General features: G+C 42.8%; 93 protein-coding genes and 1 CRISPR repeat array (1 of these 94 running past the window's edge). Of the genes, 25 read left to right on the forward strand and 68 right to left on the reverse strand.

Annotated features, from left to right (window positions below; all coding sequences use genetic code 11):
* Positions 1-197: 197 nt before the first annotated feature.
* A complete protein-coding gene (locus FW774_RS20555; RefSeq protein ID WP_197739890.1) occupies positions 198-572 on the reverse strand; it encodes a PDDEXK nuclease domain-containing protein in 375 nt (124 codons plus the stop codon).
* Positions 520-1,278: a PDDEXK nuclease domain-containing protein gene (locus FW774_RS18550; protein ID WP_197739891.1), complete on the reverse strand. Its 759-nt coding sequence runs from the start codon at positions 1,276-1,278 to the stop codon at positions 520-522. Before FW774_RS18550 ends, FW774_RS20555 begins: the two co-directional genes overlap by 53 nt.
* A gap of 197 nt (positions 1,279-1,475) precedes the next feature.
* Here FW774_RS18550 and FW774_RS18555 point away from each other — a divergent pair, with 197 nt between their 5' ends.
* Positions 1,476-2,099, forward strand: coding sequence for a DUF2652 domain-containing protein (locus FW774_RS18555; RefSeq protein WP_149349753.1), 624 nt, complete (start codon positions 1,476-1,478; stop codon positions 2,097-2,099).
* Here the strand turns inward: FW774_RS18555 and FW774_RS18560 are convergent.
* The 15 genes from FW774_RS18560 to FW774_RS18625 form a co-directional block, all read right to left on the reverse strand.
* Positions 2,091-3,290 carry a Pycsar system effector family protein gene (locus FW774_RS18560; RefSeq protein ID WP_149349754.1) on the reverse strand — a complete coding sequence of 400 codons (1,200 nt, stop codon included), beginning with the start codon at positions 3,288-3,290 and terminating at the stop codon, positions 2,091-2,093. The two genes, FW774_RS18555 and FW774_RS18560, sit on opposite strands and share 9 nt — an antisense overlap.
* 137 nt (positions 3,291-3,427) lie before the next feature.
* On the reverse strand, positions 3,428-4,213 hold the full coding sequence (locus FW774_RS18565) for a 5'-nucleotidase, lipoprotein e(P4) family (protein ID WP_242457881.1): 786 nt from the start codon (positions 4,211-4,213) through the stop codon (positions 3,428-3,430).
* A 1-nt stretch (position 4,214) separates the two neighbouring features.
* A complete protein-coding gene (locus FW774_RS18570; RefSeq protein ID WP_149349756.1) occupies positions 4,215-5,066 on the reverse strand; it encodes a phosphodiester glycosidase family protein in 852 nt (283 codons plus the stop codon).
* Positions 5,067-5,222: 156 nt separating this feature from the next.
* A CRISPR array of direct repeats spans positions 5,223-13,196; the repeat unit is 30 nt; unit sequence ATTTCAATTCAACTATTGTGCGATTAAGAG.
* Positions 13,197-13,403: 207 nt separating this feature from the next.
* The gene (gene cas2 / locus FW774_RS18575; protein WP_149349758.1) at positions 13,404-13,667 is read right to left on the reverse strand and encodes a CRISPR-associated endonuclease Cas2; all 264 of its coding nucleotides are present in this window, start codon (positions 13,665-13,667) and stop codon (positions 13,404-13,406) included.
* A gap of 1 nt (position 13,668) precedes the next feature.
* Entirely contained in the window at positions 13,669-14,673 is a 1,005-nt protein-coding gene (gene cas1b, locus FW774_RS18580; RefSeq protein WP_149349760.1) for a type I-B CRISPR-associated endonuclease Cas1b, read from the reverse strand.
* Positions 14,673-15,200: a CRISPR-associated protein Cas4 gene (gene cas4 / locus FW774_RS18585; RefSeq protein WP_149349762.1), complete on the reverse strand. Its 528-nt coding sequence runs from the start codon at positions 15,198-15,200 to the stop codon at positions 14,673-14,675. Before cas4 ends, cas1b begins: the two co-directional genes overlap by 1 nt.
* Entirely contained in the window at positions 15,197-17,986 is a 2,790-nt protein-coding gene (gene cas3, locus FW774_RS18590; protein WP_149349764.1) for a CRISPR-associated helicase Cas3', read from the reverse strand. Before cas3 ends, cas4 begins: the two co-directional genes overlap by 4 nt.
* Entirely contained in the window at positions 17,970-18,740 is a 771-nt protein-coding gene (gene cas5b / locus FW774_RS18595; protein WP_149349765.1) for a type I-B CRISPR-associated protein Cas5b, read from the reverse strand. The genes cas3 and cas5b overlap by 17 nt, the downstream gene beginning before the upstream one ends.
* A 12-nt stretch (positions 18,741-18,752) precedes the next feature.
* Positions 18,753-19,664, reverse strand: coding sequence for a type I CRISPR-associated protein Cas7 (locus tag FW774_RS18600; protein WP_149349767.1), 912 nt, complete (start codon positions 19,662-19,664; stop codon positions 18,753-18,755).
* Between the two features lie 6 nt (positions 19,665-19,670).
* The gene (locus FW774_RS18605; RefSeq protein WP_149349769.1) at positions 19,671-21,614 is read right to left on the reverse strand and encodes a hypothetical protein; all 1,944 of its coding nucleotides are present in this window, start codon (positions 21,612-21,614) and stop codon (positions 19,671-19,673) included.
* 2 nt (positions 21,615-21,616) lie between these two features.
* Entirely contained in the window at positions 21,617-21,790 is a 174-nt protein-coding gene (locus tag FW774_RS20485) for a hypothetical protein (RefSeq protein ID WP_187774958.1), read from the reverse strand.
* Between the two features lie 177 nt (positions 21,791-21,967).
* A complete protein-coding gene (cas6, locus tag FW774_RS18610) occupies positions 21,968-22,750 on the reverse strand; it encodes a CRISPR-associated endoribonuclease Cas6 (RefSeq protein ID WP_149349771.1) in 783 nt (260 codons plus the stop codon).
* Between the two features lie 242 nt (positions 22,751-22,992).
* Positions 22,993-24,798 (reverse strand): excinuclease ABC subunit UvrC, encoded by a 1,806-nt coding sequence (gene uvrC, locus FW774_RS18615; RefSeq protein ID WP_149349773.1) that lies wholly within the window; start codon positions 24,796-24,798, stop codon positions 22,993-22,995.
* Positions 24,799-24,821: 23 nt separating this feature from the next.
* Positions 24,822-27,056, reverse strand: a complete 2,235-nt coding sequence (locus FW774_RS18620; protein ID WP_149349775.1) for a transglycosylase domain-containing protein — start codon at positions 27,054-27,056, stop codon at positions 24,822-24,824.
* Between the two features lies 1 nt (position 27,057).
* On the reverse strand, positions 27,058-29,961 hold the full coding sequence (locus FW774_RS18625) for a tetratricopeptide repeat protein (protein ID WP_149349777.1): 2,904 nt from the start codon (positions 29,959-29,961) through the stop codon (positions 27,058-27,060).
* 202 nt (positions 29,962-30,163) lie between these two features.
* Here FW774_RS18625 and FW774_RS18630 point away from each other — a divergent pair, with 202 nt between their 5' ends.
* The 9 genes from FW774_RS18630 to FW774_RS18670 all read left to right on the forward strand — a co-directional run bounded on the left by FW774_RS18630 (position 30,164) and on the right by FW774_RS18670 (position 36,799).
* Complete coding sequence (locus FW774_RS18630) at positions 30,164-30,400, forward strand: AtpZ/AtpI family protein (RefSeq protein ID WP_149349779.1); 237 nt, start codon at positions 30,164-30,166, stop codon at positions 30,398-30,400.
* The gene (locus FW774_RS18635) at positions 30,397-30,783 is read left to right on the forward strand and encodes a hypothetical protein (protein WP_149349781.1); all 387 of its coding nucleotides are present in this window, start codon (positions 30,397-30,399) and stop codon (positions 30,781-30,783) included. Before FW774_RS18630 ends, FW774_RS18635 begins: the two co-directional genes overlap by 4 nt.
* Before the next feature lie 14 nt (positions 30,784-30,797).
* Positions 30,798-31,904, forward strand: a complete 1,107-nt coding sequence (gene atpB / locus FW774_RS18640; protein WP_149349783.1) for a F0F1 ATP synthase subunit A — start codon at positions 30,798-30,800, stop codon at positions 31,902-31,904.
* A gap of 40 nt (positions 31,905-31,944) precedes the next feature.
* Complete coding sequence (gene atpE, locus FW774_RS18645; RefSeq protein ID WP_149349784.1) at positions 31,945-32,160, forward strand: ATP synthase F0 subunit C; 216 nt, start codon at positions 31,945-31,947, stop codon at positions 32,158-32,160.
* A gap of 97 nt (positions 32,161-32,257) precedes the next feature.
* A complete protein-coding gene (locus FW774_RS18650) occupies positions 32,258-32,752 on the forward strand; it encodes a F0F1 ATP synthase subunit B (RefSeq protein WP_149349786.1) in 495 nt (164 codons plus the stop codon).
* Between the two features lie 66 nt (positions 32,753-32,818).
* A complete protein-coding gene (gene atpH, locus FW774_RS18655; RefSeq protein WP_149349788.1) occupies positions 32,819-33,367 on the forward strand; it encodes an ATP synthase F1 subunit delta in 549 nt (182 codons plus the stop codon).
* Between the two features lie 35 nt (positions 33,368-33,402).
* Positions 33,403-34,977: a F0F1 ATP synthase subunit alpha gene (gene atpA / locus FW774_RS18660; RefSeq protein WP_149349790.1), complete on the forward strand. Its 1,575-nt coding sequence runs from the start codon at positions 33,403-33,405 to the stop codon at positions 34,975-34,977.
* A 79-nt stretch (positions 34,978-35,056) separates the two neighbouring features.
* Positions 35,057-35,941, forward strand: coding sequence for an ATP synthase F1 subunit gamma (gene atpG, locus FW774_RS18665; RefSeq protein ID WP_149349792.1), 885 nt, complete (start codon positions 35,057-35,059; stop codon positions 35,939-35,941).
* Positions 35,942-36,412: 471 nt separating this feature from the next.
* Positions 36,413-36,799, forward strand: a complete 387-nt coding sequence (locus tag FW774_RS18670; RefSeq protein ID WP_149349794.1) for a hypothetical protein — start codon at positions 36,413-36,415, stop codon at positions 36,797-36,799.
* Between the two features lie 60 nt (positions 36,800-36,859).
* Here the strand turns inward: FW774_RS18670 and FW774_RS18675 are convergent, their stop codons facing one another.
* From FW774_RS18675 to FW774_RS18715, 9 genes are all read right to left on the reverse strand, one after another.
* The gene (locus FW774_RS18675) at positions 36,860-37,660 is read right to left on the reverse strand and encodes an outer membrane beta-barrel protein (RefSeq protein WP_149349796.1); all 801 of its coding nucleotides are present in this window, start codon (positions 37,658-37,660) and stop codon (positions 36,860-36,862) included.
* 92 nt (positions 37,661-37,752) lie between these two features.
* Positions 37,753-38,496 carry a hypothetical protein gene (locus FW774_RS18680; RefSeq protein WP_149349798.1) on the reverse strand — a complete coding sequence of 248 codons (744 nt, stop codon included), beginning with the start codon at positions 38,494-38,496 and terminating at the stop codon, positions 37,753-37,755.
* Positions 38,477-39,046 carry an RNA polymerase sigma factor gene (locus FW774_RS18685; protein WP_149349800.1) on the reverse strand — a complete coding sequence of 190 codons (570 nt, stop codon included), beginning with the start codon at positions 39,044-39,046 and terminating at the stop codon, positions 38,477-38,479. Before FW774_RS18685 ends, FW774_RS18680 begins: the two co-directional genes overlap by 20 nt.
* A gap of 52 nt (positions 39,047-39,098) precedes the next feature.
* Positions 39,099-40,232 (reverse strand): hypothetical protein, encoded by a 1,134-nt coding sequence (locus FW774_RS18690; RefSeq protein WP_149349802.1) that lies wholly within the window; start codon positions 40,230-40,232, stop codon positions 39,099-39,101.
* A gap of 75 nt (positions 40,233-40,307) precedes the next feature.
* Positions 40,308-41,414: a signal peptidase I gene (lepB, locus tag FW774_RS18695; RefSeq protein WP_149349804.1), complete on the reverse strand. Its 1,107-nt coding sequence runs from the start codon at positions 41,412-41,414 to the stop codon at positions 40,308-40,310.
* Between the two features lie 4 nt (positions 41,415-41,418).
* Positions 41,419-42,159 carry a 4-hydroxy-tetrahydrodipicolinate reductase gene (dapB, locus tag FW774_RS18700; RefSeq protein ID WP_149349806.1) on the reverse strand — a complete coding sequence of 247 codons (741 nt, stop codon included), beginning with the start codon at positions 42,157-42,159 and terminating at the stop codon, positions 41,419-41,421.
* Between the two features lie 60 nt (positions 42,160-42,219).
* Positions 42,220-42,894, reverse strand: a complete 675-nt coding sequence (locus FW774_RS18705) for a DUF5683 domain-containing protein (protein ID WP_149349808.1) — start codon at positions 42,892-42,894, stop codon at positions 42,220-42,222.
* Complete coding sequence (locus tag FW774_RS18710; RefSeq protein ID WP_149349810.1) at positions 42,894-43,790, reverse strand: ParB/RepB/Spo0J family partition protein; 897 nt, start codon at positions 43,788-43,790, stop codon at positions 42,894-42,896. The genes FW774_RS18705 and FW774_RS18710 overlap by 1 nt, the downstream gene beginning before the upstream one ends.
* Positions 43,791-43,796: 6 nt before the next feature.
* Positions 43,797-44,603, reverse strand: coding sequence for a ParA family protein (locus FW774_RS18715; protein WP_149349812.1), 807 nt, complete (start codon positions 44,601-44,603; stop codon positions 43,797-43,799).
* Between the two features lie 179 nt (positions 44,604-44,782).
* Between FW774_RS18715 and FW774_RS18720 the strand changes: the two genes are divergently transcribed.
* Entirely contained in the window at positions 44,783-45,304 is a 522-nt protein-coding gene (locus FW774_RS18720) for an NADPH-dependent FMN reductase (RefSeq protein ID WP_149349814.1), read from the forward strand.
* A gap of 422 nt (positions 45,305-45,726) precedes the next feature.
* On the opposite strand, the gene gyrB is transcribed toward FW774_RS18720, so the two are convergent.
* The 16 genes from gyrB to FW774_RS18800 form a co-directional block, all read right to left on the reverse strand.
* Entirely contained in the window at positions 45,727-47,688 is a 1,962-nt protein-coding gene (gyrB, locus tag FW774_RS18725; RefSeq protein WP_149349816.1) for a DNA topoisomerase (ATP-hydrolyzing) subunit B, read from the reverse strand.
* Between the two features lie 154 nt (positions 47,689-47,842).
* A complete protein-coding gene (locus FW774_RS18730) occupies positions 47,843-49,084 on the reverse strand; it encodes an aminotransferase class I/II-fold pyridoxal phosphate-dependent enzyme (RefSeq protein WP_149349817.1) in 1,242 nt (413 codons plus the stop codon).
* 240 nt (positions 49,085-49,324) lie between these two features.
* Positions 49,325-50,968: a cell division protein FtsZ gene (gene ftsZ / locus FW774_RS18735; protein ID WP_149349819.1), complete on the reverse strand. Its 1,644-nt coding sequence runs from the start codon at positions 50,966-50,968 to the stop codon at positions 49,325-49,327.
* A 130-nt stretch (positions 50,969-51,098) separates the two neighbouring features.
* Complete coding sequence (gene ftsA / locus FW774_RS18740) at positions 51,099-52,445, reverse strand: cell division protein FtsA (RefSeq protein WP_149349821.1); 1,347 nt, start codon at positions 52,443-52,445, stop codon at positions 51,099-51,101.
* 3 nt (positions 52,446-52,448) lie between these two features.
* The gene (locus tag FW774_RS18745; protein WP_149349823.1) at positions 52,449-53,327 is read right to left on the reverse strand and encodes a cell division protein FtsQ/DivIB; all 879 of its coding nucleotides are present in this window, start codon (positions 53,325-53,327) and stop codon (positions 52,449-52,451) included.
* Entirely contained in the window at positions 53,311-54,675 is a 1,365-nt protein-coding gene (gene murC / locus FW774_RS18750; RefSeq protein WP_149349825.1) for a UDP-N-acetylmuramate--L-alanine ligase, read from the reverse strand. The genes FW774_RS18745 and murC overlap by 17 nt, the downstream gene beginning before the upstream one ends.
* On the reverse strand, positions 54,666-55,781 hold the full coding sequence (gene murG / locus FW774_RS18755) for an undecaprenyldiphospho-muramoylpentapeptide beta-N-acetylglucosaminyltransferase (protein ID WP_149349827.1): 1,116 nt from the start codon (positions 55,779-55,781) through the stop codon (positions 54,666-54,668). The genes murC and murG overlap by 10 nt, the downstream gene beginning before the upstream one ends.
* A gap of 24 nt (positions 55,782-55,805) precedes the next feature.
* Positions 55,806-56,990 (reverse strand): FtsW/RodA/SpoVE family cell cycle protein, encoded by a 1,185-nt coding sequence (locus FW774_RS18760; RefSeq protein ID WP_187774959.1) that lies wholly within the window; start codon positions 56,988-56,990, stop codon positions 55,806-55,808.
* Positions 56,991-57,111: 121 nt separating this feature from the next.
* Complete coding sequence (gene murD / locus FW774_RS18765) at positions 57,112-58,509, reverse strand: UDP-N-acetylmuramoyl-L-alanine--D-glutamate ligase (protein ID WP_149349829.1); 1,398 nt, start codon at positions 58,507-58,509, stop codon at positions 57,112-57,114.
* A gap of 5 nt (positions 58,510-58,514) precedes the next feature.
* The gene (gene mraY / locus FW774_RS18770; protein WP_149349831.1) at positions 58,515-59,756 is read right to left on the reverse strand and encodes a phospho-N-acetylmuramoyl-pentapeptide-transferase; all 1,242 of its coding nucleotides are present in this window, start codon (positions 59,754-59,756) and stop codon (positions 58,515-58,517) included.
* An 87-nt stretch (positions 59,757-59,843) separates the two neighbouring features.
* The gene (locus FW774_RS18775) at positions 59,844-61,304 is read right to left on the reverse strand and encodes a UDP-N-acetylmuramoyl-L-alanyl-D-glutamate--2,6-diaminopimelate ligase (protein ID WP_149349833.1); all 1,461 of its coding nucleotides are present in this window, start codon (positions 61,302-61,304) and stop codon (positions 59,844-59,846) included.
* On the reverse strand, positions 61,301-63,403 hold the full coding sequence (locus tag FW774_RS18780) for a penicillin-binding protein (RefSeq protein WP_149349835.1): 2,103 nt from the start codon (positions 63,401-63,403) through the stop codon (positions 61,301-61,303). The genes FW774_RS18775 and FW774_RS18780 overlap by 4 nt, the downstream gene beginning before the upstream one ends.
* A 9-nt stretch (positions 63,404-63,412) precedes the next feature.
* Positions 63,413-63,832 (reverse strand): FtsL-like putative cell division protein, encoded by a 420-nt coding sequence (locus tag FW774_RS18785; protein ID WP_242457882.1) that lies wholly within the window; start codon positions 63,830-63,832, stop codon positions 63,413-63,415.
* Positions 63,833-64,006: 174 nt separating this feature from the next.
* Entirely contained in the window at positions 64,007-64,909 is a 903-nt protein-coding gene (gene rsmH, locus FW774_RS18790; RefSeq protein WP_149349838.1) for a 16S rRNA (cytosine(1402)-N(4))-methyltransferase RsmH, read from the reverse strand.
* Positions 64,902-65,366, reverse strand: coding sequence for a division/cell wall cluster transcriptional repressor MraZ (gene mraZ, locus FW774_RS18795; RefSeq protein ID WP_149349840.1), 465 nt, complete (start codon positions 65,364-65,366; stop codon positions 64,902-64,904). The genes rsmH and mraZ overlap by 8 nt, the downstream gene beginning before the upstream one ends.
* A gap of 599 nt (positions 65,367-65,965) precedes the next feature.
* Complete coding sequence (locus FW774_RS18800) at positions 65,966-66,376, reverse strand: RNA-binding S4 domain-containing protein (protein ID WP_149349842.1); 411 nt, start codon at positions 66,374-66,376, stop codon at positions 65,966-65,968.
* 85 nt (positions 66,377-66,461) lie between these two features.
* Here FW774_RS18800 and FW774_RS18805 point away from each other — a divergent pair, with 85 nt between their 5' ends.
* The 5 genes from FW774_RS18805 (at position 66,462) to FW774_RS18825 (ending at position 70,992) form a co-directional block, all read left to right on the forward strand.
* On the forward strand, positions 66,462-67,280 hold the full coding sequence (locus FW774_RS18805; RefSeq protein ID WP_149349844.1) for a 2,3,4,5-tetrahydropyridine-2,6-dicarboxylate N-succinyltransferase: 819 nt from the start codon (positions 66,462-66,464) through the stop codon (positions 67,278-67,280).
* Complete coding sequence (locus tag FW774_RS18810) at positions 67,280-68,278, forward strand: glycosyltransferase family 9 protein (RefSeq protein WP_149349846.1); 999 nt, start codon at positions 67,280-67,282, stop codon at positions 68,276-68,278. The genes FW774_RS18805 and FW774_RS18810 overlap by 1 nt, the downstream gene beginning before the upstream one ends.
* Entirely contained in the window at positions 68,268-68,834 is a 567-nt protein-coding gene (locus FW774_RS18815; RefSeq protein WP_149349848.1) for an L-threonylcarbamoyladenylate synthase, read from the forward strand. Before FW774_RS18810 ends, FW774_RS18815 begins: the two co-directional genes overlap by 11 nt.
* Before the next feature lie 25 nt (positions 68,835-68,859).
* Positions 68,860-70,275 (forward strand): CCA tRNA nucleotidyltransferase, encoded by a 1,416-nt coding sequence (locus FW774_RS18820; protein ID WP_149349850.1) that lies wholly within the window; start codon positions 68,860-68,862, stop codon positions 70,273-70,275.
* A gap of 78 nt (positions 70,276-70,353) precedes the next feature.
* On the forward strand, positions 70,354-70,992 hold the full coding sequence (locus FW774_RS18825) for an IS1096 element passenger TnpR family protein (protein ID WP_149349852.1): 639 nt from the start codon (positions 70,354-70,356) through the stop codon (positions 70,990-70,992).
* A gap of 470 nt (positions 70,993-71,462) precedes the next feature.
* Here the strand turns inward: FW774_RS18825 and FW774_RS18830 are convergent, their stop codons facing one another.
* The 6 genes from FW774_RS18830 to FW774_RS18855 all read right to left on the reverse strand — a co-directional run bounded on the left by FW774_RS18830 (position 71,463) and on the right by FW774_RS18855 (position 83,084).
* The gene (locus FW774_RS18830) at positions 71,463-73,961 is read right to left on the reverse strand and encodes an outer membrane beta-barrel family protein (protein WP_149349854.1); all 2,499 of its coding nucleotides are present in this window, start codon (positions 73,959-73,961) and stop codon (positions 71,463-71,465) included.
* 300 nt (positions 73,962-74,261) lie between these two features.
* Positions 74,262-76,577 (reverse strand): nitric-oxide reductase large subunit, encoded by a 2,316-nt coding sequence (locus FW774_RS18835; RefSeq protein ID WP_149349856.1) that lies wholly within the window; start codon positions 76,575-76,577, stop codon positions 74,262-74,264.
* A gap of 409 nt (positions 76,578-76,986) precedes the next feature.
* Complete coding sequence (locus tag FW774_RS18840; RefSeq protein ID WP_149349857.1) at positions 76,987-77,799, reverse strand: DUF4249 family protein; 813 nt, start codon at positions 77,797-77,799, stop codon at positions 76,987-76,989.
* Entirely contained in the window at positions 77,790-80,558 is a 2,769-nt protein-coding gene (locus FW774_RS18845; RefSeq protein ID WP_149349859.1) for a TonB-dependent receptor, read from the reverse strand. The genes FW774_RS18840 and FW774_RS18845 overlap by 10 nt, the downstream gene beginning before the upstream one ends.
* Before the next feature lie 500 nt (positions 80,559-81,058).
* Positions 81,059-82,381, reverse strand: coding sequence for an erythromycin esterase family protein (locus tag FW774_RS18850; protein WP_149349861.1), 1,323 nt, complete (start codon positions 82,379-82,381; stop codon positions 81,059-81,061).
* A gap of 34 nt (positions 82,382-82,415) precedes the next feature.
* The gene (locus tag FW774_RS18855; RefSeq protein ID WP_149349863.1) at positions 82,416-83,084 is read right to left on the reverse strand and encodes a phosphoribosyltransferase; all 669 of its coding nucleotides are present in this window, start codon (positions 83,082-83,084) and stop codon (positions 82,416-82,418) included.
* A gap of 191 nt (positions 83,085-83,275) precedes the next feature.
* On the opposite strand from FW774_RS18855, the gene FW774_RS18860 reads away from it, so the two are divergent.
* Entirely contained in the window at positions 83,276-83,716 is a 441-nt protein-coding gene (locus FW774_RS18860; protein ID WP_149349865.1) for an Hsp20/alpha crystallin family protein, read from the forward strand.
* A gap of 160 nt (positions 83,717-83,876) precedes the next feature.
* On the opposite strand, the gene FW774_RS18865 is transcribed toward FW774_RS18860, so the two are convergent.
* The 3 genes from FW774_RS18865 to FW774_RS18875 all read right to left on the reverse strand — a co-directional run bounded on the left by FW774_RS18865 (position 83,877) and on the right by FW774_RS18875 (position 87,944).
* Entirely contained in the window at positions 83,877-85,310 is a 1,434-nt protein-coding gene (locus FW774_RS18865) for an arylsulfatase B (RefSeq protein ID WP_197739892.1), read from the reverse strand.
* Positions 85,311-85,336: 26 nt separating this feature from the next.
* Positions 85,337-86,770 (reverse strand): sulfatase, encoded by a 1,434-nt coding sequence (locus FW774_RS18870; RefSeq protein WP_149349867.1) that lies wholly within the window; start codon positions 86,768-86,770, stop codon positions 85,337-85,339.
* A gap of 244 nt (positions 86,771-87,014) precedes the next feature.
* A complete protein-coding gene (locus FW774_RS18875) occupies positions 87,015-87,944 on the reverse strand; it encodes a cobalamin-binding protein (RefSeq protein WP_149349869.1) in 930 nt (309 codons plus the stop codon).
* A gap of 236 nt (positions 87,945-88,180) precedes the next feature.
* On the opposite strand from FW774_RS18875, the gene FW774_RS18880 reads away from it, so the two are divergent.
* Together FW774_RS18880 and FW774_RS20965 are read left to right on the forward strand one after the other, a co-directional pair.
* Positions 88,181-88,390: a DUF2683 family protein gene (locus tag FW774_RS18880; RefSeq protein WP_149349871.1), complete on the forward strand. Its 210-nt coding sequence runs from the start codon at positions 88,181-88,183 to the stop codon at positions 88,388-88,390.
* Positions 88,391-88,392: 2 nt separating this feature from the next.
* Entirely contained in the window at positions 88,393-88,683 is a 291-nt protein-coding gene (locus FW774_RS20965) for a type II toxin-antitoxin system RelE/ParE family toxin (RefSeq protein ID WP_149349873.1), read from the forward strand.
* Between the two features lie 130 nt (positions 88,684-88,813).
* Here FW774_RS20965 and FW774_RS18890 read toward each other — a convergent pair whose 3' ends face one another.
* A complete protein-coding gene (locus FW774_RS18890) occupies positions 88,814-91,606 on the reverse strand; it encodes a DNA gyrase/topoisomerase IV subunit A (RefSeq protein ID WP_149349875.1) in 2,793 nt (930 codons plus the stop codon).
* A gap of 360 nt (positions 91,607-91,966) precedes the next feature.
* On the opposite strand from FW774_RS18890, the gene FW774_RS18895 reads away from it, so the two are divergent.
* Positions 91,967-92,389, forward strand: a complete 423-nt coding sequence (locus tag FW774_RS18895; RefSeq protein ID WP_149349877.1) for a nuclear transport factor 2 family protein — start codon at positions 91,967-91,969, stop codon at positions 92,387-92,389.
* Between the two features lie 76 nt (positions 92,390-92,465).
* On the opposite strand, the gene FW774_RS18900 is transcribed toward FW774_RS18895, so the two are convergent.
* The 3 genes from FW774_RS18900 to FW774_RS18910 form a co-directional block, all read right to left on the reverse strand.
* Positions 92,466-93,122: a carbonic anhydrase gene (locus FW774_RS18900; RefSeq protein WP_149349879.1), complete on the reverse strand. Its 657-nt coding sequence runs from the start codon at positions 93,120-93,122 to the stop codon at positions 92,466-92,468.
* A gap of 11 nt (positions 93,123-93,133) precedes the next feature.
* Positions 93,134-94,735: a SulP family inorganic anion transporter gene (locus tag FW774_RS18905; protein ID WP_149349881.1), complete on the reverse strand. Its 1,602-nt coding sequence runs from the start codon at positions 94,733-94,735 to the stop codon at positions 93,134-93,136.
* An 82-nt stretch (positions 94,736-94,817) separates the two neighbouring features.
* Positions 94,818-95,156, reverse strand: a complete 339-nt coding sequence (locus FW774_RS18910; protein ID WP_149349883.1) for a hypothetical protein — start codon at positions 95,154-95,156, stop codon at positions 94,818-94,820.
* A gap of 206 nt (positions 95,157-95,362) precedes the next feature.
* Here FW774_RS18910 and FW774_RS18915 point away from each other — a divergent pair, with 206 nt between their 5' ends.
* Positions 95,363-95,776, forward strand: coding sequence for a GNAT family N-acetyltransferase (locus FW774_RS18915; protein ID WP_149349885.1), 414 nt, complete (start codon positions 95,363-95,365; stop codon positions 95,774-95,776).
* A 70-nt stretch (positions 95,777-95,846) separates the two neighbouring features.
* Here the strand turns inward: FW774_RS18915 and FW774_RS20970 are convergent, their stop codons facing one another.
* The 11 genes from FW774_RS20970 to FW774_RS18970 all read right to left on the reverse strand — a co-directional run bounded on the left by FW774_RS20970 (position 95,847) and on the right by FW774_RS18970 (position 109,130).
* Positions 95,847-96,065 carry an RNA polymerase sigma factor gene (locus tag FW774_RS20970; protein ID WP_149349887.1) on the reverse strand — a complete coding sequence of 73 codons (219 nt, stop codon included), beginning with the start codon at positions 96,063-96,065 and terminating at the stop codon, positions 95,847-95,849.
* Positions 96,066-96,434: 369 nt separating this feature from the next.
* Complete coding sequence (locus FW774_RS18925) at positions 96,435-97,364, reverse strand: glycerophosphodiester phosphodiesterase family protein (RefSeq protein ID WP_187774960.1); 930 nt, start codon at positions 97,362-97,364, stop codon at positions 96,435-96,437.
* A gap of 23 nt (positions 97,365-97,387) precedes the next feature.
* Entirely contained in the window at positions 97,388-98,236 is an 849-nt protein-coding gene (locus FW774_RS18930; RefSeq protein ID WP_149349890.1) for a glycerophosphodiester phosphodiesterase family protein, read from the reverse strand.
* A complete protein-coding gene (locus FW774_RS18935) occupies positions 98,187-98,483 on the reverse strand; it encodes a hypothetical protein (RefSeq protein WP_149349892.1) in 297 nt (98 codons plus the stop codon). The genes FW774_RS18930 and FW774_RS18935 overlap by 50 nt, the downstream gene beginning before the upstream one ends.
* Positions 98,484-98,687: 204 nt before the next feature.
* Positions 98,688-99,620, reverse strand: coding sequence for an endonuclease/exonuclease/phosphatase family protein (locus tag FW774_RS18940; protein ID WP_149349894.1), 933 nt, complete (start codon positions 99,618-99,620; stop codon positions 98,688-98,690).
* 80 nt (positions 99,621-99,700) lie between these two features.
* Entirely contained in the window at positions 99,701-100,954 is a 1,254-nt protein-coding gene (locus tag FW774_RS18945; protein ID WP_149349895.1) for a DUF5689 domain-containing protein, read from the reverse strand.
* A gap of 42 nt (positions 100,955-100,996) precedes the next feature.
* A complete protein-coding gene (locus tag FW774_RS18950) occupies positions 100,997-102,463 on the reverse strand; it encodes a SusD/RagB family nutrient-binding outer membrane lipoprotein (RefSeq protein WP_149349897.1) in 1,467 nt (488 codons plus the stop codon).
* An 11-nt stretch (positions 102,464-102,474) separates the two neighbouring features.
* The gene (locus FW774_RS18955; protein WP_149349899.1) at positions 102,475-105,879 is read right to left on the reverse strand and encodes a SusC/RagA family TonB-linked outer membrane protein; all 3,405 of its coding nucleotides are present in this window, start codon (positions 105,877-105,879) and stop codon (positions 102,475-102,477) included.
* A gap of 195 nt (positions 105,880-106,074) precedes the next feature.
* Positions 106,075-107,313: a FecR family protein gene (locus FW774_RS18960; protein ID WP_149349901.1), complete on the reverse strand. Its 1,239-nt coding sequence runs from the start codon at positions 107,311-107,313 to the stop codon at positions 106,075-106,077.
* 457 nt (positions 107,314-107,770) lie between these two features.
* The gene (locus FW774_RS18965; protein ID WP_149349903.1) at positions 107,771-108,367 is read right to left on the reverse strand and encodes an RNA polymerase sigma factor; all 597 of its coding nucleotides are present in this window, start codon (positions 108,365-108,367) and stop codon (positions 107,771-107,773) included.
* A gap of 379 nt (positions 108,368-108,746) precedes the next feature.
* Positions 108,747-109,130, reverse strand: coding sequence for a winged helix-turn-helix transcriptional regulator (locus tag FW774_RS18970; protein WP_149349904.1), 384 nt, complete (start codon positions 109,128-109,130; stop codon positions 108,747-108,749).
* Positions 109,131-109,232: 102 nt separating this feature from the next.
* Here FW774_RS18970 and FW774_RS18975 point away from each other — a divergent pair, with 102 nt between their 5' ends.
* A complete protein-coding gene (locus tag FW774_RS18975; protein WP_149349906.1) occupies positions 109,233-109,598 on the forward strand; it encodes a DoxX family protein in 366 nt (121 codons plus the stop codon).
* 517 nt (positions 109,599-110,115) lie between these two features.
* Complete coding sequence (gene xerD / locus FW774_RS18980) at positions 110,116-111,012, forward strand: site-specific tyrosine recombinase XerD (protein ID WP_149349908.1); 897 nt, start codon at positions 110,116-110,118, stop codon at positions 111,010-111,012.
* A 143-nt stretch (positions 111,013-111,155) separates the two neighbouring features.
* Here the strand turns inward: xerD and FW774_RS18985 are convergent, their stop codons facing one another.
* Complete coding sequence (locus tag FW774_RS18985) at positions 111,156-112,235, reverse strand: acyltransferase family protein (protein WP_149349910.1); 1,080 nt, start codon at positions 112,233-112,235, stop codon at positions 111,156-111,158.
* A gap of 132 nt (positions 112,236-112,367) precedes the next feature.
* On the opposite strand from FW774_RS18985, the gene FW774_RS18990 reads away from it, so the two are divergent.
* Positions 112,368-112,739, forward strand: a complete 372-nt coding sequence (locus tag FW774_RS18990) for a hypothetical protein (RefSeq protein ID WP_149349911.1) — start codon at positions 112,368-112,370, stop codon at positions 112,737-112,739.
* Between the two features lie 9 nt (positions 112,740-112,748).
* On the opposite strand, the gene FW774_RS18995 is transcribed toward FW774_RS18990, so the two are convergent.
* Complete coding sequence (locus tag FW774_RS18995) at positions 112,749-115,106, reverse strand: BamA/TamA family outer membrane protein (RefSeq protein ID WP_149349913.1); 2,358 nt, start codon at positions 115,104-115,106, stop codon at positions 112,749-112,751.
* Here FW774_RS18995 and FW774_RS19000 point away from each other — a divergent pair.
* A protein-coding gene (locus tag FW774_RS19000; protein ID WP_149349915.1) for a TrmH family RNA methyltransferase crosses the window boundary here: on the forward strand, positions 115,097-115,343 show its 5' portion. Its footprint extends 503 nt past the window's final position; only the first 247 of its 750 coding nucleotides appear in the window; the start codon lies at positions 115,097-115,099; the stop codon falls past the right edge of the window. The genes FW774_RS18995 and FW774_RS19000 overlap by 10 nt on opposite strands.

A 115,343-nucleotide genomic window follows, 5' to 3' on the forward strand; every position in this document is an offset into this window, starting at 1 on the left:
TAAAGTTCTGAATTTCTTTAATCACAATAGGAATGACCTACATCTTTTTTTACTTACACAAAATTCAAGACACTACCAGACAAGAAGGGTTGTAAGTTTATAGAACCCTGCATTGTGCTTGCGCCGTTACAAACACCGGGTAATGATGGTTCCGTTTTACAAACAAGACTAAATCGATGTAAATGACGAGTTTAGGTTTAATCTTTATTCAACAGGTTTTGCTCCATTTCTTCAATAGTAGGCAATGATGTTTTAAGGTTCTCCGGCAGAATATCGGTCAATTCAAACTCGCTTACACCCATTGGTTTGTTAATATCCCGCAAGGCAAATTCGGCTTCAAGGTTATTCTTATCCCTGCAAAGCAGAATCCCGATAGTTGGCTTATCCTCTTTTTCTTTCAGCAGGGAATCTATTGCCGATAAATAGAAGTTGAGCTTGCCGGCATACTCCGGAATAAATTTTGTGTTTTTAAGCTCGATAACTACATAACATTTCAGCCTGATGTGGTAAAAAAGCAGATCAATATAATAATCGTTCCCTGCAATTTCCAGGTGATATTGCTGGGCCGACAAACGCAAAGCCTTTACCTAATTCTAAAAGGAATTTCCGGATATGATGCACTAATTGGTTTTCAATATCCCTCTCCCTGGCAGATTCAGCGAGAGAAAGGAAATCAAAAATGTACGGGTCTTTGAGCGTTTGCTGTGCCAGATCAGAAAATGGTTCAGGCAAGGTAGCTTTAAAATTGGTAACAGCATTTCCCTGCCGTTTATGCAATCCGGCTTTAATTTGCAATGCCAGGTTATCCCGGCTCCAGTTATTTTCAATAGTTTTCCGGATATAGAAATAAGCGTCCTGCACTGTTTTAACTTTATCAATTATCAACTTTATATGTCCCCACGGGATTTGCTTTGCCAGTTGTTCAACCTTTAAATATATTTCGTCCCCAGTTTGGGGACTAATTAAGCGACTATCCCCAGCTTGGGGACTAATTGAAAAATAAGTATAAAACAACTTACAATATTTCAAATTAGTAACAGAGAATCCACTCATCTCTGGAAACTCATCTTTCAGATCTTTTGAAACACGTTCCAAAACCTTATCTCCCCAGTTACTCTGATTCATTTTTTCGGCAATCATTTTACCCAACTCCCAATAAAAAGTTATTAAAGCGCTGTTTACAGCAAGAGCTGCTTTAATTTGAGCAGAACGGATTTTACTTTTTATTGCAATAATCCAATTCCTATACTCTTTATCTGCCAGGATTTCGTTGCTCATATTTATTGAAACTATAACTGTGATTTTGCAATAGACATTTGCTGTTATCTATCAAAAATAAAAGTATTTTCAGGGAACTGTATTTGAAGGCTCAAAATTTATTAGACATAACTCACTCCTATTACATGCATCTTCCCAGTTTATTATGAAATGCTTAGGTATTTAGTAGTTTTGCACCTTAATTATCAGGATTGTCCATGCAACAACACTCAGACTTGCTGCCCACTTTTTTTTGCATTCCGGATATTACGGGGTTTACCAGGTTGATTACGACCGCAGATGTTGCGTTCAGTAACGAGGTAATTCCTTCCCTGCTGCGAAAAATGATAGATTGCAATTACCTGGATATGAATGTAGGAGAGGTTGAAGGCGATGCTGTATTTTTTTATCGTACCGGGAAGCTGCCTTCTGTTAATAGTGTCATTAAACAATGTACTTTATTCTACCAGTGCTTTCACCGCTATATCAAAAGTATCGAACAATCTGACCCGGAGAATTATAAGGCACATCTGGCTAACGGACAATTGGGTCTCAAAATCATTATCCATTATGGCAATATCAGCACATCAAACATTAAAGGCCGGGTAAAGCTTATCGGTGAGGATGTGATTATTGCTCATCGATTGCTTAAAAACAGCATTATCCAAAATGAATATATCCTGTTTACAAACCACTACCTGCAACATATTAAGGAAACGGCTTTACACAAACTGATTACCTGGGATGAGCTGAAGTATGGCAGCGAAAACTTCGATTTTATTGGTGAGATTTCTTATCGATATTGTTCTCCTCCGCCGCTATCACCTGCTTCTTTACATTGAGAAAATCACAATAACAATAAAGCCGACAGCACATACACTCAGTCCTATCATGAAAATGTTATACGCCCAGTTTAGCAAACGGTATTTTTTTACCAGCACTGCTCCCAAATGGTATAAGTCTACCGACATGCTGTTGTAAAGCTCTCCCTGCTGTTCCTTTAACTCATCTATCCGCCGTACAAACTCATCAAGCTGCAGTTGGGCAAAATTACCAAAAAACAGAACGCTGGCCTTCTTATTACTCACTTCGTATTTCTCATGGGCGTTTATAGTAGGTCGTGCCGATAGAATGGCAAAAATCACCGATAACAGGCTCGTAAGCAGTAAAGCTGCCATTGGGAATACAAAACGGACACTGGAAAGTATTTCGGGCTCTGAACTGGCAAATGTATAGCCTGAGCCGAACAATGTAATAATTAAGGAGATAATAATGGTATTGATATTAATCATGATATGCGCTTTATTGTCGGCAATAGAGCTCAGATTAATGTGATAGGAATATACCGAACGGTACAGTGTTTCTATTCCGCGTCCCAGCTTAGCCTGTTTTTCTGTACTTTTTTCGGCTTTGCTCAGGGCTTTTTCCTTATCGGCTTTTAAGCGGGCAATAACGTCGTGCTGTTTGCGGATATTGGCTTCACGCTGACTGCCGTATTTGTTTTGGGCTTCTTCTGTTTTAAAATTAACTGTCAGCAAAAAGCATAATTGTAATTCGGCCCACTCCAGATCGGTATATTTTTTATTCAGGCAATTCTCCCACTCAATACGCAATAATTCAGCTTTTTCATTCATCTTCTTTTTGCCGATATTAATCAGATCGGCATCGTGAAGAATCTCCTGTAATGTACCATCGGGGGTGACATTAAATCGTGTAGATAAGATCAATTGCTCAATTTCGCGGATGTCATCATCTTTATAATGTCCCGTAAGGCGATTTTTCATGATCTCCACACTCTTTTCCTCATGGCCTTCATACGTTTCGATATATCCGCTATCGTGAAACCATGCGGCTAACAGCAATACTTCCAGGTCACGGCTGGTAAGATTATAGGCTTCGGCCAGTTCTTTACATACTTTAACGGTTTGTTCGGTGTGTTTAAAACTGTGATATACGCATTTCTCAGGTAGTTTATCTTTAAAAAGGCCGAAAATAAACTCGGAAGTATCCTGTAGTATCGGATTATTTTTCATAAATCAGGCTGATATATCAAACCAATAAATAATAACTTGGTTATAGCTGTTACACATGCAATTTACGTATTATGAACAGATTTACTATTTTTTTGTTGGTGGCAAAACTGCAATTGAACCTGCGCCGGTGTGCTGCTTTACCTGCTGTAATCTTTTAACTTTTGCAAACGTATTTCTGAACGTTGTTGTTCTGAGATCCCATGTTTGTGCTCGTAAATAGTCTGTTCCCAATCGCCATACATCGGATTGGGCAATACAATATATTTTGTACCGAACCAGGTGCTGCTTTTATCGGTGCAGGCTTTTGTATCTTTTCCCTGGCGATAAAATTCATTAGAAAAATCGCTCAGGTTGTCGCCACATAATAACAGGATGTTGTATGCTGCCGCAAGTGCCTGCCGCCGTGGTTCTTTATCAGACGTGCCATGCTTCAGCAACAAATGCCTGCCATCAGCAAACGGAAAACCAAACTGCTGTAAATTTTTCAGCGTTCCTAAAGAATCGGCAGATTCACGGTTGGAGATATAAAACGTTTCCACCTGTCTGGATGCCGCATAGTTCAAAAAGCTCAAAGCTCCCGGGACGGTATCGGCTGCCGCCAGGTTAGTCCATTCCGTCCAGTCTTTCTGCGAAAAGCTGATGCCTTTTTTAATTTCGTGCCCCTGGAAAGCAGAATTATCCAGCACGGTTTCATCAATATCTACTACCACACAATTTTTCTTTGTACTGTCTGATGCTTTTAACGCCCCATCTAATGAGATCCTGGCAAAACTATAGGCCTGAAAGCACAAAGCACGATACTCACCGGCATGCTGCTGCCATAAAACCGCTACGCTGTAATCACGGGCCGGCGAAGCTGTTTGTGCAAATGCTCCGGCAAAAGCAAAAAGCGTTACTGCTAACCCTACATACTTTTTCATCATGTTATTTCGTTGTTTTTTCCGGCGTTAACAAGATAACATTAGCAACTTTACGCTCGCCCTGATTATCCCATTTTTTATTATCCGAAGGATGATTAACCACGCCCCTTCCTTTCACCCACATGGTTGTGGAACCGCCTCCATCCAGATTAATGGCAAACGAAGCGTGCAACCAACGTGAAAGCTTCTCAAGCTCATATAAGCTCATGCCGGCAGCATGTTCATTACGCCCATCAACCGTTATCAGTAACACCTTATTTTTAGCTAAGGCAATTGCCGTACGCGGGTTTCGGTAACGGGCAAATGCGGCCGTGTCTGTCAAAACAGCGCTATCGCGATAAATCAGTAATGGCCCGGTCAGCATCACATTTTCGGCCGGAAGATTATGCTCCCAGTTGGCAGAGCCGTCCCACTTAGCCATACTCATCTTTCCATTTGAGATCAGCAGGGCAGCCTGCTGATGCCGGGCACGTTGTCCCAAGGGGTACGGCTTATTCTCATTGATAATCTGTCCGTTTACTTTAATGAAATCGGCCGAACCGCCATTCTTCACATCAAAAAATGTTCCATTTATGGCAGCCAGGGCATTGGCCGATGCCGCAAAATCACTGGTACGTCGTAATGCTTTATGCTCAAAGCCTATTGAAAACTGCTTATTCTTATTTTTTATTTCGAGAATGCTGATGAACTGGTTACTACCAAACAGGTTATTTTCAAATTGACATTGCTTTAGTTTTACACCGTGCTTAATGCGGCTGGTGTTCCACTTTGCCTGTGTAAACGCCAATGAGTCTGTCTGTGCATAAATGCTTCCTGTAACAACAGATAATAGAAAGAATAAAAGAAGCTTCTTCATCTTAAAAAGTCAAAATTAAAAATTAAAAAATCAAAAGTTGAGCAAAGCGACAGACCAACCATCCGGGATTAAAACCACCGCAAGTTAAAGCATAAATGCCAATGCTATTACGATTAAGAGTAACGTACAAAAGTCCTATTTCCTTTTAGGTCGAAAATTTCAATTCAACTATTGTGCGATTAAGAGTTCAATTCCATGATAATGATTGTTTGAGTTGTGTTAAATTTCAATTCAACTATTGTGCGATTAAGAGGGGGGCGGTTCTGTGATAGACGGCCTGCCTATTTAATTTCAATTCAACTATTGTGCGATTAAGAGATATGCGGGAAACCGCCGAATTTCTGGATAAACACGAATTTCAATTCAACTATTGTGCGATTAAGAGATGCCTGATATACTTCAAACACATGCACATGCAGTTATTTCAATTCAACTATTGTGCGATTAAGAGTACGCACCATTAACAACATTGCCGATGTAAACGAAAATTTCAATTCAACTATTGTGCGATTAAGAGCTGCCTGCGTACCTGCCAGCACCTCATTATTAACGTATTTCAATTCAACTATTGTGCGATTAAGAGAAAAAATGGGATTGGGGTAATGATGGAGACCCCAAATTTCAATTCAACTATTGTGCGATTAAGAGTAAACATTTCGCTGGTTTTGTTGTACTTTTGTAGATTTCAATTCAACTATTGTGCGATTAAGAGTTACGAAGCTGTAGACAACTCTATGACCGCCCCCAATTTCAATTCAACTATTGTGCGATTAAGAGGGCATTTGCAGCCGGGGCCAGCCCCGAAATTGTAAATTTCAATTCAACTATTGTGCGATTAAGAGGATAACGAGAAAAAAGAAAGTTTCCGCACATCGGTATTTCAATTCAACTATTGTGCGATTAAGAGTAAATCTTTATCATCCAGTTGTAACACGTCCTGGGCATTTCAATTCAACTATTGTGCGATTAAGAGCGGCACGATGTGCCATTTGTGGGTAAATTCATCAATTTCAATTCAACTATTGTGCGATTAAGAGGTAGGTACAGACGTGCCCTATGCGCAGATACACAAATTTCAATTCAACTATTGTGCGATTAAGAGGTGCCTTCCAAGACATCATCAACAAATCCTGGTAATATTTCAATTCAACTATTGTGCGATTAAGAGTGCCAGATGGATGGTTATGGGCGATTATAACTGTATTTCAATTCAACTATTGTGCGATTAAGAGAAATGATGGCATCGCCAAAGTAAAAGGCGAGGTACAATTTCAATTCAACTATTGTGCGATTAAGAGTACCATAAACGCTATTAACGAATCTACAACAATTGAATTTCAATTCAACTATTGTGCGATTAAGAGTGAGAAAGGCGGCAACTACATTGAGATTGGAAGATTATTTCAATTCAACTATTGTGCGATTAAGAGTTAATGTAATATTAGCAGTCCCGTCAAAACTAACTCCATTTCAATTCAACTATTGTGCGATTAAGAGTACCATAAACGCTATTAACGAATCTACAACAATTGAATTTCAATTCAACTATTGTGCGATTAAGAGTGAGAAAGGCGGCAACTACATTGAGATTGGAAGATTATTTCAATTCAACTATTGTGCGATTAAGAGTTAATGTAATATTAGCAGTCCCGTCAAAACTAACTCCATTTCAATTCAACTATTGTGCGATTAAGAGTACCATAAACGCTATTAACGAATCTACAACAATTGAATTTCAATTCAACTATTGTGCGATTAAGAGTGAGAAAGGCGGCAACTACATTGAGATTGGAAGATTATTTCAATTCAACTATTGTGCGATTAAGAGTTAATGTAATATTAGCAGTCCCGTCAAAACTAACTCCATTTCAATTCAACTATTGTGCGATTAAGAGCAAACTTTTACTAATTACCGCTGCATTTTTTTCACCATTTCAATTCAACTATTGTGCGATTAAGAGCGTATAGAGCGGTTAGGCGGCTTTACTTATGCTATATTTCAATTCAACTATTGTGCGATTAAGAGATTAATTCCCTGGATGGATTGGACAAAAAACTAGCATTTCAATTCAACTATTGTGCGATTAAGAGCTGTTTACTACTATTTAGCTGCATCTGTGGTCTGGTCATTTCAATTCAACTATTGTGCGATTAAGAGCCCATCAGAACTATCTCTTGTCGAACCTATATATTCATTTCAATTCAACTATTGTGCGATTAAGAGTTTAACAACCTCTGTTCTGTCGTCGCTGTGCTTTAATTTCAATTCAACTATTGTGCGATTAAGAGTCAAAGTTGATATACCGGCCGTCAAGCTGATGCAATTTCAATTCAACTATTGTGCGATTAAGAGTGATTAAAAAGTCAAAAGACATACGGGCAGAGCTATTTCAATTCAACTATTGTGCGATTAAGAGTTTTGATTGAGCTTAATTATTTCCTCATCTGTCTGCATTTCAATTCAACTATTGTGCGATTAAGAGTAACCCGATAAGGCTTGTTTTACAGGAAGAATACGAATTTCAATTCAACTATTGTGCGATTAAGAGAATTTGGTCTTGGTCAGCTTCCTGACATACCGCTTATATTTCAATTCAACTATTGTGCGATTAAGAGTGCATGAAGCAACATATAGACTGGTATAAAAACGCATTTCAATTCAACTATTGTGCGATTAAGAGATAATCACGCAGGACTTTATCATTTAACAAGTCCATTTCAATTCAACTATTGTGCGATTAAGAGATTTATGAAGAAGGCGAAGAAGGGGCACTAAGTATATTTCAATTCAACTATTGTGCGATTAAGAGCCTGATGGCTTCGCCGGATGTAATACATACTTGCATTTCAATTCAACTATTGTGCGATTAAGAGTAATACCAATGAAACTACATCCGAAAATACAGGAACATTTCAATTCAACTATTGTGCGATTAAGAGTAAACCTGTGGAGGCCGCCAACATTCCTGCAAGAATTTCAATTCAACTATTGTGCGATTAAGAGGATGGAAATAAATTGAACAACTCCGTATCAAACCTATTTCAATTCAACTATTGTGCGATTAAGAGAAGCGTAAGGAAATCATACTTCTTATTGGGAAGAAAATTTCAATTCAACTATTGTGCGATTAAGAGCTAAAGCCCCTCAAATAAGGGGCTTTATCGTTTTCCATTTCAATTCAACTATTGTGCGATTAAGAGCAGGGGATAAAGCTTTTAATGATTTTGGTTTCTCCCATTTCAATTCAACTATTGTGCGATTAAGAGGGCTTTCTAACCTGGGTTTATAGCCGCCTTTCTCGTATTTCAATTCAACTATTGTGCGATTAAGAGGCCATGCGGAGTATGTAGAGTGGTATGTGGTAGGCTAATTTCAATTCAACTATTGTGCGATTAAGAGTCCCGATAACTTAAATTCTAATGAAACTATACAGCATTTCAATTCAACTATTGTGCGATTAAGAGAAATCAAACCATTTATCAGGGTAGTGTTTCATACCTATTTCAATTCAACTATTGTGCGATTAAGAGCCACAGCCGGGAATATGTATTAAACGGGTGGCATAAATTTCAATTCAACTATTGTGCGATTAAGAGTCGATTCATCCCCCCGCATCTATGGATTACAAATATTTCAATTCAACTATTGTGCGATTAAGAGTAGGCAGTCTTTTTCTGTTCCACAGAATGGAATAGTATTTCAATTCAACTATTGTGCGATTAAGAGGTTTCATACCTTGAACGCAGTCCATAAGGTAAACCTCATTTCAATTCAACTATTGTGCGATTAAGAGGCGTTTAAGTAAAACATTCCGTGTTTTTTTATACATTTCAATTCAACTATTGTGCGATTAAGAGTTCACCGGTCTAAAAAGGCAGATGCTGCATGCTTATTTCAATTCAACTATTGTGCGATTAAGAGCCATGCGCTTTATAGCTATTAAGTGTTGGTAGATTATATTTCAATTCAACTATTGTGCGATTAAGAGATAACAAAGAGTGGTTTTTGACTGGCTTTAAAGCATTTCAATTCAACTATTGTGCGATTAAGAGATTCCCCCAGCTCAACCGACTGAATCCCGGGAGCACAATTTCAATTCAACTATTGTGCGATTAAGAGTAAGTGCAAACAAGTATCAATTAAATTTTGTCGGCTTATTTCAATTCAACTATTGTGCGATTAAGAGACGCAAGCGATGGGTTGGTTTCCTGCTCCCATTTTAATTTCAATTCAACTATTGTGCGATTAAGAGCCGTGCCACTTGGCTTTGTACTCAATTATCACATATTTCAATTCAACTATTGTGCGATTAAGAGTACAACTTGCTATTTTCGCAGAAATAAAACAGACCCATTTCAATTCAACTATTGTGCGATTAAGAGGGCGCCAACTCCACCTACACCACCGCAATCAAAGGAATTTCAATTCAACTATTGTGCGATTAAGAGATAATCGAACAAAAAGATTTAATCACCCTATTAAAATTTCAATTCAACTATTGTGCGATTAAGAGAGCCCTGCGTTCAGTCGTTTCTTACCCAATACCTGAATTTCAATTCAACTATTGTGCGATTAAGAGTATTGAGGGTAACCTGCAGGGAAATTCCCGCATACATTTCAATTCAACTATTGTGCGATTAAGAGTAAAGTTCAGGAATGGACAACGGAAATACGAAAAGAATTTCAATTCAACTATTGTGCGATTAAGAGTCCGAAAAGGATTGTTGCTAACATTTCAATTTTAGCATTTCAATTCAACTATTGTGCGATTAAGAGATGGTAGTGCAAGGGTATTTCAATATGCAAGAGGAAAATTTCAATTCAACTATTGTGCGATTAAGAGCCACTGCTACACCCCGCATTGCAATTAAAGGCCGATTTCAATTCAACTATTGTGCGATTAAGAGTAGAGAATGGCTGACCAGTACAAGAGCTGATAACAAATTTCAATTCAACTATTGTGCGATTAAGAGCTTCAATCGCTCCTTTATATCATCTTTATCTTCCAATTTCAATTCAACTATTGTGCGATTAAGAGATAAATACCTGTGCCAAACCTGTACGGTAGAACTCGATTTCAATTCAACTATTGTGCGATTAAGAGTACATCAGCCTGTCTAATATCCATAAGCCAGTTGAATTTCAATTCAACTATTGTGCGATTAAGAGCGTATATCGGTATGTTTGATGCTTCACGGTAAGTTATTTCAATTCAACTATTGTGCGATTAAGAGAAAACGCACTTAGGTTAACCAGAGATGTGACAAAATTTCAATTCAACTATTGTGCGATTAAGAGTATGAGGTGAAGTTATCTGCAAATCACCCTAAATAATTTCAATTCAACTATTGTGCGATTAAGAGCTCATATCGGTTATGCGTTAATGGCGGGGAATGTTTGATTTCAATTCAACTATTGTGCGATTAAGAGAAAGCCACAAAACGCAATTAAAAACTATTTCAACAAATTTCAATTCAACTATTGTGCGATTAAGAGCCATTTACGCCAACAGACAGATAAAGTCTTTCATATTTCAATTCAACTATTGTGCGATTAAGAGTAACAACAACGATACACAGCAAGTATATAAAATAGTTAATTTCAATTCAACTATTGTGCGATTAAGAGCAAAATGTTCAAACATTTTAGCGACTTTGTCAAAATTTCAATTCAACTATTGTGCGATTAAGAGTGGCAATCAAACATACCTGGCACGCATTGATGCGCATTTCAATTCAACTATTGTGCGATTAAGAGCTCATTTACCTGAACCGGAAGAAAACGACTATAACTAATTTCAATTCAACTATTGTGCGATTAAGAGTATGACCGAACATATTTGTCCTAAATGTGGTAACAAATTTCAATTCAACTATTGTGCGATTAAGAGTAAAGAGCTTTTAAAAGCTACTAAATGATAAGTCTATTTCAATTCAACTATTGTGCGATTAAGAGACAAGGCAGATAAAAAAAGAATTGGGATTGCCATTCCCATTTCAATTCAACTATTGTGCGATTAAGAGTGATGCATTTACGAAGTTCATCCAGCAGGCATATAAATTTCAATTCAACTATTGTGCGATTAAGAGATGTATATGGTATAATCATAATCAGGCAGATATTTAATTTCAATTCAACTATTGTGCGATTAAGAGGGCTTTTAGTCTTGGTTTCGCTATGCAGGTGGACGAATTTCAATTCAACTATTGTGCGATTAAGAGTCCGACTGCTGTTTCTTTCTTAATCGGTTTTTGTTATTTCAATTCAACTATTGTGCGATTAAGAGTAAACGCCGCCAATCTTGCGACCCTATATCCCTAATTTCAATTCAACTATTGTGCGATTAAGAGCGCCTTTGCGAAGGTGTGGCACGCTTTCAGAAACTACACATTTCAATTCAACTATTGTGCGATTAAGAGATGCAGACCAATGCCGAAAAGATATTATTAACGCTAATTTCAATTCAACTATTGTGCGATTAAGAGCATCCTTAGGCAATTCATTAATTACCTGCCAGTTGCATTTCAATTCAACTATTGTGCGATTAAGAGAAACCCGACAATGCTATGCGGCTCGATGTTCAATTATTTCAATTCAACTATTGTGCGATTAAGAGTCTTGCATACTTTCTTTTTGCTGCCATATTATTTATTTCAATTCAACTATTGTGCGATTAAGAGAGAAACAGGGGGAAAGGCTAACGCTGCCCTCAAAATATTTCAATTCAACTATTGTGCGATTAAGAGTCAATTGCTTAACGGGTTTGAAAAAACGCTATACAATTTCAATTCAACTATTGTGCGATTAAGAGTTCTTGTTATCTTGCAGACCTAAGTCACGGGCTAATTTCAATTCAACTATTGTGCGATTAAGAGATTCAACAGAACATCAGATAGTTGTCTATCCTGAAGAATTTCAATTCAACTATTGTGCGATTAAGAGCCGGGATAGTCCATTTGTTCAAGCATGCCCGATTTATATTTCAATTCAACTATTGTGCGATTAAGAGAAAAATGTTTTTTTAAGCCCTACCGTCATCATCTCAATTTCAATTCAACTATTGTGCGATTAAGAGACGCATGTTGTTACAAGTTGCCTGTCTGCAACGCCCATTTCAATTCAACTATTGTGCGATTAAGAGAAAACATCTACAGGCAATGATGTACTCCAATTGTACAAATTTCAATTCAACTATTGTGCGATTAAGAGCATACATCAATTTATCTTTATTGGCTTCAAACTCAATTTCAATTCAACTATTGTGCGATTAAGAGAGACAATGTGTATATTTACATCATGAAACAATTAAATTTCAATTCAACTATTGTGCGATTAAGAGTCCTGCGCCGGGGTATTAGACCAAATCCGGTACAAAATTTCAATTCAACTATTGTGCGATTAAGAGTTCAAAACCCTCCGATTTAACCGGTAACACCTCCGAATTTCAATTCAACTATTGTGCGATTAAGAGGACTATTTCACGGGGATATAGTACCGATTTAAGCTCATTTCAATTCAACTATTGTGCGATTAAGAGTGAAATTCTTTTTAAGATACACAGCAACACCAAAATTTCAATTCAACTATTGTGCGATTAAGAGAACAACGGCTATTTACACGCATATAAGCCATAACCATTTCAATTCAACTATTGTGCGATTAAGAGCCGTATTGAACTTTTAGTACATACCCATCTATAGTCATTTCAATTCAACTATTGTGCGATTAAGAGCCGTAAGGGATTTGCACTTAAAACTTAACATGTCCTAATTTCAATTCAACTATTGTGCGATTAAGAGATAGAAAAACAAAATTACAAATGTGCTTTAACTGGATTTCAATTCAACTATTGTGCGATTAAGAGCAGACAGGGTTTGGAAATATACCAATCAGTTTAAAAAATTTCAATTCAACTATTGTGCGATTAAGAGAACAAAAGCCAATTAAGAAAGAAACAGCAGTCGGAATATTTCAATTCAACTATTGTGCGATTAAGAGTGGTCTGCTGAAAAAAACTCGATATAACTGCCATTATTTCAATTCAACTATTGTGCGATTAAGAGAGTGTACCGTATTAACGGTAATAAGCTATCTGACAAATTTCAATTCAACTATTGTGCGATTAAGAGCCGTCATATTGACAACGATAAAAAGCCTATTTTCAAGGCTTTAGAGTTTCAAAATTAAACATTTTTACCAGAAAAAGTTGTCGATATCCGATAATATGATTTACCCCGGACATCGACAACCGATTATATTGCTTGCCTGCAAAGATTTTTTTATTTTACCAGTATGTCAAAGAACTTTCCTTGGCTTCATTGTTTCAGCATCGACAACTAAATAAAAGTATCCAGTTCATTTTTCTCTTTACCTACAAGCTGTTTTTCCAACCATTTCTCATTCCTGTTCTTAAAAACAATAATACTGTCACATGCTTCATCCATAACCTCTCTGGCCCGATGTAATAGTTCTTTTAACTTTACTTCGGTTATTTCTCCTTCAAACACACTGTTCTGTATCCAGTTAAGGTATTGCCTACACAATTTAAGCATTTTTCCCACTCTTTTTTCGCCTATATCATATACCACAATTACATACATATTACCACCAGCTTTTAAAAGGTTTATACTCTTCCATACCCAACAAATGTTTGGTAAGCTTATAGCATTCCAATTTCACCAGGTGTTTGTAACTTACACTTCTGTTCAGCGAACGATGCTTAATGGTTTCATTGAGCCGTTCTTCAAAGGCCCTTACAAATGTTTTTCGGGCAGTATCTTTCAATACTACACTATTAACCTGTACGTCAAAATCTTTAGCCTGAATTTCCTTTTTATTTAATACTTTAAAAATAACCCTGTCCACTAAGATCGGTTTAAAAACCTCTGCAAGATCTAATGCCAATGAATATCTACGGTATCCGGGATCATGCAAAAAACTGATAGTGGGATTTAATTGTGTATGATAAATTTGACCCAGACATACTGTATAACACATCATATTTCCGAAAGACACCAAAGCATTAACTTCGTTTCTAGGAGGCCGTTTACTGCGACCATTCATAGCAAAATCGTTCAAAATAATATCAAAGGCATCATAATATGTCTGGCGGATATTGCCTTCGAAGCCCATTAGCATATCAATATCGGTAGTATTGCTAAGCAAAGTGCTATATCGTTCAATAGTGGCAATGATATCGCCTAATTCCTTACCCCGGGAATGATAATACCGTAAATTTTTAAGTATGTTGAATACAGCTCCCTGAACAAACTTTTGTGCTATGATCAAACGCTTTGTTTTACTGCTGTGGTATTTGGTTTGTGCTATTTGCATTTTGCCCGCTAATAAATAATCCTTAGGCATAAAGCTACCAGTATAATGCTCATAATAATCGAAGAAGTGAACTGCTATCTGCTCTTTTCCCAAGAAATTATACAATGCACTGTTAGCATCTAATGCTCCAAAACAATACAGGTCGCTTACACCTTCTACCGGGATATATTTGGGCTGCCCTTCCGTACCGTTTTCATCCACTGGTGTGAACTTGAGGGTATTGTCCTTGCGGCTCATGCGGCCAGGATTAAACAGGTAGTAGGTTTTTTTCATTATTCATTGATGTAACAGAGTTCATAATAGGAGCAGCTTTTGCAGACCTTTGCATTGATAACCGGAGGACATTCTTCCGATTCTTTTAGCTGTGCTATAGATTGTATCGTTTTTTCCAAATGCTCAATATCCTCCGCAGAAAGTCTTAACTGATCGGTTTGCCTCAATAACGGATATTCCAATATAGCGCTTGCTTCTTCAATTCCATTCAGCTTTAGCAGCCATAAATAAAATTTTACCTGCCATTCGTGCGCCTTTTCTACTTTATCGCTGCGCTTGGTTTCATGAATTATTTTTTGCCCCGCATCATAAAAGTCTATTTTACCAAACAGACTAATATTATTGTAAGCTGCCTCTATGTTCAACTCAGTATGTTTTTCATTACGCTGCGGGTAGCTGGTCTCGTGCAACAGCTTGCCATCGTATACCGTATCGCTGGTATGCTCCATGTTGATGCCGTTAGCATGTAGCCAGCATTCCCGTTTGCAAACATGATAAAGATTGATGAGTGTGGCGTTGATGGTCATAAGAATTGGGTTTCATTACTATTAAAATCATTATCCCGCATCCCTGATTCTATGTCGTAGAATTCTCTCCAATGTTCAATATACTTATATCCATATTCAGTTTTATCTTCATCGGAATAATGCGTAATCTGCTTTTCAATTTTATCACTTGCAAACAAAGAAAAAACATATTTGGACATTATTCCCTGCAATATCTTTTCTTCAGTCTTTTGCTTAATAAACTCTTGCTTATTGTGAATAAGGTTTAAATAAACATCAAACACTTTTTTACCCTCAATCTCATTTTCATCATTTGCAAATACCTGATATAATTTCAAAAAATCCAGTTCAGATTGTGAGAATACAGAGTCTTTCTGTCCTTCGAAAATTCCGTCAACTTGTATTGGGACTGATAAGGGTACAAAGCAAGAAATATTATTTTGTTCAATCAGTTTAAAGTCTTCGTGTACAGATTTGAACTTTAGCGACTTGATTTTGTTCTCATAATCTCTAAAGTTTTCAACCATTGTTTTATCATTCCATTCATTTCTGTTATTCAAAACAATGTCATACAGCTTATCAAAATCTTTATTGTTTAAAATGTCAATGTATTGCTCATGTTTAATATGCTTTCCTGTCAATTCTAAACGTTTATCTTTTCCATAGATAATCGCTTCTTTATTATAGTTGAAGAGGAATAAAACACAATCCCGTTTATTGACATTTCGGTTAATTCTGCCTGCCAGTTGTTCGTCGCTATCTATCAGCGAACGGTCCTTAAAGCCCAAATCCATATCTATATCCACGCCGGCTTCTACCACTTGTGTAGTAATCAATAAGACTTTCTTTTTTCTATTGTTTTTGTTTTTGAGAAAGTTGATGATGTACTTTCTTCTATGCGGAAGAATAGTCCCTGACAACACAAATATCTCATCAAAAAAATCGATTCGTTTGATGAGATTATAAAATTCAGATGCCGTTTTTTTAAAGATAAATTCAATAATTGTGTAAACGCTACCTAAAGGCTTCGCGTTTCCAAAATCCTTTTCTGAATAGGCTTTAGACTCTGCTAACAGTCTTTCTGCAATTTCACTAAGCTCTAAATCTGTCCTGTCAAAATAATCAAAATTAAAAGTAACTCTCCCCGAGAAATTAGGATTAGTGAAATACTTTTTCCTGGCTTCAGGCAACAGATAAACGAAGTCCTGAGCTTGCTCTTTTATTACATTCAGCTTATCTAATTTTGGTAATGTCGCCGACATCAGTATAAACTTGATATTGAATTTGTCAGCGTATTGTTTTATGAAGTAAATGACCTTATCCCAATGTTGGGGATTATAGGATTGCAATTCGTCTATCACCACAATAGAGTTAGCCAAACGATGTAGTAAATAGTTCGCTTCCTTTTCATTTGTCTTTAGAATATCAAAAAAGCGAATGTGAGATAAAAAGGTAAACGGATAATTGACAAAGAGATGATTGATATAATTAAGCTTTTCATTTCCGTAATTATCGTCATCTTCACTGTTTACTTTCATTCCTGCATTGGAATGCAATTCCACCATTTCATTTTCCTGCAAGCCTAAAGTTTCTTTAAGCGATTTATAGGTTTGGGTAATGAGCGTTGTAAATGGAAATACATAAAATACCTTGTTGTACTTTCCCTGATGCATTTTCAGTAGCTCTATTACTGCCAATGCAGACAGATTTGTTTTTCCGCCTCCGGTTGGTGCTTCTATATAAAATAAGTTGCTATCGGCATTTGAGCGAATACTACGAATAACTTCTATCGCCATTTCTGTTCGTAAAATATTCAGATTATCTCCCGTAGCAATCTGCGGATTTTGAAACTCGTAGCTTTCAGTTTTTCCAAAAACAGCTTTGTTGTAATTCTTTTTCCCCTCTGCTTCATTTAACCAATCCGCATTCGTAACAAATTGATATATCTCCTCAATTCTTTCCTTTGAAAGTGTGCCGAAGTCAGTAATTTTTGCTGAGTACTCCTTATCGCTATTCATATACTCATTTGTTGCCAAATAATCGGAAGCCGTAAGTAGCGAAAAGTTCAAACGGCATAGTGCATAGAGCGAGAATGAGTTGTCTCTTTTTAGCTTTTGCTGATTCTCCAACCAATCATTTTTACCAATCATTTGAATGATATTCTGGTTTATGTCAAAGCCAAAAGCGTTTAAATATTTGGATAAAAACAATTTAACATCATCGAAAATAAATTTGGCTTTTAATTCTGCAAATCCCGTAGTATAAATGCTATCATCATCAAACTGCCGACTATGATGTTTAAAAATAGAATAGGATAAATAAATGCAGGCAGTGATTAAAGCTGGGTCAAATTTATGTTCAAATGCAATCTCATTCAGATGTTTGCTTAGATAGATGTATGCACTAAGAGCTGAATGTGTAGAACCAATAGGACTATCAGAATCAATCAACTTCCTATGTAGCTCATTCCGCATCTTATCAGACTGAAATCGTTCATTTATCTTGCCATAATCGTGGAAAACAATAGTATTTACAAACAACTTTTTCAAATAGTTGGCGGTTTTGGGGTTGCCGCTCGTATTAATGCTTTGTATTAGTTTATCAATAACAGGTTCAAGCCTATGTTCATTTACCAATTGGACAAAATATTGGTTTACCAATGTGATATGTTCTTCCAGTGTTTCATTTGGAATATCAACATTCAGCTTTGGTAAATGAGCAAAATAACTTCCGGCATTGCTTAAAAACGTATGCAATGCAGGGAGTCCGTTTAAGATTTCAGCAACCGATTTAAAACAGCTGGACATAGGCCTCTAATTCTTCAACAAATACCAAATTTTCAATAAGGTGTGCATTTTTTATCTGATAATTTGAGAATGCAAATTCTGTAATGTCATATTGCATCAACTCCAGGTCAAAACCTTTGGGTAATCTTTCGAAATACAGAAAATTCATTTCTTCAAAGTCGATATTCAGCAAGTCCGGGAACGGAGCTTCTGTATTCCCTTTTAGAACAATTGCCTTTTGGAAAACAGATTTAATTTTTACACTTTCCTCCTTTTTAATTTCCTTGTTTGAAAAACTATATTCAGTAAATGTTGAGGGATTCCACCAAGCCGAGAATTCATTCTTTCCCAGATAAGGAATATATACGGATTCTCCTTTTTTTAAAGAATCGTAAAGTGCAGAATACAATTCATTATCGCTATCCAATAAAAGATATATCCTGTAAACCGGATTTACCAAAGTAAGCTCTTCGGTCAGGAAATTTGTGCCTTTATTCGCATAGCCAACCGTATTTGTATATTTGATATTGGTCTTCGTAAAATTTCCTTTATCGTGCTCCAACGGCTCTACGCCAATCTTTAAATCTTTGAGCTTCTCGTAATATTCCGGCAGTTTGCCTTTTTCCTGATAACCACTCAATCCAAGTACCGCCCCTAGTATTCCTAACAAAGCAGGTTTGTGAATGATATTGTACGACAGGTTTATCGTATTGTTGGTCTCGGGCTTTCTGAAAAAAGCAAAATCAGCCTGTAAGTCAAATGATATTAATTTCATTAGCTGATATGTTTATAGTTCAGAGAATACGGCTCCGGCAGGCTCATTCAATACTTTTGTGTTGGATTTATTGTAGTAAATTTCTATTTTCTCAATTTCACTTTTTATATGTTCCTCTGATAGCAAAGCACTTGCCTTTGAAAAGTCAATTTCCTTTTCTTCATTAATGTCTATCAGGCTTACAAATGAGGGTAATACTACTTTCGATTCGGGTTTTAGCTGTATCCACAGCAACAATTCGTTTTCTGTTCCGGCTTTAGCTGCCGAATCGTAATAAGTAGCCCCTTTTCTCAACCCTTCTTTGAGCTTTGAAATATCACTATCTGTTAATCCTTCTCCTTTTACACGGGTTACATCGTCTTCAATGTTTTTGGGGTTTACAGAAAAATGATGAACATAATGCCCTTCCTGCAAACGGGATTGAGACCCTAATGTAGTCATTGTGCTTTCAGCACTTGCTTCGTTCGAGTTACGAAATGGCGACATTATTTGTTCTGAATAGATAACATTCTCAGCAAATTTGTTTAATCCGTGTGTAATCTGGCACGTACCGTGAATAGAAATATTTGTCTTGCCTGCATACGTACCCCCGAATAATTTGACATCCAGACATTTCAAAATATTACCTAAAACTTCCAATCTGAGTTTTGTTTTGTCTTTCTCTTTAGAATCGCCAAAATGAAGATTATAGGTTTCATCCAATGTACGTGGGGACATCTCCTCACTCAAAGATTTAAAGTAAAATACCTTTTCTCCCAATGCATCTTTCCAGTAATTCCTGATGGAATATTTCAAGGCTTTATCGGTAGCATAAACGGTTCCATTCGGCAGTTTTCGGGGTTGTCCAGAAAAATCGGCGTTATAGTTTGAATTGATTGATTTGATGATGGCTGCACCGTAAACTCTGTTATTAAATGTTGTCATATTATTTTATTTTGGATTGTTTGAACTGAATAATTGATTTTTTGCAAATACACCTGACAGTATTTGAGGTAATAAATGTTTTAAGTTGACATCGGTTTCATAGCTTAAAACAAACGCAGCTACTTTCTCAAAATTCTTAGAGAAATTCTCATGCTTATACCTTCCAAAATCGTTTGTAATTGCTTTTTTGAACTCTGCACATTTTGATTGCTGCAAATAAGGCTCTAACAGATTGTAACTATTGTCTGCCGATTTGCTTTTACTTAAAATGTATTCGATAACCTGACCGGCTGCAAATGCAAACTTTTCGTCTGTAATATCAGTTAATTCTTCGCCGGAAATAATGGCTGCGACGAAATCCTGATATTCTTTTAACTTGTTCACCATATTTATTTTTTGTTTAGGATTAAAATATTCAAATAAACTGTACCAAATGTTCAATTTTTCTTTTATACCGTATTCGTTCCCATTTTTAATGTCATCTGAAATGCTGTTAAACACCATTTCATAAAAAACATTTCCGTCAATAGTATTTCGCTGTGATTTATAGACAAAGTCATATACCGCTTTCCGGTATTTGGAAAAGGAGCCAAATGTTCTATCCAGCTTGGCATAGTCTTCTTTATTAAGGTCTCCGAAATAATCTACACGATGATATTTATTTTGAATTAAAGGCTTCAAAACCTGTTGCTCAAAATCAAAAATAGTTTTGATGAGTAGATAATGTTTATCTGCCTTTCCACCTTTTTCTTTTATTTCAAAAAGGTTTTGAATGATTAAATCTTTGATTTTATATTCAAATTTTGCCACGTAATCAAAATCTCTAAATACAATTCCATCCATTGTATTTTGCCAGAAGAGGAGATAATAATTTGAAATATCCTCCTCATTTGTTTCTATCAGTTTTTGAATAATTTCTTTGTAACCGAATTTAAATCCGCTTTCTCTGAAAATACTAATTACCTTACTTTGCAGCAGTTCCTCTTTGTAAATAAAAATTGGCAGCGGATTGGGCAAGGTTTTGTTGGGAAACATATTTTTCAAATCGTTCAGCAACTTCGCATCTGTATTTGAGATTCTGCCTGAAATATCAAAACTTGCTGTTTGGTGCATCAGGAATGGCATATTGCTGTTGAAGCCATTCATAAAGTTATTCGTTCCATAGATCAGCCCCTGTTCATCCGGAGCCGTGTTATATTTATCCGTATTGAAAAGTTTATCATCCAAATATCTTTTGTGTACTTCTTTGTATTGTTTAAGCGGTATATCTAAATAGAAAATGATGTAACTGCTGTCCTCTAAAGGTTTCACTTTTAGCAACTGTTGGTCAATCTCTGCAATAGCATTTTTAATAGCCTCCTTTTCTGATTTGTCTTTACTTTCTTTGAATTGCACTTTTAATAACTCACTTTTTTCTTCCAGCTTCTGATACTTATCGGCATTCTCCCTTTCAATTTTTTCAATTAGTTTAGAGAGTTCATTGTGCGTAAAAAAGTTTCTAAAAACAATATACTTTTCTTTCTCTGCCTCATCCTCAAATAGTGCAAATGCTTTATTAAAATAACCTTCAAAACGTTCATAAATCTGCTTTTTCTTTTCTGCCTGATTGCTTTTATATTTTGCACCGCCTTCTAAATGCTCTCTTTTGAAGGCCACAGCAAACGGGGAGCAAGTGTGGATAGCTTTAGTGGGTAAATCAAAACATTTGTTTGTATCAATACACCAGGCATTTTGATGCAGCAATTTGCAAGTGTTCAAAAAATCTGATACTTTTTCTTTTTGTTTTTTAGAGAATTGCTCAAATTGAAAGCTCTCTTTATCAATAGAAACTTCTCCATTTTCATCTTTTTTCAATTGAAGCAATATATGCAGACCTTCTTTAGGTAAAGAGCCCAAATTTTTAAATTCTTCTTCCAGATTTTCCGTAAAATTTATAAGTTCTTTTATCATTTTTAAAATAAATTTTCTAAATAATTATATATTTCAATATCCGAAAAATCATCCTCGCAAAACCATTCAATAAAAACAAAATGCTCATTCATTCTTTCCAAATCAAGGACATAAGAAATAAAACTTTCCATATCTATAAGACTTCCGTCACTTCCTATGTAATACATACCTTCCATATACCAAATATTTTGGCAAAGGTATAATTTTTATCATAGTTAATCTAATTGTTAATATTAAATTCTATTTTTCCCATTTTTGTTACTATTTTTGTGTGTCAGTATTTCTCAAGAGTTTCAAATCGTACTAAATAGAATTGAAATTAGTTTAACTAATTGTTTGAAATACTGACATTTTTACTTTAATAATTCCACAAACCCCATCCCCTGCGAATTATACACTCCACACCCCGCATTCATTAAAATTTCCACAAATCTTTTCTCTCCGGTTACCTTCAATCCAAAATTCATCCATCCTCTTATCTTCGTTTCCTGCGGCGTGCCTGCTTTAATGGCAATTAACCGCGATTTAAAGGGTTGCTTCAGCGGTGTTACTTCCATCATCAGCAAGGCGGCCGCCGCTGTTGCTTCATCATAGCAGGTAGCTATTTTGTTCCGCCAATTATATATAAGGCTGTCTGCAAAGCGGGCATCATCCGGTGATAAAAAAACATAATTCCCTTTTTCATTCTGCAGGCCGGCTACCACAGGAGAGAGTGGCTTCAACTGAATGTTGATCACCACATTGTCTTTATATCCCTGCAAAGGATCGGGCAGGCTTTCTACCGACCTTACAGAGAATGTGGCTTTCGATCTTTTATCTGCAATATCTATATGCTCGCTTTGGAATAATCCTTTCACAAAATTTTCCGCTGCGGGTGGCAAGTGAAAAGCCACCTGGAAACTCAGCTCGTCACCCAGCAGTTGTAGTCGGTCGCCCGCTATTTTAAAAGGGCAGCTAATCTGAGAAAAAGTAAACAGCTTAAAGCCTTTGCCATAGCCACTTGTATGGAGAAAACCGGCATAAGCCGAATCTCCTTTAGTGATGATCCGATAAATGGCCGAGCTAAGGATATACTGATAATTAATTGGGATAACAACCCCAGGACGGAGCGCAGAGAGCACAATTTTAAAGCGCATAAGCGGATAAGTTAGGTAAATTAGTTATCTGTTGATTAGCGTTATTTATTCGCCTGGGACAGAATTAACTCAAATATAAAAAATACTTTCGAAAAGGCAAGTTGTGTTAGTATTTTTTATAATGACCGTAATTAACTCGAAATTCCTATTGCTTACAACTTTTACCAACCTTAGCGTATTATTGCTTTAAAGCAATCTGGTCACTGTTCCCTAAACATTCAGTTGGTTACAAATGCGGACAATCATTGCTTACCACTCAAAAACTCCCTGACGGCCGATGCCTGCTTCTGGTTAACAACCTGTAACAACTCTTCCAGGGTAGCTTCGCGGATCTTTTTAACCGATTTAAACTGTTTTAACAGTTTCTCGGCGGTAGTTTTACCAATGCCGGGAATACGCTCCAGTTCGGTAACAAACGTGCCTTTGCTGCGCTTGTTACGGTGAAAGGTAATACCGAAGCGGTGCGCCTCGTCACGCAGATGCTGGATCACCTTCAGCGTTTCCGATTTCTTATCCAGGTAAATAGGATACTGGTCGCCGGGGTAGAACAGCTCTTCCAGCCGCTTGGCAATACCGATAACAGTAACCTGCTTATCAATGCCCAGCAGTTTCAGGCTTTTCATGGCCGATGAAAGCTGACCTTTACCACCATCGATGATGATGAGCTGCGGCAGCGGCATTTCTTCTTCCAGCATACGCCTGTACCGGCGGTAAACGGCTTCTTCCATGGTAGCAAAATCGTTGGGACCTTCAACGGTTTTCACATTAAAATGCCGGTAATCCTTTTTGGAAGGTTTGGCATCCTTAAACACCACAATGGCCGAAACCGGGTATTTCCCCTGGAAGTTGGAGTTATCAAAGCATTCGATGTGGCGGGGTTTTTCCGTCAGGCGCAAATCTTTTTTCATCTGCTCCAGGATACGATCGGTTTTTACGCCCGGGTTCAGCTTTTCGTATTGGTCAAGCTTTTCGCGTTTAAAGAAAGCCACATTTTTCTGCGAAAGCTCCAGCAGCTTTTTCTTTTCGCCTTGTTTGGGCACGGTAAACCGGATGCCGGGGTCATCGAGATCGATCTGGAACGGAACCAGTATCTCTTTTGAGTGACTGTTAAAACGTTCCCTGAATTCGGATATGGCAATGCTCAGCAGTTCTTCGTCAGTCTCATCCAGCCGCTTTTTGATCTCGATGGTTTGTGTCTGGATCACGGTTCCGTTCATCACTTTCAGGAAGTTCACAAACGCATATTTCTCATCCGAAGCAATAGAAAATACATCCACATCGGTAATGGACGAATTAACAATGGTCGATTTGCTTTGATAGCGTTCCAGCAGATCCAGTTTTCTTTTCAGCTGATGCGCCAGCTCAAAGTTCAGCGCTGCCGAGGCGGCTTCCAGGTCTGTACGAAGTTTCCGCAATACACCGTTTATCCTGCCGCTGAGTATGTCTTTAATATCTTCGATATTGGCATTGTAATCTTCCTCAGTCTGGAAGTTCTGGCAGGGGCCTTTGCAGTTGCCGATCTGGTATTCCAGGCATACGCGGAACTTACCGGCAGCAATATTCTGAGGCGTTAGCGGCAGGTTACAGGTACGCAGCGGGTAAATCTCCTTCACCATATCCAGTATGGTGTGCATCATGCTTACCGAAGCGTACGGCCCCAGGTATTTCGAGCCGTCTTTAATGATCTTACGCGTCCAGTAGATCCGTGGGAAACGTTCATTTTTGATCACCAGCCAGGGATAGGTCTTATCATCTTTCAGCAGCACATTATACCGTGGCTGATGTTTCTTTATCAGGCTGTTTTCCAGCAGCCAGGCATCAATCTCGGTATCAACTATGGTGAAGGTAATGCGGTTGATCTTGCTGACCAGCACCCGTGTTTTGGCATTGATACGGTAAGTATCTTTGATAAAATAGCTGCTAACCCGGTTTTTCAGGTTTTTAGCCTTACCGATATAGATCAACTCGTTGTTACGATCCCAGAACTGGTAAACGCCGGGCCGTTGCGGAATTGTTTTTAATACCGGACGATAATCAAAATCTTCCATACGCCATTCATCCTTCCCGTGCCTTAAAATTTGATATTCGAATCCATTTTGGTGGAGTCGGTAGTTGCCGGGTTATTATAAGCGTTGCAGTCCAGCACAATGCTTACACCGCCCTTAGGAGGTTCGAAATCGCCTTTTGTATATTTTAATGATGGATCGGCGTATACTTTTTTCATGTACAGGGCAAATATGGGCAATGCCGAGTTGGCGCCTTCACCTTTATTGGTAGAGAAAAAGTGAATAGCCCGGTCTTCGCAGCCGGTCCATACGCCGGTAACCAGTTGCGGCGTAATGCCGATGAACCAACCGTCGGAGTTGTTCTGCGTAGTGCCGGTTTTACCGCCAATTGGATTGGTAAACTTGTACCGGTAACGCAGGCGCACACCTGTTCCCTCGTTAACTACGCTTTTAAGCATATCGGTCATTACGTAAGCGGTTTGCGGATTCAGCGCTACCACCACTTTAGGCTTGCGCTCGTAGAGCACGTTACCGTTTTTATCTTCGATGCGCAACAGGTAAATAGGCTCCGTCCATACACCATGATTGACAAAGGTTGAATAGGCTCCTACCATATCGTAAACGCTGGCATCAAATGTTCCCAGGCAAATAGACGGGTATGCCGGAACATCCGTAGTGATACCCATGCGTTTGATCTGAGTAGCAACGGCTGTAGCGCCTACCTGCTTCATCATATAGGCCGTAACAAAGTTTTGCGAATTGGCCAGTGCTTTCCGCAAGGTCAAATATCCGGGAATGGGGTTATACGCTTTGGGTGTCCAGCCGTCAATAGTTACCGGCTCATTGGGAACCTGGTAGCAGGGCGAATAACCATCATTTATCGCAACGGCATAGGTAAACGGCTTAGCTGTTGATCCTACCTGCCGGGCGCCCATTTTCACCTGGTCGTACTTAAAGAATTCAAAATTATTACCGCCAACCCACGCCCGTACGTAACCGGTTTGAGGCTCCATAGACATTAGGGCATTGCGAAGCATCAGCTTGTAATATTTTATGGAATCAACAGGACGCATCAGCGTATCTATATCACCTTTCCAGGTGAAGATGGTCATACTGGTCTTTTTATTAAAATCATTCCTGATCTCCTCGTCCGATTTTCCATCCAGTTTAAGCTGCTTGTAACGGTCAGAACGTTTCATGCCCTGCTCTAACAGCATTTGCAGGGTTTTATCCGTTTTAAACGGATCGCGGCCGCCCCACTGCTGGTTAAACTGCTTCTGCAAATCCTGCATGTATTCTTTTTGCGCCTGCTCGGCGTAGCGCTGCATTTTTGAATTGATGGTAGTATATATTTTTAACCCGTCACGATCCAGGTCGTACGGTGTGCCATCGGCTTTGGTAATAGATTGCTCATCAAATATTTTCTGGATATCTTTTTTCAGAACCGCCCTGAAATAGGTTGCCGAACCCATGTTATGATCGATGGGATTAAATGACAGGCCCAACGGCTTTTTCTTCAGTTGTTCGGTCTCATCATCGGTTAAGAAACCGGCTTTATCCATATTTTCCAGCACTGTATTGCGACGTGCCAGTGCATTGTCCGGATGACGGATAGGGGAATATAACGATGGCCCTTTCAGCATACCGATAAGTACGGCAGCCTGTTCGGGCTTTAATTTATCAGGAGTAGTATTAAAGTAGGTACGGGCCGCAGATTTAATACCGAAACTGTTGTACGCACCAAAGTCCACCGTGTTGAGATACATGGTGATAATTTCCTGTTTGGTATAATTACGTTCCAGCTTTACAGCGATGATCCATTCCTGTAATTTTTGGATCACCCGTTTTAGAACGTTTTTTGAGCGACCTTCTTTGGAGAACAGGTTTAGGGCAAGCTGTTGCGTAATGGTGCTGGCTCCCTGCTTTTTACCGATCAGGTTGTAAAAAATAATGGTGAACGTCCGTTTAAAGTCAATTCCCGAATGTTCGTAGAAGCGGATGTCTTCGGTGGCAACCAGGGCATTGATCACGTTAGGAGAGATCTGGTCATACCGAACGTTGGAGCGGTTTTGTATAAAATAGGTGCCCAATACCACACCGTCGTCTGCAATAACTTCAGATGATAAGTTGCTTTTTGGATTTTCCAGGTCGCGGAAAGATGGCAGCTTGCCAAACAACCCTAACCCGATACTGAATATCAGTATAACCCCGAAAGCAACTATGCCGATGACAATTTTCCAGAAGTTAATGGTGTATCGTGCTGTTTCCTGAGCTGTTAACTGATTATTTTTTTGCTGCATATTATTGCTGCTTGTAAAAGTCAATGTATAAGTCGATCATTTTCCGGTCTGCAAGTTTATCCAGATCGGTTTTGCTGACCACAAAGGTATTATATTTTTCGGCGGGAACCTTCATAATCTCGGGTATTAGCGGCAGAATTTTATGTTCGTAATCTTTAACTGCTTCCAGGTTCCGGAAAGGGCCTACATAAATCAATTGATTTTCTGTGGCGCTTTTTAACTGGTGGCTAATGCCCATACCTGCATAGTTTGAGCGGTTAAACTGCCCGATCCCGAAACGGGAAGGACTGAGGTTCAGCGTAGCATCGGCAATGTTTATTACAAAGTAATATTCAGCTTCATTAGTTAAATGAAACGGATAATCCACTTTTTTAGGCATAGTCTGGGGCTGGGTAGTTGCAGACTCTTTTGCAATGACGGGTTCTGTTGCGGTAACCGGAGCTTTTTCTGCAACAGGTTCTTTCCCGGCAGGCTTGGTTACGGGCTCTGCAGCTTTTTCAGGCTCTTCGGCAACGGGCTTTTTATCCGGCTCTGTTGCTTTGGGCTCGGCGGTTTTCGGCTTTTCCTGCACAGCTGGTTTGGCTTCTGCTTGTTTGGCCGGCGGATTAGCTGCAAGAACAGGTGGTGTTGGCTTGTTCAGCGGACGTGGTTCTTCAATATAAGGCGGCTCGTTCGGGTCAAAATCTACCAGTGCCGTAACCCGTTTGCTCATGGCTTCACGGTTTTTATTGATGTAGGTCAGGTTCTCTTTCACTAAAGGTGTTACCAGTTTATCGGCAGGATAGGTGAAAACAATCTTTTTCATGCTCTCTTCAAAGGCAGGCAGCTTGCTGGTATGACCTATTGCTAGGGCCTTAAGGTAATCTAGTTGCGCCGAAAATTGGTTTTGACCGAACTGCTGTTCGGTTTGCGCTATGGAGGCCAGCACGTTTCCGTATTGCTTTTGCAGGTATAAATCGTAAATGGTGTTATATGCACCTAACAGTGCCATAGCCTTTTCATCCCTTTTTTGCAGGTAATCGGGGTCGGCAATAACTTTGGCATATACCGATTCGGGGAATTGTTTTAGCAGCAGATTTTTGTATTCATCGGCTTTTGCCGGATCGGTATCGCTGTAAAGCCGGTACAGGTTATAATAAATGGCGGGCTTGTACGTATTGTCAGGGAATCGTTTGAGCAATATAAGGTATGTTTCAATAGCCTCTTGTTTGTCTTTCAGCTCATCCTTATAAAAATTTGCCACATCATAATAAGCATCAATGATCTTCTGATTGGATTTTTGCATCTGCTCATCGGTAAGCGGAAGCGCATCCAGGTATTTTTTACGAAGCGAGGCTTCATCGGGCTGAGGTGTTGAGTTGGCCCGTGCTTCATTCACATCCGATAAGGTTTTTTCGTTTAAAGGGATCTCGGGAGCCGTTTTCTCGCTGCGACGCCAGTTATCTTCCAGCTTGCGGTTACCCCATCGCCGTTTAAAATCCGAAAAGCCCTGGCTGATGGCCCCGGTATTGTTGAAATAGAACTTACCTTCGGTAATGGTTTTATTGTTGTCCGGAGCATCGATGCCCGCAAGAAAAGGGCCCGGAGTTTCGGGCGTTTCGCCGGTGGCTTTGTCAAGCTGTTCGCGTACCAGCTGGCCTATACGAAGGTCCCGCTGTGCTTCGGGCAGCCGGGCAATGCTTTGTAAGGAATCTTCCTCGGCGATAATTTCAAACCGTTTGGCCAGCAAATCCAGGTTTTTACTTTTCAGTTTGATAAGATCGTAGCCGGGATATGTGGGTTTGAGGCTGGTTAATGTACTGTCGTAGTAAGCCTTTGCCTTGGTATAAACGCCGTTTTTAAAATAGATCTCGGCCAGGCGGTAGTAGGCCAGCCCTTTCTGGTTCTGGTTTTTGGTGCTATTGCGGATCGCAAGATTGAAGTTCTCTATCGCATCATCCGTGCTTTTGCCCTTTAGGTAAGTATCCGCTATGCGAAAATAGATCTGATCTTTAAAATCGGCATTTTTATCTTCTTTTAACAGTGAGCGTAACCGTTTAATGCGATTTTCGTCATTGCCGGTTCCATCATTTTCCAGGTTTATCTGGTTAAGCATAGCGTTGAATGCCATCTCGAATGATGCATTGCTTTTTACTACCTTGCCGTAATTGGCATAAGCCTGCTCATTCATACCATTATTTTCCTGCAATTGTGCCAGCAGGTAATGCCACCGGATACGGTAATATTTACTGGTTCCGGCTTTCAGAGCTTTTTCGAGCATGGTTATGGCATGTTCCTGGTTGCCGGTGCGAATGTCAAACTGTGCCTGGGTGGCATAAATAGCAACGGCAATGCTCTTTTTTAACTTTTTGGCAGTTTGAACATAGTTTAGTGCGCTGTCCAGGTAAGCCGAGGCTTCGTCCGGCTTTTTAAGCTGTAGCAATGAACGGGCCTCCCAGCCCCAGGCTTCTGCACATAACGGCTTGTTTTGGGGATAGGTAACACTTACATATTTAAAGAATTCGGCCGCATTAAAATAATTGGCCTTATAATAATTCGCTTTACCGATCAGCAGGTAAGCATCGTCAACGTAATTGCTGTGCGCTTTATCATTAATAATGGCGTTGGCTTTTATAATTACCGAATCGAGATTGGTGCTTTCTGCCTGTGCCGAAGTTTCATTCGGCTCAACGTAAACGCTCAGTAAATGGTCGTAATCTACCGGTTGATTCTGTTCAATGTTCTCACGGCTTTGCCTGAGCAGCTCTTTGGCGTTAAATAAAATATTGTAGCGGGCTGTAAGATTTTGCATGCCGCGACTTGTTACCGTATCTTTATTACTTGCACATGCCGATACCAGGAGCAAAACCAAGCCGTAAATAATAGTTTTCAGGGATCTGTACCCGTAATAATTTTTAATAGCCACGCCAGATAATCAATTCAACAATAGATATACAGTGTCATGTCAACGGAATAATGCCTGGTTCAAGTACACTAAAACCAACCTGCTTTCAGGCTTTTTGACTCTTGAACCTTCCCCTTCTGACTTAACAACAGGTGGTAAATATACTATTTAGCTGTATATTGTTTAAACCGTATTAAAAAAGTTAATAGCTTTGCTGTCAGTTATGAATATGAACAAAGGTGATTTTGAGCGGGATAGGCGTGCTTTAAATAGTTATGCACGTTATAGCGGAATGGCTTTCCAGATGGTGGCCATCATTTGCCTGTTTGCTTTTGCCGGATATAAGCTGGATGAATACCGGAAGTCTGAGGAGCCAATTTTTACCGCAGTTCTAAGCCTGGTAGGTGTGATCATATCGCTGTACATAGTAATACGGTCTATTAAAACCAATAAACCTTGAACCTGAAAAAATATGTTGCCGGCTTTGCCGGTTTTACTATACTGCTTATTGGTGGTATATTATTAGTCCAACACATCGTTGGAGAGGCTTTTTTCATACCTAAATTCTGGGTGGTTTTTGGATTTATTGCTGTAACTACGCTTATTGCCAGTTTAGGTGCATTACAAGGTATAAAACGCAGCGGCGATTTGTCGGTATATATCATACTGGGAGCAACTACAATTAAGCTGTTGTTATGTATGGGGCTGGCTGTATTTTACCTGCTGAATTTTAAGGTAAAAGGGATGATTTTTGCCGCTGATTTTTTTTCTGTTTATTTATTATTTACAGCCTTTGAAGTTTATACTATATTGCATAACTTGCGCCACCAAAATAAAACGTAAAAATCACGCATTAAATGTATTTAAGCTACATTTTAAATTCAAAAAAAATCGCCCTGGGTGCGATTTTCGCTCTTTTTTTCGCTTTTGTGACCTCTGAGGTAAGCGCCCAGGATTCGGCTAATGCCGTTCCCGAAATGGTGGTGAAGGAGGTTAATCCCGAACATGCAGAAGAAAAGTTTGACCCGGCAGTAACCATATTAGAACATATTGGTGATGCTCACAGCTGGCATTTGTGGGGACATACTTCTCTTCATTTACCGGTTATTTTGTACACCCCGGCCGGTATCGAGATTTTCTGCTCAGGCGAGTTTCTGAATGAGCATCATGAATCGCGTGATTACACCGGAAAATATCATACTTACCGTAATGTAGCCGAGCATATAAAAATTGTAGGTACAGATGGTAACATTGATGAGGCAGCCAGTGCTCAAATCATCGACTTGTCTATCACCAAGAATGTGGCAGCCATGCTAATTAGCGTAGCGGTCATACTATTAATCTTCATCAGCGTTGCAGGTACTTACAAAAAGCGTGCTAATAAGGCGCCCAAGGGCTTGCAATCATGGGTTGAACCTATCGTGATCTTTGTGCGTGATGATATTGCCAAGCCGAACATCGGTTATAAATATGAGCGTTTCATGCCCTATCTGCTAACCGTATTTTTCTTTATCTGGGTAAATAACCTGATGGGACTTATCCCGATATTCCCGGGTAGCGCCAATGTAACCGGTAACATCGCGGTAACATTTGTTCTCTCGGTCATAGTATTGATCATTGTAAATATTAACGGTAATAAGTATTACTGGGGACATATTTTTAAGCCCGACGTGCCCTGGTGGTTGTTACCTATTATGTGGGTTGTTGAAATTACCAGTGTGCTCTCAAAGCCTTTTGCCTTAATGATCCGTTTGTTTGCCAATATAACTGCCGGTCACATTATTGTATTAAGCCTTATCTCTTTAATATTTATATTTAAAACGCTGGCTATGGCACCTGTATCTATAGCATTTGTTTTGTTTATGGATATACTGGAGCTGCTGGTAGGGTTTCTGCAAGCCTTTATTTTCACCATGCTTACCGCACTGTTTATCGGTACGGCTATAGAAGAACATCATCATTAATCATTCATAAAATCAGTTCAATAAATAAATAAAAACAATTATGGTAGGTTCAATTGCTGCATTAGGTGCAGGTTTATCAGCGATAGGCGCTGGTATCGGTATCGGACAGATTGGTGGTAAGGCTGTAGAAGGTATAGCCCGTCAGCCAGAAGCTGCTTCGAAAATTCAAACTGCTATGATCATCGCTGCAGCCCTTGTAGAAGGTGTTGCGCTGTTCGGTGTGGTAGTTTCATTGCTGGGTAATAATCCTGCATAAGTAATTAACAGTACAGGGAACCCTTATTGTAAGCGGTTGGCTGCAAACGGTTCCCTGTTCTTAACTGATCTGAAAAAATAATTAATTTAAAATACACATGGAATTAGTATCTCCAAGTATAGGTTTGGTTTTCTGGACATTGGTGACGTTTCTTTTCTTACTGTTATTGTTAAGGAAATTTGCGTGGAAACCGATCTTAGGTGCTATACATGATCGCGAACGCTCTATAGAAACAGCGCTTGCTTCGGCCGAACATGCAAAGGATGAAATGCAGCGCCTGACCAATGAAAATGAGCAGCTTTTAAAAGAAGCACGTGCCGAGCGTGATAAAATATTAAAAGAAGCTAAAGAGCTGAAAGATCAGATTGTAAACGACGCCAAAAAGCAGGCCCAGACAGAAGGCGCTAAGCTGATTGAAACTGCCCGGCATGAAATTGAAACGCAAAAGGCAGCAGCGCTTGATGAAGTGAAAAACCAGGTGGCTACGCTTTCGCTGGAAATTGCAGAGAAAATACTGCGCAAGCAATTTGAAGATAAAGATAAGCAACAGGCTTTGGTAGGCGATCTGTTGAAAGAAGTTAAATTGAATTAGTGATTAGTACAGAGATTTGCGTATTGCGGCCTGAAAGTCGTAAATCGTAAATCGTAAATCATCGTTATGTCTGAAATACAAGTAGCATCCAGGTACGCAAAATCACTGATCGATCTGGCAACCGAGCAAAACGCTCTGGAGCCCGTTAAAGGTGATGTTGAAAAGTTTATACAGGTTTGCCGGGAAAACCCGCAACTACTGGCAATACTTAGAAATCCGGTGATCAGCCCGTCTAAAAAGATTGCCATCCTTACCGATATTTTTGGCAGCAGCGTTCATAAGATTGTGATATCCTTTTTCAGGATAGTGACCAGCAAAGGCCGCTCTGAAATATTGTACGCTACAGCCAAAGAATTTATCAATGAATATAACAAGCGTAAGGGTATCATCAAGGCTACGGTAGTTTCAGCAGCTCCGCTAAGCGACGAAAATAAAAAGCAGATCACAGAAGTAGTGCAGCATGCAACAGGCGGGCAGGTGATTCTGGAAACTAAAACAGACGAAAGCCTGATAGGTGGTTTTGTATTGACCGTTGGCGATAAACAATTCGACGCAACCATTGCCAATAAGCTGAAGAACCTGAAAAGGCAGTTTGCACAAAAAACAATAGTTTAATATAAGGTAACACATAAAAAACTTTTTATACAATTATGGTAGAGGTAAGACCAGATGAGGTATCGGCAATTTTAAGACAGCAATTGTCGGGCTTTCAATCAGAAGCCGAACTGGAAGAAGTAGGTACCGTATTGCAGATAGGCGACGGTATTGCCCGGGTTTACGGCTTAACAAAGGTTCAATCGGGCGAGCTTGTTGAGTTCGACGGAGGCTTACAGGGTATTGTATTGAACCTGGAAGAAGATAACGTCGGTGTGGTATTGTTAGGTGCGTTCGATGAAGTGAAAGAGGGCGATACCGTTAGACGGACAAACCGCATTGCATCTATAAAAGTAGGCGATGGCATGTTAGGCCGTGTGGTTAATACATTAGGTCAGCCTATTGATGGAAAAGGACCTATCGCCGGTGAAACTTACGAAATGCCGTTAGAGCGTAAAGCTCCCGGTGTTATCTTTCGTCAGCCGGTTACAGAGCCGCTTCAAACCGGTATCAAAGCTATCGATGCCATGATCCCTATCGGTCGCGGACAGCGTGAGCTGGTAATCGGCGATCGTCAGACCGGTAAAACCGCCGTTTGTATCGATACCATTATCAATCAAAAAGAGTTTTACGAAGCAGGACAACCTGTTTTCTGTATCTATGTAGCTATCGGTCAGAAAAACTCTACCGTGGCTAACATTGTGCGCACTCTTGAAGAAAACGGTGCTATGGCCTACACAGTAGTAGTAGCTGCGTCAGCATCAGATCCTGCGCCAATGCAGTTCTACGCTCCGTTCGCAGGTGCTGCTATTGGCGAGTTCTTCCGCGATACCGGTCGTCCGGCACTGATCATTTACGATGACCTTTCAAAACAAGCTGTTGCTTACCGCGAAGTTTCCCTGTTGCTGCGTCGTCCTCCCGGCCGCGAAGCATATCCCGGAGACGTGTTCTACCTGCACAGCCGTTTGTTAGAGCGTGCCGCGAAGATCAACGCGTCTGACGAGATCGCTAAAAATATGAACGATCTTCCCGATTCAATCAAAGGAATTGTAAAAGGAGGCGGCTCATTAACAGCGTTACCTATTATCGAAACACAGGCAGGCGACGTTTCTGCATATATCCCAACTAACGTAATTTCTATTACAGACGGACAGATATTCCTGGAATCAAACTTGTTCAACGCCGGTGTGCGTCCGGCTATTAACGTAGGTATCTCGGTATCACGTGTAGGTGGTAATGCCCAGATAAAATCCATGAAAAAGGTTGCCGGTACGTTAAAGCTTGACCAGGCACAGTTCCGTGAGCTTGAGGCTTTCGCGAAATTCGGTTCAGACCTCGATGCCGCTACCAAATCTGTACTGGATAAAGGTGTGCGTAACGTAGAGATCCTGAAGCAAGGGCAGTTTTCTCCGGTTCCGGTAGAAAAGCAGGTAGCCATTATCTATATCGGAACAAAAGGCTTGCTGCGCAATGTACCGGTTAATAAGGTAAAAGAGTTTGAAAGCGAATTTACCCAGCAACTGGAAGTGCGTCATCCGGAAGTATTACAGGCATTAAAGGCCGGTAAATTTGATGACAGCCTGACCAGCGTATTAGAAACCGTAGCGAAAGAGTTATCAGCGAAGTATTAAGATTTGAGACATCAGATTTGAGCTATTAGACCAAAGAAAGTCTGAAATCTAATAGCTCAAATCTCACATCTAAAGCAGAATGGCTAATTTAAAAGAAGTAAGAAACCGTATAGCATCTGTAAGCTCAACGCAGCAGATTACCAAAGCCATGAAAATGGTTTCGGCTGCCAAGCTGAAACGGGCTACCAATGCTATCGTTCAGTTGCGGCCTTATGCCAACAAGCTGAGAGATATTTTATCCAACCTCTCGGCCAGTCTCGAAGCGTCACATTCTCCGTACATCCAGGAGCGTGAGCCAAAGCGTGTGCTTATTGTGGCCGTAACCTCTAACCGGGGACTGGCAGGTGCATTTAACGCCAACATCCTGAAAGCCGTTAATCAACTGATCGCTACAAAATACGAGGCGCAATATCGCCAGGGAAATGTTTCTATTGCAGCGATTGGTAAAAAAGCGCAGGATTATTACGAGAAACGTAAATATAACGTAATTGGTAATAATAACGAGCTGTATAACGACCTGAGCTTCGAGAACACATCGAAAATCACCGAGGCCATTATGAAAGGCTTTGTTGATGGTGATTACGACCGCGTGGAAGTGGTTTATAACCACTTCAAAAATGCTGCGATGCAGTTTGTTTTCACAGAACAATTATTGCCGTTGCCGCGTCCGGAAGTTTCGAAAGAAAGCAATCTGCATAAGGTAGATTACATCCTGGAACCATCACAGGAAGAAATTGTAGAACAGCTGATTCCGAAATCTATCAAAGTTCAGCTGTACAAGGCTGTGCTTGATTCACATGCCTCAGAACACGGGGCACGCATGACAGCGATGGATAAAGCCACCGACAACGCCGGCGAATTATTACGCAACCTGAAGCTATCTTACAACCAGGCACGTCAGGCCGCCATTACAACCGAGCTTACCGAGATTGTGAGTGGTGCGGCAGCATTATCTAATGGATAAGATACTCAAATTATAAAATATAAAGCCTTGCTGAAAAGCAGGGCTTTTTTGTTGCAGCTTGTACTGTTTTTGTTACAGCAATACCGTTGTAGAGCGGTGTCCTTGATTTTGCCTCGCCAGACGGAATTTATAATTCCATCGCCGGTAGTCCCGGATTTTAAATCCGGCCTTTATGAGGGGCTTTAAGCGATCGTTGACGCGGTTAGTCATAAAAGTCTGCCTGCCCAGGTACAGCTTGCAGCGGATGCTGACTTTAAACGCATCACGAAGAGACGTTATTTCTTTAACTGGAAGACACTGCGAACCGAATGTATGATTTATAAGCTAACCTTAACAGGCAACCATGACATCCTGGGGCTGACGGGATTAGCCCTGCATCTCCCTAACACCTAAAACTGAGCTGAAACAACATTATATTGATAAGTATCACATGCTGCACTGACCACGGAGCAACAACTCCGTGATCAACTGTTGCGTCTCAAATTCAGGATAGAGGATTATATACGTACTGACGGCTATGATCCCGCATATACTTTCGGATATTTCCTGGAACAATACCTGCAGCTAACTCAGCGGAAGAAGAAAGAATTTGCCCATGATATCCAGATTCATGAAACACTGTTAAGCCAGATATTAAACGACCGCCGGGAGCCTACCGAGTCTATTTTTATCCGGCTGGAACTCCATTCAGGAAATACGATCTCCGCTATTAACTGGTTAAAACTGGCCGAAAAGAAAAAGAAGCACCAAATTAAAACCGACCATTCTTTAAGAGAACGGGAGCGACAGTATGTAAACAACAGATTATCAATTAGCTGCAGGGATTGGGGCGCCGGCCTTTCGTACGGGCGCTCTTAATCGTACAATAGTTGAATTAATTTAACCGGTCTGGGATAAATAAAATTCAATACCAGATCATTAAAAGCCAAACATGATACCGAACGACATATTTCTGAGGCCGCTTTGCGCCGGGCTGTTTTCAAACATATCGTTAAAATAATATTTAGCAAACAAACCGGCTCCGCCATAACCCATACGGGCATAGGCTCCGTAACGGAAACTGCTGAAATGGTAATCGTCTTTTACCTTTTGCTTGCCTTTTTCATCACTTATTTGCTTCACTTTCCCATTCAGCAGAAAGCCACCTTCCGGGCCAACCACTAACCGGAATTTTTTACCCCGGTTATCGTCTTTGGTCCGGAACTCAAATCCCAGAGGCAAACGCAGATAGCTTGCCGAAAAACGGTTCTTACTGTAATCAATAGCGTCTTCGCGATAACTCAAAACAGGCTGGTTAGGCAATATAGTGATGTTATTTTTCAGCCGTATCAGTGTCCAGTCGAACCCGGCGGCCAGGTACACTTTAAAGCTGCTGTTAAACCGGTAACCAAATTGCAGCACATCAAAACCTACCGTGCTGGTTTTCCAGGGTTTGTAAGCCAGAAACTGGTTTTGCGGCGATAACGTAAAGCTGCCATTATCCACCAGCTTGGTAAAGCCCAGGTCAAAACGTGTAAACGTAATGGAATATATTACCCCCGGCGCCTTGCTATGTTTTGTAGAATCGCTTTTACCGAGCCCGATGCTGCTTTCGCTGTTGATCACAATCGAAACCTGCTTCTTCTTTTTAACGGTATCCTGCCGCAAAGTATCTTGCTGACCAGCAAAGACTGTAGTGCCAGCCAAAACTACAAACGTTGTAAGTAAAAGATATTTCATTGGTTTATTTTTTATTTCTAAACGGCTATTAATGAAGCTTTAAAAGATTTTTGATCCCGAATGGTCGGGATTTCGTTTCACTCAACTTTTAATTATTTATTCCTGCTCCTGTATTTTACCAGACCCAAATTTATACCGGTTACTTCGGCACCTTCATCACTATCCTGGAATTGCAGCAGCTTTTCGGGCCGTTTGTCAACTTTGCTTACCACGAAATTGATAATATCGCCAACCGATTTTATTCTGGGCCGGGTTTGCGATACGGAATCTGTGGATAACCCCTGCTCTAAGTTTACGGCCGCCAGCGCTTGTTTTTGCCGTAACGCGGCTACCGGTACTGTCACTTGTTCGACGTTAACGGCGGGTATGGTTTCCTTTATTTCAGCAAGCTTTTCTGAAGGTTGAACTGTTGCTGCCGAATCTGCGCCATTCAACACGATTCCCTTATTACCCGATGTATTGCTATCCACGTTGTTTATTCTGCCCGGAATTTTTACGACCTTTTTTTCATGTGAAGTTGAAATATCCGGTTTCACAGCGGTGTATACGGGAATTTTCTCCTCCTGCTTTACAGGAGATACCGTTGCTTCCGGTTTTTTGACCTTACGAGCCTGTATAATTACCTGCGACTGCGGCCGGAACCAGAACCAGGCAACGCTTATCACTACTATAATACTTGCCGCCATCCACAAAAAAGAATATCTCTTTTTCCGAACAGGCCTGCCATCCAGTTCATCAGCTATTTTTGCCCAGAGATTTACGGCCGGCTCAACTTCAAATCCTTCAAACTTTTGCCGAAAAAAGGTATCAAATTCCTTATCCTGTATAGTTGGCATAATTATTTCCCTCCATTTTTATGATCTTTTCCCTCAACATTGCCCTTGCACGAGATAATTGCGATTTAGACGCTCCTTCGGATATTCCCAGCCTTTCGGCTATTTCCTTATGCGAAAAGCCCTCCATCACATACATATTAAATACCAAACGATAACCTCCGGCCAGCTCCTGGATACATTTTAACAGATCTTTTACCTCAAGACCATTCATATCAAATACATGCTGCGGCTCGTTATACACCTCATCAATAGGTATCACATTCAGCATGCGCTGATTTTTACGGTAAACCTCAATGGCAGTGTTCACCATAATCCGTCTTATCCAGCCTTCAAAAGAGCCATCGCCCTTAAAATCATCCAGCTTTTTGAATACTTTAACAAAACCCATTTGCAACATATCTTCCGCTTCGCTGCTGTCTTTGGCATACCGCATACATACGCCCAGCATTTTAGACGCCAGCTTTTTGTAGAGCAGTTCCTGGCTTTTCCGGTTACCCTGCCTGCATCCTTCCAGCAAATCGTCAATCGTAAACGAATGTTCCAAATTCATGTCCTGTTTGCTTATAGATGCCGGCCAATGCCAAATAGTTGCATGAAGGATGTTATTTTTCTGATTTTTTCCCGAAAAGTTTAAAATCCTGCTTATAAACCAGGAAAAGCGAATGGTACAGCTCAAACTTTTTGGTTGGCAAATCCAGATCCATTACCGGCTCTAACCTTACATCGATATAAAAATGTGGTATTAATTGTTGCTGAAAAGCATACCGGATAAATAACAGTTGCCGGTGTTTCCGGCTTTGCCCTTCCTCGTATATTTTTTGTGAGACTGACTGAAACAAGGGCATGCCTAACGGCGAGAAATAACCATTGGCATTCCAGTAGCTTCCGGTTAAAGAACCGTACCGGGTATCGATGCCCCCGTTCAGATATACGCCCTTGCCGGAGGGATATGGAAGCAAAGGGGTATTAGACAGCTCATTAAAATAAACAAAATAATTTTCGGTGCGTATCTTTTGCACAAAACCATTCGTTTTATATTCAAAACGAAATCCGGTAGCCGTGTTCAGTAAGGTCTGGATAGGTTTATCAAGCGTATCAATCTGTCCACCCTGGTGAAAAATAGTTAATTGCAGCGGTAACGATAGCCGGACGTTATCGTCGGCAAGAAGCCTGATATCAGAAGACACACCGGCTAGTATCTGCTCCTGCTGCGGCGATGGCTTATAGATCATCCGGCGCCAGTTAATAAAGGCATCTAAAAACAAGGAGGGTTTGTTGAACAGGAACTGCGTACCGTATTCTACCGGGTTATTAATGCGGTTTTCTACATCAAATAATGGTTCTATAAAACGATGATGTACGTTTCCTTCAAGCACACCGTTAATAAAAGCAAAATTGTCTTTTTGATATTTGATGCTAAAGAGGGGATACGTTTTGTAGATACCCTCTCCGCCAAAATCTTTGCGCACATGGATGCCACCCATTATCGCTAACTGCGGATGAACGTAATAAACCAATTGTGGTTCCAACTGAAGCCCGTACAAAGTATAACCATCCTGGAAATGATTATAAAATTCGTAATTACGCAGGTAATTAAAGTTATTAACGCTTAAATACAGACTGCCCGTGCGGACACTGTCGGGACGGATACGATATTCCAGGCTGTCGTTTGTAATTTGGGCGTATGCCGATATGCTGATTAGTGACAGGCACAAACCTTGTATCAATTTCTTCATCGTGATGAATTTAAAAACAAATATGGCATAAAAAAACCTCCGGGCATATCCGGAGGTTCAAGTTATTTCATTCTCTTAATGTATTCCCATAAACAGGCGTTTCCAGCGTATTTTATTCAGGAACGAGCCGTTAGCATCCCAACTCATCCACACAAATAACGCTTTACCAACAATGTGGTCTTCGGGCACAAACCCCCAGAAGCGTGAATCGAGTGAGTTGTGGCGGTTATCGCCCATCATCCAGTAATAATCCATTTTAAAAGTATATGAAGTAGCCGGCTTGCCGTTAATAACCAGGCTGTTGCTGTCCGGCTGGGCTACCTGATTGCCCTCGTAAACCTCAATGGCCCGTTTATAAAACGGAATGGTTGTGCTATCCAATGTTACTGTCCAGCCTTTTTTAGGGATAATAATGGGGCCATAGTTATCCTCATTCCATTTGTAACGCGGGTTATGCGGAAATACCTGCGGCTCGTAATCACCTGCCGGACGAATGACCGGCTGCACCGATCTTACGTTTGCCCATTTCCTGATCTCCTCGGCCTGGTCTCCCGTCATATAAAAGATATAATCATCTGCTGTTGCACGCTGCACATCGATATCCATATCCTGCAATGTTTCAGGATTAAAATCGCTGCCGTCTGATTTTACATAATAGGATGTTTGTCCGAAATGCGGGGTTTCGGCCGGTTTGCCGTTAACATACACCTGGGTATTGATAATTTTCAGCGTATCGCCGGGGATACCCTGGCAGCGTTTGATATAATTTTCCCGCTTATCAACCGGCCGGCTTAGCGGTGGATCGGCTTCCATCGGGTAATTAAACACTACTACATCCTGCCGCTTTATTTTCTGTAATCCCGGCAAACGGTGATATTTTAGCTCAATGCCATCCCAATAGGCTTTTGTGCCTATAATAGGCATGGTATGATGCGCAAACGGGAAGGCAATTGGAGTCATCGGTGTGCGGGCGCCATAGTTTAGCTTGCTGACAAACAAGAAATCGCCAACCAACAAGGATTTTTCCATCGAGCCGGTAGGGATGGTGTAGGCCTCAATGAACAATCCCCGGATCAGCGTAGCCGCAATAACCGCGAAAATAATGGCATCTACCCATTCACGGCTTTTACTTTTCTTTTTTTGCTGTTTTTCAGGATTCTTTTTCCAGAATTTCCAATTCATTATGTTATATGTTAAAATCAAACATGTCTTTAACCGAATAGAACCCGGTTTTGCCCTGCAGCCATTCGGCAGCCAGCACGGCTCCCAGAGCAAAGCCGGCACGGCTGTGTGCGGTGTGCTTAAATTCGATCTCGTCTACCTCAGAGCTGTATATTACCGTGTGCGTACCGGGCACATCTTCAATGCGGTGCGATTCAATAAGCAGTTGGCCGGGTTTGGTTACAATTTGCTCCTGCCCCACCACTTCATTAACCCATTCGTTTTTACGATCCAGGTTTTCTACAATACCTTCGGCAATGGTCATAGCTGTCCCGCTCGGTGCATCCAGCTTTTGGGTATGATGTATTTCTTCTACCTGCACCTCATACTGCGGGTAGCGGTTCATGATTTTGGCCAATACCTTGTTCACAAAGAAAAACACATTAACGCCCACACTAAAGTTTGATGCATACAGCAGCGATTTGTTACCGGCCTCGCATTTATCTTTCACCGTTTGCAGGCTGCCATACCAGCCGGTTGTACCAATTACCAGGGGTACATCCGCATTAAAACAGGCATCGATATTCGCCAGCGCTGATGCCGGTGTACTGAAATCAATAGCAACATCGGCTTTTTGCAGGTTCTCTGTAGTTAAATCGTGTAAATTGTGCTCGTCAATTTTAAGTGCAATGGCGTGACCCCTGTCTATAGCAAACTGCTCAATAATACGGCCCATTTTACCATATCCTAATAAGGCAATATTCATAAACTCATCATTTTATAATTGTGCGGAAGATGCATAATATTTTTGTTTTACCCAAACGCGTCAGAAAGATAACGTAAATTGCAACGACGGCACTGCCGCCTGGTAACTGTATAACGATGGCTGCATTTGTATGGTTGGCGACACATTGAACGACAGATCACTGCCAATATCATACCTGAACATTTTGGCATCCACATACGCATCTATTACCTGTATGGTGTGCATAGCCAGCATTCCCAGTATGCTCAGATCACGGTTCCGGCGATAAAAATCCTTGGCGCTTATTAGTCCCGTTGTGCTGTATATCGCATATTTTGAACCTTCAGGCGGTTGATCATCATGCAAGTACCGGTATTGCACTTCTTTTAATATGCTATGATAATACCGCTGGTTAAATTCCAGTGCCAGACCGATAGAAACGTATCCCCCATACACAATGGGCAATTTCCACCAGCGTTTATTGGTGATCTGCCCCCAGCCGGGGATAATGGCAGAGCGTGTAGCCGCACGACGCGGCATTGCCTCAAGCGCCAAACGGGCAGAATCTTTAACTACCTCATTCTTTTTGGGTTGCGCCTGTACCGGCGATGCTTTGCGGAGCGTATCCGACTTTTTAGTTTTTGCATCGGGGTTAGCCATAGCACTGTCCACTTTTATAAAAGCAGTATCGGTTTGCGAAAATGCGTTTAACCCATAAAACAGGCTAACTAATGCTATCAGAACCCCAAAACGCATTACCAGTCTAATAATTCAAGTATCCGGCTCAGATCATCTTCCGAAGTAAATGGAATCTCTATAGCTCCTTTGCCCTGTCCCTGCACTTTCAGTTTTACCCGCGAAGAAAATTTAGAGGCCAGATCATCTTGTATCTTTTGATATTGAAAAGAAAAACTACCGGTATTCTGAGCTTTTTTCTTTAAGGTCCGATTCTGCATATCGCGAACCAGCTCTTCGGCCTTACGGACGGATAATGATTTAGCAATGATCTCTTTGAGCACAAACAGCTGCTTGTCTACATCATCCAAACCTAAAATAGCCTTTGCATGGCCCATGGAGATAGTTTCATCGCGTATAGCAACCTGTATATCGGGTGGTAGTTTCAGCAACCGCAAAAAGTTGGTCACTGTCGACCGGTTCTTGCTTACCCGTTCGCCTAATTCTTCCTGCTTTAAGTTGCATTCTTCTATCATCCGCTGAAAGCTCAGAGCAACCTCTATGGGGTTCAGGTTTTCACGCTGGATATTTTCAATCAGCGCCATCTCCAGCATCTGCTGATCGTTAGCAGTACGGATATATGCCGGAATTTCGGTCAGCCCGGCCAGCTTTGATGCCCGTAGACGGCGTTCGCCGGAGATAAGCTGATAGCTCGACCCGGCTTTACGTACGGTGATAGGTTGTATCAGCCCCTGTAGTTTTATGGACTCTGAAAGCTCCTGTAAAGCCTGCTCATCAAATTCTGTACGCGGCTGGAACGGATTAACTTCTACCTGGCTTATCTTTATATGACTAATATTTCCCGGCGATACTGCTCCTGCAACGGGTGTTTCCGGATGGGTGCTCTGAATAGACTCAGAATCGTTCAATAACGCACTTAAGCCCTTGCCTAAACCTGTTTTCTTTTGGTACGTCATTTACTGTTATGCGGTTTCCTGTTTAACTTCAACACCTGCTTCTTTAGAAAGGCCGTTTTTGCGAATGATCTCACGGGCCAGGTTCAGGTAATTAATGGCTCCCTTGCAGCTGGCATCGTGCATAATAACCGACACACCGAAACTTGGCGCCTCGCTTAAACGTGTATTACGCTGAATGATGGTATCAAATACCAGCTCCTGAAAATGTGTTTTCACCTCCTCAACTACCTGGTTTGAAAGCCGCAGACGTACATCATACATGGTTAATAAAATGCCTTCTATCTCCAGACTGGTGTTGAGCCTGTTCTGAACAATTTTTATGGTATTAAGCAGCTTGCCTAAACCTTCCAGCGCAAAATATTCGCATTGTACCGGTATGATCACTGAATTTGCCGCTGTAAGCGAGTTAATGGTAATTAATCCCAGCGACGGTGAGCAATCTATAATAATGAAATCATAATCGTCACGTACGCTGTCCAGCACCGCCTTCATTTTGTATTCACGGTCGGGCAGGTTGATCATTTCTATTTCAGCGCCAACCAGGTCTATATGCGCCGGCAACAGATCCAGAAATGGTGTATCTGTTTTCTGGATAGCTTCTCTGGGGTCTACCTCATTAATAATACATTCATAAATACTGGCTTTGATGGTTCTGGGATCAAACCCGATACCTGATGTTGAATTGGCCTGCGGATCGGCATCTACCAGTAAGGTTCTGTACTCTAAAACCGCCAGACTGGCTGCCAGGTTTATGGATGAGGTGGTTTTACCTACGCCTCCTTTTTGATTAGCTAACGCGATGATTTTACTCATTTAACTATTGAATATAATTACAATATAATGATGAGAGCGGCCCTTTTGATAGCAGCAATTAATGATTAAAACACTAATTTTACCGCATTTTACGGGTGTCTCAACAACCCGCTAAGATACGAACTTTAACTTATTTAACTCCGGGTGTTCACGCTCGTTTTACACATATTATCCACAACATGACCACTATTGTTGCAGCTACAAACCGTACAGGAAGTTATACGCTTAAACTGGCTATTTATTATCAGAAAAAATTAAAAGAGCAGGGCGTTGATGCCGGTATATTGAATCTGCTGGAACTTCCCGACAACTTATTACATACGGATCTATACGGAAAACGCAGCGCCGAATTTATGCCTATACAGAATGTGGTAACGGCTACAGAGAAATTCCTGTTCGTTGTGCCTGAATACAACGGAAGCTTTCCCGGCGTATTAAAAGTATTTATTGATGCCTGCCAGTTTCCGGACAGCTTTTATGGCAAAAAAGCGGCTTTACTGGGCTTATCATCCGGCAAATACGGAAACATCCGCGGCATTGAGCACTTTACCGGTATTTGCCATTACATTAACCTGCACGTGATGCCGCTTCGACTGCATATTCCGCACATTAATAAGGAATTTGACGAGAACGGCGATCTGTTCAAGGAAGATACCGTGAAGTTTACCAACCAGCAGATAGAACGTTTTATAGCGTTTTAGGGGTATGAGATGTTAGATGTTAGATGTTAGATGTTAGATGTTAGATGTTAGATGTTAGATGTTAGATGTTAGATGTTAGATGTTAGATTTGAGATATTAGACTTTAGGCTCAAAACTGGATATCCGAATTTACTGATCTTAATTTCACGTGAGTTCGGGTTAAGGCGCAGGCTCGTCCCGGTTTGCAATCGGGATGCCATAAAACGGCGTTTGCAACGCCGCGATGCTGCTTAAAACAAACAAAGGCCGCTATTACCGGCGTTATAAACGCCGGAGATTTATGCACTCGTTTTGCAAACGAGCGCAAACAGGCGCCTATACTTTAACCGGCCGCGATGGCACAAGCCAAGCCTGCTCACAGCACCCCCTTAAGCTTGCGCCAGTTATAATTTCGCTTAACGTTTGACTTTCAACTTTAGAAGTTAAACGTCTATTCGTGCATAACGTGCATTTTTCTCAATAAATTCACGACGCGGAGCAACCTCATCGCCCATCAGCATCGAGAAAATATGATCGCAATCGGCGGCATTCTCAATAGAAACCTGGCGCAATGTACGGGTATCAGGGTTCATGGTGGTATCCCACAACTGCTCGGCGTTCATTTCGCCCAAACCTTTATAACGCTGTACGTGCACACTGTCTTCCTTGCCTGCTCCTTTTAACCGCTGAATAGCCGCATCACGTTGTTCGTCATTCCAGGCGTACTCCTGCTCTTTACCTTTTTTAATTAAGTAAAGCGGCGGAGCTGCAATGTACACATAGCCATTCTCAATCAGCTCTTTCATGTACCGGAAGAAGAAGGTCAGTATCAGCGTGGTAATATGCGAACCGTCCACGTCGGCATCCGTCATCACAATAATGCGGTGGTAACGCAGCTTTTCAAGGTTCAGCGCCTTATGATCTTCGGCAGTACCAATGCTTACGCCAAGAGCCGTAAACATGTTCTTGATCTCCTCGTTCTCGTAGATCTTATGCTCCATAGCTTTCTCTACGTTGAGAATTTTTCCCCGCAGCGGCAAAATAGCCTGGAAATTACGGTCACGTCCCTGTTTAGCAGTACCACCCGCAGAATCTCCCTCTACCAGGTAAAGCTCGCATTGAGCCGGATCATTATTCGAACAGTCGGCCAGCTTACCGGGCAAGCCGGAGCCACCCATCACACTTTTACGCTGAACCACCATTTCGCGGGCCTTACGGGCAGCAATACGTGCGGTAGCAGCAAGAATCACTTTATTAACAATGGCTTTCGCCTCGCGGGGATTTTCTTCCAGGTAGTTACCCAGAATTTCGCCAACGGCAATATTTACCGCACCGCTAACCTCGTTATTTCCCAGCTTGGTTTTGGTTTGCCCTTCAAATTGGGGTTCCTGTACCTTTACCGAAATAACGGCGGTTAAACCTTCACGAAAGTCATCACCAGTAATTTCTACCTTAGAGTTTTTCAGCAATCCCGATTTATCGGCATAAGCCTTTAAGGTGCGGGTCAATCCACTTCTGAAACCGGCCACGTGTGTTCCGCCTTCAATGGTATTGATATTGTTTACGTAAGAGTGCACATTCTCCGAAAAAGTATCGTTATACTGAAACGCAAGCTCTACGGGGATGCCTTGCTTAATACCTTCCAGGTAAATTGGCTCTGGAATAAGCGGCGTACGCGTTCCGTCAAGGAATTTTACAAACTCCTGCAGTCCACCTTCAGAGAAGTAGGTTTCGCTTAAAAAGCTGCCATCTTCCTGAACCACACGCTCATCTGTTAACGATAGCCGGATGCCCTTATTCAGGTAAGCCAGTTCACGTAAACGTGCGGCCAGCGTATCAAACTTATATTCTGTAGTCAGTGTAAATATTTCCGGGTCGGGCTGAAAAGTCTGGATAGTTCCCGTACGGTCACTTTCGCCGATAACCTTTACATCAAACAGCGGTTTTCCACGCTCGTACTCTTGCGTAAAGATCTTACCCTCGCGGTGAACAACCGTTTTAACATGGGTTGAAAGCGCATTTACGCACGATACACCCACGCCGTGCAATCCACCCGAAACCTTATACGTATCCTTATCGAACTTACCGCCGGCATGTAAAACCGTCATCACAATTTCCAGGGCCGATTTCTTCTCTTTGGTGTTTATCCCGGTAGGGATACCACGCCCGTTATCTTCAACTGTAATGGAATTGCCTTTGTGAATGGTAACTTTAATATCGGTACAATAACCGGCAAGCGCCTCGTCAATGGAGTTATCTACAACCTCGTATACCAAATGGTGAAGTCCCTTGAATCCGGTATCACCAATGTACATGGAAGGGCGTTTTCTAACCGCTTCCAAACCTTCTAAAACCTGTATATTATCTGCTGAATAATTAGATCTGTCTGGCTTTTCTTCGCTCATATATGGTTTAAACTATATCCTTCAAAGATACGATTTTTATGGCAGACTCCGGCCCTAATGTGGATAAAAAGACAACTGTTAGCTAAGAAGCTGTCTAAATTTTATAGAAAGGTTTTACAGGTTTAATTAGGGGCTGACATTAGTATCTGCGATCTTAGCTTAACGCTACTTTCTTCGTTTTATAATAGCCTTGCTCTAACTTTTGTTGTACCTCAGAGAAAGCGTCTACCGTACGTTTAACATCATCCAGCGAATGTGCTGCTGTTGGTATAATACGCAGCTCAATTAACCCTTTAGGGATAACCGGGTAAACTACGATAGAGCAGAATATGCCGTAATTTTCCCTGAGATCCATCGTTATCGCGGTAGCCTCATTCAAGTCGCCTTTTAAGAAAACCGGGGTAACCATGGTATTGGTGGCGCCAATATCAAACCCTTTTTCTTTCAGACCATTTTGCAGGGCTGTTGCTATAGTCCAAAGTTTCTCACGCAATTCAGGACGGCTTTTAAGCAGCTCCAACCGTTTTTTCAATCCCATAACCATAGGCATGGGCAACGACTTGGCAAAAGTCTGCGAGCGCATATTATACCGCAGGTAATTTACAATATCTGTTGTGGAAGCTACAAAGGCGCCTATTCCGGCCATTGATTTGGCAAAAGTGCCGAAATAAACATCCACATCGTCCATGCAATTCTGTGCCTGATGTGTTCCGGCTCCTGTTTTACCCATGGTTCCAAAGCCATGCGCATCGTCAACCAGCATGCGGAAGCTGAATTCTTTTTTAAGCTCAGCGATTTCCTTTAGCTTACCTTGTGCGCCCGACATGCCAAACACACCTTCGGTTATCAGTAAAATGCCGCCGCCATTCTGCTCGGCTAATTTAGAAGCCCGCTCTAACTGCTTACGGCAGCTTTCTATATCGTTATGCTGGTATACAAAACGTTTACCCATGTGCAGCCGCACGCCGTCAATAATACAGGCATGAGATTCTGCATCGTAAACGATCACATCGTTACGGTCTACCAGGGCATCTATAATAGATACCATTCCCTGGTAACCATAGTTCAGCAGAAATGCATCTTCCTTACCCACAAACGCTGCCAGGTCTTTTTCCAGCGACTCATGATTGGTTGAATTACCAGACATCATACGGGCGCCCATCGGGTAAGCTAAACCGTACTCCTGAGCCGCTTTGGCATCTGCCTCGCGAACTTCGGGATCATTCGCCAGACCCAGGTAATTATTCAGGCTCCAAACCAAATGTTCTTTACCCCTGAATTTCATGTGGGGGCCAAGCTCTCCTTCCAGCTTGGGGAAAGAAAAATAACCATGAGACCATTTCAGATGCTGACCTATGGGCCCCATGTTTTTCGATATTTTATCAAATAAATCCAAGTGATATATTAATTAAGTTAAAAGTAAAAATTCAAAATTAAGAACCTAAGTAGCTCAATATCAGAAAGATGAAGCCACATATTCATTTACTTATCAACGTTATTGAATAAATAAATTCAAAAACATCGCAAATTTATGATTTATACAGGCTACAGGCAACAGAAATTGAACTATAGTTCAATAACTTATGCCAACCAAACAAAAAAGGCTGCCTTTTAGAGGCAGCCCGCATGTTGTAGCTTAATCTACATTATCGTGCAGAAAAGAATTGTTAGGCCTTATTTCGGTTATACCATCTTCATTAGACAGTGTAAACCTTGAAACCTGTGATTCTGATGAATGGGGCACTTGTTGCAAAGGCATTTGCCTACGTTTATAGGCCGGCTCATTTTCAAGCTCCTGCAGGCCATTTGCCGTACGAAGCTTCATGCTCAGGTCTTTTAAACGTAAAATACGTTCTCTCGATTTGCGGAGCTGCTCTTCTATCGATTCATCGGTTTTATTCTCATCAGGGTTATATGCCGGCGTAGCAACCGGAGTTTCTGCTGCCACAGGCTGAACTGGCTCTGGTTCGCTTACAGGCTCACCAAACTGGAATATACTGTCTGTACTTTTTATGCTGAAAGCCACCGGAGATTCTTCTTCCGCATTCGCCGATTCTTTCTCATCCTCTTCGGTTAGCGTATGTTTTATAACCTGCGGCAATTCAGGCTCTTTAACGGTATTACTATATATGTTACCGAACAGATCGGGTTGAGTTTCTTTTTCAGGTTCACGCACTTTCATTACGGGAACTGCCCGTTCTTCTTTCTCTGCAAGCGGTTTGGTTTCTTCAATGAAAGCGTTAACCGGCTTGATCATCGGGGCATTATCGGGGGTAAGCACCGATATTTTCTTTTGTTGCTGACGCTCAACAGCCCGTTCTTCCATGGTTTGGAAACCGGTGGCGATAATGGTCACAGATAGTTTTTCTTCCAGTGTTTCATCCACGCAGTTACCCCATATCAGATCGGCGGCCAGACCAGCTTCTTCCTGGATATAATCGGTAATGATGCTTACCTCATCCATAGAAACTTCTTTTGATCCTGAACTGATGTTCAGCAGGATATAGCGGGCTCCTTCAATTTCATTATCTTTCAGCAATGGCGAGGCCAGCGCCCCCTCTACGGCCCGTAATGCCCGGTTCTCTCCTTCTGCAGCATAGCTTCCCATGATGGCCACACCGCTATCCTGCATTACCGTACGTACATCTTTAAAGTCTACGTTGATGTATCCGGGAATGGTAATGATCTCGGCAATACCTTTGGCAGCCGTTGTTAAAATATTATCTGCCTGTGCAAAAGCAGCGCTGAGTGTCAGGTTTCCGAATATCTCGCGTAAGCGGTCGTTTGAAATGACCAGGTAAGAATCTACATATTTTTTAAACTCTTCCAGCCCTTCTTCCGCCTGCAGTTTACGGCGTTTTCCTTCAAAAGAAAATGGTGTTGTTACAATACCTACGGTTAAAATATCTAACTCTTTGGCAGCTTTGGCAATGATGGGGCTGGCTCCTGTGCCTGTACCGCCACCCATACCGGCAGTAATAAACAGCATTTTGGTATTGGTTCCCAGCATGCGTTTTATCTCTTCGATATTCTCAATAGCCGAATTTTTACCAACCTCAGGAATAGATCCTGCACCCATACCTTCGGTAAGGCTTGCACCTAACTGAACTTTATTGGGTATGGGGCTTAATTCCAAAGCCTGTGCATCCGTATTACAGATAATGAAATCAACACCCGTAATCCCTTGCCTGTACATGTGATTTACGGCATTTCCACCGCCTCCTCCAACACCTATTACCTTGATGATGGATGATCTTTCTTTGAGCATTTCAAACTGCATATCGCTGATATTGAGTTAAGTAGATTTTATTTTTACACCACCAGTTCTAACTGTAATATTAAAACTTTTTCCACACACGTTTTCCACAAGTGTTAAAAATGTGGAAAAATCGCCGTTTGTTGATAATTTTTTATTTAATGTAATCTTCATCCTTAATGTCGTCTTTGATCCAACCGCCTGCTTTTTTCAAAATAATGTCAAGTATAGAACCCGGCTTCTTTGGTTTTTCGCCTTCAGATTCGCCTGAACGGGGTTTCTGATTACGCCATTCCTGCAATTCTTCAGTCTTCTGAATTCCTTTTATTAATAAGCCTATACCTGTAGCATATAACGGACTTTTCAGCTCTTCGTATACATTCTTTGGCAATACTTCATTTTTTGCCAGGTGCTCATTAGGATATCCCACGCGGCAATCAAGTCCCGTATTATACTCCACCAACTGCGACAAGTGCTTCAGCTGTGCGCCTCCACCGGTTACAACAATACCCGCAATAAGTTTCTTTTCGTAACCGGATGCCTTGATCTCATGATATACATAGTCGATGATCTCTTCCATGCGGGCCTGTATAATATGGGCCAGGTTTTTTACCGAAATTTCCTTTGGCTCGCGACCACGCAACCCCGGAACGCAGATGATCTCGTTATCTTTATTTTCTGCAGCCAGGGCAGAACCGAAACGGATCTTCAGCAGCTCGGCCTGGTTACGCATTACCGAGCAACCTTCACGGATATCCTCGGTTACAATGTTGCCGCCAAAGGGTATTACGGCTGTATGCCGGATGATCCCTTCGTGGAAAATAGCCAAATCTGTAGTGCCGCCGCCAATATCAACCAGTACTACACCGGCCTCTTTCTCGTCTTCGCTCAATACAGCTTCTGACGAGGCCAGAGGTTCCAGGATAAGCTCCTGGGTTTCCAGGCTGGCATTATTTACGCATTTCAGAATGTTTTTTATGGCGCTAACATGCCCCGAAATGATATGAAAATTTGCCTCAAGCCTTACACCGGCCATCCCGATAGGATCCTTAATACCCGGCTCATTATCAATGGTAAACTCCTGGGGCAGTACGTGGATGATCTCCTCGCCGGGAGGCATTACCAGCTTGTACATATCTTCAATGAGCTTATCGATATCCTTACGCTGGATCTCGTTATTCAGATCTTTACGGGTGAAGATACCGCGATGCTGCAAGCTTTTAATGTGCTGGCCGGCTATACCCACGTTCACAATTTTAATATCAACGTTTGATTGTGCGCTGGCCTGCTCCACCGCCTGTACAATGCTCTGCACGGTTTTCTGGATATTTGAAACCACACCCCGCGTTACACCCGAAGATTCGGCTTTGCCAATGCCTAAGATCTCTATTTTACCATGATTACTGCGCCTTCCAACAGTAACACAGATCTTGGTGGTACCAATATCCAATCCTACTACTATTGGCGAGCTTTTTGATTGCGCTGTCGAACTTTTATCCATAACTTATTGCGTTAATATTTTTACTGTATCCTGTTTATCCTGTTGCATGCTATCAACCCTGGCTGCATGAGCAATAGCGGCCTTTTTAAGCGCCAGACTATCGGCTGCCGTATTTTTAACTCCTACCACCTGGTGAGCATATTTTATATTAATGATCTTATAGGTATCCCAACCCACTTTAGGCATGGCTTGTTTATAGAAAGCCAGCAAATTCCTGAATTTATTTTCCAGCGAATCGGCATTGCCCAGAACAATGCGCTGATTACCTACCCGTGGTATCATTTCTATCTCGCTTTTTTCGTTCACAAACAATTGCTCGATCTGGTTGCTCCACAGGCTGTCTTTTTCTATAAAGGATGCCGTTGTAAATAGATCACGGGCTACACGGGTTTTCAGGGTATCTACCCGGTTGGTAAAATCTTCTAATATAAACCCGTTTGCGGCCAATACCCGTGCCGTAAAATTCTGCGACATCGGGATCTTCAACCCGTTTTTATCGATATAAAAATCCTGGTTGGTGACATTCAGCACCCGCAGTACGGGAATCCGCTGCCGTACTTTTACCTGAATGGTTCCATCCATATCCATATACACACGGGCATCTTCTATAAAAGGATTGTTCCTCAGATCGTTTTCGAGCCGGTGTATATTGATGCGGTTAACCATGCGTCCCAATAGCTGCCCCTGGCTTCGGGTCAGGATACGGTCTACCTCGCTTCGCTCTATCAGGTTATCGCTTCCGGGAATAAGCACTTTGATATCTTTACACCGTACACCGTCTTTTTTCACGTTAATAAAACTCATAAGCACAACAAGCCCGCTCAGGCAGACCAGCCAGATAAACGTATATAAAACCGCTCTCCAGTTAATGCGCTTCCACATGGTTCAACAGGTGCTTTAAAGGTTCAACCAATGTATCAATATCCCCTGCTCCTACTGTCAGCAGCAGCTCAGGGCTTGTTTGCTTAATATATGCTTCAACCTCATTTTTATTCAATTCTTTTTTATCGGGTATGGTGACCCCATCTAACAGCATTGCCGATGTTACGCCCGGTATCGGCAATTCCCTTGCGGGATAGATGGGCAGCAGTATCAGCTTATCGGCCAGACTCAATACTTCTGAAAAACCCGCCGCAAAATCGCGTGTACGGGTAAACAAATGCGGCTGAAAGATGACCGTCAGCTTTTTACCGGGATATAAGCTTTTTACGGCTGTGATGCAGGCCCGTAATTCTTCAGGATGATGGGCATAATCGTCGATATAAATATGCTCATCTGTTTTCACGATATATTCAAACCGCCTTTTTACTCCCTTAAAGCTGCCTAATGCCGCTTTTATTTTTTGCGGGTCGATATCCAGCAGCAATGCTGCCTGAATGGCCGCCACGGCATTTTCCACGTTATGTTTGCCTGGAATGCCTAAACGGATATCCGGAATACGGGTTTTGCTGTTTACAAAGTCGAAATAAAAATCGCCGCCGGCTATACGGATATGCTCTGCAAAAGCGTCGGCCGGCTCTGTGGCCGAATAGGCCAGACCTTCGTTAAGCGGTAATCCTTTCCGGTGAATCAGCGTACCGCCGCTTTTCAGCTGAGCGGCAAACATCCTGAACGATTCTGTCAGATGGTCTTTATCACCATAAATATCCAGGTGGTCGGCATCCATCGAGGTGATGATGGCTATATCCGGGTATAGTGTCAGGAATGAACGGTCATATTCATCGGCTTCAACCACCAGGGTATTATTATTGCCGAACAATACGTTGGTATTGTAATTCCCGGTAATACCGCCCAGGAAAGCAGAGCAATCATAACCGGTATCTTTCAGAATATGCGCCACCATGCTGGATGTTGTGGTTTTGCCATGCGTACCGGCCACCGCAATAGTAAACATAGATTTACTGATGATACCCAGCACCTGCGAACGCTTATATAACTGAAACCCGCGGTTGATCAATGTATTCAGGATAGCGGAATCTTTTGGAATAGCCGGTGTATAAATTACCAGCTTATCGTCGCCGGGCGATGCAAACGCGGCGGGCAACTCAGCTTCGGCATCGGTAAAGGTTACAGAAATGCCTTCGGCAATCAGGCTATCGGTAAGCGTGGTTGAGGTACGGTCGTAGCCGGATACGGTACATCCACGACGGTGGAAATACCGTGCCAGGCCGCTCATTCCGATACCGCCTATACCTACCAGATAAACCTGCCTGATTGCGTTTAACTCCATTTTTTATTATCTGCTATTTCCAGTACCTGCCGGGCTATCACTTCATCGGCATTTGGCAACGCCAAAGTGCCTATCTGTTCGCCAAGCTGTGCACACCGTTTTTCATCTTTAACCAGCGCCAACGCCGCATCAACCAATATATCGCCGGCCTCCGAATCGGTAATTAATACCGCCGCATCTTTTCTTACCAGCGCCATCGCGTTTTTGGTCTGGTGGTCTTCGGCCACATTGGGCGACGGAACCAGGATAACCGGTTTCTTTACCATACAAAATTCAGCGATGCTGCCGGCTCCGGCCCGCGAAATAATTACATCCGCGGCAGCGTAGGCCAAATCCATGCGATTTAGAAATTCGGTGATACGTATGCCTGTATCTTTTGGCTGGTTACCAAATTGTTCAACAATGCCTTTATAATAATATTTACCGGTTTGCCAGATAAGCTGCACATCGGCCCGGATAAACTTCTGTATTCCGGCCAGCATGCAGCTATTTAGTGTGCCAGCGCCCAGACTTCCGCCCATAACCAGTATTGTTTTCTTATCGCCCGAGAGCTCAAATTCGGCCAACGCCTCATCGCGTTTGCCAGCAATTGTTACCGATTCTTTACGGATGGGATTGCCGGTGAGCAACAGCTTATTGGCTGGAAAAAATTTCTCCATACCATCAAAGGCTACGCAAATCTTTTCGGCTCTATCGCCTAAACGCTTGTTGGTAATACCGGCGTAAGAATTTTGCTCCTGTATCAAGTATGGTATATCCATTTGGCCAGCAGCGTACAACAAAGGCCCTGAAGCATACCCGCCTACGCCTACGGCAACATCGGGTTTAAATTCTGAAATAATTGACCGGGCTTTTAAAATGCTTTTAACCAACTTAACAGGCAATAACAGGTTTTTCAACAGGGATTTCCGCTGAAAGCCCTGGATGTCCAAACCGATGATCCGGTAACCTGCTGCCGGTACTTTTTCCATTTCCATGCGCCCGTTAGCTCCCACGAAAAGTATTTCGGTTGCAGGGTCAAGGGTTTTTAAGGCATTAGCAATCGCTACGGCAGGAAATATATGTCCTCCCGTTCCTCCTCCGCTTATAATTACCCGTTTTGCCATAACCTGTTTATTTATTTCCCTGCATTAAACCGCGGGAATTTCGCCTACTATAATTTTTTGTTCGTTTGATTTATCATCACCCGTATTGCCTTTTTTCTTTTCATCGATATCGCGGCTAACGCTCAGAATAATACCAAACGCTATGCTGGTAAATAAAATGGATGTTCCGCCCATACTTACCAAAGGCAACGGCACACCGGTAACCGGCCCCAAGCCAACCGCAACGGCCATATTGGCAAATGCCTGGATGGTGAGCGTAAAGCTTAACCCCGCCGCCAGCAAGGCGCCAAAGGCTTTAGGACTTTGTGTTACAATCAATATGCATCGCCATAAAAACATCAGGTAAAGTACAATGAGCACTAAGCCGCCAATCAGGCCATATTCTTCTATAATTAATGCAAAAACAAAGTCTGAATAGGGATGCGGCAGGAAATTACGCTGTGTGCTGTTCCCTGGTCCTTTACCAAAAATACCGCCGGTAGCTATCGCGATTTTGGACTGGTTTGACTGAAACGATTTATCGGGATCCTGTTTTTCGGGATGTAGAAATGTCTGAATACGTGATTTGTATGTTTCACGCCGCGGGCCAAACAACACAACGCCTGCTAAGAGTACCAATCCTGCCAGGCAAACAATAGATATCTGCTTGATGCTGATACGGCCAATAATAAGCAGTAATATGCTCACGCCAAACAGCATTAACGCGGTTGACAGGTTTGCCAACGCAATTAATATGAACACCACACAAACCGACCCCATGATGGGAATAAACGCCTTTTTTACGTCCTTGATATTTTCCTGCTTACGGGTCAAGGTGCGGGCAAGAAAGGTTATCAGTGCCAGCTTGGCCATATCTGAGGTCTGGAACGTCTGGTTAATAATGGGAATGGTTACCCAACGGCTGGCATCGTTCACATTGGCTCCGAAAATCAGGGTGTATAATAGCAACGGTATGGTTATTACCATCAGCAGCTTGGAAATTCCGGCGTAATACCGGTAATCCAGCAGATGCGAAAAATACATCAGCGCCAGACCACCAACTATAAACATCAGATGTTTCATCAGGATGGTTTCTGTGCCCACACCACGTTTGTACGCCAGCGTTCCGGTAGCGCTGTAAACAGCCAGCAATGACCATATCGATAGTAAAATAACGATAAGCCATATCCAGCGGTCGCCTTTGGTTTTATTGAGTATCCTGTTTATCATAATAGCCTCTCCCCAACCCTCTCCAAAGGAGAGGGAGTAATTTCTGCGTTTATCTTGTTTCTTGCATCTATGTTCTTGTCTCTCTTAACACCTTAAACCTTACGCCTTCTTCCTCTCCGCCTTACAGCTCCCTCACCGCTTCCTTGAACTGGTTTCCTCTATCCTCGTAATTCCTGAACAGGTCAAAACTTGCACAGGCCGGCGACAGTAAAACGGTATCGCCTTTATGAGCCAGGTGATAAGCCATATTCACGGCATCGTGAGCTGAAAATGTATTTACAATAACTTCTACATCATCTTCAAAAGCATCGTGTATATTTTTATTGTCTTTACCTAAACATACAATAGCTCTTACCTTGCTGCGCACCAGGTCTTTCAGCATGCTGTAATCATTACCTTTATCTACGCCGCCCAGTATCAGCACAACATCGGTTGTCATGCTTTCCAGGGCATACCAGGTAGAATTAACGTTGGTAGCTTTAGAATCGTTGATAAAGTCTATCCCCGATATGCGGGCAACATGCTCCATGCGGTGCTCAATGTTTTTATAGGTACCCATGCTTTCGCGGATGGATTCATTGCGCAACTGCCACACTTTGGAAACAATTCCCGATGCCATGGAATTGTAGATGTTGTGCTTGCCCTGTAATGCTAATTCTGTAATTGACATGGTTAACTGGTCTTTATCGTTAAGGTTTATATGTATGTTATTTTCGTTATCGAGATATGCCCCCGGGTAAACCGGTTTTTTTATGGAGAATGAATAGGTTTTCGCTACCGGATGATAGCGCTCCAGCCCCTTCAGTGTTTCCTCATCATCGGCACAATAAATGAAAACATCATTGGGCGTTTGATTTTGAATGATACGGAATTTGGATGCCACATAATTCTCCATTTTATAATCGTACCGGTCCAGATGGTCGGGTGTAATGTTGAGCAGCACAGCCACATCGGCCCGGAAATTATACATATCATCCAGCATAAAGCTGCTTATTTCCAGCACATAGCAATCAAAATTCTCTTCGGCTACCTGCCTGGCAAAACTGCGCCCGATGTTGCCTGCAAGTCCCACGTTTATGCCTGCATTCTTCAGGATATGATAGGTCAGCATGGTTGTGGTCGACTTACCGTTAGCGCCGGTAATGCAAATGGTTTTAGCCTGGGTATAGCGTCCGGCAAACTCTATTTCAGAGATAACCGGTATTTGCTTTTCTTTTATTTTTTTGATGATGGGCGCCTTGTCTGGTATGCCGGGGCTTTTGACTACCTCATCAGCAGTTAACAGCAGGCTCTCGGTATGCTGCTTTTCTTCGTACGGGATGGCATGCTTATCCAGCTCAGCTTTGTAACCGGCAGCTATCTCACCGAAATCGGATACAAATACATCAAAGCCTTTTTGTTTGGCAAGGATAGCCGCACCTGTGCCGCTCTCGCCGGCACCAAGCACCACAAGCCGTCCTTCCCCGGTTTTTCCCGGAGCGGAAGCAGGTAAAGCCTGTATGTTGTTATCCTTGTTCATTTAATTTATCGCAGTTTCAGCGTTACAATAGTTATTACCGCCAGTATAATTCCCACTATCCAGAAACGTGTCACGATCTTTGATTCGTGGTAACCTTTTTTCTGGTAATGGTGATGTAATGGCGACATTAAAAACACCCGCCTGCCTTCGCCGTATTTCTTTTTGGTGTACTTGAAGTACGATACCTGTATGATTACCGACAGATTTTCTACCAGGAAGATGCCGCATAGGATGGGCACTAACAATTCTTTGCGTATCATGATGGCAAACGCGGCGATAATTCCGCCGATAGCCAGGCTGCCGGTATCGCCCATAAACACCTGTGCCGGGAACGAATTGTACCATAAGAAACCCACGCAGGCTCCTACAAAGGCTCCGGCAAAAATTACCAGCTCGCCGGAGTTCGGGATGTACATGATATTCAGGTAATCGGCTATTACGGTGTTACCTGATACATACGCCAGGATGGCAAGCGTAATGCCCATAATGGCCGATGTTCCCGTTGCCAGCCCGTCTATACCATCGGTGATGTTTGCGCCGTTTGATACCGCCGTTATAATGACGATAACAAAAACCAGGAATACCAGCAGGGCATATTTCTCATATCCCTTACCCAAAAATTTAAGCACTTTGGCGTAATCGAACTCGTTGTTTTTATAAAATGGAATATTGGTTTTTGTTGATTTTACATTCTGGGTAAAATAATACTGGTTGCCACGTTGGTGCACTTCCAACGGGGCTGTGTTTGTGGTAGGCAGCGCAACCTGCTGACGCACCACAATGGCCGGGTGAAAATACATTGTCCAGCCAATGATAAGTGCCAGGCCCACCTGTCCCATAATTTTAAATCTTCCGGCAAGGCCCTCCTTATCCTTTTTAAATACTTTGATATAATCATCTACAAAACCGATAACGCCCATCCAAACCGTGGTAATGAGCATTAAAATGATATAAATATTCTCTAACCTGGCGAACAGCAAGGTAGGAACCAATATCCCCAACAGGATAATAATTCCGCCCATGGTTGGCGTTCCCTGCTTTTGCATTTGCCCTTCCAAACCCAGGTTACGTACGGTTTCGCCTACCTGTTTGGCCCGCAAAAAACGGATAAGCCGGCTGCCATATACGGTTGTAATGATCAGCGACAGAATAACCGACATACTGGTACGGAACGATATGTACTGGAACACGCCTGTACCGGGTATGTTAAATTCTTTATGCAGCCAGATGAACAGATAGTATAACATAATATCAAGTCAAAAATCAAAAGGTAAAACAGGCAACCTGCTTAAAATCACTGACATAAAATAAATTCACAACCATAGTTTCTATATTCAGTTTATATTCATTAACTCTTCTTCCAGGATCTTTTTGTCGTCAAAATCATGCTTCACGCCGTTAACTTCCTGGTACTTTTCGTGACCTTTGCCAGCCAGCAGAATAATGTCACCGGCTTTTGCCAGGTGACAGGCTGTACGGATGGCCTCCTTACGATTGGTAATGTGCAGCACCTTCCGTTTATCTTCGGCATTGAGGCCGGATTCCATATCTTTTAATATTTGCTCCGGGTCTTCGCTGCGTGGATTATCTGAGGTAAGTATCACTTTATCGCTCCAGTTGCAGGCCGTTTTTGCCATCACCGGTCGTTTTGCTTTATCGCGGTCGCCACCACAGCCAATAACTGTAATTACCTGCTCATTCCCTTTGCGGATGTCGTGTATGGTGCTCAGCACATTTTGCACGGCATCGGGCGTATGGGCATAATCTACAATACCGATAATGCCGCCTGCAGAATTGACATAATCAAAGCGACCTTCAGCCCCGCTTAAACGGCTCATGACGGTCAATATCCTGGCCCTGTCCTGCTCCAGCAGCATGGCCGCACCATATACGGCCAGCAGGTTATAGGCATTGAAGCTGCCAACCAGCTTAAACCACACATCCTCGCCATCTATATTCATCAGCAGGCCGTTAAAATGGTCTTCCAGTATGCGACCTTTGAAATCTGCAATATTTTTAAGGCCGTAGGTTTTGATGTGAGCCTGTGTATTTTGCAGCATTACCCGGCCGTGCTTGTCATCAATATTGGTGAGGGCAAATGCCGATCTATCCAGCTTATCAAAAAATGATTTCTTCGCTTTCAGATATGCGTCGAACGTACCGTGAAAGTCCAGGTGGTCATGTGTAAGATTGGTAAATATTCCACCTGTAAAGTGTAAACCGGCTATACGCGACTGTGCTACGGCATGCGAGCTTACTTCCATAAAGCAGTAATCACAACCGGCATCAACCATTTGCCGCAGTAAGCGGTTCAGCACAACCTGGTCGGGAGTGGTGTGTGTAGATGGAATTACCTGACCGTTTACCTGGTTTTCTACCGTAGATATCAAACCGGCTTTGTATCCCAATTCCCTGAACAACTTATACAGCAGGGTGGCTACCGTGGTTTTGCCATTGGTTCCGGTAACACCCACCAACGCAAGTTGCCGCGATGGATGATCATAAAAGCTTGATGCCAGCATCCCCAATGCCTCTGCCGAATTTTCTACCTGAACGTAACAGACACCGGCAAGGAGATCAGCCGGCAACTCCTCGCAAACAATGACTTTAACGCCCTGCTGAATTACCTGGTCAATGTAAGCATGTCCATCGGTAACAGTTCCGCGTACAGCAACAAACAAGGCATCGGCATGTGCTTTACGCGAATCGAATACAATTTCAGAAACGGACACCGCATCCGGCCCATAAAGTTGCTTAACCGGTACATGATGTAATATGTCGCTTAGTATCTTCATTGTAATTCCAGCATGACGATGGCTCCCTTAGCCGCTTTGGCTCCCGGCTCAACCGATTGTTTAACAACTTTACCGCTTCCTTTAACCACAGGCCGTAAACCTGCATTACCTAATAAGTATAAGGCGTCTTTTAAGCCCATGCCTGTAACATCCGGAACCATACCCTCTTTATAATCAATATCCTGGAAGCTGATCCCGTTATTGGTATCAATGGCGTGAATATATTCGCTGTTTGAGGCCAGCAAGGCTTTAATGCCAAATGACTTGTATACATATTGCGTGGCCTGCTTATTTCCCGACTTCGATACAGGCATTTTGGTGTTGCCTACAAACTGCTCTTTACTCACATTATCGTACATCTCGATATCATTGGCGTAAACCTTATCGGCAACTTCGCGGAAAACCGGCCCGGAAACCAGCGCTCCATAATAGGCGCCTTTAGGATTATTGATCACCACGATCATACTGTATTTGGGATTGTTGGCCGGGAAATATCCGCAAAACGATGCCTGGTATCTTCTTACCCGGTAACCGGCACGACCATCGGCAACCTGGGCCGTACCTGTTTTTCCGGCAACACTGTACAAGGGATTCTTTATCACTTCTTTTCCCGAACCTTCCAGCACAACGCCTTCCAGCATTCCTTTCAGTTTTCCAAGTGTTTCATCCGAGCATATTTTCTCATTGATAACCCGAGCCTTAAAAGTTTCTATGGTGTTACCCAAACGGCGTATCTCGCGAACAAATACCGGCGAAATCATCTTACCATTATTAGCCACAGCGTTATATAAGGTAAGCATTTGCAGAGGCGTTATTTTACTTTCGTAACCGTAAGCCATCTGCGGCAGCGTAAGCCCGCTCCATGATTTACTGATTTTAGGATTTTTAATCAACGGCCTGCCTTCACCGGGAATCTGCAAACCCAGCTTCTCATTCAGATGCAGGTCATATAGTTTATCGGTAAACTCCTGTGGATTATCTTTATAATGCTGATAAACCAGCTTAGCCACGGCCACGTTCGATGACACCTCAAAAGCCCGTTTTACGCTGATGATCTGGTTACCCAAATGCGAATCGCGAATGGTATGATTATACACACGGAACGTTCCGCCCTCACAGTCAACTTTGGTGGCAGTATCCAGCTTATGCTGGTCTAACATCGTCAGGTACGATGCCAGCTTAAAGGTAGAACCGGGCTCGGCGCTCTCGGCTATGGCATAATTAAATTTCTCTTCATATTGTCCCTCGCCTACCTTGGTAAAGTTGGCAATGGCCCTGATCTCGCCGGTCGCTACTTCCATGAGTACTACACAACCGTGGTCGGCATCGCTTTTAATCAGTTGTTTACGTAAGGCGTTTTGCGCCAGATCCTGCATATTAATATCAATGGTCGATATAATATCGGCGCCATCTTTGGGTGCGATTTCGGCATCACGGTTAACGGGCATCCAGGCGCCGCCTGCAATACGCTGCATCAGTTGTTTGCCGGTTTCGCCATCAATATAATTACTGTATGCACCTTCCAGACCTACCGGCTGCACATTGGGATTTTTATAGCCAATGGTACGCGATGCAAGGGTTTTAAAAGGCAGAATGCGCTTATTTAGCTGCACCGTTATCAAGCCGCCCTTATACCGGCCCAGGTTAAATATGGGAAATTTCTTAATGACGGCCAGCTCACTGTGCGACACCTTTCTGCGGATCAGGAAATAACGTTCATGATCTTTGCGTGCTTTACGTAGCATACGTGAATATTGTGCCGTGCTTTTATCGCCAAAATAGGCTGACATCTTAGCGGCCAGCGAATCTACCTTTTCGTAAAAAACATCGTCTTTTTCAATGCCGCCGGCCAGCAAATCCATCCGCAGCTCATATTCCGGAACAGAGGTAGCCAGTAAACTTCCATCCACCGAATAAATGTTGCCACGTACAGCCTCAATGTTTACGTACTTTGTCGACAGGCTATCGGCCATAGCCTTCCACCTGGGCCCTTGCACAAACTGAACGTTAAGCAGCTTTATCAAAACAGCAAGCGCAAACAGCACAATCAGCCCGAAGGCGATGTACACGCGAAGCAATATGTCTGTCCTGATATTCATTCTCTATTCCTATTTTCCGTTTCCGGGTATTATAATTTTTTTAGGCGGCTCAACAGATTCTTTTAAGCCCAGGGTATCTACCCGCCTGGCAACTTCCGTTTGCGTACTTTTCAGCATCAGATCGGCTTTTAACGTTTTAAAATCCCAGCTCAACTCTTTCACTTCTTTGCTCAGCTTACCAATATCCCTGATATTGTTTTCGGCAAAATGCCGGTTGCCGATATAGATCATCCCCAAAAAGGCCAGAAATATGATAAAGGGCAGCATTTCTGTAGCCGTTTCTTTGGATATCACCCCATCGGTAAACAGCCCGGTTACAAAGTTTCGCGGAAGCTCAGCTTTCGGTTTTACCTCCGGCTGAGCTTCCTGCTCCACTTCCCCTTTTAATAATTCGTCTTTAAAACGATTATCCATTTCTTTATTTCGCATTGAGATAGCTCACCTCAACCCTCCCAACCGCGTGTCGCCTTAGTTTTAGCGGTGGCGCAAGGGAGGGAGTAAACTGTGCTATTCATCTTGTCTTTTGCATCTGTGTTCTTGTCTCTCTTAGCCTCTTAAACCATCTACCTTAAACCTTCCCCCCTTCAGCCTTCTACCTTACCATTAAATCTTTTCCGCTATGCGCAGCTTTGCGCTACGGGCCCTGTTATTCTGTTTTATTTCTTCTGCCGATGCTGTAATGGCTTTACGCGATACAACCTTTAACGGCTTAATTTCATTACCATAAAAATCTTTCTCCACCTCTCCCCTGAATTTGCCTTTTGCCATAAAATTCTTCACCAGCCGGTCTTCCAGCGAATGGTACGACATAACCACCAGCCTTCCGCCCTGCTTTAATATCTCTACCGACTGTTGCAAAAACTCCTGCAAAGCAGCCAGCTCCTGGTTTACCTCAATGCGTAAAGCCTGAAATACCTGTGCCAGGTATTTATTCTCTTTTCCTTTCGGGATCAGTCCGGCTATGGCCGATTTTAAATCAGCTACCGTATCGATCGGTTTATTCAACCGGGCTGTAACCACCGTTTTAGCCAGCGACCGGGCATTCTGAATTTCGCCGTATTCACCAAACAAGCGGTGCAGCTCCTTTTCGGGATAGGTATTTACAATACCGGCAGCGGTTAGCGTAGCCGACTGATCCATGCGCATATCCAAACCGGCATCAAACCGGATAGAAAACCCCCGCTCTGGCTGATCAAACTGGTGCGACGACACACCCAGATCAGCCAGAATACCATTAACGGTTGGAGCCCCGTGTAAACGGCAGTTATTTTTCAGATAGCGGAAGTTCTGATCTATAAAGGTTAACCGATCATCATTTGGAATATTTTTTTGCGCATCTGCATCCTGGTCAAAGGCCAGCAAGCGACCGCTTTTATTTAAATGCTTGAGTATTTCACGGGAATGTCCGCCACCACCAAAGGTTACATCCACATAAACGCCATCCGGCTTAATGGCCAGCGCATCCATACATTCACGAAGCATTACGGGAGTATGATAATTACTCATCTTCCCTCCTTCCTGCATTACCCATTACTTCTTCTGCCAGGTTAGCAAAGTTTTCGGGCTCATTATCCAGTTGCGCATCGTACGCATCTTTAGCCCAAACTTCTATTTTATTAAACTGGCAGGATAACACCACCTCGTTACCAATGCCTGCATAATCCAGCAGAGCCTTGGGTAACAGCACCCGGTTTGATGAATCGAGCATCAATTCTGATGCACCGCGGGTAAAATAGCGTATAAATTCACGTGTTTTCTTCTCGTATTGATTTAACCGACCCAGGTCTTCCATGATCTTGTCCCACTCCTTACGGGTGTAGATAACCAGATGCTTCTCAAAGCCACGATTGATCACCAAACCGTCTTTTTCGGCCTCAGGAAGCTGCTTCTTGAGGTTCGACGGGATCATCATCCTGCCTTTGGCATCCAGCTTACAATCAAACTCTCCTAAGAAATGAGACATGTATAGTTATACCAATTAAAATCGAAAGTAAAATTAAAGATATTTTCTCCACATAATACCACTTTCCCCCACAAAAAGTTTTCAACAGGTAAAAAATTCCCACCGGAGACCCTAAAAGCGAAAAGAAGGTGGAAGGTAGAAGGCGGAAGGTGAGCGAAGCGAAATCCCGAGTATTCAGGATTGTAAGTTATACGTAGTACGTTTTACGTGGAAGGCGAAAAGCAAAAAGCTGAATAGAAGAAGGGAAATTAAAGGTAACTCAATGAGTTATAGCATGCCCTTACTGACAATTTTAAGAAAGAAGCTAAGAAACTTTCTTAAAAAATACGCCTCGCAGCGCTTTTTGGAAAAACTGGAGAAAAATTCCACGCTGGGACGTCCCTTTGGTAATAATATTTATAAAACTTATACTCAAATCATTAAAGTAAAAAGCCGGAGGCTTAAAAGTAACTGAACGAAGCCGGAGCTTCGCTCAATCACAATTTAACGGTAGTATGAGTTAATTTCATTGTTGATCACACTCTAAAATTTATATATGAACCCTGATTTGTAATAGTCAACATCTCAAATCTCACGTCTGTTATCTCAAATCTAAAAAGTCATTCCTCATCAAACCAGCTATCCGCATCGCCATCCAACAAATCATCTATTTCACGACGATCTTTTTTAGTAGGTCGTCCGGTTCCGCGGTCACGTTTAAGTACCGGTGCATGGAACATAGACTTATAGCTGTAGGTATCTTCTACAGGCGTAATATCTTCATAAAAATTAACAGCCGTTTTGGCATCAACCCGTTTTTCCAACAGGGCTGTAACACGTATCACTTTACGTTCTATGCCTTTTTGCACAGTATACACTTCGCCGATTTTTACTATATGCGATGGTTTAATGGTTTGTCCATCAAGTTTAACACGCCCTGCTTTACAGGCATCTGTAGCAAGACTACGGGTTTTAAAGGCCCGTATTGCCCATAAATATTTATCAATGCGCAGCTTTTCTTTATCGGCCATAATTCAATGTAAGCCTAAAACGTATCGTGATAACATCCAAAATTCCTTAAAAAAATCTTTAATTTGCCACAAAATTTGAAAACACATGATTAACGAGCTGAAAAAATTAATAGAAGATGCCTGGGAAGATCGTACCCTGATTACCTTTAAAGAATACCGTGACGCCATTGAACTGGTTATAGATAATCTTAACAAGGGCGAGCTTCGCGTAGCTGAGCCTGTTGGTAACAGGTGGCACGTTAACGACTGGATCAAAAAGGCCGTAATTCTATATTTTCCGATACGTGAAATGAAGGTAACCGAAGTTGGCCCCTTTGTTTTTTACGATAAAATGAAGCTTAAAACCAACTATAAGGAATTAGGCGTACGGGTTGTGCCTCAGGCATCGGCACGTTATGGCGCTTACCTGGCTAAAGGCGTTATCCTGATGCCTTCTTATGTAAATATTGGCGCTTACGTGGATGAAGGTACCATGGTTGATACCTGGGCTACCGTTGGTTCATGCGCACAAATTGGCAAAAACGTTCACCTTAGCGGAGGCGTTGGTATCGGAGGCGTACTTGAACCGGTGCAGGCATCGCCCGTAATTATTGAAGATGACTGCTTCATAGGCTCACGGGCTATCGTTGTTGAAGGCGTACGCGTTGAACGCGAAGCTGTTCTGGGCGCCAATGTATGTTTAACGGCTTCAACTAAAATTATTGATGTTACCGGCGATATGCCTATAGAGCATAAAGGTTTTGTGCCTTCCCGTTCGGTAGTTATTCCCGGTTCGTATACCAAAAAGTTCCCTGCCGGCGAATACCAGGTTCCATGTGCACTGATCATTGGTAAACGTAAGGAATCCACCGATAAAAAAACATCGTTAAATGATGCCCTACGGGATCATCAGGTAGCCGTGTAATGCCAAAATTTCTCATTATCCAGACTGCCTTCATCGGCGATGTAGTACTGGCTACTGCCATTGCCGAAAAGCTGCATCAGTATTATCCGCATCATCCAATCGATATACTGGTCAGGAAGGGGAACGAAGGACTACTCACAGGGCATCCTTTCATTAGAAAAGTCTGGATATGGGATAAAAAGAAAAACAAATTACGCAACCTGCTTAAACTGGCAGCGCAGGTACGTTCAGAAAAATACGATGAGGTGATCAACCTGCAACGTTATTTTTCGTCGGGTTTATTAACCATTCTTTCAGGAGCAAACACAACAAGAGGGTTCAACAAAAACCCTCTTTCTGCTTTTTTTACAATCACCAAAAAGCATGCGATGACGAAAGATGGCACTCTTCATGAAACCGAACGCAATCAACAACTGATTGCCGACATAACGGATAATTCGGCTGCCATGCCGCGGCTTTATCCATCGGCGGCAGACAGAAAACGTATAGCCGGTCTACAGGCCATGCCTTATATCTGCTGCGCCCCGGCATCCATCTGGTTTACTAAACGATATCCGGAAGAATACTGGATATCCTTTCTTCAGCAGCTGCCATCAGGATTAAAAATATACCTGCTGGGCAGCCCCGGAGACAAGGCATTATGCGAACGGATTATCCACAGTTCCGGCAATAGGGATGCAGTGAATCTCTGCGGCTCGCTTTCATTCCTTGAATCTGCCGCCCTGATGGAAAATGCCAAAATGAACTACGTTAACGATTCTGCACCCCTGCATTTTGCATCGTCGGTAAATGCCCCGGTTACCGCCATATTCTGTTCAACAGTTACTAATTTTGGCTTCGGGCCATTGTCTGACAAAAGGTACATCGTACAAATTGATTATGAGCTGTACTGCCGTCCGTGCGGGCTTCACGGGTATAAAACCTGCCCGCAAAAACACTTTAAGTGCGCTCATGATATTCCACATCATCGCTTAACCGATATCCTGTATGAAAATTGAAATTGATAACGCTCTTAAAATACTGAAAAACGGCGGTATTATTCTTTACCCTACCGATACCATCTGGGGCATTGGCTGCGATGCCACCAATCCGGAAGCTGTAGAACGTATCTACAAGCTTAAAGGCCGTGATGCAGGTAAAAGCATGATCATTTTACTGGATACCGATGCTAAGCTTCCCGGATACGTAAACGAGGTTCCGGACATTGCTTATGATCTGATTGAATATGCAGAACGTCCGCTCACACTGATATTTTCAGGCGCCAAAAACCTTGCCGGGAATGTTATTCACCAGGACGGAACCATTGGCATACGTATTGTAAAGCATGCATTTTGCCAGCAATTGATACAGCGTTTTAAAAAACCTATTGTTTCCACTTCAGCCAACATCAGCGGACAACCTTCGCCAACATCTTTCAGCAATATAGACGAGCAGATCAAAGCCGGTGTTGATTATGTGGTGAATCTTGAGCAGGATGAGCCCGCCACAAACAGGCAGCCGTCAACCATTATGCGTTTAGAGCCCAACGGTCGTTTCGCGTTCATCAGACGTTAAGCGAATCTTTGTATCTTTACTGCGCATGAAACAACATTTGCAATTACCACTGTTTAAATTATTAGGTAAACTCGCCGACGAAACTGAGACCCCGGTATTTGTAATTGGAGGTTTTGTAAGAGATCTTATCCTGAAACGCCCGTCAAAAGACATTGACATCTTAGTAGTTGGCAATGGTGTAAGCTTTGCCGAGCAGGCCGGGAAAATCCTGAATACCAAAGTTTCCGTGTTCCGGAGCTTTGGAACAGCTATGCTGCGCTATAAGGACATGGAAGTAGAATTTGTAGGAGCCCGTAAAGAATCATACCGTACCGATTCACGGAAACCCATTGTTGAGAACGGCACATTAGAAGACGATCAGCAACGTCGTGATTTTAATATCAACGCGATGGCCATCAGCCTGAACCAGTATAGCTTTGGCGAGCTGATCGACCCTTTTGGCGGATTAACCGACATCGAGGCTAAAATAATACGAACACCGCTCGATCCGGCCGTTACTTTTTCTGACGATCCGCTACGCATGATGCGGGCCGTCCGCTTTGCAACACAATTAGGTTTCCGCATCCATCCCGACGCTCTAAGAGCAATTGAGCAGCAAAAGGAGCGCATAAAAATTGTATCGAAAGAACGCATATCCACAGAACTTAACAAGATCATTGCATCGCCCAAACCTTCTGTGGGTTTTAATTACCTGTTTGATACGGGCCTGCTGCACCTGGTTTTCCCACAGATGGCCGCATTGCAAGGCGTAGAGATCATTGAAGGAAAGGGCCACAAGGATAATTTCTATCACACGCTCGAAGTGCTGGATAATATCGCTTCTGTTTCTGACGATCTATGGCTACGCTGGGCTGCCATCCTGCACGATATTGCCAAGCCCGCAACCAAACGTTTTGACAAAAAGCAGGGATGGACATTTCACGGTCACGAAGACCGTGGCGCCCGCATGGTTCCCAAGATATTCGCACAGCTTAAGCTGCCCCTTAACGATAAGATGAAATTTGTGCAGAAGCTGGTTTTGCTGCACCTGCGTCCTATTGTGCTTGCCCAGGATATTATTACCGATTCTGCCGTACGGCGGCTGCTGTTTGAAGCAGGCGAAGATATAGACAGCCTGATGCAACTGTGCCATGCCGACGTAACCACTAAAAACGAATACAAAAAGAAGCGTTACCGCGATAATTTTGAGCTGGTGAAACAAAAGCTCAAAGATGTGGAAGAACGCGACAAGCTCCGTAACTGGCAACCGCCGGTAAGCGGAGAAGATATTATGCAGACCTTCGGCATTAAAGCCGGACGTGAAGTGGGTATGATCAAAAACCAGATCAGAGAAGCGATACTGGATGGCGATATCGGCAATTCCAGAGAGGAAGCTTTACAACTCATGTTGCGCCTGGGTAAAGAGATCGGCTTACAACCCGCGGCAGACTTATCAAAATAATTTCTTAAAACTAATCGCTAAAAAGAGCGTTATTTTTACTCGATTTTTTATTATTTCGCGTTTTAAAAAATTACACACATGGCCATTTATAAGTTCCGGGTTTCTTTTGAGGATTACGACGATATTATCAGAGAGATTGAACTGCGTTCCAATCACACCTTTTTAGATTTTCACCGGACTATCCATCAGTCAACAGGATATGACCCGGAAAAATCCTCATCGTTTTACGTGAGCAACGACCAATGGATAAAAAATGATGAAATTGCATTTTTACCTACCCAACGTAAAGCTGACCGTGGTGTTGCGCTAATGGAAAACTCTAAGCTGAGCGCCTTTATTGACGATCCTCATCAGAAATTTTACTACACCTACAACTTTGACCGGCCTTATGACTTCCATGTGGAGCTAATTAAAATACAGCTCGAAGAAGAAAAAGGAAAAACCTATCCGTGCATATCAAAAAGCATTGGCGATGCTCCTAAACCCCTCACACCATTTTCTGCTACTCCCGCCGCAGCCGCATCATCTGAGGAAGATTTTGATTTCCTGAATGAAACCGAGTACGGTATTGATGATGCTGAAGAGCACCTGGACGATATCGATGAAATGGATGACACTACTCCACATAAAGAGGAAGATGATAATGAGGAGGATGAATTTGCCGATAACGACCATTTTGATAATGGTGAGGATTATGGGCAGGATGAGGATTATTAAACGGCTAAGAAAGGCGTAAGGTTATAAGTTTTAGGTGGTACGTTTTATGGCTGATGGTTACATAGTCCGGAAGTCAGGAAAGACCGGAAGCGGGAAAGGTGGAAGGCAGAAGGTAGTTTATGGCTTATGGTTCATAGTTCATGGCTGATAGTAGTCCGGAAGTCGGGAAAGACCGGAAGCAAGTTTTAATAATTGACAGTGGACAATGGAGAGTTGACAATGTCTGTATGGTTTATAGTTCATAGTCAGGGAAGACGGGAAAAGGTAGAAGGCAGAGGGTTTAAGGCGTAAGGCGAATAACGAACAACAATATAACAATATAACAATTTAGCAATTACATCATCGCACTACCAAGAGGAGAGAGGCCTAACCACCCAACAACGAAAAACGAAAAACTAACAACAACCCTGCTACGTAAAACGTAAAACTTATAACCTTCCCTTACCCCCTCTTCCTCACACCTTCACCTTTTAATTTCCCATCGCACCGCCCTGACCGCCCTGGCTATCGCCTTGTTTCAGGTCATCGTTATTTACGCCGCGTTTCTTTTTCTGTTGCGGGTTAAAGTTCATTTTACCAAAGCTCCAGCTAAAGTTTACCCCTACCGAACGGAACGGCATGGCAAAATCTGACTGCTGGATAACCTGGCCGTTATTCACCCTTGAAGCAAAATGTTTACGTTCATTAAACGGATCGATAACGTTAATGCCGATCTTACCCTTTTTGTTTAATATCTGCTTGTTGAACGATAAAACCCACATACTGAACGAGGGATATTTACCCTGCATGGTACGGCGTGGCGCATTCAAAATCACGAACGTTTCGGCAACAAAGCTTTTCGGCAGCTCGTACGAACCGCTGGCAAACATGTTATACAGCAGGTAAGTTTTATTATCCGGATTGGTTACGCCCTGGAACGCTCCGCTGGCTGCCGGCTTATAGCTGTACAGATTAATGTTTGTGCGAAGAGTTACATTTTTAACCGGCTTGATCTGCCCGAAAAAGCTGCCACCGAAAGAGTTATTACTCCCGGTATTATTAAACGTGGTAAGTGATACGGGGATGGTAATTTCATTACCGTCAGCATCGGTGGTGGTATATGTTTCACGCTGTAAAAAACTCTCAATGATATTGCTGGTATGCTTATAATATACCGATGCATTGATCACCGTGGTTTTAATAAATGTGGAATAATTCAGTTCAACATTCTGGGTTATCTCTGGCGACAAATAAGGATTACCCATGGTCTGATACTGTATATTACTTACATTCCTGAACGGGTTAAGATATTGCAGGCCCGGACGCTGTATCCTTTTTGAATAACTTAACCGGAAGGTATTCATCTTCTTAAAGGTTTTGGATATGGAAACGCTGGGTATAAACGTGGTATAGCTGTTTGAAAATGGCGATAATCCGCTTTGTGGATTACCTGCACTACCTTCAATCCGGGTATTCTCCACACGGGCTCCTCCCTGCAATCCCAGTCCGTTTTTTAACTGGTAGGTCAGCACCGTATAGCCAGCATATACATCCTGGCTGTAATCGTAATTATTAGAAAGAACATTGTTAAAAGTATATTCTCCCGAAATCTGTTTATAGAAATCGTTGTCGCTGTTAATATCCCGTAAAATGGTTTTACCGCCGGCTTCTAATTTGAATTTATCAGTAATGGGCAGCGAATAGTCCAGTTGGATGGTATATTCATCATTTATCGCATCATTGTTTCCTTTCTGGTTAGCATACAAACGGTCATACAACGTAGAAAAATCGGTTGACATATTGCCATAGCTCCACTGTCCGGCAAGCGTTACCTCATGGCCATCCTTTTTAAATTTCCGGGTATAATCGGCATTCCAGTCAAAACCACCGAAATGCGTGGTATTATCATTGCTCTGGTTATAGGCATCGCCATAGTTCTGGTTATACGTATTACCATCGGTAGAAAATTGCGTCTGGTTAAACCGGATACCGGTAGATACACTGTTAAACTTATTAAAATCATACGCTACGTTACCCGAACCTACATAGGCATAACGTTTTACCCTGCTGGTTCCATCCTGGTAGGTTTGTACATTACCAGCGGCATCCGAAATGGAATTGCTCACCAAACTGGTTTGCGGCCAGGTGAGGTTCCCGCCAAAGTTTCCGCTTACGCTCAGCCGGTTATGATTTACGTTCAGGTTGGCATTGCCATTGTTCTGCCGGGTTCCCATACCACCGCTTACAGAGCCGCTCACGCCCGACATCTCTTTCTTTTTAGTGATGATATTGATAATTCCTGCCGAGCCTTCTGCGTCATACTTGGCCGATGGACTGGTTATCACTTCCACACTTTTGATCTGGTCTGCCGGAAGCATTTTCATGGCATCAGCAGCACTGGCAGCCACAGCGCCCGACGGCTTTCCGTTGATCAGTATCTTCACGCTCTGGCTTCCCCGCAGCGATACATTTCCATCCTGGTCAACAGAAACCATAGGTACTTTACGCAGCACATCGCCCGCATTGCCTCCGGCAACGGTAGCATCTTTCTCGGCATTGTACACGGTTTTATCTACCCGGTTTTCAATCACGGGCGCTTCGCCGGTAACTGAAACGGCATTGAGCAGGTTTGCCCCCGGCGCAAGAATAACCGTACCTAAACTTTTATCAGGACGTTTGGCAGTAGTTGTAACCGGGTCGAATGTCTTCACCGAATAGCCGATAAACGTAATGGTTACTTTATAATTCCCGGGGCTTACATTATCGAATTTAAAATTTCCTTTTTCGTCGGTCAGAGTTCCGTTTAGCGGCACCTTGCCTTTGCTGCGATATAAGGTTACGGTAGCGTAATCCAGCGGTTTACGGGTTAAAGAATCGGTTACGGAACCGGAAATACGGCCCGTTATGGTTGAGCCTCCCATCCCCGGGATCTGGGCATTGGCAATATTGCATAAAAACAGGGCGCTGATCAGCAAATAAATAAACTTCATGAATGTATCCTTTTTGGAAAATTAGGCGCAAAAGTAGGTTGTTTGTTACAATTACTTCCGCTATGATCCATAATTATGATAACAATAAGGTTACATCATGGAGCTAATGCCTCGTCTGATTAAGAGTAAGGATTAAAAGCAAGAGAGGCTGTCTCAAAAATCTCCTATGGTCATCCTGAGCCTGTCGAAGGATAGATGGTTTTACTGACTTTTGAGACAGCCTCTCTTTTATCCGCTCATCCGTAGGCCCTACGGAACTCTACGGGTAGTATACGATATATGCAAGTTTATGTGAACCGGTTACTCAGTATTTTGGCTAAACTCATTATCATTCAAGTCGGCAGGTTTTTTCGGCCGGTGAATATCAAACTCGCCTTTCTCGTAACTCCACCCGGTTTTTAAGCCGATAACAAATAAGGCCAGACCAAGCGTTCCAAAGGCAAAAATGGTATCGCCAATAACACGCATCCAGCGCAGGGTATTCATCAGCGGCTGCTGCATAAACTCCGCCGAACGGGCATACCACATACCTTCATTCACACTGGCTATAGTTTGAAGCAATCCGATAGGCAACAGACTTAACAAGGCCATCAGCAATAATCCGATGTTAATTGCCCAAAATGAGAAGCTTATCAGGCTATCTTTCCAGACATTTTGCCGGTAAAGGCCTTTTAGTACAAACAACATCAGCCCGATCCCCAATATTCCATAAACGCCAAATAAGGCCGTGTGTCCATGCAAAGGCGTGGTGTTTAATCCCTGCATGTAATATAAGGCAATGGGCGGATTGATGACAAAACCGAATATCCCTGCTCCCAAAAAATTCCAGAAAGCGACGGCGATTAAACAGTAAATAGGCCATTTATAGGCACTTACCCAAGGCTTAACGCGACTTATACGGTAATTGTGCCAGGCTTCGGTACCGATGATAACCAGCGGAACCACTTCTAATGCGCTGAAGGTAGAGCCTAAAGCCAGCACACCGGTTGGAGTACCCGAAAAATAAAGATGGTGAAATGTACCGATAATACCTCCCGACAGGAAAATAATGGTTGAAAAGAGCACATTGAGTGTAGCTGATTTTTCGTTGAGCAGTTTCATCCTTACAAACAGGAAGGCTGCAACTACTGTAGCAAATACTTCAAAAAAGCCTTCTACCCACAGGTGTACCACCCACCAGCGCCAGTATTCGGCTATGGCGAGATTAGTCCGGCGTCCCCACATCAAACCGGCGCCATAAAACAAAGCAATGGCTACAGAAGATATAATGAACATGGTAAGCAGATGGCGACTGGTGGCTTTCTGCTTCAAAGCAGGCCAAAGCGCCCGTACCATCAGCCACAACCATAAAAACAAACCGATGAGTAAAAAAGCCTGCCAGAAACGGCCCAGGTCTACATATTCATATCCCTGGTGACCGAACCAGAAATTATCTACAAATCCCAGCTTCTGCATAATCGCCATCCACTGTCCGACCATGGAACCGCCTACAATAATGAGCAGGGCGATGAACAGAAAGTTAACGCCCAGCTTTTGATATTTAGGCTCATAACCGGAAACGGCTGGAGCTATATATAAACCGGTAGCGAGCCATGAGGTTGCAATCCAGAAAATAGCCATTTGCACATGCCAGGTTCTGCTTAACGAATATGGTAAAACCTTATCGAGAGGAATACCATAAAAGGCGCTTCCCTCTACCCCGAAATGTGCCGTAATTACACCCATAATAACCTGCACTAAAATCAGAGCCGTTACAATCCAGAAATACTTTAATGTGGCCCGCATAGAAGGGGTTGAAGCGGTTGACAGCAAAGGGTCATCGACAGGAATTTCATCTGAGGTTTCATCTTCCTGATGCCGGGCATTATAGAATACCAGGATACCTACGCCTAACAGCAGCATAATTACACTGAAGCCGGTCCAAAGCATTAAATCGCCGGTAGCCACATTTCCTATTAACGCGTCCGAAGGCCAGTTATGCGTATATGAAACGGTTTCCCCCGGCCGTTCTGTTACGCAGGCCCAGCTGGCCCAGAAGAAAAAGGTAGTAATCTGACGTAAGCGCTCAGGATCTTTTATGGTTTGTGCGGGGATAGCATAATTATCTCTTAACTTATCAAAATCCGGATTATCGCTAAATAAACCTGAATAATAGGCTTGCAAGTGTTTAAAAGCAAGCGCCTGTGCCGGCGTAAGGGTTAGCACCTTTGTTTCCGGGTCAAACCTGTTCTTTCGCAGTTCCTTCTGTAAGCGAACTTTAAGAGCCGCCTGCTTTTCAGCATTCAGTTTGTCGTAGTCAGTTCCGTTTTCCTGTGCAGACCAATAGTTCAGTATAAACACAGCTTCCCTGTGCAGCCAGTCGGCCGTCCAGTCCGGAGCTACATACGCACCATGTCCCCATATCGAGCCTACTTCCTGGCCGCCTATGCTTTGCCATACGTTTTGCCCGTCCTGTATATCCTTCCCCGTAAATAAAATGGACGAATCTTCAGTTTTAACCGTTTGAGGAATTGGAGGCGCCTGCTGATAAATCTTAACACCAAAATACAGCAGAACGGCAAATGATATGCCCATGACTAATGCAAAAGCAAGCCAAAGTTTACTTGTTCTTTTCATTTTTCCCGGATTAAATTGGTTTATAATTGTATTGAGTAAGTTATACTTATAATCGGTTAACTCAAATATATAGCATGTAAATAAATTTACATAAGTAAAAGTTTTTAAAAATTCACAATTTTAATACACTCGCACTCGTGTATCTACGATTTTAGTTATTGGTGTATCAATACTTTCAGCTAATATCGGATTTGAAATCCGGCACTATTGCCATCGGGATTGTCACACAGTGACTCCAATGTCCGAAGGACTCTTTTGGAGGAGCAAATCCCGATGAGCGGAGGTAAAAGAGAAGCTTCGTGAAGACACGAAGCTTGGCTTGGTAGGTTAACACCCGGATTTAAGATCCGACATTATAGCCATCGGGATTATAAATCCGATGAGCAAGGTGAGCGAAGCACACTCGCTATCATTCTGCCTTCACCACATTCAAATCTAAGGTATCGGCCTGCATGGCGGTAAAAATTCCCAGGCCGTTTTTTACGTTGGTTGGCGGGTTGGTAAGGTTTTGCGATGATGTGCCGTTATTATCCAGCATATCGATATATTCTTTGTTTACACGATAGAGAATGGCCTTGTAATGACCAAGATAGCGGAATGTCATTGGCTGTATTTCATAAGATGAGGTTTGCTCGGCATTAATCTCCACGTGGTAATTGCCATTTTCTATTGAGCCGAAACCTACTGGCGTTGGGTAAGCATCCTGGTTCCTGAAAACCAGCACATGATATGCCGCATCCGGATTATTCCAGGTTACCTGTATCGTTTTAAATGTATCGACCGTACTCCAGCCAAAGCTGGGTATTTCGAAGGTATCGGCAGAAAGTGTAAACCCCTGCGGTTTGCCCGGCACCGTGGTTTGCGCCGATATTTCTTTACCGAGATAGATAAACGCCAGTGTATAGGTGGTGCCTTCTTTTACAAATTGTGCATCATCAATAGTATATACCCCGGCGGTGGTTTCTGTTAACGTATAATTTTGCGTGCCGTCCGAAACAGTAAGCTGTAATCCGCTGATGGGCTGACCATACGCACTGGTATCCTGTAAAGCCTTTTGCTCATAAACCTTTACTTCTACAGCCTTTCCCGGTACCAGATAGGCTTCTACCGCCGGTTTGTTGTAGTTATCCATATCAACCGTATCTGTTTTTTTGCAGGCTGACAACGAGAGCAAAGCCAGCACCAGTATATATAGTATTCTGAATGATAATTTTATTTCCATCTTAAACTTAATGTGATGTTTGGCGTAAAACCGAGATAATTGATATCAGAGATCACCACCTGGTTATTCTGTGTTTCGTATTCTTTGTACCAGGTGTTTTTACGATTATAAATATTGAACAGCGAAAGGCCTATGGTACCGATCTTGCGACTATCGGTACGAATGAGATCGTAGGTAACTGATGCATCCAGTCTATGATAAGCAGGCAACCGTTCCGCGTTTTTAGCGCTGATGGTGAGATAGCTGTGCGTAGTTCCGTTTACGCTGTTAATGGTGTAGCTGCCGATAGGCGCTGTATAAGGCTTGCCGGTGGCGTAAATCCACGTAGCCGACAGCGCCCAGCGCCCTGTATGATACATATTGATGGATTTAAACTCATGTGTTACATCCTGGTTTGCCGGGTAATAATCATCGCCGTACACGCTGAATTTGTTCCTGGCCTGGCCAAGCGTATAACTTATCCAGCCGGTATATTTCCCCGCTTTTTTCTGGGCCAGCAGTTCAATACCTTTCGCGTAGCCGCTTCCGTTATAGAAATTTTCCTGTAAGGTTGATGTGCCTCCGGGGCCCATGTTACTCCGCTTGATGCGTAAGGAATATTCGGTTAAACCGGATAAGGCTTTGTAGTACACTTCGGCGCTGAATAAAAAGCGGTCTGTTTCGTATTGAGCCCCGCCAATATAATGCAGGGCCTTGCCTACCGGGATGCCTGAATTATTGGCTAGCACCCAGAAATCGCGGCTACCGGATAAGATGTCTTCGCGGATAACACGGTTTGCGAACTGGTAAAAACGACCGGTCGCACCTTTCAACGTAACCCTGTCGGTTAACGAATATGAAGCCGAAAAACGCGGTTCAAGATACGGCTCACCCGTTCCGCCGTAATAGCTTACCCGCAAACCCGGCTGGTAATGCAGCTTACCGGCATCGCCTTCAAGTTCCGCATATCCTCCCAACGTAATTTCCTTATTATTCTGGTCAATGAGCTTGCTGGTATCGTTTTGCGCATAGTTGTATGTAATGTGCTGCGATGTAGCAAATCCGCCGTAAAGCAGCTTGATATCATCGTTCAATTTCAGCTCCCAGTCTGTTTTGGCACTGTAATCGTCCAGGTTATTATTTTCAAAAGTGCCGTTGTTAACGAAAGTCCGGTCGCCTTCTACGTTGGTTGAGCTGGAGGAAGTACTGCGGTCACGGTTGCTGAAATAATTGGAAAAACTCACCAGGGTATTCGAATACAATCTGCTGTTCCATTGCCGCGACCATTTCACGCTGGAACCAATATTGCCGTATTCGGTCAAATCTGTAATATCAAAGTTATTTAGTCCGGTAAAGCTGCCGCCGATGTCGCGGCCATTATCCAGCTTATCGCTGCCGCTGTAAAAGCTCAGCGAAAGCAAATCTTTCTGACCGGGCTTATATGTGTATTTTCCGTTTAAATCATAAAAATAAGATGTTACGGCGCTGGCTGCGTTGGCCATACCCGGGCCACCAAAACCGCCGCGTCCGCCAAAGCCCCGCTGTGGCGATGAAACGCTGGTTGTTGAGCCGTTAAATTTTCCGAAGATTTTATTATAAAGCGGCCCCTGGTATGAACGGCGATAGGTAAGCAATACCGATGATTTATCGTTAACAGGTGTTTCGGCAAACAGGTTAACGCTCAGCAAGCTCAAATCGCCGCCAATGTTGGCCTCTTTTTTATTGCCTTCTTTGCCCGAAATATCCGTAACGCTGGACAAACGGCCTCCGTATTTGGCAGAGAAACCGCCTTTATACAACTGCACATCTTTTACGGCATTTACATTAAAGGCACTGAAAAAGCCGTATAAATGGTCGACCTGGTAAACGGTAAAGCCATCAAAAAGTACCAGGTTCTGGTCTGGTGTGCCGCCACGCACATAAGCGCCCGAAGACGATTCGTTGCTGGCGCTGATACCCGGCATTAACTGAAACGAACGCATGATATCCCGCTCACCAATGTTAGGCAGATCGGCCAGTTTGGTTGGATTTAACTGCAAAATACTTACCTGCTTGCGGTCGGTATTCATCACCCCGTCCTTTTTACCATTTACCACCACCTCGTTCAGCGCATTGATAGCAGGTAGCAGACCCAGCGTAAGCTGACTGTTAATTTGCCGGCTGCTAAGTCGTAAATGCTGCGGCTGATAACCGGTGTACGATGCAACCAGGGTAGCCGTATCCGAAGGCACATTGAACAGGCTGAAATAACCATCGGTATTGGTGGTTGTGCTTAAATTACTGTTAGCAATCCGTACCGAAGCTCCGGGCAATGTTTCACCGGTAACCTGGTCTATCACCTTTCCCGAAACCGTGAATGACGATGCTTTAGGGCCAATTTGCTCCGGCGGTGCCTGGATAACCGCACGCAGCTCCTCTTGGACAACTTTTCCTCCGGTATGCATCTTCTTTAACCGCGACAAATCACTGAGCTTCTGCATTACGTATATGGTACCGCCGGACTCCTCATAAAAAAACAAACCGTTTTGTTTACAGATGCTCCACAGCATATCGCGTACGCTTTCTTCAAAATAATGCTCATTAATGTGGTAATCCTTAAGCTGCTCCTTATCAAACACAATATGCTGCTTGTATTTGATGTTTAGCGTGTCCAGCACCTCATCCAGGGTATTGGTAAAAAAATGATTGATCTTAACCGAAGTAAGACTATTTTTTTTCTGGGCATAAGCGGCCTGGATAATGCATAAAAAAACGGTAAGAACCAGTAAACCTTGCTTCATATTTCGTCAATAAATCCATGAGCAAGTTCATCATTTAATCAGTTAACAAATGTTAAATGCGACTAACCGGAATATTATGTAGCTGAAACAAGGCTGATAAAAGATAAATGAGCCGATTTATCGATTTATAAGCGGCATGAAACTGTCTTCGGGAGTGATTTTTTAACATTATAAATCGGACACGCTCAGGTACAAGCCACAAAGGCTCGCACCTGCAAGAGGTAATAATAAAGCCCGGAGGCTTTTAAGTAGTAGCACGAAGCCGGAGCTTAGCGCTATCGGGACTGAAACAAGGCTGATAAAAGATAAATGAGCCGATTTATCGATTTATAAGCGATATTAAACCGTCTTTGGGAGCGATTTTTTTAACATTAATCGGACACGTACGAGCCAGAAAGGCTCGCACCAGCAAGGGAATAATAAAGCCCGGAGGCTTTTAAGTAACAGCACTAAGCCGGAGCTTAGCGCTATCGAACTATCGAATTATTTATCGAATTTAATTAGAACATAAACGGATAAGTCTCGGGCATTTTATGTCCGTCGGGTTCCAGGTGCAGCGGATGAAGCGCCATCGTGGTATCGATATACAGAAAGGCATCATACCGGGCATTCAAAATGGTGGGCACATAGTTGCTGTACTTTTCGTATTCGGGATTGTAAACCACTCCAATGGCACGATGCGGCATAATTTTACCGAACCGCTCTTTTTTATTATGCCGGTTAAAGATCAGGAGCTTGTTCTCTGCCGATTCATGATGCAGCACATCTTCTATGCTTCCGTCCCTGGCGGCGGGAACCGGCATAACTTCTATGGGTGCATCCCAGCGTTTACCGGCGATTACTGTCCCCATATACGAGCCGAATCCAACTAAAACGGTATCCTTATCTCCCCGTTCTTCACGTACCAGTTGGCCCACATTGTGCATACCGGCCTTTTTCATATCGGTAAACCGGGCATCGCCGATATGGGTGTTATGTTCCCACACAATAGCTTTGGCCTCCGGGCCATGAAACTGTAACAAACGTTTCAAGGTGTCCATCATGTGCGAGTCGCGTAAATTCCAGGTATTATCGTTAAAGCTCATCATGCAGGTATAATATTCTTCGGCGTTTACCGCGATATAAGCGTTTTGCTCGGCATTCAGGGCAGCTTCCGGATCATGATCGTAAACGGGTGCTTTCTTCCTGATCTCTGTAAGCAGTTGTGCCAGCGGCTCACGGCACGAATCGGCCAGTGAATATTGCTCACGGGTATAACGGTGCTCATCTTCGCCGTAAGGCTCAAAACAACGGATAGCTTTACGGGCCAATTGCGCTGTAACCGGATCGGTTTTTTCGAGATAATTTACAATAGCGGCCATCGACTCCCACAAGCTGTATACATCCAGTCCATAAAAGCCTACCCGTTTATCCGCGTAAAGCGAATCATTGTATTCCCTGAGCCAGGTAATGAGCGCTGCGACCTCCCAGTTGGCCCACATCCATGTTGGCCAGCGTTTAAAGGCATGCAGCAAATCGGCCGGACTTTTAGACTGTTCATCATATCCTTTAATATACCGGTTCAGGCGGTAACAATCGGGCCAGTCGCCTTCTACGGCAATGAAGTTAAATCCTTTTTCGCGGATAAGCCGTTTGGATATTTCGGTACGCCAGGTATAATATTCATGCGTACCATGCGATGCCTCGCCCAGTAGCACACAATGTGCATCGCCAATCCTTTCCATCAGCGGATCAAGGTCACGCGGATTCTTCAGCGGGTATGTTTTTTCCTTGTCTTCGTCAACTGTAAACGCCCAGGGGTCTGTATATTGTCTGTTGGCCATAATAAAATTTAATATTAAAAGTACAATCGCCTTATCAGGTTCGGTTTCTTTCTGTTGCGCCTGCTTTTTTCAGCAAATTAAGTAACTGACTATCGGTAAAATCCCCAAATGTTTCATACACCTGACCCACAGCATAAAAATCATGCGGCTGCACCATCACTTCAATGGCGTCGGCCTCATTTAAATGAGTATCATAACGCTTACCTGAAACCGGCGCCGCAACAATCACTTTAGCGGCCTGCTTTTTACGGCAAAGCCGGATAAGCGGGACCAGGGTTACACCGGTGGCTATCCCATCGTCAACCAGTATAACCGTACGTTTTTTCATATCCGGCAAGGGTTTACCTTGCCTGTAAATGGCTACCCGGCGATTAATTTCCTGTATTTTTTCTTCGATGATCTGGTTAATTACTTTGGGTGACAGCATTTCTTTGCCTTCCGGCGAAACATATACGGAATATTCTTCGGCTACAGCGCCAAATCCATATTCCTCATTACCCGGAACAGGAAGCTTTTTGGATATAGCCAGCGAAAGATCGGCCTGCAATTGCTGAGAGACATACCAGGCTACTTCTACCCCGCCACGGGGAATTCCTAATATCAACGGATTGGAACGTTTGTATTTTGGTTCAAGATACAAACCCAGTTCTTTACCGGCATGTTCCCTGTTTTTAAAATATAAGGCATCCCACACATTTTCCATAGCCGCATATTTAATGGCAATCGTTATTACCTGTCTAAAAAACAGATGGTCTCCGGATAAGTTCTCAAAAATTAAAATCTTCCGGGGCGCCGGAAACCGGTGCTGAAAATTTATTTTTTCCGAACCGTTGCCTGCCTTTGTTTGTTTTAGATACGATGTTATTTATGAAAAAGATAAGGAGGTAATGTAAAATGGCATTAGTAAAGTTTAATGATGGAAATGGCCGTGGCGTATTAAACCCAGGCTTTGGCGACATTTTTGAATCATTTTTTAATGATTCCTTTTTTTCTGACCGGATGATCTCGCGTGTGCCGGCTGTGAACATCTGCGAAACAGATGGTGAATATCATATTGAACTGGCTGCACCGGGATTAAAAAAAGAAGATTTCAAAATTAACCTGGACAGAAATGTGCTGAATATCTCGGCGGAAAAGAAAACGGAGAATGCTGAAAATAACAAAAAATATAACCGCAGGGAATATAGCTATTCTTCGTTTGTACGCTCGTTTGCATTGCCCGACTCTGCCGACGATGCAAATATTGAAGCAGAATACACCGATGGTATATTACGCATCAACGTAGCTAAAAAAGAGGAAGCCAAAATGGCCAGCCGGGAAATCTCGGTTAAGTAACGTTTAAAGAGGGTGTATAAAAAGTCAACAAAGCCAATCAATGAGCAGTCACGCTGCCCCCGAAGTCTCGGGGGAAGTGTCTGTAGCCACAATAAACCAATCCTTCGACAGGCTCAGGATGACCGTCGCAGATTTTTTAGACACCCTCTTTAATATTGTCTTACTCTTTTGTAATTTTCCAGTCCTTAGGAGCTATAAAGCCATTTTTAGGGCCTTTTGTCAGTATCTCACGGGGCGCTTTAATAGCATCGTAAGGAGCAACAGCCGTTTTAAGCCGGTTGTAAATATCCGGATGAGCATCTTTCAGGTTATGCTGCTCGGAATAATCCGGCGGAATGTTAAACAGCACATCGCCGTTCATTTGCATTTTCTTTCTTCCCTGATCCAGTATCAGCTTCCAGTTGCCGCTAATGATCGCTCCGTTCCCGAGGTAAAAATCCCGGTCAATGGATTGTTTCTTCCCGCTAAGCACCGGCCACATGCTGATGCCATCCAATGGTTTTTTGGATGGGGTTTTCACACCGGCAATCTCTTTTAAAGTCGGTAATACATCGACATATCCCATTACCTGCTCTATTTGCTTACCGCCAACCAATCCGCCGGCAGGCCATTTAATTACAGCCGGAGCACGAACTCCTCCCTCCCACTCGTCAAATTTATATCCGCGAAGCTCACCATGTGAGCCGGAATTTGGTCCGGCAGCACCATTATCACTATGAAAAAGCACTAATGTATTTTCATCAATATGCTGTTCTTTAAGCGCTTGTAATATTTTACCTATTCCTCTGTCCATACAGGTTACCATTGCCGCATAGGTTTGCTTCATGGTATTTCCATGTCCTCTTAACCCATCGGTATCCGGCCCTCCTTTGCCATATCGTGGTTTTGAAGGATCAAATCCGTACAGTTTCAGATCCTCATCTTTCGCTTCCAGCGGGCCATGCGGCGCATTGTACGCCACATACATAAAGAACGGCGAATCCTTAGCGTAATTTTTTATACAACGCACCGCTTCATCCGTAAGCAAATCGGTAGTATAACCCTTATCTTTTGAAGGCTCGTAATCGTTTTGCCAGTCTACCTCACCTTCGCGTTTATGCGTAAAATAATCCAGGGCCCCGTTTAAATGACCGTAAAAATGGGTAAAGCCACGTCGCATGGGGTGATATTTTAGCGTTGCATGTCCCAAATGCCACTTACCGATCAACGCCCGGTCTTTGTAACCGGCCTCGGCCAGCACCTGCGGAAGCAGCACCTCGGAAGTGTCCAGTCCAAAATCGCTCCAGGGTGGTATGGTCGTCTGGCGTATCCCGACACGGTTAGGATAACGTCCTGTCATTAATCCTGCCCGTGTCGGGGAACAAATCGGCGCTGTATAATAACGGTTTAATATCACGCCTTCTTTTGCCAAACGGTCGATATTTGGAGTTTTAATATCACTTCCATGAAAGCCTACATCACCCCAGCCCAAATCATCAGCAAGAATGATAATGATATTCGGTTTATTTTTAACCGGCTGGGCGAAGGTTATGGCACTCCATGCCACTGCTAACAGCAGCATGCAAACTGATCGAAAATAACTGGTGGTCATCATACGTTTTTTTATAATTGGCTGAATGTTTATTCTTTTATTTCTTTTTCATGCCTGCCGCCCCAGGATTTGGCAAATTTCTGAGGCACATATTTAGCTAATTGCTGTATCACAGGCTTCATATCGGCACGCCGGGCAAGATTGGTATGCTCATACGGGTCTGATTCATGATCATAAAGCTCCTCCGAACCATCAGCATACCGGATATAACGGTAACGCTCGGTTCGCACCGACGAATAATCAGGGCCGTAAACGGTAACGCCGGGACGCTCCCATTTCGCTTTCGGATTTTTGAGCACCGGCACCAGGCTAATGCCATCAAGCTTATGATCCGGTGGCGTTAAATTACAGTATTCCACTAAGGTAGGATAAATATCTACCAGGCTAACTGTTTGCGGGCAGCGATATGCCTTGCCACCCGGTAGACGTACCAAAAACGGAATAACATCGGCCTGCTCCCACAAGGTGGCTTTTACCCAATGATCTTTAACGCCATTATGAAATCCATTATCCGAGCAGAATATTACAATGGTATTTTCGGCATACGGACTATTATCCAGAGCCGCCATCACCCGGCCAATATTCCAGTCGGCAAAAGAAGTATTGGCACAATAGGCTTTCAGCATTTTTAACCATACTTCCTTTTTAGTAAGGCCCTGTTTAAAATATTTATTAGTGCTCATAGAGTCTACCAGATCACGTCCTAACTGCGGCACATCATCCAGATCATTTTCCAAATAACCGGGAGGCAGGGTAATATCTTCATCTTTGTACAGATCATAAAAACGTTTAGGTGCTGTATAAGGTGTATGCGGACGCCATAAGCCATAATACATAAAGAATGGTTTCGCATGCTTTTGCTTCAGGAAGGTAATGGCCGAATCGGCATTCCGAACATCCGGAAAATCACTATCAGGCCCAGTCCAGGGTTTAATGCTAAACCAATGCGACTTTCCGTACCAAAATGGTGCTGCCGCATAAGGACCGAAACCACCCTTGGGCGCCGTATTATCAAACATCTGCTTTTCGCGATCATTATTTACCTCCACATGAAAGGTTTTACCGGCAGCCCAGGTAGTGTAACCACTCTTTTTAAAGGTTTCGGGAAGGGTTTCTGTTTGCTGCAATATGCCTTTAAACCAGGTTTGCTTATTATTTAAATAGGCTCCGGTATGATACGGGTACATACCACTGAAAAACGATGCCCGCGAAGGGATGCACACCGGCGCTGCACAACTGGCATTGTAAAAATAGTACGACTGCGAAGCTAATTTGTCTATGGCCGGCGTTTTAAGCACCGGATAATTTTTCAGCAGGCTCCAGTCGTTCATATCATCGGTAACAATAAACAGCACATTGGGCCGGGACGATGGAACACCATTTGCCGGATATGCCTTCAGGGTGATGAATAACAAAAGAGATAATATGCCTGGCAGGCGATTGCTTTTTAGCTTGACGATCATTGTAAGCTGATGGTTTATAATATCTGCTAAAATACAGGCTGTGCAGCTAATTTATTATAACATTTGTAGTTTATGCTGAAAGATTGGTCTTTATAAAATCAAAAGTTGGGTAAAGCGAAACACGACGGTTCGGGGTCAAAGCATTACAAAGTACTAAAGCGGATTACAAATCCGCAGTTATAACCATCCGGATTACAAATTAGGATGAGCGGTAATTAAAGGGATGAAAAAGAAAAACACTCCATCAACTGGTGGCAAACTTTACCCAGCCGTTGCCTTCATAGCCAAAGATGAATTGCTTAGGGTTAATGATTTCGGCAAGAATTTCCATGCTATCGATAGCCGAAGGTCCGGGACGATTAAAATAGCGATTACCATCGGCCACATACACCTGGTTATTCTGAACGGCTTTTAATTCGCTCCAGCCGGGTTGGCCCAGCAAGATACCGATTTCCTGCAAAGTTCTTGAAACAGAAAACCCACAAGCCATGAGTACAATGATATCCGGATTGGCTTCCAGAAGCTGCTTAAACTGGATAACGGGCGAGTACGTTCCTTTTTGGGCCAGTACGGGAATACCTCCTGCTATTTCTACCAGTCCGGGAACCCAGTTACCGGAGATCATTAACGGCGATAACCATTCGATACAGGCTACAGCGGGCTTTTTTTCAATGAACTTCAGCTTGTGCTTTACCAGTTCAATGCGCTCATACAGCTCATCTAACAGGTGAGCCGTTTTATCTGGAGCGTTCAAACGTTCACCCACTGTTTTAATGTCTTCCAGTATATCATCTAACCGGTGCGGGTTGAGCGAAATAATATCGATGGGTTTATCCGTTATATCGCGAACGGCTTTTTCCACGTCCTCAAAACTTACGGCACATACGTCGCATTGGGTTTGAGTGATAATCACATCGGGCGCCAGCTCCCGGATTTTTTCCGCATCAACCTGGTATAGAGACAATGCCTGCGATACAATATGCTGCACCTGGCTGTGTATCTTATCTGACGATTGGGATGAATCGATTTGCGATGACGTACATACCGGCAACGACTGAACCGATTCGGGATAATCACATTCATGTGAGCGCCCAACCAGCGTATGTTCCAGGCCTAAAGCACAAACTATTTCGGTAGCTGATGGGAGCAGCGAGATAACCCATTTTGATGTCATGATGCAAAGGTATCAAGTTTGTATGAAGTTGAAAGTGAAAGGTTGAAAGTGAAAAGCGGATGTCCTGTTCTGAAATGCTGGTTAGAGTTTGCTCCTCCACGGGGGCGGCAATCATATCGGATTTAAAATCCGGGATTAAAACCATCGGGATTACAAATCCCGATGAGCGTGGAGCCTCTGAAATTTGTTTATCAGAAGCAATTTTTTTAAGTTTGTTTAACTAAGCCATTCAAGTGATGACGACATTAACGATACATCTGGAAGACGAAAAATCTGAAAAGGCCATTAAAGCTGTTTTGGATGTACTCGGTGTAAAATATGATGAAGCAGAAGAAGCCATCACTTTTCCTGAACACGTTATTGCCGGTGTTCGCAAGTCGAAGGAAGATGTAAAAAATGGGCGTGTGAAAGAGTACAAGGGACTTAATGCCATACTCAACCGGTAATAATGGGATTACCCATTTACTATACGGAAACTTTTGAGGTTACATTTAAAATGTTGATAGAGTTTATCCGGGAAAATTGGGGTGAAAAAGTGGCAAGAGAGTTTGTTAGGGAAACTGAGAAAATTATACAGATGATAGCTAATTTCCCCCACATGTATAAATCAGGTACTTTTGACAAGAATGTAAGAATAGCCCCAATCAATAGATTAAGTTTGCTTTTCTACGAGGTAACCAGTAAGCACATTATGTTACATTATATTGTAGACAGCCGTCAGGAACCTTTCTGGCTATAGCAGAGGGAAAAGCTTCTATATACTAACAACTAATCCTATCTATCGTTGTTCAGGATTTGCAACTCCGAATTTAAAACCCAGCATTAAAACCATCGGGATTTGTAAATCCCGATGAGCAGTTCACCTATCATCAAAACAAGCCTAATTGCCCTTTATCATCAATTTCCACATCATCCGGATTGGTGATCTCAAAATCCACTTTCTTTTCCGGTTTAGGCTCTTCCGGTTTTTGATTTTCCGTTTTAACCGGCCTTTCCGGTTCAGCTTGTTCCACCTTTTCAGGCTTACTTTCAACCTCGGGTTCTTCTTTATGCGGCACTTCCTGTTCGGCGGCTTCCTCCTGCTTTTCTTCGGCTACAACTTCTTCCAGCGGCGTTTCGGGAACCGGATCCGGCACATCTGCCTCATCATCATGCTCGGTAAGCAGGGTAATTTTCTGTACATCATGCGGAGACAGGCGATTTCCCATTGCTTTCATTCCCTTCACATCAATAGCATCTGCCAGGTTTATCTCTGTACTTTCGGGGATCTGGCTCTTACCTTTCAGTACATCTACCTGTACCAAAGGCTGCGCCGCCGATGATATGATGACCAGTCTTGAGCCGCTCTCATCGCTGATGATGCTGCTCTGCTTACCTATAGCGATATTCTCAAAGGTGAACCGCTTAACGTAATAATTCTTTGATTTTCCTTCGTAATGAATTACCGAATACACCTTATCGGGATCGTATTTTTCAATACGGATCATTTTATCATCAAAGTGATTGCTCAGATCAAAGCTGGTCAACTCATATACCCCGTTGCTGAGCACGGTCAATATTTTGTCTTCGCCATCAAACTCGCCAAGGAACTTACCCCGGCCATCGGCATTAAGACGTTTCAGCACATCATCATACCAGATCTTTCTTCCGGCCAATGTTGAAATACCTTTCGATTTCAGGATAATTTTCTTGACCGGGTATTTGGTTACAATATTACCCTGCGAACTCCGTCCCTTAATAGCAATTTCGGCAAAGTCAACATCGAACTGCAACTTACGCAGCTTTGAATGCGGCTTTAGAGCAATATTAACTACCTCGGCTTCGCCATTCGGGTTAGCGCTGAAATACAACACTTTAGAGCCTTTTGTTCCTTTAGTAAGGTCATACTCTTTATCGCGGGTTACGCCCAGCACGGCGAAACGTTTTATATAGGAGGTGCCGCTCTGGCCATCCTTATAGATCATATTGTAGATGGTACGCTCGTCGTTCTTTTTAAATACGCCCACATGCAGAATTTCCTTGCCTACAAAAACTTTGTCCTGCACTTTGGTAACCAGGCAACGTCCATCGGCACGGAAAACAATGATCTCATCCAGATCCGAGCAGTCGCATACAAACTCATCTTTTTTAAGACCCGTACCGATAAATCCATCTTCACGGTTAACATATAACTTGACGTTGGCCAAAGCTACCTGTGCCGCTTCTACCTTATCAAAGGTACGCAACTCGGTTTTGCGGGCACGGTCTTTACCATATTTTTCTTTAAGCCGCTCAAACCAGGCTATGGCATATTCGGTGAGATGTTTTAAATCGTGCTTCACCTGCTTGATTTCATTCTCAAGCGCCTTCATCTGCTCATCAGCCTTTTTAACATCAAAGCGGGTGATGCTGCTCATCGGCTTTTCAATCAGCTTTTTATAGTCTTCGGGAAGTATCTCACGATAAAACTGCGGGAAGAAAGGTTCAAACAGCTTGTTTAATACTTCTATTACAACATCAAAATTACCTGAGTTCTCGTACTCCGGGTTTTTATACATCCCTTCCTGGATGAATATTTTCAGCAGCGAGCTGAAAAATATCTTCTCTTTCAGCTCATTAAGCCGGATCTCAAGCTCCTGCTTTAGCAGCTCTTTGGTATGTTCCGTATTTTCAGTGAGTATATCGTTTACACTCATGAAATGCGGCTTGTTATCCTTAATTACGCAGGTGTTTGGCGATATGGATACTTCACAATCGGTAAAGGCATAAAGCGCATCAATGGTTACATCGGGCGAAATACCCGGCGCCAGGTGAATGATAATTTCGACATCTTTCGCGGTATTATCCTCAATTTTTTTGATCTTGATCTTTCCCTTGTCGTTGGCCGAAATTACGCTGTCTATGAGACTGCCCGTAGTTGTGGAGTAAGGTATTTCTGTTATCGCCAGCGTTTTTTTGTCGCGTTCTTCAATTTTTGCCCGTATACGGATTTTCCCGCCACGCTGGCCTTCATTGTAAGCCGAGCAATCGGCCATACCACCGGTTGGGAAATCGGGTAAGATATCCGGGCGGTTTCCTCTTAATACCTCGATAGAAGCATCTATAAGCTCCACGAAGTTATGCGGCATAATTTTAGTGGCCAAACCAACGGCTATACCTTCGGCTCCCTGGGCCAGCAGCAAAGGAAATTTTACAGGAAGCGTGACCGGCTCGGCATTACGACCGTCATAACTGACCTGCCATTCGGTGGTATCCGGATTGAAAACTACCTCGTTAGCAAATTTTGAAAGACGGCCTTCGATGTAACGCGGGGCAGCGGCAGAATCTCCTGTAATCGGATCGCCCCAGTTTCCCTGTGTATCGATCAGCAGGTTTTTCTGGCCCAGCTGCACCATAGCATCACCAATAGAAGCGTCACCATGCGGGTGATACTTCATGGTATTCCCGATCACGTTGGCCGCTTTGTTGTAGCGTCCGTCATCCATCTCTTTGAGAGAGTGCAGAATGCGTCGCTGTACCGGCTTTAGCCCATCGTTAATATGCGGCACTGCCCGGTCAAGGATAACATACGAAGCATAATCCAGGAACCAGTTTTCGTATAATCCGGTAATGGGAATAACGTTATGAAGGGTGCCTTCCTCAGGCTGTAATGCATCGTTTTCAGAACTCAGGTCTTCGCTCATCTATAAAATTTTCTAATGATGGTAAATATAAGGCATCCGGTTAAAAATCGCCAGAATGAGTTATAAACATCGAAAAAAGTAGCTTATGGTCATGGCTCATAGTTCATAGTCCGGAAGTCGGAAAGTCAGGAAAGACCGGAAGCAATCTTTAATAATGGACAATGGATAGTTGGCAACTGACAATGTGTGCATGGTCCAGCTCCCCTCTTCCGCCAGTTGGCGGAGCTGGGGGTGAGGCCTAACAACGAAGAACGAACAACTAACTCACCAAAAAAATTTAACCAGCGTGTAACGTTTAAAAACAACTGACGTCTTATGAAGAAAACATACTAAAGTAAACTTCAAACAATTTAATAAACCATGAAAACTCTAAAAACTTCTATTCTGTTGTTTGCCATTATGGCAACAGCTGTAGCCGGTAAGGCCAACCAGGTTAATGAAAAGCTCAGCATGAAATATGCTGCCGACACGTACGTTAATGCGCTTTGTCATGGGCAGGTGAAAGACATTGCCACAATTTTTGACAACGATGCAAAATTCACCAGCACACGCGGCCAGAACATTACTAATTTCACTAAAAGTGATATTCTGGCATCGCTAAGAAGCAACAAAGGCATTGAGCAAAACTGCGCTGTTACCAGCTCTGTGCTTGAGGCATTACCCGACCAGGTAATTATGAAGATCAATATGAAATACGATGCTTTTACACGGGTAGACATTGTTACTATGCTGCAAACCAAAGCCGGTTGGAAAATAACCAACGTAGCAACTACTTACCAGTAAATAAGTTACGTTATCCATAAAAAAGGCTGAAACTTAGCTAAGTTTCAGCCTTTTTTATGGATTAGATACACAGGTTTTATTGTAATGCAAAAACCTGTCCCAGGTTATCGGTATTGCTGCATGAAACGTTAAGGTCTTTTATTAAACCGGTGCTGATGTCAATTACCCAACCGTGTATATGTAGATCAAAACGCTCTTTCCAGGCATTTTGAATAATGCTGGTTGTGCTCAGGTTATGCACCTGCTCTATCACATTCAGCTCTACAAAGCGGTCTCCCCGCTGTTTTTCGTCTTTTATCTGGTCAAGCTCCCGGGCATAAAGCCGGTACACATCCTTAATGTGCCGTAGCCAGTTATCAATTAAACCGAACTGATTATTACCCATAGCAGCAAGTACACCACCACAGCCATAATGGCCCGCAACAATAATATGCTTTACTTTAAGTATATTCACAGCATAGTCAAGCACGCTGAGCATACTCATGTCGCTATGGATGCACATATTAGCAATGTTACGGTGCACGAAAACATCGCCCGGACGGGTACCGGTTAAACTGTTGGCCGGAACCCGGCTGTCGGCACAACCAATCCATAATACCTCCGGATGCTGCCCTTTGGCAAGATTAGTAAAGAAATCAGGATCTACATCGGTTACAGATTTAACATAATCACGGTTACCTTGTATAAGCAGGCTGTAACTTGCAGCCTGCTGCTGTTTTATTTTTTCTGGCATATTTTTAGTTTTTAATTTTTTATTTCGCTATGACTCGCGGCGTTATATACCATTTCTTTTAATGGCGGCAGATCATACTTGTCGCGAACATTTATCATTTGTACAATAATACCTTTACTATAAGCGCTATGCTTAAAGTTATGGATGATCTCAAGAACGTCTTTATCAATATAACGCGAATTGGTTCCGTCGATAATAACATTCGATTCTTTGGGTAAATGCGTCAGTGTAAACTGAATGGCGGCTTTATTCAGAAAAGACACTTCTTCCGAAAGCCTGATATGAATATTTCCATCGTTCTCGATTTTGTAAAAGTAAGGATTCCGGAGATTGTTTCGCAAAATATAAAAAATTCCTACAACCATCCCGATGGCAACTCCTGTTAACAAATCGGTAAACACTACGGCTAATATGGTGATGATGAACGGTATAAACTGGTCTTTGCCGGCATGCCACATCTTCTTAAACAAGTCAATCTTTGCCAGCTTATAACCTGTTAATAGCAGTATCGCCGCGAGGCACGATAAGGGTATCATGTTAATTACCCCGGGAATAAGTAATAAAGCCAGCAACAACCAGCCGCCGTGCATAATGGCGCTCATTTTTGTCTTTCCGCCGGCATTTACATTGGCAGACGACCGCACAATTACCGCCGTCATGGGCAAACCGCCCAGCATACCGCTGGTCATATTCCCGATGCCCTGCGCAACAAGCTCACGGTTAGCTGGCGATACCCGTTTATACGGATCAATCTTATCCACGGCTTCCAGACTCAGTAATGTTTCCAGGCTGGCCACTATCGCAATGGTCACACCGATTACCCAGACATCTTTATTGGTTATCTGCGAAAAATCGGGCATACTGAACAAGCCGGTAAGCTCTGAAAATGAGTTCACTACCGGAATGCTAACCAGTTGTGAGGGTTTTAGTGCCAGTTCTGTTGACTGGAACAGGATACCCAACACAACTCCTGCAACCACTACAATAAGTGGAGCCGGAATACTTTTCAGCTTTTTAAACCTGGACCAGTAGATCATGATAATTAACGATAAAGCGCTGATGATCACTGCACCAAAGTTAATTTTTGACAAAGCCGCGGTTATAGCCGAAAAGGTATTTCCGTCTGTAGATACAAAACTTTCACTGCCCTCATAATCGGCATCGTAGCCAACAGCATGCGGAAACTGTTTCAGTATTAAGATGATACCTATCGCGGCCAGCATTCCCTCAATAACTGCAGACGGGAAATAGTTGGCAATGGTACCGGCTTTAACCAAACCAAGGATAACTTGTAATACTCCGGCAATAACAATTGCCAGCAGAAATGTTTGAAAACTACCCAGCTGGGTTATTGCTCCTAATACGATAACCGTTAAACCGGCCGCCGGTCCGCTTACGCTGAGCTGTGATCCGCTTAGTGATGCCACCACAATACCACCGATAATACCGGTTAAGATTCCGGAGAACAGCGGTGCTCCCGATGCCAGCGCAATGCCCAAACAAAGCGGCAAGGCTACCAGAAATACTACAATACTGGACGGAAAATCGCGTTTTAAATTATTCATTGAAACGTAGTTCCCTACGTTAAATGCAGACATACGTTTAGCTGCCATAAACTTTGGATATATTAATGTATGTAAAAAGAAATAATACAGACTGCACAATGTAGTTCCATTGTGCGCCCTTAATGCCGGATTACGCGTTTGGAGGCGGCGTTGGCACTGCGGGATAATATATCCTGATATGTTTGCTATCTTTATAATATATATCCTGAGCGTTTATATATCGTAAAGGCAACTCAAAAGTAAAGTTACCCGATACGCGATTGTACTCTTTTATGTCTTTTGCTGATAGCTCTTTTTCAGCCTTGTTATCTTTGATATCATGCTCTAACTCTAACTGCATGATGGCTGAATTTGCTGCCACTTTGTCAAAAGTTGCAACAATTAATGGCGTAGCCGAAGCAAGCATCTTCAGAAAGAAGACCAGCAAAAATAATTTTGCATATAGTATTCCGTGTTGCTTTTGCTTCATAGCACTGTTTTAACAGATAGGCCAAATATATAACGCCTGATTTTTACAAACGGCATTATTTTAAAAATATTACAAAAAATCAGCACTTTTATTAATCAATATCTCTTTATAAGGAAGTATTTTTGTGAGATAAAATATCAAAATACCGGCTCCTGATAAAACTTCCCGGCAGGTTTTGAGTTTAATACAAAAATTATCCTGATGATATGATATTTATTGCCCCTATAGACGTGAAGCAGGCCTGGCCTATTCGTCACAAAGTAATGAACAACGATCATAATGTAACACCCACCGGCACTAACGTGGATAAAGACAAAAATGGTGAGCATTTTGGACTGTTCGAAAACGATGAGCTGGTCAGTGTGGCTTCTGTTCACCGTGAAGGTGACGATATGCAATTCAGGAAATTTGCTACCATTGAGGAAAAACGAAATAAAGGCTACGGTCGTAAGCTATTGCAACACGTTATTGAACATGGCCGAAATAGTGGTGCTAAACGACTCTGGTTCAACGCGATTGAGGGCTCTGCTGATTTTTATCACGCGATGGGTTTTACCGAAACCGAGCAAACATTTATTAAGGATGGCAATAAATATGTAGTTGTGGAGATGAAACTGTAAAAAGTTGAAAGTTAAACGAAGTAAAATCCCGCACCTTCGGGATTAAAAGTTGAAAGTTAAACCAGCAATCCTATTGAAGAGCTTGGTGCAGATAGGCTCTTATCGAGCCTTCCCGCTCTAAAATTGCAGGATTCTGGATAATTGATACAAAAATATCCTGCAATATATCTTCTACATCTTCTTCTGACTTAAGCCGGCGGTAAGTAACGATATATAACTCTTTCCAATAAGTGTTATATACATCGTCAATGATATGCTTGTTATATTTTATTCTATATTTTATTCTCACTACAAGAAGCTATTTACTATCGAACTTGGTATCCAACAGGCGATCTTATCCTACCATACAGGTACAAACAGGCGCAAGCTATATACTTTATATCATCAAGGTGTTACCCACATATTAAAAAGTGCAAGTAATCCTTCCCGTTCAGTCAAAATATACTTATTCAGAGCTTTCTAAAAAAACTGGTTAGCCTTATTTAGTATCCGACCAAAGATACAAACAAAGACAATAAAAGTAAATTAAATAAAAAATAATAAAATTAAATATCCATTTCTTTCAAACGAACATTTATTGAAGAATATCTCAGGAAAAGAGAAAGGCGGGAAATAATGGTTATGGCTATAGAGTCAAAGGTCTCTTATAAGGGTTTACTTACTTTCGAAAAAACTTCTTTTTACTGCTCTTTACCGGGATTAGTGGTTTCAAGGCATTAGCGGCTTCTACAACTTTATTAGCCAGGATGATGTCTGTACCGCTATTGATAATATCCTGATAAGATTTTATACGTAATTGTTCATTCTTATTTTTTTCATACACGGGCGCTGTATAGATAATGCACATTACGCCTCGTTCATGCAAAGCATCGTACAAGGCCTTTTTCTTAGGCTGGCTTAAATACGCTACTATATTACTCCACGGAATACCGGTAGCTTCATAAGCTTTTAGCTGTTCTTCGGTTTTGATAAAGGCTTCGAACATGATGTTCTTATTATGCTGGTGGTAAAACACGGCTTCTTCCGGCTTGTAGGACGATACCAGCACCCAGCTTTCTGCGTGGTGTCTATTAATAATAGACAGCAACATCGGTAAAGGCACATTTTTCTTATCAAGCATTAAAACAGTTTTTCCCTTAGCCCATTCTATGATCTCATCCAGTGTCTGGATACGGTAATCGGTTACTTTCCCTTTCGGATCTTTAAGCCGAAACTTCTGCAACTCCTCCCAGGTATAATCTATCAAATTACCCGTTCCGTTGGTGGTACGATCCAGGGTGGCATCGTGCAGCACCACCACTACACTATCTTTAGTTAGACGGGGATCGAGCTCAAAAAAGGCATGTACCTGGCTTAACGTATGTTCAAAGGTTGCAATACAGTTTTCCGGATAACCCGGCTCTGCTCCACCCCGATGACCGCATACCAGCGGTATCCTATCGGGCGTGTACCGGAAAAATTCTTTCAGTTCACTTACATTCTTTATCTTAAACGTATTCAGATTCGTGTTTTGGGCATTTGACGTTTTTACAGATAGGAGTAACAGAAATATACATAGCTGGTTTAATTTTCTATTTAACTTGAACATAATAATTGTATTAAAAAGGATCATTAGATGGGTTCTTTTTTGAAAAATTTAACTTTTGAGCTTGATTCTGGCAGTAATGATTGCAATGCCATTGACAAATCTGCCGGCTCATTCGACAATAGAATATCTATCCCTCCATTAGTTACGATATCCTTGTAGCCGGCTATACGGGATGCCCTGCCCTTTTCCTTATCCTGGAACTTCATTGTTGAGGCCATACACATCACACCTTTTTTATGAAGCCTTGCATTTAACGAGGCATCTAAGGGCTGCCCGGTGAAAGCTATAATATTTTCCCAGGGAATACCTGCTTCTTCATACGCTTTCATCGTCTTCTTATCCTTTATCATCGCCTCAAATATAATATTCGGGTTACGCTTATAATAGTATTGGGCTTCTTTTAAATGGTAAGCAGAAACTAAAACACAGGCTTCGGCGTGGTTAGCTTCAATTAATTTCAGCAATCTGCTATATGGAACATTCTTTTTATCCAATATTAATATCGTTTTTCCTTTAGCCCACTGCAATACATCCTCCAGCTTAGGGATGCCATAAGGTGTAATATTACCTTTTTCATCTCTAAGTTTTAACTGTTTCACTTCATCCCAGGTATAATCCGTTAGCTTACCGGTACCATTTGTTGTCCTGTCTAACGTTTCATCATGAAAAGCTACAATTTCTCCATCCTTCGTTAATCGCGGGTCTACTTCAAAAAAAGCGTGCATGCGGGTCAGCGTATGTTCAAATGTAGCGATAGCGTTTTCCGGGTAGCCTGCACGGGCTCCCCCACGATGGGCGCAAATGAGCGGGACCCGGTTATCGCTATAATGAAAAAACTCCTTTAATTCTGTTGTATTGTTTATTTGCAGAATATTGCGGTGAACTGGTAGACTGGCTTAGGTATGCCACCATATTTTGCCAGGGTACGCCCGATGTTTGATAAGCCAGATAATCATCATTATTGAGGATGAAGGCCTCAAACATAATATCCGGGTTACGGTCATAATACCATTTGGCTTCTTCGGGCGCATAAGATGATACCAACACATAAGATTCGGCGTGGTTATCTTCTATTAACTGGAGGATTTTATCAAAGGGTACGTCTTTCTTATCCAGCATCAGTATGGTTTTTCCTTTGGCCCATTTTATAATCTCATCCAGGGTTTGCGGCCGGTACTGTGGTTGGTATACAAACTAAATACCAAGCAAAGTATCACCATCCTGGCAATACCGGTGTTGATCCATTGAGTAATTTTTGTTTTCATATTATTTTAGATTTAGTTAATTGTTAGCTTTTAAGGCCGATTAAATTTCATCAGGCATTTACTTTATATTAAATTCTGCCAGTACCGGATAATGGTCTGATATCACATCAGTTACTTCATCATGGATAATATCCGTACTGATAATATCCTTTGACAACAGCGCATTAACCCAGATATAATCCACACGTCTTAATACGGAATTTTTCTTTAGCTGACTTTTGACCGGCACACTGTTTTTAAACGTTTTGTTGGTTTGCCGGAAAGCATCCACAAACCCGGCCTTAACCATACTATCGGTAACCGAATAATCTAAAGCGCCGTTATTAAGATTATTGCGATAAATCGTGCGGTTTTTCACTATAGGCGTACCGCTTTTAGGCTCTAAACGTCCTTCTAACCGCTGCATGGATTGCAGCAGCTTATCGCCATAAGCAGCTTTATCAGCACGCGAAAATGAATTAAAATCGCCCGAAATAAGAACTTTAGCGCCTTTAGGTAACTGTTGTAACCGGTTTATGATTATCGAAATGTCTTTTTGCCGGTCTTTCAGAGTAAACGGAGCCAAATGCGTAACCATTACGTAGATACCTTTTATCCGCGTAAGCACATATCCATGCCACATACCGTCTATTCTTCGCTCAATAACTTCAATAGGATAACGGGAGGTAATAGCAAGCGGATGCGTTACGTCATATCCCGCTTCTTTATTCATAATTACCGTATAGTTATGCCCGTACCTGGCCGCAAAGCGTTTTAGGTCATCCTGCGAAAACCCTATCATTTCCTGATAGTTCACAATATCCGGGTTGATATTCTCCACCCAGTTAACGTATTTATCTTTAATGGCATTATTACCATCAAACCCGTGCATGGTATTATAATCCAGCACCTTTAGGGTAGCAGTTTGGGCATAACTACAACTATTTACCAAAAAAACACAGACAATAGCGAGACCAGCCACAGCAAGTCTGCCGTATTTAACTTTTTTCATTTTTAAATCAGGTTAGTAAAAACACCGTGGGCAGTAAATACCCACGATGCTCTTTCAGATGGAACCTATATTAACATGTATTAATTCTGATAAACTGCGATATCATCTATGCTCAACCGGTCACCGGTTTTGAGCTTATGGATTCTGAACCGTACCGGGCCTTTAATATCCAGGATATATTCCTGGTAATAAAATGTATTCACATCTGTTACCTGAAGTTCAGGCCCTAAGGCGGTCCAGGTTGTTCCGGAATCCTGGGAGTATTCAGCTATTAACCGATTAGGCAGGTCTTTATTATCTGATCCTGGTACCGGCGCACCGTAATAGAATGAGAATTTCGAGGCTCCATAAGGCAGGTTAAAATTCATGGTTAGTGATGTTTCCTGGTTAGCGGCTATCATTACAGTATAAGTACCATGCTTTGAAACAGTGATATTATTAGATTTGATAGGATACATATTGGTCATCAGCCATTCACCTGTTGGAAATAAAGCCGAAGTTCCGGCATTTCCGGTTTTGAGAGGAGGTATGCCATTTTCCCAGGTTTCGGGGAAGTTGGCGTATAACTGATCGGGATGGTGTGGCTCAAGGGTTTGTCCCACCACATCATCTATACTCCGTAATAAAAGAACCAGCTTGGTTTCCGAGCCTACAGTCTGGAATATTGGAATACCGGTATAATCGCCCATATCCGGCAAAACCTCTGAGGCAAAACTGGCAGAAGCTGCCGTATGCAACGTTACTATATTTGACCAATCGCTGATATCCACATCACCAGCATAAGTCAGACCTGTTTCCGGATTTGCTACTATCGCCGACTTTAGCTGTACCAGCGTACTTTCGTAGGTTTTCATGTTATTTATCAGCCCGGTAAATGTGGTGGTGGCAAGATTAACCTTTTGCGGGTTATTTGATGATACCTTGGTAACTTCTGAAATACCTGAGATCTGTAATGTGCCATTTACCCGATCCAGGGTACCGCCGGTAATTTTTACCACGATGGAATCTCCGGCATTATATTGTGCAGCATCTGCACCTAAAGCGAGCGCAATACCCCGTAACTGTTTACGACGGTAGCTCTGCATAATCACCAGACCGTCGGGCGCATTGCCATTAGCCGGGTCTGATATCACAATACCAGAAATATAATTAGCCCCGGTCAGATCCTCGGTGGTAATGGTATGCGGAGAATCCTTATAAAGCGCTCTTACATCTTCCACCGAAACCAGCGGACTGGGCTTACCTGTAACTTTCACTTCCTTTTCGCAGGATGCAAGAATCACAACCAGAATGTACAGAAGTACAGGAATTAAAACAATCTTCTTCGTTTTCATTGCAATAGGTTTTATATATAAAACGTCATGTTGATCTATGATTTATGGTTTTTGCCACCACATCAGCGTTTTTAGATCATCAGGGCCCTGTATAGCTACAGCTGCACGATAATTGGTGCCATTAGCTGCCTGTTCTACCGTTGGATAAGGTAAGCGGGTTGGCATAATGCCATCGTTCCTTAAACCCGGCCCTTTAGGTAATACCGGATGACCGGTACGCCGGTACTCGATCCATTGCTGCATATCTGTCCAGAATAAGGCATAATACTTTTGCATCATGATCAGCTCCATCTTATCGTCCAGCGAAGCTGCCTCATTCCATTTTACACCAGCGCCATTTAAAAAGGTAGTGCTGGCCGTTTTGCCCCATAAAGCAACCCGGCTGGTAACGCCATTCTCATAGTAAGCTTGTGCCGTATTTGCCGTGATCCAGCCTTTTGCAGCGGCTTCGGCCAGCATAAACTGTACCTCTGCATAATTTAACATATTACCCAGCAATGGCTCGGTCATTAAAGCATCGGGCAGCAGGGATTTGGTCTCCGGAGTTTCGCCATACGCATAACCACTTGGAATACCGGCATAAATGCCACCGGGAGCCGTTAGCCATTTGCTGATACACGGATCGTTGGTTGCATCCAGCTTTTCGGCAATAAAGCTGCATATTTTGGGGTAATGCCAGTCTGATGGCTTAGTATTAGCAAAAGGTGAATTATACGGTGCTATACCGGTCCATCGCAATATGGCCGATTCATCATTAGAGTTAATAACAGGATAGCTGCCGGGATCTGTATCCACGATCTGTTTGATCTTGGCAATAGCCTCATCAGCAACTTCGGCCTTGCCCGATACGCGAAGCAATAGCCTCAAATACAATGAATTACCAAACTTACGCCATAAAATGGGGTTTCCGTGATAAACCGGATCGCTGTTAGCTGATACACTTTTGCTAAGCCCCCGCAACAGGTTATTGGCATCTTCAAGCTGCTTGAACATGTCTAAGTAAATATCTTTCTGGCGGTCGTAAGCAGGGGTATAAATACCCTGTTTTGATTGGTTGGCCTGAAAATAAGGGACATCGCCAAAAGTATCGGTGATAATAGAATATATCCATGTCTGGCAGATAAGCGAAATTGCCCGGTAGATCTTACTTGCATTTTCATCAGTCGTATTTTCGGCCGCAAACTGGTACATATCTTTCATATTAGTAAGCTGCAAATACCAGCCGCTCCAGGGAGCCGAGGAGGCAGTAAGCGGAATATCGTAACGGAATATCCTATTGGTTTCTACCAGGGTATTTACCGTTACCTGCATCAGCTCATTGGTAATGCTGTGGCTACGGCTCATATTGCTACTCACCAGCTCAACCAGTGCACGTGGCAGCAGTGTTTCGGGTAGCGCTTTAGGCGATGAATTGGGGTCTGTATTAAGTTGCTCAAAGTTTTTGGTGCATGAACTGACGGAACCCATCAGTATCACTACTATGCAACTGAATATTATTATCTTTCTCATGCTGTTTATCATTAAAATCCTACTGTTAAGTTTAAACCATACGTGCGGGTAGAGGGAAACTGCCCGATCTCAAAGCCACGGTTAATGTCAGACCCGCTAAGGGTACCGAATTCGGGATCGAAGCCCGGCCATTTGGAAAAGATAAACAGATCGCGGCCATATAAACCTACCGTTGCCTTTTGAAGCCCGATCCGTTTGAGGGTTTTGGCTTTAAAGGTATAATCCAGTCGGGCCTCACGTAATTTGATAAAATCGGTAGAAAATGTAGATCCCTCCACATTACTGGTTCCAAAATGAGCATCATAATAGGTTGAGAGGTCTTCGTTCACTACGGTATTCGGGCTATAGGATCCATCCGGGTTTAAAACCACCCCATCGCCTACAATACCATTATACCTTCCGGGCAGCGTTGCGGTTGTTTTACCTTGTACGGCCATTTTTCCCTGCGTTAATGAATAGGCTACCGAGCCGTATTGGGCATCGAACATAAAGCTTGCTGAAAAGTTTTTGTACCTGAACTGGTTCTGTAAGCTGGCCTTCCATTTGGGCATGGTATTACCTAAATACAGCAGCTCTGTACCAATTACCGGCGAGCCGTTGTTATAGACAATTTGCCCGTCGGGAGAGCGTTCATAGCCACGACCATACAGATCGCCCATGCTGCCGCCCGGCCGGGCGATGATAAAGCCGTTACTGCCCGGGCCGTTTTGTAACACAAGCTCCTGCAAGCTATCGGTTAAAGCCATAATGGTATTCTGGTTGGCTGAAAAAGTAGCATTAACTGTCCAGGTGAGCCCTTTTTTAGATTTAAACGGCGAACCGTTCAGAGCCAGCTCAATTCCCCGGTTGCGTACAGAACCGGCATTTACAATAAGATAACCTGATCCGGAAGAAGGGCCAAGTGATGATTTTAATATCTGGTCTTTAGTGTTACCGGTATACAGCGTAAGGTCAAATCCTACCCGGCTCCGGAAGAATTTCATTTCAAGCCCCGCTTCATAGCTGGTAGTGTACAAAGGTTTCAGGTAAGGGTTGTTAAGTGTAGAGGGGTTATACAATGCCCCGCCGGGATAGAGCGGATCAGCGCTAAAAGTCAGGTTTGTTCTATATGGGTTTGTTTCACCACTACCCACGCCGGCATAAGAGCCCCGCAATTTAGTATAACTGATAGCATTGGGAAGCTTAAATATTTCGGATAGGATCAGGCTTGCATTTACCGAAGGGTAAATAAACGATACATTACCCTTACTGGTTGGCGTAGCCAGCACACTGTTCCAGTCGTTACGCAAGGTAAAATCCAGGAACAAAAAGTTTTTATAAGCACCGGTCACTAAACCATAGAGACTGTTAATAGCATACTTACTCCGGAAGGGCTGAGTCCATAACGGCCCGGCGCTGTTGGCCATGGTAAATATGCCGGGATATAACAGTGAATCGGCTCTTACCTGGTTCATGCCGTAAGTATTTCTCAGCATACTTCCTCCCACAGATGCCGAAATATCAACATCTTTGTTAATATTTTTTTTGTATTTAAACAAAAAGTCACTGTTCAGTTCCTGCGAATAAATATCCTGTGTACGATAAAAACCTTTGCGAAATTTCTCGGTATCAAAAGGCCGTTGCTGCGAACGTGAATCGCTGGCGAAATCTATGGATGTACGCACCATCAGGTTCAGCTCTTTGGTAATATCATACGTTGCCGATATACTACCGGTTACCGAATTGCGGCTTTGCTTATTCAGCATCTCGTACGAGATTAGATACGGATTATCCGGCGTACCGGTTAAAGGCGTATTTTGCGTGATATCTTCTTTGCCCGGCAGCCAGTAATCACGCAACCAGGAGATCGGGGCGCTGGGTTGCCAGAAGATATAGCCATACATAATAGACTGGTTATTGTATCCGCCGGCAGGCAGGTTGTTGCTATACTTGTTGGTATAGTTAATTTTTGAAGCGATCTGCAGCTTTTTAGTTGGCTTTGAGTTTACCGAAAGGGCAACTGTATTACGTTCATACCCTGTATTAGGTACAATCCAGGAATTATTGACATTAGTAAGAGAAAACCGGGCTGAGGTTTTATCGGTACCACCATCTAAACTCAGGCTGTTGGTAAAGGTTTTGCCGGTTACAAAAAAATCGTTAAATCCGCCATTTTTATAGGGAACCCACGGTGTGCGGGTTGCCCCGCGGGTGTGTGTAGTTGGATCGTATTGATAAAATAGCTGCCCGTTAAATTTAGGCCCAAATGCTTTGGTAGTGCTGCTGGTGTTTACTCCATCTTCAGAAGTACCATACGAATAATAGTTCGCCCCATCATCACCCTGCCCATACTCATATTGTAAATTTGGTATACGATTGATCGTAGCAAATGAAGTATTCGAATTCAGGGTAATGCCAAGGCCTTTCTGGTTGGGTTTACCCGATTTAGTGGTAATAATAATGGCTCCATTGGCTCCACGTTGGCCATATAATGCCGCGGCTCCCGGCCCCTTAAGCACCGTAACATTTTCAATATCTTCAGGATTAATATCATCCAAACCCGAACCGTAATCCACTACCGTTTCGTCCAGATAAGCTCCTGAATAACCGGTCATCCTGCCGCTTCCGTTATTGATCACTACGCCATCTACCACAATCAATGCATCATTGCCTCCAGAAAGGTTATTTTCTCCCCGAAGGATAATTTTATTTGAGCCTGTTGGGCCGCTGTTGGAGCGTATCAGGTTTAAACCGGCAACCTTACCGGATAAAGCATCTGTCCAGTTATTTGATAAGGCTTCGGTCAGATCTTCACCTTTTACCACGGTGGCGGCATATCCCAGGGCTTTTTCCTCGCGGGTAATACCCAACGCGGTTACTACCACCTCGTTCAGGTCGGTTACTTTTTCTATCAGGCTCACATTGAGCATGGCTTTTCCGCTAACCGGAACTTCTTTTCGCTCAAACCCCAGGTAAGTAAATACCAGCACCGCGTTAGCGTTTGGTACAGCAATTTTGTAATTACCGTTATAATCTGATATGGTTGAGGTTTGGGTTCCTTTGATCAGGATACTTACGCCGGGTAAAGGGTTATTTTTAGTATCTGTTACCTTTCCCGACACTGTCAGCTGTCTTTCGGTCGCCTCAGCCCGTTTAATTACTACCGTGTTTTTATTGATCGTATACGTTAAGGATTCTCCTGCAAGACATTGGTCGAGCACACTGCTAAGAGAGCTGTTTTTAGCAGATACACTCACCCGTTTTATATCTTTCAGCATCCCGGCATCATAAAGGAAATCATAGCCTGTTTCTTGTCTCAGCTTATTGAAAACCTCTTCTATGGTTCCATTTTTGACCTGAAGACTCACATTTTGGGCATAGCTGGCAGCTTTAACATTTACCAGGACTACAACCAATAAAACAACAGTCAGTTTCATCGCAAGGAATAGTTTTGATGACATGCAGGGACAGTTCCTGCACATAAATGCAGTAAATTTTTTATACATTTGAGTATTAGGTTATAGGATAATTTGTATTCATATTCAATTCTTATCGACCTGAGCGGCTACTGTAGCCTGTAAATCCGGGGGTGCGGCAACACCTCTGGATTTTATAACAGATCCTTACCCATATTACGGCATGACCACTATCCTCCTTTCACTGCGTTTATAACCGTTACTTTCACTGATATAGGCATCCTCGATCTTAAAATGAATAGTGCCTGTTAATTGCAGGTTATACAACAGATCAGCTATACTTTTTGAGCGGGAAAATGTTCCGCCATATATTTTATCATTCATATCGCCCTGGTACACCACATTTACATTGTACCAGCGTGATACCCGCTTCATGATGCTGCGGATATCTTCATTATTAAATTTAAAATAACCACTTTTCCAGGCTATGGCGTCGTCAGCATTCTTCACAGCACGCACATTAATTTGCCCGCCGGTATGTAAGGCAATAGCCTGCTGACCAGGTTTTAGCTTTATCTCAGAAGCATTGTCCGAAAGGGCTCCTTTTAAGAGATGTGACATCTTTACGCTGCCTTCCAGTAATGTTGTTGCTACATATTCATCATCAGGGTAGGCACTGATGTTAAAATGTGTTCCCAGTACCTGCACCATTGTACCGCCTGCAGATACTTTAAACGGTCTGGCCGGATCTTTGGCCACTTCAAAATAAGCCTCGCCGGTTAATTCCACATTCCGCTCTTTACCGGCAAATAAGGCAGGATATCGTAAGGAGGACGCGGAATTCAGCCATACACGGGTTCCGTCAGGAAGGATCAGGCTATATTGGCCGCCCTTAGGTACTTCTATCGTATTAAATGCCTCTCTTTCTATGCCTTCTGCTGATGGAATATTTCCGGAAGGAGTCGTCTTACTATAAACAATCTGTCCTTCGGTAGCCTTGGTGATCTTAATACCTTCCTGGTAGGCTACCTCACCTTCAGACACATCGTTTAACGCTATTTTTAATCCGTTAGCCAATGTCAGAACAGCTTTATTGCTACCCGGCAGCACTTCGCCCTTGTAAGGCTTATAGACAATTTTTCTTCCTTTTTCTGGTTTATTCAGGCTAAGAAATACACCTACCGAACAAAAGATCACCACCGCCGCTGAAGCCAATAAGGTGATCCGCCTTCGTAGTACAGAAGGCTGTTTCTTTAAATGTATTTCTTTGCTGATAGTCGTAAATAAGCGTTCTTCGAGTTGCTGCTCTCCGGCATCTTCCAGGTTCCACTCCACAGGCTCTCCCTGTTCATGATTGTACCACTCGTTCAGTAGCTCACGTTCTTCCGGAAGAATAGTGCCATTCAGCCATTTTTCGGCCAGTTCTTTCAACCTGTCGGCATTTAATCGGTTCATTGCTTATATAGCGTATAAAAGTTATAGTGTTCCCTTAGTGGGGAGTAAAATTTTTTTTAAAGAAGGTAGAGGGCGGGAAGGTAGAAGGTAACCTATGGTTCATGGTTCATAGTCCGGAAGCCGGAAAGTCAAAAGTCCGGAAGCAATGGGTATAATTAAGTTAAAAGTTGAACGTAGTGAAATCCCGGCTATTCAGGGATGAATCCCGTATCCCCGAATCATTCCTCTCGGGACAGGCTGTACGGGGAAATCCCTCCGAGTAATTCGGGGCCAAAAGTCAAAAACCGGCAATCCGCTTATAATCAGCAATATAAAAACACCTTTCCAAGCCTGTTTATCATTAACATAACACCAGGCAGCACAAGTCTAAGCAAAAAGCAATTTAGAAAGGTGGTGACAGTAAGGCTGAAAATAACAGTACTCTAACACGCTCAGGATGGGTCGGGATGGGCTTATATCAACACCCAATACCAGGTAATGCCCCGATAATTATAACAAATAGTAATATATGGCTTAACCCAACCCGGAGTGTTTTAAGGGCTTTACTAATGTGCGCTTCTACTGTTTTTACTGATATATCCAGGTTCTCGGCAACCTGTTTTTCGGTAAGGCCTTTTTCCCGGCTTAACCGGAATACCAGCTGACATTTTTCGGGTAATTGCTGTACCTCCAGCTCTATTTGCTTCGAAAGTTCTTCAAAGTCGAGCCACTGCTGTGTTGAATGATCCGCAAGTGACAATACCCTGGCATCATCTACCGGGATATGCTCGCATACTTTCCTGCCGGCCAGCTTTGCCATGATCTCATACCGTACAACTGCTGCTATATAGGTATGAAAACTGTAATGCAATTGTATGCGGTGGCGCCGCTTCCACAGGTTTATAAAAGTATCCTGAACTACTTCCTCGGCCTCAGTATAGGTACCCAACTGCATATATGCTTTTAAAAGCAACCGCTGCCAATACCTGTTGTAAAGCGTACGGAATGCTTTCTCATCATCTGCTGTCAGCAGCGTTACCAGTTCCTGGTCTGTATATTCACTATATAATGCCATGATACTTTTCTGCTCAAAGTTCCCCGGTAGCTGTTAACTTATCATTACGCCACTATTAACCTTAATTATTGGCTGATCCTGTCCCCCTTCCTCACACAACAAAACTTATACTTCAGAATATTAGTCCAAACTGGTTAAACTTGGTTAGCGTTTAATTTAGTTTATATATTCAAAGATATACAAACAAACACAATAAAAGCAAATTAAATAAAAAATAATAAAATTATATCGATTTAATAATATAATTAAACTTTTTATATACTTCAGGGTAATGAAATAAGTGGGCTGGCAATAAAATAATACTATCATTCCTTATTGAAAAAGAATGTTATCTATTGCCTGACAGGGTTACTTAAACATCTGGTTGTTTTTAGCAGTGTCATTCACCGGAAGGTCTTCGTCTGCTGGCAATTATTCGCTGCCGATGCTGTAAGCCCCAGTTTTTCAACTCTTCCAATACCTTATCTAACGATCTGCTGTAAGGCGTAAGTTCATAGGTTATTGTAACCGGAGTGGTAGAAAACACTTTGCGTTCCACAAATTCGTTCAGTTCCAGTTCCCGCAACTCCCTGGATAATATCTTGGGTGTAATCTCACCAAGCTCCCGTTGGATCTCTTTGAAGCGTCTGGGGCCTTCGGACAAAGCAACAATTAACGGAAGCTTCCATTTGCCGTTTAATACATAAAGTGCATCTCTTACCGCTGTAACGCTTGCCGTACAGGTTTCCTTGTCGTGAATAACTTTCTTTTCCTGAAGTTCCATCTCTTTTTTTTATTAACTATCCTGAAGGATACCGGTATCCTTTGGGATAGTAGTATCCTTTTAATAGCGAATATAAATATGTTTGCAGAAAAATAATGTACTATGAAAATTAAAATATTTTACTGGATTCCAACAGCTATTGTTGCTTTAATGATGATCTATTCTGCTTATGCCTATTTAACGCAGCCAGCACTAAAAGGAGCTTTTCATCACCTGGGCTACCCGGACTATTTTCGTGTAGAATTGGCTTTAGCTAAGCTTATTGGCGCTATCCTGCTCCTGGTTCCGGTTATATCACGGGTAAAAGAGTGGACTTACGCAGGCTTTGCAATAACTTTTATTTCGGCGTTCATTGCACATTCTGCTTCCGGCGACCCGCTAAACTATCGCCTGATGCCGCTTATTTTCCTGGCGCTGCTTATTGTTTCGTATATTACTTATCATAAAAAGCAAACTGCGGGGATTTAAGGTAAGTGCCCCTTTATAGCCTAAGCATCTGCTTGTGCTGTTCTTACGGAGACACAAGGCAGGCCACACACCGGCAGCCGCTTAACCTTGCGCCAGACTATGGCCTCTCCCCCAACCTCTCTCCAACCGCGTGCCGCCTTAGCGGTGGCGCAAGGAAAGGAGCAAGCTTCCGGTCTTCCGGACTTTCCCGACTTCCGGACTATGAACCATGAACCATGAACTATGAACCATGAACTATCAACTATGAACTATCAACTATGAACTATCAACTATGAACCATAAGCTATTAGCTACCCTATGCCTTAAACCTTCCGCCTTCCACCTTTCCCGCTTCCGGTCTTTTCTGACTTTCCGGACTTCCGGACTATGAACCATCAACTATAAACCATCAACTATGAGCCATCGGCGAGTAAGCTTCCGGTCTTCCGGACTTTCCCGACTTTCCGGACTATGAACCATCAGCCATCAGCCTCATAAAACCTTATCACTTATAACCTAAAACCCGTAAACTTGCATCATGAGCTGGCAGGCGGCAAAAACAGGATATAAAACCTATTTACGGTTAGAGCGCTCGTTCTCGCCCAACACGGTAGACGCTTACCTGCGTGATGTAGATAAATTGGAGCAATATGCCAGTATCGCCGGCAACAAAACCCCGGCAGAGCTCAGTAAGGAGGACTTACGGAATTTCCTGGTCTGGATCAATGAGCTGGGTATGCTCCCGCCATCGCAAGCCCGGATATTATCGGGAATTAAATCGTTTTACAAATACCTGGTGCAGGATGAAATGGTCAGCACCGATCCCGCTGCCCTGCTCGAAAGCCCCAGGCTGAGCCGGAAGCTGCCCGATACGCTCAACATACACGACATTGAACTCCTGATTGCCGCCATAGACCTCTCCAAACCCGAAGGTATGCGCAACAAAGCCATGCTCGAAGTGCTGTACGGCTGCGGGCTGCGGGTCTCCGAACTGGTCAACCTTAAACTTTCAACCCTGTATCTCGATATCGAATTCATCAAGGTCATTGGCAAAGGCAACAAAGAGCGGCTGGTTCCCATTGGCAGCCAGGCCATTAAATACCTCAACATTTATATCAGCGAAGTTCGCGTTCATGTTCCAGTGAAAAAAGGCGCCGAAGATTTCGTATTTTTAAACCGGCGTGGCTCCCCGCTTTCGCGTGTCATGGTGTTCATGATCATCAAGGATCTCGCCCTGGCCGCCGGGATAAAAAAGCGCATCAGTCCGCACACTTTCCGGCATTCGTTTGCCACACACCTCATCGAGGGAGGCGCTGATCTACGGGCCGTACAGGAAATGCTGGGCCACGAAAGTATTACTACTACCGAGATTTATACCCACCTTGACCGCGATTACCTGCGTGATGTCATCACACAATACCATCCCAGAAGTTAGCCGCAAGAAGCTATTTTTTGAAAAGCAATAAAAGCATTACATCGGTTCCGGTAGCCCGGCTATACGCTTATACTGCACAAGCCTTAGCCGCCGGGCCGGTATTCGCTCCTATCCGGTTTAGCTCACACGGGACAGCACTACTATCAGCTTCCTTTTCGCTTACTGGAAAGATATCGCCTTACCGGAATATCATACAGTACCATCACCAGGTAAGCAAATCCAATCAGCAGCAGCGTTCCAACCGGAACAATCACATAAAGCTGAGCCATAGCAGGTTTATACGTTGTAAAATAATTGCCAAAAATCCAGATCGCAGCATAGTGCGTCATATACAAGGGGTAAGATATCGCCCCCGAAAACCTGCAAACACTCTCCCATCGTTGAGATAACACGGCGCCTGCACCCAGCGAAACCAGCAGCGGAAAATAGAATAATACCACCAGCAGTTCGGCCAGCCAGTTCCATTTAAAATGAGGCATCACAAAAGCCAGCACTAATAAAAGGCTCATCACACCAAATCCCAGTCGCGATTTAATGATCCAGTTAGAGCGATAAATTAAAAGCCCGGCCAAAAACGAATAGCTGATGCGGGCGCACCCGTCCCAGAAGTTATCTCCCGCCCAGCCGCCCAGCAAATTCCCCGAACGGTAACTAACCCAGGCAAGTGCAATAGCAGCCAGCATAATGAGCACATACAAATACTTACGGCCAATTCTGCAAAGAATAAAAGCATAAACAATATTGGCAACATACTCCCAGAACAACGACCACGACGGTGCATTAAAGCTGAACAGGTTAAACCCTCGCTCCTGCATAACCGGATAAGGGATAAGGAGAACAGAGCACAAAAACAGCAGCACCAGCTTGCCCGTGCTATATATGGCAGAATAGTTTACAATAGGATCGAACAGAAACCCAAGCAAACCAATCACCGAACCAAAAATAACCAACGGATGAAGCCTGATCAGCCGGGACTTAAAAAACTCGGCAATGCCCATTTTCTCCATACGGTTATCGTAAGCATAAGCAATGACAAACCCCGAAAGGCAGAAAAAGAAATCCACCGCTAAAAAGCCATGCCCGATAAAGTTCTTACTGCTATCCGTATATATCCATTCCATGAAATGGAAAACAACAATAGCTAACGCGGCCACTCCACGCATGCCGTCGAGAATATGAAAATGCGGTTTGGTTTTAAGCAGATCAGCGTTTAATTTTTCCATGTAGTGTATTTGCAGGTTTTCAAAGGTTGCGCAATTAACATAAAAGTTGGCAAAGATGAAGAGTTTGTCTTTGATTTCTTTACAATTGTGAAGTGCTTTTTAAAGTATAAACCAGATGTTTGCAAAAAAGATATGATGGCAAAATTATTAAAGCTCATTCCCAATGTTTTTTATACCGATATTCATACCGGACTAAACCTGTTTGTGGATTGTCTTGGATTTACAGTAGTGTATAGCGAACCGGAAAATCAATGTCCCTTTTATATTGTTAAAAGAGATGACCTGCAGGTACACCTGATAGAAGATGAAGAATTTGCCCTGAAAGACCGCCCTGAAATGCGCATTGCAACAGACGATATTGAAGGTTTATACCAGGAAATTTCGGCAAAACAAGCGCAACTGCTGCACCCAAATCTCTTAAAAATAAAGCAACAGCCCTGGGGTTTGAAAGAATTTGCATTACTGGATAAAGAAGGAACGTGTATCATTATCCAGCAACCATAAGCTTTACTTCTAGAACGGCATACCGATACCAAAGTTATACTGGATAAAATTATATCTGTCGGGAGCATTAGTTTGGGCATACCGCTCTTTAAACTCCTTGCTGTTAAAGAAATATTTCAGCACATACTGGTCTTTACCGGTAAATTGTGGGTCTTTCACCTTGATACCGGCATCAAAGCGAAGCACAAAATATTCCAGGTCAAAGCGTAAACCAGCCCCCGCTCCTATGGCTAACTGACCAAGAAACTTATTGAATTTAAACTCACCACCCGGGTTATCGGCTGTTTCACGAACCCGCCACAGGTTACCAAAATCGGTAAATGTTGCACCTTTCAATTTAGCTCCCAGCAGGTTATTTAAAATCTTAAAGCGGTACTCCAGGTTACCTTCCAGCTTAATTTCTCCCAACTGGTCAAGCCCTCTCAAGTTACGACGAGTATCTTCATCGGCAATAACCGAGCGGTTATAATTACCCGGTCCCAGCGTACGTGCCTGCCAGGCTCGTACTCCGCTCGATCCGCCAGCATAAAAGTTCTTTTCAAAGGGCAATATTTCACTGTTGCCATAAGGATAACCTACGCCCGGATTTAAACGCATTACCAGCTGTTTTTCTCCGCCAAGCGATAAATAATAACGTAAATCGAGTTCGGTCTTTACATATTGCAGGTATGGCAGGCCGAATATGGTGCGGTCACCGTTAGCATCCCGTTTCAGTCCCAGGCCCCGGCTTAACAAACCGATAAGATTACCGGCAGCATCAATATTCACCTTGGCATACAAAAAGTTATCGTACGTTAGTAAGCGTATCGCATTGTAAGTAAAGGTGTATTGCGATCCGACACTGAAATAACGCCTGTCATTAGTACGTATATACAGCTCATATCCCTGTTTCTGTAACGAATCTCTGAAAGCCGGATCGAAGCTACCGTTACGATATTCCAGCGATATCGGTGTAAGGCTGTGCAGCTTATACTGCGTTTCTACCCAATCGTACGATATCGAATTAATAAATATCCGGTTCTTAAAGGCGCTGCGCTGGTCAAACAATTGCACGCTGCTGGATATGGTGGTATGCGGTACGCCATTCCGGTTCATATCCAGGTTAAAGAACGGGATTATCAGCCGCGGAAAGGTAAGCTTAGCGCCCAGTTCCAAATCGCGGTTATATACGCTGCTGAAAGCCTTTCCGGCCAGGTTATCAAACAAAATTCCGTATTTGAACTTGATCTCAAGCTGCTCTGCCCCCCTGAACAGGTTCCTGTTGGTATAGGTATCGCCGATATTAAACCCGCTGCGACCGGAATTGAATGTGTATTCGCCTTCAATCCGGTTACTCATTCTTTTTAAAGGCGTAGCTTCAATTGACGGATCAAGCTCATGAAGCGTGCTATCGGCAGACTTATTGTACGTGATTGCCAGGTTCTTAAATACATTTAATTCGTACAAACGATTGTAAGTAAGCGATTCATTTGTTGTGTTATACAGATCACCTTTTTTCAGGAAAATGTATTTAGACAGCTTTCGCGAGCTAAACCGGGTGGAATAATCTACAAAGTGATATTGCGAATCCACAACCGTAGAATCGCTGTGGCGATGATTCTTTCCATCCGTATCGTGAATCATAAAATAGGTATTATTGATAGTATACACCTGATGATGTTCCTTACCCGGGGGATTATCAATAAATAATTTCAAATCGGCCTGGCTTGAGTTCAGGTTGCTGTCTACCGAAAAACGGACATATTGCCGTAAATAATCGTAGTAGCCATGATCCTTCATCATCTGGTAGATCTGCTCCCGCTCATACGCCAGCGTATCGGCATCGTAGCGTTTGTTCTCCCTGATATGGGTAAACGATTGCCGGTTAGCTTCATACAGTTTTTTCACGGCACTATCGGGTATTACATACGTAAAGTTCCGTACCCTGAACAACGGGCCTTTATCGGCTGTAAATGTCAGATACGCTTTTTTATCTTTCACTTCGATATCGCTGGTAACCTTAGCCTTAAAAAAGCCCTTGGTTTGCAGGTACTTCTCTATCTGCACCCGCGAAATCTCTACCAGCGAGCTATCCAATATGTTAGGAGCCTCGCCTATTTTGCGGATCTTATCTGTACGATATTTACCGTGCCTGGTATTAACCAGGTTATACAGCGCCAGGTTAAAACGTGAGTTTGGCCGCACATCTTTCTGTACATACGAGTACACTTTTTCCTCGTATTCCTTATTAATGCCCACCAGGTTCACTTTTTTAACCAGTGCCTGGTCGTCATTTAAGTACCGTGTTGCCGAACAACCCGAAAGAATAAGCAGCAAAAGAAGTATACTTGCAGTTGTTAAATATGTCGGGGTAAGGTATGCTTTCAAAATCTCAAATCAGTTTTATAAAATCACTACACCAAAAAAAGTTCAGAAAAGAACATGGCCTGTTCATTGTTGAAGGCCTGAAATCTGTAACGGAATTTATACGCTCAGCGTACAACGTGCACTCCGTTTTTTTTACTGAACCCGCAGGGTCAAAAATGCTTAATTTATCAAAGAAAATAAATAGCCAGCTCATTTCCGACAACGAATTACATAAAATAAGCGCTTTAACCAATCCCC

The organism is Pedobacter sp. BS3 (assembly GCF_008274585.1).
GTDB lineage: Bacteria > Bacteroidota > Bacteroidia > Sphingobacteriales > Sphingobacteriaceae > Hufsiella_A.

Coding starts and splice junctions, on each gene's coding strand:
- FW774_RS18990 (WP_149349911.1), top strand. CDS start 112,368: ATGATGGCAAAATTATTAAAGCTCATTCCCAATGTTTTTTATACCGAT.
- FW774_RS18605 (WP_149349769.1), bottom strand. CDS start 21,614: ATGATAAAAGAACTTATAAATTTTACGGAAAATCTGGAAGAAGAATTT.
- FW774_RS18630 (WP_149349779.1), top strand. CDS start 30,164: ATGAATATGAACAAAGGTGATTTTGAGCGGGATAGGCGTGCTTTAAAT.
- cas1b (WP_149349760.1), bottom strand. CDS start 14,673: ATGAAAAAAACCTACTACCTGTTTAATCCTGGCCGCATGAGCCGCAAG.
- FW774_RS18680 (WP_149349798.1), bottom strand. CDS start 38,496: ATGCCAACTATACAGGATAAGGAATTTGATACCTTTTTTCGGCAAAAG.
- atpA (WP_149349790.1), top strand. CDS start 33,403: ATGGTAGAGGTAAGACCAGATGAGGTATCGGCAATTTTAAGACAGCAA.
- FW774_RS18690 (WP_149349802.1), bottom strand. CDS start 40,232: ATGAAGAAATTGATACAAGGTTTGTGCCTGTCACTAATCAGCATATCG.
- FW774_RS18960 (WP_149349901.1), bottom strand. CDS start 107,313: ATGAACCGATTAAATGCCGACAGGTTGAAAGAACTGGCCGAAAAATGG.
- FW774_RS18800 (WP_149349842.1), bottom strand. CDS start 66,376: ATGGCCGATAAAGAAAAGCTGCGCATTGATAAATATTTATGGGCAATA.
- uvrC (WP_149349773.1), bottom strand. CDS start 24,798: ATGGAAGATTTTGATTATCGTCCGGTATTAAAAACAATTCCGCAACGG.
- FW774_RS18780 (WP_149349835.1), bottom strand. CDS start 63,403: ATGAATATCAGGACAGACATATTGCTTCGCGTGTACATCGCCTTCGGG.
- atpH (WP_149349788.1), top strand. CDS start 32,819: ATGTCTGAAATACAAGTAGCATCCAGGTACGCAAAATCACTGATCGAT.
- cas4 (WP_149349762.1), bottom strand. CDS start 15,200: ATGACCATCAACGCCACACTCATCAATCTTTATCATGTTTGCAAACGG.
- FW774_RS18910 (WP_149349883.1), bottom strand. CDS start 95,156: ATGAAGCAAAAGCAACACGGAATACTATATGCAAAATTATTTTTGCTG.
- xerD (WP_149349908.1), top strand. CDS start 110,116: ATGAGCTGGCAGGCGGCAAAAACAGGATATAAAACCTATTTACGGTTA.
- FW774_RS18965 (WP_149349903.1), bottom strand. CDS start 108,367: ATGGCATTATATAGTGAATATACAGACCAGGAACTGGTAACGCTGCTG.
- FW774_RS18850 (WP_149349861.1), bottom strand. CDS start 82,381: ATGGCCAACAGACAATATACAGACCCCTGGGCGTTTACAGTTGACGAA.
- cas6 (WP_149349771.1), bottom strand. CDS start 22,750: ATGCGCTTTAAAATTGTGCTCTCTGCGCTCCGTCCTGGGGTTGTTATC.
- FW774_RS18710 (WP_149349810.1), bottom strand. CDS start 43,790: ATGACGTACCAAAAGAAAACAGGTTTAGGCAAGGGCTTAAGTGCGTTA.
- atpB (WP_149349783.1), top strand. CDS start 30,798: ATGTATTTAAGCTACATTTTAAATTCAAAAAAAATCGCCCTGGGTGCG.
- FW774_RS18715 (WP_149349812.1), bottom strand. CDS start 44,603: ATGAGTAAAATCATCGCGTTAGCTAATCAAAAAGGAGGCGTAGGTAAA.
- FW774_RS18600 (WP_149349767.1), bottom strand. CDS start 19,664: ATGACAACATTTAATAACAGAGTTTACGGTGCAGCCATCATCAAATCA.
- mraZ (WP_149349840.1), bottom strand. CDS start 65,366: ATGTCTCATTTCTTAGGAGAGTTTGATTGTAAGCTGGATGCCAAAGGC.
- FW774_RS18975 (WP_149349906.1), top strand. CDS start 109,233: ATGAAAATTAAAATATTTTACTGGATTCCAACAGCTATTGTTGCTTTA.
- FW774_RS18785 (WP_242457882.1), bottom strand. CDS start 63,832: ATGCGAAATAAAGAAATGGATAATCGTTTTAAAGACGAATTATTAAAA.
- FW774_RS18820 (WP_149349850.1), top strand. CDS start 68,860: ATGAAACAACATTTGCAATTACCACTGTTTAAATTATTAGGTAAACTC.
- murG (WP_149349827.1), bottom strand. CDS start 55,781: ATGGCAAAACGGGTAATTATAAGCGGAGGAGGAACGGGAGGACATATA.
- FW774_RS18940 (WP_149349894.1), bottom strand. CDS start 99,620: ATGAAAAAAGTTAAATACGGCAGACTTGCTGTGGCTGGTCTCGCTATT.
- FW774_RS18865 (WP_197739892.1), bottom strand. CDS start 85,310: ATGATGACCACCAGTTATTTTCGATCAGTTTGCATGCTGCTGTTAGCA.
- FW774_RS18945 (WP_149349895.1), bottom strand. CDS start 100,954: ATGAAAACGAAGAAGATTGTTTTAATTCCTGTACTTCTGTACATTCTG.
- lepB (WP_149349804.1), bottom strand. CDS start 41,414: ATGAATTGGAAATTCTGGAAAAAGAATCCTGAAAAACAGCAAAAAAAG.
- FW774_RS18560 (WP_149349754.1), bottom strand. CDS start 3,290: ATGAAAAATAATCCGATACTACAGGATACTTCCGAGTTTATTTTCGGC.
- cas2 (WP_149349758.1), bottom strand. CDS start 13,667: ATGTATGTAATTGTGGTATATGATATAGGCGAAAAAAGAGTGGGAAAA.
- ftsZ (WP_149349819.1), bottom strand. CDS start 50,968: ATGCAGTTTGAAATGCTCAAAGAAAGATCATCCATCATCAAGGTAATA.
- FW774_RS18760 (WP_187774959.1), bottom strand. CDS start 56,990: ATGATAAACAGGATACTCAATAAAACCAAAGGCGACCGCTGGATATGG.
- FW774_RS18935 (WP_149349892.1), bottom strand. CDS start 98,483: ATGCTGGATAAGAAAGACGTACCCTTTGATAAAATCCTCCAGTTAATA.
- FW774_RS18915 (WP_149349885.1), top strand. CDS start 95,363: ATGATATTTATTGCCCCTATAGACGTGAAGCAGGCCTGGCCTATTCGT.
- FW774_RS18550 (WP_197739891.1), bottom strand. CDS start 1,278: ATGAGCAACGAAATCCTGGCAGATAAAGAGTATAGGAATTGGATTATT.
- FW774_RS18845 (WP_149349859.1), bottom strand. CDS start 80,558: ATGAAGCAAGGTTTACTGGTTCTTACCGTTTTTTTATGCATTATCCAG.
- FW774_RS18825 (WP_149349852.1), top strand. CDS start 70,354: ATGGCCATTTATAAGTTCCGGGTTTCTTTTGAGGATTACGACGATATT.
- FW774_RS18880 (WP_149349871.1), top strand. CDS start 88,181: ATGACGACATTAACGATACATCTGGAAGACGAAAAATCTGAAAAGGCC.
- FW774_RS18905 (WP_149349881.1), bottom strand. CDS start 94,735: ATGGCAGCTAAACGTATGTCTGCATTTAACGTAGGGAACTACGTTTCA.
- FW774_RS18835 (WP_149349856.1), bottom strand. CDS start 76,577: ATGAAAAGAACAAGTAAACTTTGGCTTGCTTTTGCATTAGTCATGGGC.
- FW774_RS18860 (WP_149349865.1), top strand. CDS start 83,276: ATGGCATTAGTAAAGTTTAATGATGGAAATGGCCGTGGCGTATTAAAC.
- cas3 (WP_149349764.1), bottom strand. CDS start 17,986: ATGTCCAGCTGTTTTAAATCGGTTGCTGAAATCTTAAACGGACTCCCT.
- mraY (WP_149349831.1), bottom strand. CDS start 59,756: ATGTTATACTATCTGTTCATCTGGCTGCATAAAGAATTTAACATACCC.
- FW774_RS18970 (WP_149349904.1), bottom strand. CDS start 109,130: ATGGAACTTCAGGAAAAGAAAGTTATTCACGACAAGGAAACCTGTACG.
- atpE (WP_149349784.1), top strand. CDS start 31,945: ATGGTAGGTTCAATTGCTGCATTAGGTGCAGGTTTATCAGCGATAGGC.
- FW774_RS18900 (WP_149349879.1), bottom strand. CDS start 93,122: ATGCCAGAAAAAATAAAACAGCAGCAGGCTGCAAGTTACAGCCTGCTT.
- ftsA (WP_149349821.1), bottom strand. CDS start 52,445: ATGGATAAAAGTTCGACAGCGCAATCAAAAAGCTCGCCAATAGTAGTA.
- FW774_RS18985 (WP_149349910.1), bottom strand. CDS start 112,235: ATGGAAAAATTAAACGCTGATCTGCTTAAAACCAAACCGCATTTTCAT.
- murC (WP_149349825.1), bottom strand. CDS start 54,675: ATGGAGTTAAACGCAATCAGGCAGGTTTATCTGGTAGGTATAGGCGGT.
- FW774_RS18830 (WP_149349854.1), bottom strand. CDS start 73,961: ATGAAGTTTATTTATTTGCTGATCAGCGCCCTGTTTTTATGCAATATT.
- FW774_RS20965 (WP_149349873.1), top strand. CDS start 88,393: ATGGGATTACCCATTTACTATACGGAAACTTTTGAGGTTACATTTAAA.
- FW774_RS18745 (WP_149349823.1), bottom strand. CDS start 53,327: ATGTGGAAGCGCATTAACTGGAGAGCGGTTTTATATACGTTTATCTGG.
- FW774_RS18855 (WP_149349863.1), bottom strand. CDS start 83,084: ATGGAAAATGTGTGGGATGCCTTATATTTTAAAAACAGGGAACATGCC.
- atpG (WP_149349792.1), top strand. CDS start 35,057: ATGGCTAATTTAAAAGAAGTAAGAAACCGTATAGCATCTGTAAGCTCA.
- FW774_RS18685 (WP_149349800.1), bottom strand. CDS start 39,046: ATGAATTTGGAACATTCGTTTACGATTGACGATTTGCTGGAAGGATGC.
- FW774_RS18810 (WP_149349846.1), top strand. CDS start 67,280: ATGCCAAAATTTCTCATTATCCAGACTGCCTTCATCGGCGATGTAGTA.
- FW774_RS18895 (WP_149349877.1), top strand. CDS start 91,967: ATGAAAACTCTAAAAACTTCTATTCTGTTGTTTGCCATTATGGCAACA.
- FW774_RS18815 (WP_149349848.1), top strand. CDS start 68,268: ATGAAAATTGAAATTGATAACGCTCTTAAAATACTGAAAAACGGCGGT.
- FW774_RS18650 (WP_149349786.1), top strand. CDS start 32,258: ATGGAATTAGTATCTCCAAGTATAGGTTTGGTTTTCTGGACATTGGTG.
- FW774_RS18620 (WP_149349775.1), bottom strand. CDS start 27,056: ATGCAGCAAAAAAATAATCAGTTAACAGCTCAGGAAACAGCACGATAC.
- FW774_RS18805 (WP_149349844.1), top strand. CDS start 66,462: ATGATTAACGAGCTGAAAAAATTAATAGAAGATGCCTGGGAAGATCGT.
- FW774_RS18890 (WP_149349875.1), bottom strand. CDS start 91,606: ATGAGCGAAGACCTGAGTTCTGAAAACGATGCATTACAGCCTGAGGAA.
- FW774_RS18555 (WP_149349753.1), top strand. CDS start 1,476: ATGCAACAACACTCAGACTTGCTGCCCACTTTTTTTTGCATTCCGGAT.
- cas5b (WP_149349765.1), bottom strand. CDS start 18,740: ATGAAATTAATATCATTTGACTTACAGGCTGATTTTGCTTTTTTCAGA.
- FW774_RS20485 (WP_187774958.1), bottom strand. CDS start 21,790: ATGGAAGGTATGTATTACATAGGAAGTGACGGAAGTCTTATAGATATG.
- FW774_RS18675 (WP_149349796.1), bottom strand. CDS start 37,660: ATGAAATATCTTTTACTTACAACGTTTGTAGTTTTGGCTGGCACTACA.
- dapB (WP_149349806.1), bottom strand. CDS start 42,159: ATGAATATTGCCTTATTAGGATATGGTAAAATGGGCCGTATTATTGAG.
- FW774_RS18925 (WP_187774960.1), bottom strand. CDS start 97,364: ATGTTCAAGTTAAATAGAAAATTAAACCAGCTATGTATATTTCTGTTA.
- FW774_RS18950 (WP_149349897.1), bottom strand. CDS start 102,463: ATGAGAAAGATAATAATATTCAGTTGCATAGTAGTGATACTGATGGGT.
- FW774_RS18570 (WP_149349756.1), bottom strand. CDS start 5,066: ATGAAGAAGCTTCTTTTATTCTTTCTATTATCTGTTGTTACAGGAAGC.
- rsmH (WP_149349838.1), bottom strand. CDS start 64,909: ATGAGTAATTATCATACTCCCGTAATGCTTCGTGAATGTATGGATGCG.
- gyrB (WP_149349816.1), bottom strand. CDS start 47,688: ATGAGCGAAGAAAAGCCAGACAGATCTAATTATTCAGCAGATAATATA.
- FW774_RS18775 (WP_149349833.1), bottom strand. CDS start 61,304: ATGAAGATACTAAGCGACATATTACATCATGTACCGGTTAAGCAACTT.
- FW774_RS18705 (WP_149349808.1), bottom strand. CDS start 42,894: ATGCGTTTTGGGGTTCTGATAGCATTAGTTAGCCTGTTTTATGGGTTA.
- FW774_RS18955 (WP_149349899.1), bottom strand. CDS start 105,879: ATGAAACTGACTGTTGTTTTATTGGTTGTAGTCCTGGTAAATGTTAAA.
- FW774_RS18720 (WP_149349814.1), top strand. CDS start 44,783: ATGACCACTATTGTTGCAGCTACAAACCGTACAGGAAGTTATACGCTT.
- FW774_RS18840 (WP_149349857.1), bottom strand. CDS start 77,799: ATGGAAATAAAATTATCATTCAGAATACTATATATACTGGTGCTGGCT.
- FW774_RS18870 (WP_149349867.1), bottom strand. CDS start 86,770: ATGATCGTCAAGCTAAAAAGCAATCGCCTGCCAGGCATATTATCTCTT.
- FW774_RS18875 (WP_149349869.1), bottom strand. CDS start 87,944: ATGACATCAAAATGGGTTATCTCGCTGCTCCCATCAGCTACCGAAATA.
- murD (WP_149349829.1), bottom strand. CDS start 58,509: ATGAACAAGGATAACAACATACAGGCTTTACCTGCTTCCGCTCCGGGA.
- FW774_RS18565 (WP_242457881.1), bottom strand. CDS start 4,213: ATGATGAAAAAGTATGTAGGGTTAGCAGTAACGCTTTTTGCTTTTGCC.